The sequence below is a fragment of the Escherichia sp. WS1265 genome (genome assembly GCF_046487585.1).
GTDB lineage: Bacteria > Pseudomonadota > Gammaproteobacteria > Enterobacterales > Enterobacteriaceae > Escherichia > Escherichia coli.
In genome coordinates this window covers 115,344-230,686 of record NZ_JBJQJE010000005.1, presented here as the reverse complement: position 1 = coordinate 230,686, position 115,343 = coordinate 115,344, and the positions used below count along the sequence as shown (strand labels likewise).

The following is a 115,343-nucleotide window of genomic DNA, read 5'->3' as shown; positions in this document are numbered from 1 at the left end:
TTAAAGCTGGCTCATTAATTGCCGTGCTTATTTTGCGACAGACCAACAACTATAACAGCGATGATTTCCAGTTTGTGTGGAATATTTACGCCAATAATGATGTGGTGGTGCCTACTGGCGGCTGCGATGTTTCTGCTCGTGATGTCACCGTTACTCTGCCGGACTACCCTGGTTCAGTGCCAATTCCTCTTACCGTTTATTGTGCGAAAAGCCAAAACCTGGGGTATTACCTCTCCGGCACAACCGCAGATGCGGGCAACTCGATTTTCACCAATACCGCGTCGTTTTCACCAGCGCAGGGCGTCGGCGTACAGTTGACGCGCAACGGTACGATTATTCCAGCGAATAACACGGTATCGTTAGGAGCAGTAGGGACTTCGGCGGTAAGTCTGGGATTAACGGCAAATTACGCACGTACCGGAGGGCAGGTGACTGCAGGGAATGTGCAATCGATTATTGGCGTGACTTTTGTTTATCAATAAAGAAATCACAGGGCATTGCTAATGCAGGTACGCAATATTACCTGAAGCTAAAAACCTGCACGTTAGCCCTTTGTAGGCCAGATAAGACGCGTCAGCGTCGCATCTGGCATAAACAAAGCGCACTTTGCCGACAATCCGAACAGAGCCCGCCATTGGCAGGCTCTGGTGTTCTTTTACGCTACCATGCTGATAATCAACACAATAATCAGCCCAACCACGGAGTTGACCAGCTCCAGCAGTCCCCAGGTTTTCAACGTGTCTTTTACCGACAGGTCAAAGTAACCTTTGAACAGCCAGAATGAGGCATCATTAATGTGGGTGAGGGTGTTGGAACCCGCAGCCGTCGCCAGCACCAGCAGCGCCGGATTCACGCCAACCAGCTGACCGGTTGCTGGATCAAGGATTGCAGCACTGATAATCCCGGCGGCGGTCATCGCCGAAACGACACCCTGACCCGTCGCCAGACGAATTAGCACAGTGATCAGCCATGCCATAATGTAGGGCGAGATATTGCCGTGGGACATCAACATGCCGATGGTGTCGCCAATGCCGGTGTCGATGATAGTTTGCTTCAACACGCCACCCGCACCGATGATCAGAATCACCATTGCAATGCTTTTCACCGCACTTTCAAAAGCGTTCATCACCCACTGCATGTCATGACCACGTGCGGTGCCAAAGAGTACGAATGCAACCACCATCGCAATAAACATTGCAATCGGCGAGGAACCGATAAAGTTAACCACTTCCCAGGCAGGGGTATCTTTTACCAGCCAGATATTGGCGATGGTGGTGGAGATCATAATGATCGCCGGGATCAGCGGCACCAGAATCGAAACGCCGAAAGAGGGCAGATTGTTCATATCTACCGGTTGATCTGCTTTCAGGAATGATGGCGTTGGGCGCTCAAGATTGCCGAGGAACTTCGGCAGGATCAGACCTGCGCAGATTACACTTGGGATCGTCACCAGTACGCCATAGATATAAACCATCCCCATATCTGCGCCATAAGCATTCACCAGCGCCACAGGACCCGGCTGCGGTGGGAACAGTGAATGTGCGGTAGTGGCAGCTGCTACTGCCGGGATCGCCAGTTTCAGGAACGGAATTTTAGCTTCGGCGGCAATGACAATAACCAGCGGCGCTAACATGATAAAGGCCACTTCATAGAACATCGCCAGACCAAAAATCAGGCCGATGATAATCACCGACAGCTGTACATAGCGCAGACCGAGACGCGCCAGCAGCGTATGTGCTATCTGGTGAGCCGCGCCGGAGTCGACCATCAATTTACCGATGACCGCACCGAACACCACGATGATAGCCAGTTCCCCCAGCGTGTTGCCGAAGCCCGCTTTCATGGTGTGCAGCAGCGACATCAAATCCATGCCCGCCAGCATCCCGACGGACAGCGCCGCCACCAACAAAGCCACCATTGAATTGATTTTGAACTTCAAATTCAGTACCAGCATCAGACCAATGCCGAATACCACCCAGAGAATGTTAAGCACATGCATAACGTTTTACCTTACCTGGTTGAACCGTTGTTATTTTGGGCGACATGTTATGTAAATTGGTCAACCATTGTTGCGATGAATGTCACATCCTCTGATCAATAACCATCGATTACCCTTTGCTGCAATTTGCAGCAACAACCAGGAGAGTGAAATTCTTGTGATGTGGTTAACCAATTTTAGAATTCGGGTTGACATGTATTACCAAAAGGTAGAACTTATACGCCATCTCATCCGATGCAACGCCACGGCTGCGGTCTGGTTGTTCATCCGGATACCTAAACAACTCCAGGGTTCCGCGTCTCTTTGCTGTGGAACCCACTATGTGAAAGAGGAAAAATCATGGAACAGACCTGGCGCTGGTACGGCCCAAACGATCCGGTTTCTTTAGCTGATGTCCGTCAGGCGGGCGCAACTGGCGTGGTTACCGCGCTGCACCATATCCCGAACGGCGAAGTATGGTCCGTTGAAGAGATCCTCAAACGCAAGGCGATCGTTGAAGACGCAGGCCTGGTATGGTCTGTCGTAGAAAGCGTGCCAATTCACGAAGATATCAAAACCCACACTGGCAACTATGAGCAGTGGATCGCTAACTATCAGCAGACTCTGCGCAACCTGGCGCAGTGCGGCATTCGCACCGTGTGCTACAACTTCATGCCGGTGCTCGACTGGACCCGTACTGACCTCGAATACGTGCTGCCAGACGGCTCCAAAGCTCTGCGCTTTGACCAGATCGAATTCGCTGCATTCGAAATGCATATCCTGAAACGTCCAGGCGCGGAAGCGGATTACACCGAAGAAGAAATTGCTCAGGCAGCTGTTCGCTTCGCCACTATGAGCGACGAAGACAAAGCGCGTCTGACCCGTAACATCATTGCTGGTCTTCCGGGCGCGGAAGAAGGGTACACCCTCGACCAGTTCCGTAAGCACCTGGAGCTATATAAAGATATCGACAAAGCCAAACTGCGCGAAAACTTTGCCGTCTTCCTGAAAGCGATTATTCCGGTTGCCGAAGAAGTTGGCGTCCGTATGGCTGTTCACCCGGACGATCCGCCGCGCCCGATCCTCGGTCTGCCGCGCATTGTTTCCACCATTGAAGATATGCAGTGGATGGTTGATACCGTAAACAGCATGGCGAACGGTTTCACCATGTGCACCGGTTCCTACGGCGTGCGTGCTGACAACGATCTGGTTGATATGATCAAGCAGTTCGGTCCGCGTATTTACTTCACCCATCTGCGCTCCACCATGCGTGAAGATAACCCGAAAACCTTCCACGAAGCGGCGCACCTGAACGGTGACGTTGATATGTACGAAGTGGTGAAAGCGATTGTTGAAGAGGAACACCGTCGTAAAGCGGAAGGCAAAGAAGACCTGATCCCGATGCGTCCGGACCACGGTCATCAGATGCTGGACGACCTGAAGAAGAAAACTAACCCAGGTTACTCCGCAATTGGTCGTCTGAAAGGCCTGGCCGAAGTTCGCGGTGTCGAACTGGCGATCCAGCGCGCTTTCTTTAGCCGTTAATATCCACCGGCATGGCTGCGCGCCGTGCCGGTTCCTTCTTCCTTGCCGTCACTCTCTGAAGACGGATTCTGGAGTTTACGATGACTACTATTGTTGACAGCAATCTGCCGGTTGCCCGCCCGTCATGGGTGCATTCTCGTCTGGAATCACGCATTGTGCATCTCGGTTGCGGGGCGTTTCACCGCGCGCACCAGGCGCTGTATACCCATCATCTGCTGGAAAGCACCGACAGCGACTGGGGTATCTGCGAAGTTAACCTGATGCCAGGTAACGACCGTGTGCTGATTGAAAACCTGAAAAAACAGCAACTGCTGTACACCGTGGCGGAAAAAGGCGCGGAAAGCACCGAACTGAAAATTATCGGTTCGATGAAAGAAGCGCTGCATCCGGAAATCGACGGCTGCGAAGGTATTCTCAACGCGATGGCGCGTCCGCAGACGGCGATTGTCTCTCTGACGGTCACGGAAAAAGGCTACTGCGCTGATGCGGCAAGCGGTCAGTTGGATCTCAATAACCCGCTGATCAAGCACGATCTGGAAAACCCGACTGCGCCGAAGTCTGCGATTGGTTACATCGTCGAAGCCCTGCGTCTGCGTCGTGAAAAAGGGCTGAAAGCGTTTACGGTGATGTCCTGCGATAACGTGCGTGAAAACGGTCATGTGGCGAAGGTCGCGGTACTGGGGCTGGCTCAGGCGCGTGACCCGCAGCTGGCGGCATGGATTGAAGAGAACGTCACCTTCCCGTGCACCATGGTTGACCGCATCGTTCCGGCGGCGACGCCAGAAACCTTACAGGAAATTGCTGACCAGCTGGGTGTTTATGACCCGTGCGCCATTGCCTGCGAACCGTTCCGTCAGTGGGTGATTGAAGATAACTTCGTTAATGGTCGTCCGGACTGGGATAAAGTGGGCGCACAGTTCGTTGCAGACGTTGTGCCGTTCGAAATGATGAAGCTGCGTATGCTGAACGGCAGCCACTCTTTCCTGGCATACCTCGGTTACCTCGGCGGCTATGAAACTATTGCCGACACCATGACTAACCCGGATTATCGCAAAGCGGCCTTTGCCCTGATGATGCAGGAACAAGCGCCAACGCTGTCGATGCCGGAAGGTACGGACCTGAACGCCTATGCGACGCTGCTGATCGAGCGTTTCAGCAACCCGTCTCTGCGTCACCGTACCTGGCAGATTGCGATGGACGGCAGCCAGAAGTTACCGCAGCGTCTGCTGGATCCGGTGCGTCTGCACCTGCAAAACGGCGGCAGCTGGCGTCACCTGGCGCTGGGCGTGGCTGGCTGGATGCGTTACACCCAGGGCGTGGATGAGCAGGGTAATGCCATTGACGTGGTCGACCCGATGCTGGCCGAGTTCCAGAAGATTAACGCGCAGTATCAGGGCGCAGACCGCGTGAAAGCGCTGCTGGGCCTGAGCGGTATTTTTGCCGATGATCTGCCGCAGAATGCCGACTTTGTTGGCGCGGTGACGGCGGCATATCAGCAGCTGTGCGAACGCGGTGCGCGCGAGTGTGTGGCTGCGCTGTAACTAACTGATTACCCTACAGACTTACTGGTCAATCAAACTGATATTTGGTTGACCAGTTTTCGTTTTTTTGCCCACCTGTACGTGCCAACTTCCAGTGCTAATGGTATAGTTTGAGATTAACGGGTGCCGTAAAATTGCCCGTTGTAGGCCGGATAAGGCGTTCACGCCGCATCCGGCAAAAATTTGATTAACCGCACCTAACGGACACAACACCATGAAATCTGCCACCTCTGCGCAAAGACCTTACCAGGAAGTCGGGGCGATGATCCGCGATCTGATCATAAAGACGCCGTACAATCCTGGCGAACGGTTGCCGCCGGAGCGTGAAATTGCAGAAATGCTTGATGTCACGCGGACGGTGGTACGTGAAGCGCTGATCATGCTGGAGATCAAAGGGCTGGTGGAAGTGCGCCGGGGTGCCGGTATCTATGTTCTTGATAGCTCAGGCAGCCACAACACAGACAGTCCGGATGCCAACGTTTGCAATGATGCGGGTCCTTTTGAGCTGTTGCAGGCGCGACAGCTTCTTGAGAGCAACATCGCCGAGTTTGCCGCCCTGCAGGCTACCCGCGAAGATATCGTCAAAATGCGTCAGGCATTGCAACTGGAAGAGCGTGAACTGGCTTCCAGTGCGCCGGGCAGCAGCGAAAGCGGTGACATGCAGTTCCATCTCGCTATTGCCGAAGCAACGCATAACAGCATGCTGGTGGAGCTGTTCCGTCAGTCCTGGCAGTGGCGGGAAAACAATCCAATGTGGATCCAGTTGCACAGCCATCTGGATGACAGCCTGTATCGCAAAGAGTGGTTGGGCGATCACAAACAGATCCTCGCCGCGTTAATCAAAAAAGATGCCCGAGCGGCGAAGCTGGCAATGTGGCAGCATCTGGAAAACGTTAAGCAACGTCTGCTGGAATTCTCGAACGTTGACGATATTTATTTTGATGGCTATCTGTTTGATTCATGGCCGCTGGATAAAGTCGACGCCTGACTTATTATAATAAGCGCAAGGGTAAACGTTCCTTGCGCTTTCTTAAATTAAGAAGTCGCAATGAGTATTACTTTGTAAATTGCAGGGGATTGTTTAGCTATCTGTATAACCTGAATGTTAGTACTCATTCTTCCTGGTAGTTATTTACCAATATAATTCCATTCACCATTTTTTAATTCAAACAGTTCTGGAAGAGATGACGGTTGCAGAGTCATACGTTTGAGTGGTGCATTTTCATCACCCGGGATAGGCTTCTATACCAATTATTGGGTCATTACCCAACTCAATATTAGCATTAAGTAATGCGGCAAGGGCGAATCCGGAAGAATTTGCTACCCCTGTTACCGTCATTATCTGATCAATATAGATATCAATCCTTGGCTGCTCATTGGTCCATCTTTTTGCCTGAGAAGCTGGAAGGGTTGAAATATATCCTATCGTGGTTCCGGCATAACTAGGAACATTGCAACCAGGGCCTAATGTTATTTCATGAACTGTATAGTCCTCAACAGGATCGAAAGGGCCTTTCATAAATAAATTTAGCCGTAATCCTTTTGCTAACTCTGTGGCAGCATGCGCCTTTTTACATATACCACCATATATTTCGTCTAAAGCTGAGGTGATTTTCAAGTTTCGATAGAGCATACGTCCTGTTGTTGTAATACCATTGAATTCTCTGCATGTTTCTGTCACATAATTAAATGGCCAGGACTCTTTACTAATATCAAGTTTTCTAATTTCGACAACGCTTTTTCCATCGTAATTATGGTTATTGCCACGAGCAAGAGGCGGAAGATAGATATTTTCCGTATCCATGCGTGCACGTTCATGTTTACGTGTTAACTCACTGTCGACTTTTGGATGATGAAGGAAGTGATTATATGTAATAATTTAACTCTGAAGGGCATTGCTTAATGGCATAGACATAATAGTTACCTTTATGAGTATTTCACTGATGCTTAGAAAAATAGATAAATTTTTCTGTGGTAAAAAGAGAAGTAAACAAATGACATGCATGTTTCTGTTGTAGTGATATCAACTCTACACAGTGATATTAAATGGTGGGAAACACTCTAAAGTATCAAAAAACGCTCATTTAAAATTATTTGCATGCAATTTAAAAGCATATCTTATTACTAATTGGAATTTGATGTTGCTATATTGATGTCTATATTAATAATGCCTGTGAATGGTATTTTTGATGTATTTGATATGTTATCAATTTATATTATTTACAAACTAATTGTTTTAAATAATACATAGCTGATTATGCGGAAATAAATAATTTCCCACCGGAATTAAGTAGCGGTGGTGACAAGTATTTTCATCTACGTAACTATTCGGAATATTCAGAATATACTAGCGGTTTTTTTTTGAGTTTGATGATTTTTATCAAATCATGACTTTTTTCCTGAAAAGTCAGTAGATATTCATAGGCAAGTAAGGTTTTATACTTTGCTGACAGGATTCAGGCCTGTCTCAGACTGACATGGATGTAATGAACAAAAGGGAATGGCTATGGAAAATGAGCATCAATACAGTGGTGCCCGGTGTTCAGGGCAAGCCGCATATGTTGCTAAACGTCAGGAGTGCGCAAAATGATGCGCCAATCACTTCAGGCTGTTTTACCTGAAATTTCAGGCAATAAAACGTCACCGCTGCGTAAATCAGTATGCAGCGATCTCCTCACTCTTTTTAATTCTCCTCATTCGGCATTACCGTCATTACTTGTTTCAGGCATGCCCGAGTGGCAAGTGCATAACCCGAGCGACAAACATCTCCAGAGCTGGTATTGCCGTCAGCTGCGTTCTGCACTGTTATTTCATGAGCCACGGATTGCGGCGTTGCAGGTTAATTTGAAAGAAGCGTACTGCCACACTCTGGCGATCAGCCTTGAGATAATGCTGTATCACGACGATGAATCGCTAACGTTTGATCTGGTCTGGGATAATGGCGGTTGGCGCAGTGCGACGCTGGAGAATGTCAGCTAAGCACAATCTCCAGCTCGCGCAGTTCACGCCAGAAGCGTTCGGCAACTGGATTCATGCGGGTATTCATCCGGTATGCATAGGCCTGAATCGGGATCACCAGTTCGTCCCGATTCAGTACAACGAGCTGCCCGCTGCGAATTTCTTGTTGGATGGCGTATTCCGGTAGCCAGGCAATCCCACAGCCGTCGAGGGCAACCTGCTTTAAAAGCTCGCTCATCGAAGAGACAAAAAAGGTGCTGAAACTTAACTCACTGTGGCGCGTCAGGGTGCGATTAATCAATCGCCCCATGTAGGAGTTGCGGCTGTAATTCAGTAACGGAAAGTGTGGCTGCGCGAGGTTAAAAAGTGCTTCTCCGTGTTCGTCACTGGCGCAAACGGGGAACAATTGAGATTCAAATAAGCGAATGTGGTCAAACGGCGCTTCCAGCAAATCTTCGTCGTGAAAGGAAAAAATACAGTCACTTTGCCCTTCACGCAGTTTATCGACCGCTTCATCGACATCAATAGCTTCAATTGCCCAGGTAAAGAGCGGCGGCATCTGGCTGATAATGGACGGTAACAGCCCGAGGGAAAGAGAGTGTGCAGCGGCTATTTTAATTTTGCGTTGCGCGTAATCGCTGCCACCACGGAGTTCTGCAAGGTTGCTCTCTAACTGTTGCAACAGATGGCGGATCTGCGAATGGAATATTTTACCTTGTTCCGAGAGTTGCAGCGGCGTCACCTGGCGGTTAAACAATTCAACGCCAATCGCCTGTTCCAGCGCACGGATGCGGCGGCTGAATGCCGGTTGCGAGACGTTGCGACTGACTGCTGCCTGGGAAAAATTGCGGCATTTTTCCAGGGTCAGAAAATCATAAAGCCATTTAGTTTCAATATTATGCAAAACCGCACCACAGTCATCCATTACGTTTTACTCTGTCAGCCGCCCTTGCGGGCATTCTACGTCCATTCGGGCGGCTGACAACCGTTTATGCCGTTTCAAACGTTCCTTTCACGCAGGCTTTGCCGTCTTTGACCATCAGCTTGCCGCGAGCGTATACCTGCTCAATGCGTAATTCTGGCGTCATGACCAGTAAGTCTGCGTCATTGCCTGGCAGAATTTCGCCTTTCCCGCTCAGGTTAAGGAAACCGGCTACGCTACTGGTGAGCGGGCGCAGGGCATCGCTGATACTGAAATCATAATCTTTGACCAGCACCTGCACGGTTTCCAGCAACGTTTCAAAACCGGCAACACCGATATGGGTTAAATTCCCTTCGTCATCGAAGAACGGCTGGCTACCGTTGCCGTCGGAGCTGAGGGTGACGCGTGCCAGCGGAATACCCGCCTGAACGGCGCGGGCAATACCTTCGGCAGGGGCGACTGGTTCGTCAATGCTGCTGGTGATATCGATGGTGCCGCCTTTGCGCGCGAACTCCAGCGCCTGCTCAAACAACGGAACGTTGCGGTTAACGTGGGTCGGCAGCAACTTGCTAATCGGCACATCGCAGTTTTCCAGCAGGTCATAGACAGGCTGTAACGCCTTTTTGCTGTCGCCCATGTGGAACACGGTGACGCCAGGTTTACCGCCGAGCAAACCGCCAACGCGGGATTCCGCCGCCATATTAGCCAGGTGATAAACGTCCGGTGCGGCAGAACGGTGATCAGAGATGGCGCATTTCACGCCAATCACGCGATCGATAATCGCCACGTCTTTTTCCACGGAACCCGTAATAGTGCGGGAAGGGACATGATAAGCGCCGGTCAGCATCCAGGCGCTGATGCCTTCTTCATTGAGCGCACGGGTCTTGGCGAGCAGGGATTCCGGGTGGCGAGAGATAGAGTCGGTGCCCAGCAGACCAACCACTGACGTGACGCCTGCTTCCGTCAGACGACTTAACGCCACTTCCGGCGTGCGCGTCGTGGGACCTGCTTCGCCGCCACCGCCAATCAAATGGACGTGTTGATCAATAAAACCTGGGCAGAGGATCTGCCCGCTGAGATCGACAACCGTGCAGTCCGGTACAATGTCAGAAGGGATATTACTGGCAACGGCGATAATTTTGCCGTTAGCGACGAGGACATCGCAAATTCCCCGATCTTCCGGCGCATACAAATGCGCTCCCTGCAGCAGGGTAAAACCGGCTGCGGTATAATCAATCATGGTAACTCCTTGTTAAACAATAAGCTGCATAACCCAGATCGACAGCAATGCGTTAATCACGCAGACCGTAATGATATGCGGGTAATATTTGGCATTCACTTCGGCTGTCCCCAGGCAGCGACCGACATTTTGCACCGGGTTGCCCATTAAATACATCGCGGGCAGTAAAACGGTGACATCGTGACCGGTTAATGCGCCAGCGGTTGCCAGACTGGCGGCAACACCGACTGCGCCACCCATACTCATTAATGCGGCTAAAAGGACGGTTGCCGCTTCACCGGGTAATCCCCACAGCGCCATTACGGGTTCACAGATATGCCCCACCCAGTCGAGCAGGCCGGTAATTTTCAGCGCCTGAATGATGACAAACGCCATCACCACGTTTGGCAGCAGGTTGGTCGTGGCGATAGTAAAGCCACGGCGCGCACCATCGATAAACATATCCATGATGTTTTTGCGGACCTGAGTTGTCATGCTTGCGCTCCTTGCGTTGGGTTGCGACGTTCTTCGAAGTTAAGCCAGACGCGCAAAATGTTGGCTCCGACAAATTTAAACACCAGGATGACTGCTAAAGGTACGATTACGGACGTGCCCAGAAAGGCAAACACCGCGACGCCGGAAGAGAAGTAGTTGGTGATAATGGCGCTACCGCTGGTTTGATATGCGGCGAAAATCACTTTATCGCGTTCGGTAATTTCACCTTCCTGCGCCAGCTCTTTGGTCATACCTGCGGCGGCATCGGTGTTTTGCAGGTTAGCGATCAGCGCCAGCGAGCAGATCCCTGGAATGCCCAACAACGGTTTTAGCACTGGCGTCATTAACTGCTGCGCGGCGCGTAATCCGCCAAGACCATCGGTAATTGAAATAATCCCCAGAGAGAGAATGACTGACGGTGCCAGCTCCAGCGCAAAGAGAAAGCCATCTTTAGCCCCCGTGCCACCCGCGCCGCGAAACGAGGTGGTGGCTCCGTTCGCACCAGGCAGTTGCCCAAACGATCCGTTCAGAACGGAAAAATCAAAAACGCGCCACCAACTGTCTGTCCCGGAAAAAACACCGGAAAAAAAGATTATGGTGAGAAAAAAAGCCAGATACCCTTTAATGCCCACTTTTTCTGTCGCCAGCTCCCCGGCTACAGCATCCCCTTGTTGTGTCATAACAATCCCCATTGTTTTTTTGTGTTTGTGTGTTGCTTGAGCCAGGAAAATTCCTGGAGCTGAAAAACCTTATCAGCGATGTGGGTATGGGGAAAATGCAAGTATGTTTCTGACTATGCGTTTTTTGCATAGCGGTAAAATTACGCTGTGTGGAAAAGGTTCTACGCAGGATTGAGTTGCAGAAAATTCATAAACCCAGTGACAATGACATAGTAAATAAAAAACAGATAATCCAGGGACGAAAACGCGATGGCAAAGTACAACGAAAAAGAGCTGGCGGATACGAGCAAGTTTTTAAGTTTTGTCCTCCGACACAAACCGGAGGCGATTGGTATCGTACTGGACCGTGAAGGATGGGCGGATATCGATAAGCTCATACTTTGTGCCCAAAAAGCGGGCAAGCGGTTAACCCGTGCATTGCTGGATACCGTGGTTGCCACGAGCGATAAAAAGCGTTTTAGTTATTCCAGTGATGGTAGGTGCATCCGCGCGGTTCAGGGGCATTCGACTTCGCAGGTCGCTATTTCCTTTGCCGAAAAAACACCGCCACAGTTTCTCTACCACGGTACGGCAAGCCGTTTCCTTGACGAGATAAAAAAACAGGGGCTGATTGCAGGTGAGCGTCACTACGTACATCTCTCTGCTGATGAAGCAACGGCACGCAAAGTGGGAGCAAGACACGGATCGCCGGTTATTTTAACCGTCAAAGCACAGGAAATGGCGAAACGAGGCCTCCCTTTCTGGCAAGCGGAAAACGGGGTCTGGCTGACATCAACGGTTGCGGTCGAATTTCTTGAGTGGTAAGGGAAACACTCCTCATGAAGTGACCACTTGCAGCTTAAATAATTGTACTGTGCTGATAAGCGCAGCAATAAACAACGCCGCCGCGCCGCAGAGAGTGGCGCCGGCAAGCGCCGATGTTCCATTGCCGAGCATACTGGTCAGCGCCGGGCCGAGGATTTGTCCAATGCCGTAAATGAGCGTCACAAAGCCTAAAAGATTGAGATTTCCCGGTACGCTCAGTTGGCGGGCGATAGTCATCACCAGAGATGTCGTGCCCATAAAGGTACCGCCAAAACCAAGACTGCTGATGATAAGCAAGAGAGGCGAGTCGCTGGCGAGAGTAAGCAGCACACAGATAGCCTGCACCAGCAAATTCGCCGTCAGGCAGGGCAAAGCCCACCAACGTTTTGCTGCCCATAGCCAGCCAAAGCAACCAGGCACAATTGATAAGCCGACTAACGTCCAGAGATGGGCGGTTAACAATGGTGAGCCTGCATCTTTCGCCATGAGCGGCAGGTAAGTCGCGACGATGATATAACCAAATCCCGCCAGGCCGTACAGAATAGCCAGTAACCACCAGCTCATTATCTGTTGCTCCGTTTTTGCCAATGGCATTGGTGTGATGGCGTGTTTTTTCGAGGGCATTAAAAGCGTAAGTGCAATCAGCATCATGCCAGAAAGCGCCCCGGCGCCTTGCCATAACGTTTGCGAGGAGAGGTCAAAATGCAGGCCTGCCAGAACATATTCATTGCCCAGTGCGATGCCAATGCCAACGCCAGAAAACAAAGCTGCCAGCACAAAAGGATGGCGCGTGTGCTGCATAATCAGCGTCGAACCAAAAATCAGCATACCGGCGCTGGCGACACCCGCCAGGACGCGAATCAATAACACCAGAATAAATGGCAGCAACCATGCCATTGCGAGGATCAACAACCCGCTCGCCAGGGCAGAAGCCAACAGAAATGGGCGCAGGCGCGATGGCTGGTGAAATGCGCCAAACGAAAATAGCAGACTGCCAGCCAGATACCCCGCATAGTTGCCGCTGGCAATCCACGAGAGCTGGCTAAATGAAAACGATCCTTCCGCCATCATGACGGGCAACATAGGCGTATAAAGGAAGCGGCCTAAACCCATACCTAAGGTCAGAACCAGCATCCCGAAAAGCGCGGTGCTGAAAGAAAAGCGTTCTACGGGATGCGAGGGCGAAGGCATGTTTAACCTTGTTTGTCATTTTTGTTGTTAACAAGTTAATAACAAAAAGGTGAAACATGCCAGCCTGTTAATGCGATGATTGAGGGGTAAAGCGATAAAAACGATTTGGTTCGCTAACGATATAAATATTACCTGAGGCATCCATCGCAACCCCTTCGGCCTGTTTGATGTTATGCGACAAACCTCGACTGCCTTTGGTTAGTGACATTTCACCTATAACCTCGCCAGCCAGCGTTACTTCCTGGAGTGCGCGAGATTCATGAGACAGCACCAGAAGCGTATTTTTTTGTTGGTTAAATTCTGCGCCGGACACATCATCTAAAGTAAATTGCCGTTGTAGTGCCTTGTCTTTGCTGATGTGCAATTCATTGCTACTTAACAGCCCGTTAACTTTGTAGACCTCAATCGGGTTTTTCTCTTTAAAAAACCAGAAAGTGTGATCCTGGCGAGAATAGGCCAATCCTTCAAAACCGCAATTGGTTGGGGATTCCTGCAGCGGGATTTTTATTTTTTTGAGGATTTTTACTTCCGAGTTTGGGGTCAGTGAAATCACATAAATGGCATAATCGCGCTCATCGCTAATGACAAACTGATTATCGCCAATGTATTCGATCGTCTCGAGATCCTTAACAAAATCCAGAGGAATTGTGCGGATCAAATCGCCATTGGTGGTCATTTCAACAATGGCGGCAGGTTTGTTGATAGTGCTAAAAAGAGTATTGCTTTGTGCCGACCAGGTCAGCGAAGAGATATTATTCGTTATGCCTGCAATTTCTTTGCCGTCAATGGTGGCGTGGTAATTCTGAAATGATGCTGCATGATTGCTTTTACGGGCGCAAGATTGCACGAAGAAAGTACACACTGCCACAATGACAAAAAGAATCACAATAACGAAGATGCGTTTACTTAACGAAATACTTTTTGTCACGGTAATCCCTTTAAGGCAAATCAATAAGATATCGAGAAGTATACGTAGCGATCTTAATGAATCCTTAACGCGGAGAAATCCCGTAATGTGCAATGCAGCGCCAGCCACCATCCTGCTGACAATAAACTGATTCCGTATGCCCAGGGATCACCCATTGAATTTCCTCGCCAGGCGGACAGGTCAGCCAAATGCATAACCCGCAGCCGCCGCGTAAATCACGGGGAATATCGCTGACGCGAAAAGTCATGCCCGCTGCCTGCAACGCCTTGCGGGTTTGTATGACGCCGACCGTGGAGTGAAATAAAAACAGATACTCTTTCATGCGCGTTTTCTCTGCCGCTGACCGATCACCGCCGCGCCAATTGCACCAGCGAATTGCGCATCAGGGTGAGTTTGTACCGGCATTCCCAGATGGCTTTCCAGCATGTGGGTAAACCTTTGACAGTGGCTAACGCCACCAGTAAACAGAATCGGCGCTTCACAGGAGAGACGAGCAATGAAATTGGCGCTCCGCCGCGCCATCGCGTTAATCACTCCGGCGAGAATCGCTTCTGGCGCTACGCCCGCAGAGCGCAGGCTGATCACTTCTGATTCAGCAAACACTGTGCACATACTCGTGATGGCGTGCGGTATGACATTTTCGGTAATGCTGTCGAGTTGCTCGACGCTGGTGCCAAGCGTGCGCGAGATCACCTCCAGGAAACGCCCGGTGCCCGCCGCGCATTTGTCATTCATCAGGAAATCGCACAGGTTACCGTCATCATCAAGCTGAATCACTTTGCTGTCCTGACCACCGATGTCGATTACCGCGCGCGTTGCTGGCTCAAGAAACCGTGCGCCCAGCCCGTGACAGGAGATTTCCGTCACTTGTTTATCGGCAAAATCCACCAGTTGCCGTCCGTAGCCGGTGAGCGTCAGAAACGGCGTTGTCTCTAACCCTTCGCGCAGAGTTTCCCAGGCTTCAGTAATTGCTGTTGCCGGGCGAAAGGGTGTTGGAACGAGGAAACGGCGCGTAATCACGCCGTCAGCCAGTAAGATCCCTTTGGTGGCGGTTGAGCCGGAATCAATGCCAATCGAATATGTCACTGCCACTCCTTACAGCATCTCAATAAAGGCCGCGACACGGGTGCTGAGCTGCCCGACATCCGAGGTGGAGTAGTCTGTTTCAATAGCGATATAAGGAATGTTGTGCTGCTGGCGCACATGACGTTTAATCGCCAGCGATTCCACCGCGTAGGTATGGCACGCCTGCAAAATCACATCAACTACGCCATCGACCTGATATTCTTCAACCATCTGGCTGAGCATTTGCAGGCGCTGATCGTTCGGCGAAACACAGGAGCAGCCAATCGCCAGATATTTATCCGCCAGCGCGTCGTACACATCACCCGTTTCCGCCACGCATTGCTCGGTGGCTTTCGCCCCGGTGCAGTTTTCATAACCGACAACCCAGCCGCCATTCTCTTCAATCGCGCGCACCACTTTCTCTGCTGCGCCGCCAATTGGGCAGCCGGTGATTAAAATACGTGGGTGCGGGTCCAGTCGCTGGCCTTCTTCCCACTGCTGACGAACGCGGGCGGTCATTGCATCCAGTTCATTGATCAACGCCTCTTTATCGAACCGGAAGGTTGCGCCGTAGACTACTTTCAGAATGTCGCTGCCGCTAAGCGCTGGAGGATTTAACTGCCCCAAATGATAAAAGTTTGCCAGTGCGCGACGTTCGCGGTTTTTCAGCGCAATGGCATCGCGCAGAGCATCTTCGCTAATCTCGTGCCCAAAACGTTCTTCTACCGTTTTTTGCAAGCGCAGTATCTCGGCTTTCCATAATGCACGCGAGGCATCGTCCTTAACGCTGTTTGGCAGTTGCATCACATGAACGGGCTTAAACTCCGCCATGTATTCATACATTTTCTTTTTGCCGTCGCAGGTGGTTTCACCGACCACCAGATCAGAAAAGTAGAAGTAGGGGCATTTATCGGTTTTGCCGAAGCCGTAGCTGCTTTTAATCAGCGGGCAGAGGTTGCGCGGCAGATCTTTCTCGGCTTCTTCAATGGTTTCATCAGAGGTGGAACATAGCGAAACCACAACCGCACCGGCTGCCATCGGGAGCTCTTGCGGCATAAAGGTGCAGTAGGTGCCAACCAGCGGAATGCCGCGCTCCTTGAGATCCATGACGGTGAGAAAGCCTTTCTGGCGAGCTTCAGAGAACTGATCGAAAATGGCGGGTAGATCGGTGACAAGTGACATGATTTTCCTTCCCCGTACCACGGGAGATAATGAAAAGAGGCCACATTATTACCATTCTTTTAGTGTGGTTTATTTGATCTCTCTCGCGGTTAGCCACTTAGTTTTTCATGGATTTCTATAAATTGCCGAGGGGGAACAAGGCCGGGAGCTGCGACAGCAAATACAAAATAAGTCCAATACAACCGCCAACCAGCGTACCGTTGACACGGATAAACTGGAGATCTTTGCCGATATTTAACTCGATTTGCCGCGACATGTCCCGTGCGTCCCAGCTTTTTACCGTGTCGCTGATATGGCGAGTCAGGAATGCGGAAAACTCAGGCGCAATGCGGTGTGCGGCTTGTTCCAGATGACCATTTAACGACGCCCGCAAGGCATCATCGGCAATTAACGTTTCGCCAAACCATTGACCAGCCCGCGCGATACGTTCTTTCACACGAGAATCTTCACTGTTGATATCCGCTTTCAGCCATTCCCGTAAATCCCCCCACAATTCACTGAGATAGCGGTTAAAAGCTTCATCTTCTTTCAGATAGCTTTTTACGGCATCGGCTCGCGCCGCCATTTCCGGATCGTTTTTCAGTTTCTCGATCAGGGCGAAGGTAGCGCGATCAAACGCATGGCGGATCTGATGCGCACGATCGCGGCTGATATCATCAAGCAAAGAATTCACCGCGTCAGAAACCAACTCCGCGCTATGTTCGCCCAGCCATTCAGTGGGCAAAATTTTGGCTTTCAGTGGATGCTCGCTCTCCAGCCAGCGAACAATTTGCTGGGCAATAAACTTGCGCGATTTATCGCGCTGGAGAAGGGCGATCAACTGTGCGATCAGCGTATCCAGCAGCACCTGATGACGATCGTTTTTAGTCATACTCTCCAGCATCAACGCACTGGTGCCAGAAAGATCGACTTTATCAATCGCCCGGTGGACCGCGCGCTTAAGCAGGCGCTGAATACGCGCATCATCGGTTAGTTCAAGAAAACCGCTCATGATCTGCAACAGATGCTGACCAACGCGGCGGGCGTTTTCTGGCTGACTAAACCAGTTGCCAATCAACAACGCCGGTTCGTGACGTCGAATCAATGCCACCAGCGATTGGGTATCGAGAAATTTTTCCTGCACGAACTGGCCGAGATTTTCGCCAATCCGGTCTTTATTACGCGGAATAATCGCCGTATGACGAGAAATGATCGGAATCGGCACGCGGCGAAACAGCGCCACCACCGCAAACCAGTCCGCCAGCGCGCCGACCATCGCCGCTTCAGCAATCGCCTTCACGCCGCTCACCCAAAAATTGGGCGGCAAAAACAGCGTAATGACAAAGGTAGCAGCGGCGATAAGCAGTAAAGAGAGCGCCAACATTTTGGCGCGTCTGAGTTCAATGAGTTTATTCATAATGTTAAGAATAGAGCCTGACGGCAGGATCGCGCAAAAATCACCGCTCCTCCGCCAGCTCGGCAGCCTGATGTTGGCGCACGCGATTAAGCAATCCGGCCAGGGTGAAAACGACGATAACGCCTGCCACAACGGCTAACAGATGAAACGGCAAGCGACCGCTGTTAAACCACAGCCAGCGGCCGATTTCGACCGAGACAGACATCACCATCAGGATCACCATATTCAGCGATGCGGAGACGGTCCCTTTCGGTAAGTTATTGGAAAACAGCGTAAAGCGGAATAAGGTCGGGAAAATCAAACCAATCCCGAAAGCATACAGACTGGTGCCCAGCACCGACCACAGCCAGACGTGCGGTGACAGCAGATTGCCGATAATCAACAGCGCGAGGCCAACCAGTTGAAGGGGTACGGCACGCCAGATAAAGCGCGGTTCGGTCGGATCTTTAACGAAACGCGCCACGATGGCATTCGCGACAATCACCGCGCCGAACACCGGAACCTGTGTCCAGGCGAACTGCGAAGTTGTTAAGCCGCCCGCGTCGTTCAGGATCACCGGCGAGACAGCCACCCAACTCATCATGGGGATATAGCTTAAAGAGATGGTTGCTGCGCCAAAGAGGAACAGCCGATTGCAAAAGACATTACGAAAATCGCGCAAGACGCTTTTGGCGCTAAATGGAACCGCGCCGCGCTTCACCGTCTCTGGCATCGCCAGCAGTAAGCCAACAAATGAGATAAAACCCATAACCGCAATGATGGCAAAAAGGACTTTCCAGTGCACAAAGTGCATCAGAGCTGCGCCGGAAAGCGGGCCAATAATCGGCGCAATCAGTACGATGGAGGTGATAATCGCCATCAACTTGATCCCTTTTGTCTGTCCGAACGCCTCCTGCACCGTGACATAACCAACGGTGGCAATAAAACAGATACTGGTGCCCTGAATTGCACGCGCGATAAGAAACTGTGTCATAGACGTTGTGAACATTGTCGCAGCGCAGGCAAGGGTAAATATTAGCGCCCCGGTAATCAGCACCGGCCTGCGGCCAACCCTGTCGGAAAGCGGCCCCAGCAGCCACTGCAATGCCATGCCTCCAGCGAGATAGAGACTGACGGCAGCCGGGGCCAGACTGACATCGGCATTAAAATCACGGACCACATTAATGATCCCTGGCTGGATCAGGTCCGTCGACAGATACGCAGCAAAGTCATACAAAATCAACGCCATCGGGAAAAACAGCGTGGCGGCATGGCGGGCAAAAAAACGTGGCATAACAAACAACTCCTTGTCCGGAGAACCCAATGGGGAAAACGAAATTCAATACCGTCGGTAATGACGAAAGGCAGGCGAGAAGGACAAATGTACTGAATTTCATGTAATCAACCACACTGCCTGCGAATACACAGACAGAGAAATACCTTCTGACTCCAGGTCAGAATGTATAACGATTACAAATAGTCATCAGCACATTACACCTCTTTAATTGATGGCTTGCATAGAAAATATACACCTTAAGTGTAATTAAAATTTGGTAATGCTGCCAACTTACTGATTTAGTGTATGATGGTGATTTTAAGGTGCTTGCGTGGCTTCCATTTCCATCAGATGTCCTTCCTGCTCCGCTACTGAAGGCGTGGTGCGTAACGGCAAAAGCACTGCCGGACATCAGCGCTATCTCTGCTCTCATTGCCGTAAAACATGGCAACTGCAGTTCACTTACACCGCCTCTCAGCCCGGTACGCACCAGAAAATCATTGATATGGCCATGAATGGCGTCGGATGTCGCGCCAGTGCACGCATTATGGGCGTTGGCCTCAACACGGTTTTACGTCACTTAAAAAACTCAGGCCGCAGTCGGTAACCTCGCGCATACAACCGGGCAGTGATGTGATTATCTGCGCTGAAATGGACGAACATTGGGGCTACGTCGGTGCTAAATCACGTCAGCGCTGGCTGTTTTACGCGTATGACAGGATACGGAGGACGGTTGTGGCCACGTCTTCGGTGAACGCACTCTGGCCACACTGGAGCGTCTTCTGAGCCTGCTGTCGGCCTTTGAGGTCGTAGTATAGATGACGGATGGCTGGCCGCTGTATGAATCACGCCTGAAGGGAAAGCTGCACGTTATCAGCAAGCGTTACACTCAGCGCATTGAGCGACATAATCTGAATCTGAGACAACATCTGGCAAGGCTGGGACGGAAGTCACTGTCGTTCTCAAAATCGGTGGAGCTGCATGACAAGGTCATCGGGTATTATCTGAACATAAAACACTATCAGTAAGTTGGAGTCATTACCCGACAGCGAGGTGTTTAGTGTGCCATGTCAGGCGAGAAATTCTATTGGATGAATCAAGTCCAACTTACTCATTGTCAATTTCATGGTTGATTATTCGAAACGTGATGCTATTTCCAACATCAACGCTATAATTGCAGAATAATTGTAGATACATTTTTGTATATACAATTAGGGATGGCAATTATGCCAATGGAGTTTGAATGGGATGAAAACAAGGCCAAAAGTAATCGGGTGAAACATGGCATCCGCTTTGAAGATGCGGTGTTATTGTTTGATGATCCACAACATTTGTCACAGCAAGAACGCATAGAAAACGGTGAGTATCGCTGGCAGACAATCGGCCTGGTTTACGGCATCGTGGTTATTCTGGTTGCGCATACCATCCGTTTCGAAAGCGGAAATGAAATTATTCGAATCATCAGTGCACGAAAAGCAGATCGTAAAGAGAGGAATCGCTATGAGCATGGTTAAACATAAACGAGGGACCTCCTCTACACTCGATGTGCAGCATGAGGCCGAACTGAAGGCGCTGACGAATAAATCCGACGAAGATATTGATTACAGTGATATCCCACCTTCCAGCGATGAGCAATGGTCTAACGCCGAACGCGGTAAGTTTTATCGGCCATTGAAAACTCAGGCTTCGGTGCGTATTGATGCTGATGTGATGGAATGGTTGAAGCGACCAGGTAAAGGCTATCAAACTCGCCTGAACGCAATTTTACGTGAAGCGATGCTGCGCGATCAGAACAAAAAATAATTCAGGCCGCCACATGGCGGCCATCATCCAAAATTACTTCCTCAACCCCGCAAACGCTGCCCGAATCTCTTCCTCCGGCAACTGAATCCCGATAAACACCATTGTGCTATGTGGTTTTTCATCGCCCCACGGGCGGTCCCAGTCGGCGCTGTAGAGGCGCTGGACGCCCTGGAACAGCAGGCGGTTAGGTTCGCCGTCAATCCACAGCATCCCTTTGTAACGCAGCAGTTTATCTGCCGATTCCAGAAGCAGGTTTTCCATCACCCGGGAAACTTCGCTGATATCTACCGGGTAATCCAGTTCCACCACAATCGACGAAATATCGTTTTGTTTATCCGCGATAAAGTGGAAACGCGGTTTGGTGCTGACGACGTTCTCTTCCAGCATAAAACCGTTGGTGTTGAACAGCAGGCCCAGGTCGATGTCGCCGTGGGTGACGGTGTAGACCGGTGCACGGGCGTTGATGCGCGCCAGGCGTTCACGCAGTTTTTCTGCTTCGCCTGCGACGTCGGTTTTGGTCAGCAGAATACGGTCGGCGTAGCCAACCTGGGACTGGGCGATGGTGAACTGGTTCATCTGCTCGTCGGCATGTACCGCATCCACCAGCGCAATCACACCGTCCAGCAGGTAACGCTGGCATAAAATCTCATGGGAGAAAAAGGTCTGAATAATCGGGCCGGGATCGGCCATGCCGGTGCATTCAATGACCAGACGGTCAAACTGAATATTGCCCTTGTCGAGATTATCCAGCAGGTCGAGTAGTGCGTCTTCCAGCTCGTTGGAGCGCGAACAGCAGATGCAGCCGTTGGTCAGCGTTTTGATCTGCGTGGCGCGGTCGCCAATTAGTTGATCATCAACGGAGACTTCGCCGAATTCGTTTTCAATCACGGCAATCTTGTAGCCGTGTTGTTCGTTAAGAATATGGCGCAGCAGGGTGGTTTTTCCCGCGCCTAAAAAACCGGTGAGTAGGGTAACTGCAATCGGGTTCATGCTCTCTCCATTAACAACAGCGCATACCGCCTTTACCATCGCCGCCGTAGCGCGCGTTCTGGCGTTCGCGGAAGAATTCTTCATAGCTCATGTACGGCTTGTCGGGATGGTTGGTCTTCATATGCTCGACGTAGTTGTCGTAGTCTGGAATGCCAATCAACATCTTTGCCGCCTGGCCGAGATATTTTTTTGCCTGTCCTAAGTTACCAAACATAGTTCACTCTGATAAGAACAAAGCCCCGCCGAAGCGGGGCTAAACACGGTTAGTGGTGCGAAGAGATCTTCACGCCGCCTTCCGGGATTGGAACGTACGGTGTTTCTTTGTCAGTACGTTTGTCGCTGTTACGCACCGCAAGCCAGGTTTTGAAACCGTAGAAGATGATGCTGTACACCACAATCAGGAACAGAATACTCAGGCCCGCGTTGGTGTAGTTGTTCACAACGATGTGGTTCATGTTGGCAATCTGCTGCGCCGTCAGGTCAGTACCGTTAGCAATCTTCTCTTTGTACTGGCTTGCCATGTAGAAGAAGCCTTCCATCTGCGGGTTGGTGCTGAACAGTTTCAGACCCAGCGCCCAGGTGGTGCAGATAAGCAGCCATACAGCCGGAACAACAGTTACCCAGATGTATTGGGTGCGCTTCATCTTAATCAGCACAACGGTGCCCAGTACCAGCGCTACGGCTGCCAGCATCTGGTTGGAGATACCGAACAGCGGCCACAGGCTCTTAACGCCGCCCAGCGGATCGACCACGCCCTGATACAGCAGGTAGCCCCACAGACCCACACAGCCCGCAGTACCGATGATACCGGCAACCAGAGAGTCGGTTTTTTTCAGGAACGGGATGAAGTTACCCAGCAGGTCTTGCAGCATAAAGCGGCCAGAACGGGTACCCGCATCCAGCGCGGTCAGGATGAACAGGGCTTCGAACAGAATACCGAAGTGATACCAGAAGCCCATGTCAGCCATCGGCAGCACTTTGTGGAACACATGAGCGATACCTACCGCCAGCGTCGGCGCACCACCTGCACGGTTCAGGACAGAAGGCTCACCAATGTCTTTCGCGGTTTGCAGGATCTGCTCTGGCGAAATCACGAAGCCCCAGGAGCTGACGGTCGCCGCCGCGTGTGCGGTAACGTCTTTCAGCTGCGCCATGATGAGCGGCGCGTTCTCGCCACCCATTTCATGCAGGTTAGGCATGGTGATGCCAAGGCCCGCAGGCGGGGTATTCATCGCGAAGTAAAGACCCGGTTCGATGATGGACGCAGCAACCAGCGCCATAATCGCCACGAAGGACTCCATCAGCATTGCGCCGTAGCCAATGAAACGCGCGTCGGTTTCGTTAGCCAGCAGTTTCGGCGTCGTACCGGAAGAGATCAGCGCGTGGAAGCCAGATACCGCACCACAGGCGATGGTGATGAACAGGAACGGGAACAGAGCGCCTTTCCACAGCGGGCCAGTACCGTCAATGTACTGGGTCATCGCAGGCATTTTCAGTTCCGGGTTCAGCACCACGATACCCAGCGCCAGGCCGACGATAACGCCGATTTTCAGGAAGGTTGCCAGATAGTCGCGCGGTGCGAGGATCAGCCACACCGGCAGCAGTGCGGAAACAAACGCATAGCCAATCAGCGCGAAGGTAATGGTGGTGTCTTTAAAGGTCAGTGCCGGACCCCAGTACGGATCGTGAGCAATCACGCCACCGAAGTAGATAGAGGCAACCAGCAGCACGATACCAATGACAGAGACTTCACCCACACGCCCCGGACGGATAAAGCGCATGTAGATACCCATAAACAGCGCAATCGGTACGGTTGAGCAAACGGTGAAGACACCCCACGGACTTTCGGCCAGGGCTTTAACCACAATCAGCGCCAGGACGGCGAGGATGATGATCATGATTAAGAAACAGCCAAACAGCGCGATAGTCCCCGGTACTGGTCCCATCTCTTCTTTGATCATCTCACCAAGAGATGCGCCATTACGGCGAGAGGAGATAAACAGCACCATAAAGTCCTGAACCGCACCGGCCAGCACGACCCCCGCCAGCAGCCACAGCGTGCCAGGCAGGTAGCCCATCTGCGCGGCGAGAACCGGACCCACCAGCGGACCAGCACCGGCGATAGCGGCGAAGTGGTGACCAAACAACACGTAACGGTTGGTCGGAACGTAGTTCAGACCGTCGTTGTTAATAACCGCAGGCGTCGCGCGCGTGGGGTCGAGTTTCATCACCTTCTGGGCGATGTACAGACTGTAGTAGCGATACGCCACCAGATACACCGATACAGAGGCGACCACGATCCACAGGGCGCTGACGTGCTCCCCCCGACGTAATGCAACTACCGCGAGGCAGAATGCACCGATGATTCCGAGAATCACCCAGGGTATGTGCTTGAATATCTTTTTAGTATCCATAGTAAAACCTGGCATGTATTGATTAATAGTTGGCCGAAGCCGTTCTAGGTTTGCGTTGCGTTTGAGGAGGTAAATTGACCGCTATCCTGTAGTGATGTTGCCAGAGTTACGCGCGCGTAAAGTAAGGTAAATAACTGAGTGGTTATTTTAGGGATGTAAGCGGTCAGTTTTGCGGTTGAGCGGCAAAGGCGTCGTTTAAGTGACGATAAATATGTGATTCATATCACATATTTATATTGTGAATAATTTATGTAAATAATGGCTTTTTAAATTCAGAGTGTGAATAAAATTACTCGGCGTAATCTCCGCGGGATATTCATAAAGTTTTTCCTTTCCAGGCCGAAAATCTTGCATCGGTCCACAGGAAAGAGAAACTATGTTAAAACGTATCAAAATTGTGACCAGCTTACTGCTGGTTTTGGCCGTTTTTGGCCTTTTACAACTGACATCAGGCGGTCTGTTCTTTAATGCCTTAAAGAATGACAAAGAAAATTTCACTGTTTTACAAACCATTCGCCAGCAGCAATCCACGCTGAATGGCAGCTGGGTCGCGTTGTTGCAGACGCGTAACACCCTCAACCGCGCGGGTATCCGCTACATGATGGATCAGAATAATATTGGTAGCGGTTCAACCGTTGCTGAGCTGATGCAGAGTGCCAGTATTTCGCTGAAACAGGCGGAAAAAAACTGGGCGGATTACGAAGCGTTGCCGCGTGACCCGCGTCAGAGCACCGCCGCAGCGGCAGAGATCAAACGTAATTACGATATTTATCACAATGCGCTGGCGGAGCTGATCCAACTATTAGGTGCAGGCAAAATCAACGAGTTCTTTGATCAGCCGACCCAGGGATATCAGGACGGTTTCGAGAAGCAGTATGTAGCTTACATGGAGCAAGACGATCGGCTCTATGATATCGCCGTCAGCGATAACAATGCCTCCTACAGCCAGGCGATGTGGATTCTGGTGGGCGTGATGATCGTCGTACTGGCGGTCATCTTCGCCGTCTGGTTCGGTATTAAAGCCTCGCTGGTAGCGCCAATGAATCGCCTGATTGACAGCATTCGTCATATTGCAGGCGGCGATCTGGTGAAACCGATTGAGGTGGATGGCTCTAATGAGATGGGGCAACTGGCAGAGAGTTTGCGCCATATGCAGGGAGAGCTGATGCGTACCGTCGGTGATGTGCGCAACGGGGCCAATGCCATCTATAGCGGTGCCAGCGAAATCGCCACCGGCAATAACGATCTCTCTTCGCGCACCGAGCAACAGGCCGCTTCGCTGGAAGAGACGGCAGCCAGCATGGAGCAACTGACCGCAACGGTGAAACAGAACGCCGAGAATGCGCGTCAGGCCAGCCATCTGGCGTTAAGTGCTTCTGAAACGGCGCAACGCGGCGGCAAAGTGGTGGATAACGTAGTACAGACCATGCGCGATATCTCCACCAGTTCGCAGAAAATCGCCGATATTATCAGCGTAATTGACGGCATTGCCTTCCAGACCAATATTCTGGCTTTGAACGCGGCGGTTGAAGCAGCGCGCGCGGGTGAGCAAGGGCGCGGTTTTGCGGTGGTCGCGGGTGAAGTGCGTAATCTGGCTCAGCGCAGCGCTCAGGCGGCTCGTGAAATTAAAAGCCTGATTGAAGACTCGGTGGGGAAAGTAGATGTTGGCTCTACGCTGGTCGAAAGCGCAGGGGAAACAATGGCGGAGATTGTCAGTGCCGTGACCCGCGTGACGGACATTATGGGCGAAATTGCTTCTGCTTCTGATGAGCAGAGCCGTGGTATCGATCAGGTTGGCTTAGCGGTTGCTGAGATGGACCGGGTAACTCAACAGAACGCTGCGCTGGTGGAAGAATCTGCCGCTGCCGCCGCCGCGCTGGAAGAGCAGGCCAGTCGCCTGACCGAAGCTGTGGCAGTGTTCCGGATTCAGCAACAGCAGCAACAGCAGCGTGAAACATCGGCTGTGGTAAAAAACGTGACGCCAGCTACGCCGCGTAAAATGGCAGTGGCAGATAGCGGGGAGAACTGGGAAACGTTTTAATCGCCATAAAAATGCCCGATAAGCAAAATGTTATCGGGCATAGGGAGTTTAATCTTTACGCGGGTCGTTGATCGGCTGACGAACCAGGAAGATGTACGCCAGTGCTCCCGCTGCGGTGACGCAACCGCAGATGATTAGTGCCAGACGGAATGAGTGGGTGGTATCAACAATAAAACCAGTAATGATCGGCGCAAAAGAGGCGCAGATGAAGCTGGCAAAGTTCTGGATACTGCCCACCGACGCCGTCATGCGAGAAGCAACTGCGACGTGGATCAAGCCCCAGCAGGATGTTCCGGCAAAGTGAATACAGAACAGTGCCATGCCAATCAGCAGAACCGCCGTCATGGATGTTGTCGCTTGCGGTACGACCAGCGTAAAGGCGGCAGAACAGAACATCCCGGCAATAATGCAGATCTTACGGCTTTTAATCGGAGCCATTCCCCCTTTGACCAGCCAGTCAGTAACGTAACCGTTGACCAGCATCCCGGCAGCCCCAAACAGGAAAGGGATAGCCGCCATCAACCCTGTGCTTTTTAAATCCAGGTTATAGGCTGTTTGCAGGTAACCAGGAAGCCAGGCCAGATACAGCCACGCAGTGTAGTTGATGCCACTGAATCCGAGCATCATTCCCCACATTGTGCGGTTACGGAACAGGCTGCGCCATTCGGCAAAACTGAGCGGATCTCGGCGGGCATTGACGCTACCTGCATTGAGATAAGCTTGTTCAACGGCAGTCAGTTCTACGTGCTCGCGGTTGCGATAGAGCATATACCAGCCAATGGCGAGAAAAATCCCCAGCACACCAATGGTAATAAACATCCCACGCCAGCCCATCACCAGCATCATCGCCGCCAGAATCGGTGGGCTTACGGCAACGCCAATGGTAGAAGCTGCGTTGAAGAAGCCCATCGGGCGTCCGCGCTCTTTGATGTTGAACCAGTCGTTAATGACTTTTACGCCACATGGGTTCATCGGCGCTTCACCAATCCCCATACCGATACGCACCAACACGAACTGCGTAAAGCTGTGCACCATGCCAGACATGGCCTGGAACAGTGACCAGAAGAACATCCCCAGTCCCAGCATCAGGCGTGGGCCTTTACGATCCAATAGTGGGCCGCAAGGAAGTTGCGCAATCCCGTAAGCGAGTGAAAACACGGAGAGCAAAGCGCCGATTTCGGTGGCACTTAATCCCAATTCTTCACGAATCGTTAAATTTGCTACCGACAGCGAACTGCGGTCGAGATAATTGATTACCGCCGCAAAAAATAATAACAACATGGCGGTGGTTTGAATGCGTTTAATTCGGGTACTGCGTTGAACTAATCCATCTGGTGGCACGGGAATATCTGCCGACGAAGATGGAGTAAATGAAGAACGCGGATCGAGGGTGATATTTTCTTTTTCCACGCCGGACTCCTGTATTTATAATTTTAATTGTTTACGTAATTGTGCATTACGCAAGGTTGACATTAACGGCAGGTTAAAGTTTTAGGACTTTACTACCGCTCACAAAAACATTTTTAGTCGACTGATTGTGAGCATAGGTAAGCGGGAATTTCCCGGTATTTATCTTTTAATAAAACCGTGCACCCGCTAATAGTTTGCTGTTTTTAATCCGTACTTAATGAGCATAACGCGTGTTCTCATTAATGGATCGAATCATTGATTGTTTAGCTGAATTCAAATGGTTACGGAGCGCAAGGGTGGCATCAAGGTCACTGCGGCAAATCAGAGCGCTGAGAATGGTCATATGCTCATCGACGGCAATGATATTGCGCTGTTTAAGATCGCTTTCGTCCCATTGATAGTGAAAATGAAAGATGACTGAGATGATCTCAAGAGATTGATCAAAAAAGATATTGTCGGCAGCTGAAAGCAGTAAGGAGTGAAAATCTCTGTCAAGTTGCGAGAACATGCGAAAGCTATTGCCGATGTTGTCACGCAGTAGCCGATGACGTTCGAGCATGGTTTTCGCCTGCAGCCAGCGGGGATCATGATCAGGCAGGTTGAGAAAGTGCTGAAGTGAATGTGTTTCGAGCATTTCGCGTAGTTCAAACAGCTGCTCGGCGTAGGATTGATCGAATTGCTTCATGCTCCACTGGCCGCGCTTTTCGCTTTGAATAAGATTATAACGGCCGAATTTTAAAAGATATTCTCTTACTACAACCGGGCTGACACCCGCGGCCCGAGCCAGTTGCAGTTCAGAAAAAGTTTCCCCAGGGCGTAACTGGCGCTGGTTTATCATCGTGAAAAAAGCCTGCTCAAACACTTTGTTTTGTTCACTCATTGAAGCGGTAGTACAGGCGAAACCGTCATCATGGTCAGGTTTACGCGCAATCACATAGTCGTTTCCAACCTGCGTTAAGACGCCGCATTCGCGTAAGTGGCTGAGAATATGACGCACTGTAGTGCGGCTGATGTTGTACATTTCCGCCAGCGCACTTTGCGATGGAAGTGGGGAAGGGATATGACCCCGCGCCATATCATCAATGACCTGGTTAATCACATTGTGGCGTAAATTTTGTGAACGACTCATATTTTCCTCCTTGTGAGTCCATTAAAACCCGATTTAAAACATTTTTATGCGTGTGTTTTCACAAAACAGATTTTCCGTTCCGCTGCCATTTTTCATTTTCATTGATATCTAAGGCAACAAAAAATGGAGAGCCGAATCATGTCTACGATGAATGTTTTAATTTGCCAGCAGCCGAAAGAATTAGTCTGGAAACAACGCGAGATACCTATTCCGGGTGACAATGAAGCATTAATAAAAATTAAGTCTGTCGGGATTTGCGGTACCGATATTCATGCCTGGGGTGGAAATCAACCATTTTTTAGTTATCCACGTGTTTTAGGCCATGAAATATGTGGGGAGATTGTTGGGCTGGGTAAAAATATTGCTGATCTTAAAAATGGTCAGCAAGTTGCTGTGATCCCTTATGTTGCCTGTCAGCAATGCCCGGCGTGTAAAAGCGGGCGTACCAATTGCTGTGAAAAAATTTCAGTCATTGGCGTGCATCAGGATGGCGGTTTTAGTGAGTATTTGAGCGTGCCGGTGGCGAACATTTTGCCCGCAGACGGTATTGACCCGCAGGCGGCCGCATTGATTGAACCTTTCGCTATTAGCGCTCATGCGGTGCGTCGCGCAGCCATTGCTCCCGGCGAGCAGGTGCTGGTGGTCGGGGCGGGGCCAATCGGTCTGGGCGCGGCGGCAATCGCTAAAGCTGATGGCGCACAGGTGGTGGTGGCGGATACCAGTCCAGCGCGCCGTGAACATGTGGCAACGCGTCTGGAGTTGCCCGTGCTGGACCCGTCAGCCGAAGATTTTGACGCGCAGCTGCGGGCGCAGTTTGGTGGTTCGCTGGCGCAGAAAGTGATCGACGCGACAGGTAATCAACATGCGATGAATAACACCGTGAATTTGATTCGTCACGGCGGCACGGTGGTATTTGTCGGCCTGTTTAAAGGTGAGTTGCAGTTCTCCGATCCGGAATTCCATAAAAAAGAAACGACGATGATGGGTAGCCGCAACGCCACGCCGGAAGATTTTGCTAAAGTCGGTCGACTGATGGCGGAAGGAAAAATCACTGCTGACATGATGTTAACCCATCGCTATCCGTTCGCCACGCTGGCAGAAACCTACGAGCGCGATGTGATTAACAATCGTGAGTTGATTAAGGGTGTAATTACTTTCTGATAAGGCGAGATTATTAAAGTTGCCATGCAGCGTCCGGGGAAGTGTTGGGCGCTGTTTTTTTTTCTGTTTCTCAATGATGTTTTGTAGGCCGGAGAAGATGTGTAGGTCGCACCTTATGCGACCTACACATCAGTCAGAAATTACCCTTCACGTTCCACAACTTTAATTTCCACCATGCCGATCCCGAGCTTACGCGGCGAGTGTCCGAGGATATTCCCTTCGTTGGTTGAGACAGGTTCCGGCGGCACAATTACCAGTGTGTCGGCATCGGTTGGGTTATCGAAATGCAGTGTGGTGGTGGTCACTTCATTGCCCAGCACAAGAGTTTGTTCTTCATTGCCTACGCGTACCGGAATAGGACGGCTGGCGTTATTGCCGTATGCTTTGGCGGTAATCACCAGGTCAAATTTCTTCGGCAGCGGATGCTTGTACTCGATTTTTACTTCATCGCCCAGCTGCGCGTTGGACCAGCGGCCCCACGACTCTGGACGGGAAATCCCACTAAACTGTTTCACCTCTTCTGGCGCACCGGCGACGTTGAAGATGAAACTGTCGGCTTTGTAGCGAATATCGTTATCAACAATTTTCAGCGTATCGACATTGCCTTTATAACGCGCCATGTCGATGACCGTATCTTTAAATGCCGTTTTGCCCTGCCATGTTGTTTTGTCAACATGCTGAACAATTTGCTGACCGCCAAGCTGCCCTTGCGAGACACACCAGTCGGTGGAGAGTGCCAGTTCCGGAGCCCAGAGTTGTGCCATCTTATAGCAACGGTCAACCCAGACGAAATTGTCGCGTGGAGCGAAATCGGCCAGCTGGAAACGCAGCGGTGCTGAGTATTCGCTTTCCGGCAGCGGTTCCACGCGTTTGTCTGAAACCCGCAACAGCAGCGGCAAACGGAAATGGCTACCCGAGAAGGCAATCATGTTTTTCTGCTGGTCGATGGTGAACTCTTTCATCTCTTTAGGGAATTTCCACAGGCGGATGATATCCGGCTTCCACGCCAATGTTTTCTCTTTGATATTGAGGAAGATTTCCGACATTGACTGCCCGGATAAACTGCTACGACCAAGTCCGAGATAGTTATCGCCACCGAGAATGTCCAGCACCGTCGCGCCGTTATCCATCGTGTTACGCTTCACTGCCAGCGTCTCTTGCTGCGGCTTGTCGCCACGAATGACAAAAAACAGGTTATTGCGATCCTGCTTATTGAGGTATTTCCACGCCGTGTTGTTCATCGCTAAATGGTCAGAAGAGACGACGATGACGGTATCTTTAAACCACGGTGACGCTTTGATTTTGTTGATAAACGCCGCGATATTCTCCTGGCTGCAACTTACCGCGCTGAATGACTGGTTCGGCTTACCGTCAAAATCATATTTTTTGCGGTTACAGGTACGCGAGATAAAACCATCCGGGTGATGGGTATCGACTGTCAGGGTAAACAGTGAGAATCGCTGACCAGAACGGGAAAGCTCTTCAAACTTTTTCCACGCTTCATCGAGAACGGTATCGTCGTAGAATCCCCAGTCGTTGCGATAGTGCGGGTCGGCCACCACGCTTTTCAGCTCTTCTGAGCCGTATAAATGGTCGAAACCGTGCGACTTCAGGAACACATCTTTACCGGCAAAACGCAGATTCGTGCCCTGCACGAAATAGTTCTGATAACCCGAGTTTTTCAGGATATCGCCCAGACAGATGTTCTGCGGGAAGAAGCTGGAAACAGAAGCGGAGGCGTTGCCTTCAAAGGGGGCAAACAGCGGTATGCCGCACTGAGAAGCCACCATGCCCGCAATCGTGTAATCCGTTCCTGGCAGCTGCTGCGTGTGGCTGAAATCCAGGCCTTCATTTTTCAACGCGCCCAGTTCAGGCGTGAGATCCGGGAAAGCTTCGTTATCAAAATAGGTTCGCTCGAGACTTTCGCCGTAGATATAAACCAGGTTGAGTTTCGGGTCAGGGATAGTTTTCGACGGCTCTTTATAATAAGCCGCAAAGTCCGGGTCGCCGTCGCGTGACTGGGATTTCACCAGTTCCGTTATCTGACGAAATGCCGGGCTGGCGTCCACCGAACCCAGCGCCAGTAAGAGCGCCAGCAGGCTGTAACCAAAATGGTGCGGATGATGACGACGACGGCGCAGGATCCAGCCCAGCGCACCGAACACCGCCGTCAGCCCCAGCACAATGCCGATACCCGGCAGGATGTATTTGCTGACGCCAGCACCGGTCAGGCTATTGGTTAAGGTATAGAGAACCGCGTCGTTAATACCATCGCCAGTAAAATAGTCGCTGGCAAACAGGGTGATATTTAAAACGACAAATAGCCCCAGCACCGTTAATGTGGCTGCAAACCACCAGGTGTTACGTCCCGCTTTCCATGCGTAAATCAGCACAGAGGCGAGAAAAAGGGCGAAAGAGAGTAGTTCTGACAACGGGCGATCCTCACTAAACCGGGCCGTTTAGCCAACGTTTAAGCTTTTTGAGAAGCACAATGTAATGGCGTCGCCATATTGCTGCAATTCTAGTGTCAAAAAAATGCGATGTTGTTAGGAATTAGTTTATAAACAGACTTTTTTGATCGCGGTCGCTTCCCGTGTAACAGGGGGAAAACCGTCCAGGAGCAGGGAAAAGGGCAGGAGAGAGCCGCGTCAGCCGGGTAACAGCTAAAACGCGGCGTTTCGCTGTTCAGGAAATGAAGTTCAGCCCCTGCTTTAACACCAGATCGCAGGCTTTGGTTTTCACCTTTTCTGCCAGCGGAGTCGTTCCGATGTTATCCAGATTGAGTTGCTGACCATCTTTGGTTTTCAGCAAACCCTGAATGCCATCCAGATAGTTGGTGTCTTCTTTTTGTTCTTCACTGTTCAGGCCCAGCTTTTCCAGCACCTGGTTCTTGATGTTTTCGGCATCGGTTACCGACGCCAGCTTTTGCTTCGCGCAGTATTGCAGAATGCCTGCGGCATTGTTCATGTTATCTGCGCTTAAGGCCTGGTTCCCGCTGCTAAGCAAGTTAGTTAATGACGCGAGCGACCAACCGCCTTCCTGTGTCGTGCTGTTTTGGTTGCCAAGTTCGCTGGCGGCGCTGGAGAGCGCATCTTTCCAGGACGCAGCATGCACCCCGGTGGAAATTAATGCGCTGGCGGCAATGGCACAGCACAGAAGATGTTTAACAGTTTTCATCATCATTACTCAAGGTGGAATTGTGTCGCAGTATACCGCCAGAAACGGGGATTAATACTCTTTACCTGTTACCCGGCTACGGTAGCTATCCCAGTTGAAGATCACCCACAAACTGTTACCCAGGCGCATACGGTCCATCACGCGTTCGCCCAGCAACTTGGTCATCTCTTCCATATTACTGTTGGTCAGCATCCCGGTTGGGCGTTTGGAAGAAGAGCGGCGATCGACGATCTGGTTGATGATCACTTTTTCGTATTTCGATTCGGTCTGCACGCCGATCTCATCGATCACCAGCAGATCAACGTTGCTCAGATCGTTAAGCAGTTGTTCTTCGCTGGTACTGCTATTCCTGAAGGTATCTTTCATCGCCGACATAATATCGGCCACGGTGATGATCAATACGGATTTACCGCGTAGCAGCAGCTCGTTGCAGATTGCCGCCGCCAGATGGTTTTTGCCGGTTCCTGGCTTACCAGAAAAGATGAAGCTGGCGATGTTGCCGTCAAACTCTTCGACATACTGGCGCGCTTTGCTTAACGCATTCATCTGCCCTTCACACTCAACGCGATAGTTCTCAAAGGAGCAGTTCTGATGCAGTGGACGAATACCGGAGCGGTTAAAGGTGCGCTGCATTTTCATCGCCCGATTTTCACGTTCGAGAGCGGCGGAGCGGATCGCCCCTTGTTCTTTCTGCCAGGCCAGTAGCTCTTCACCCGTTTTGAATGCAGGTTTGATATGGGCAGGCATCATTTTTTGCAGGCGTTGCATCAGGTCGCCAACGTTTTTCATCGTTACCCTCTGAATCCTGGTGGAATTTGGCTGTCAGGTTCGCTGACCGTATTCACATCTCGTTTCGGCAGTCCGCCGTTGCTGGCACGACCGATTTGCAGGCTGCGCGCCAGTTTTTGTTGCCACTGCACATGGTGAAAGACTTTACCTTCCGCCTGCCAGTAGGCAATGAATGAGGCCAGTTCTTCGGTGGTCACCGGCTCTCTTAGTGCCACGCCCCATAGCGCCGCCAGGCGGATAAAGTCGGCATCGGGTTGCCAGTCCGGATACATGGCGAATTTCCCCATGGGTACAGCAACGGGAGCGGCTTGCGGTTCCTGATAGAGTTGATCGTCCAGAGCGACATCGCTTCCCGGACGCGCCAGCTTTTCTTCCAGCGCCAGCAGTTCAGCCAGGCGTGCAGGCGTGACGGCATAAAACGCCGGGGCATTGTTAGCAAATACGGCAACCACACCGCCTTCAGCTTTTGCCAGAACGGTTTGGTGATCGTGTACCAGGGCGTCAATACCAACGACGTCCGGGGTCAAAACTCTGGAAGACATACTGTTTCTCAAATATGGAACGATGAACGAGAAGGGAGATAACTTTTATAGTAACACACGGAGGAGAGGAGGCTGTCTCTCATCCGTGTGCTTAAGCGAGGCAATTTTATACGCGAGGGCGCTTGCGGTACAACCATAATCCAGGAATGGAAAGACCGATGGATAACGCACCAACAATCGATGAAGCTGTAAGAAAGTTGGTTAACAGGGTAATCATCAACGGTTCGCTATAACCTAACTGGCTGATTTTTACCGCCGAAATCATTGCGGTATAAGCCGATATGCCCGGGAACATAGGGATAACGGCCGCCACGGTAAACACTTTCGGATGCGCCAGATACCAGCGCGACCATTGAATACCAATGGTGCCGACCAGCATAGAAGCCATAAAAGTTGACCACTCAATATTCAGCCCGCTGGTCATTAAGATCATTCGTGAACCATGGCCAATCGCGCCAAGCAGCGCACACCAGCGTAACGCCCGCACGGGAACGTTGAACACCATCGCAAAGCCGACCGCTGGAATGGCGGCGAGGATCATATCCTGCGCCAATGCAAACAGAAACTCGATCACACCCATCCGCGTAGCCCCCAAATCGTCAGTGCCATCACCACGCCGACGCAGGTAGCCAGCGTCAGCAGACTGGCGATCGCCCAGCGTGCCAGTCCGGTATTGATGTGGCCTTTAAACATATCGGCGACGGCATTAATCAACGGAAAGCCCGGCACCAGCAGCAGAACGCTGGCGGCCATCGCAATGGTGGGTGTATCGCTGAAAGTGGGGAGTTGCAAAAGCAATCCGGAAATGGTGGTGGCGGCGAAAGCGGTAAGGCAAAAGTTGATCTGTGGATGAAGATGACGTTGTGCCAGCAGCTGGCGGATATACATCGCGGTCGTACTGGCAAAGAAGGTGATGACGGCACCATCCCAGCCACCGTTATTGAGTTTACAGAAACAGGCGCAAGAAAGGCCAACCATTAAGGCTACCAGCCATCTTGGGTAACGTAATGGCTGAATTTGGCTAAATCGTTTCTCTACGCCTTTGTAATCCAGCAGATGATGCTCCGCAAGAATCACAATGTGCTGGACTTCAGTCACCACATGCATATTAATGCCGCGATCGTGATTTTTTCGTGTCGATGTCAGGCATTGCCCATCTTTAATAGTTGTCAGCACTATGGCGTTCGAAGAGATAGAACTTTCGACGCTGTCCATTCCCAACGCCCGACCCAGTCGTGAGGAAAGCTCATCAACCAACGCGCTTTCCGCACCATGTTGCAAAAGAAATAATCCACACTGGATACAAAGCCGCGTTACGGCTCGCTGTTGCTCAGTTTGCATAACTCGCCCTTTGTCATAGACGTGCTGCGTATTGTTCAGATAATGAGAATCCATTTGTATCATGAAGCACGGTTGTTTTGCGGTAGGTTAAGATCAAAATTGCGCTGATTAATCCTGGTTATCGGGACAAGCTCGGTGATAAAAAGCGAATTATCTCTCGCCGCAAACAAACTATCACATGAATATTATCACTATAATGAATTTATTGTTTTAGCCTTTACGGGTCAGGATAATAGATAGCTGGGCGCGTTTTTTAGTGTTAACAAGTTAAAATCATCAGATTTTATTGAATAAATATTGATTGTGTGATTCCCGCATTCTGCGGGAAGGGATATCATTTAATTATAAATTAAATGAATGTGATTTCTGTTTTTCATTAAGTATTCCTAACAACTTAATGTAGATATTTTAAATGTCTCCAGGCTATTTCACCAGGTTATCATTTGATGCTAACCTTCTGACACATGCAGTGGAGTTGTTGTGCAGCAGGAGTATGCTGATATGAAAGTGAATGCTAAGGATAATTTATTCGCTTAATCTATTAATTTGCTGGAAACATTTAAGGAATGAATATCCTGAATAAACCATCATAATTTTTAGACAGTGGATGTGGAGGAAATATGTTGCCAGGATGCTGCAAAAATGGAATTGTTATCAGTAAAATACCTGTTATGCAAGCAGGGTTAAAAGAGGTCATGAGGACTCACTTCCCTGAATATGAAATAATATCCAGCGCCTCTGCGGAGGACCTTACCTTATTACAATTACGTCGTTCCGGATTAGTCATTGCTGATTTAGCCGGTGAAAGTGAAGATCCACGTTCTGTTTGTGAACATTATTATTCTTTAATCTCACAATATCGGGAAATTCACTGGGTTTTCATGGTGTCACGCTCCTGGTATTCCCAGGCAGTAGAACTGCTCATGTGCCCTACGGCGACGTTATTGTCTGATGTTGAACCCATTGAGAATCTGGTCAAGACCGTACGTTCCGGCAATACGCACGCAGAGCGTATCAGCGCCATGCTGACTTCTCCGGCAATGACTGAAACTCATGATTTTAGCTATCGCTCCGTCATTCTCACTCTTTCAGAGCGCAAGGTACTGCGGCTATTAGGTAAAGGATGGGGCATCAACCAGATAGCTTCATTGCTTAAGAAAAGTAATAAAACTATCAGCGCCCAAAAAAACAGTGCGATGCGTCGACTGGCAATTCACAGCAACGCTGAAATGTATGCATGGATAAATAGCGCGCAGGGTGCAAGAGAACTTAACTTGCCTTCTGTTTATGGAGATGCCGCAGAATGGAACACAGCCGAATTAAGAAGAGAAATGTCGCACTCATAGAAAAATGCGTCATGAGTAGTATCGGTATTGAGAGTTTATTCAGAAAGTTTGCGGGTAACCCTTATAAGCTCCATACCTATACCAGTCAGGAGTCATTTCAGGATGCCATGTCGCGGATCTCGTTTGCGGCGGTCATTTTTTCTTTTTCTGCCATGAGAAGTGAGCGCAGAGAGGGATTATCTTGCCTGACTGAACTGGCGATTAAGTTTCCGCGTACCCGGCGTTTAGTTATTGCGGATGATGATATTGAAGCTCGGCTGATTGGTTCATTGTCGCCATCACCGCTGGACGGTGTATTAAGTAAAGCGTCAACGCTGGAGATTTTTCATCAGGAACTCTTTTTGTCATTAAATGGTGTACGTCAGGCGACCGACCGACTGAACAATCAGTGGTACATTAACCAAAGCCGGACGCTAAGCCCCACGGAGAGAGAAATATTGCGCTTTATGTCGCGTGGCTACTCAATGACACAAATTGCCGAGCAGCTTAAACGCAATATCAAAACGATCCGTGCACATAAATTTAATGTGATGTCGAAACTGGGCGTCAGTTCTGATGCAGGGTTGTTGGAGGCCGCAGATATTCTGTTATGTATGCGGCATTGCGAAGCAAGTAATGTGTTGCATCCCTATTAATCCGCATGATGCCGGGTTTACTTCCCCGGCAGTGCTTTCATTTCAGCGTACAATCGCCACATTGCTGCACATCCGGTAAGCGATAACGCTGGCAGCAAGTGCGGCGCACCAGCAGGCCATCGCGCAGTACCACGGTACGCCAGAGTGGATTATCTTCACCGTTCGTGAGCGTTTTCTCAAAAAAGAGGGCATGGCGCAGCGATTCAACCGTCGCCTCGCCGAGCAGCTGCTTCATCTCAGTGAGATACCAGTTGATCAAATAACCGGTATTACTCCAGATAAGTTTGCCGTTGATCTCTCCGGTCGCTTCTAGTGCCTGCACAACCGGAACCAGCGCCTGGCTGATTAACGTTTCCATTCGCTGCTGCGGCGAATGTGGTGTTGCGTTTTTATCTTCACACACATCGACCCAGAAACAGGCGACGCGTCCGGTTTCGTGAAACTCAGCATGGAAATGTTCCGGCGACACATCTAATGCCTTTTCCTGCGTCAGTAGCGCCAGCATTAATGGTGGCACCATCAGGCCGATATACCATTGTGCCCATAGTGAGATCAGCGGTTTGTTCTCGCGGATCATCGTTGGTTGGTTGCGATAGATATGATCGGAATAGACCGCGAGTAGAGAACTTAGCGCATTCGGTGATGACCATTGCGCCAGCGTCATGGCGTTAAGCGGAGCGGGTTCATCCAAGCGGATAAACTCGAGCAAATGTTCACGATGTTTGGCGATCGTCGCACGTACGGCTTGTGCAAGCCCAGCATCCTGCGGCTGGAGATGCGTTCGCCAGATGATATCTTCATAGAGCGGTGCGGAACGATAGGCCATAATCGGGATAGTAATCTAAATGATAATGATTGCTAATCCTAGCGATAGGTTTACCCGATAGCAAGGGATTTCTCTGGCTTGCAAATGATAAAAATTATCATATGATATTGGTTATCATTATCAATGAAAGAGATGAAACCATGTTGCAACGTACGCTGGGCAGTGGCTGGGGAGTGTTGCTGCCGGGATTGCTGATTGCAGGGCTGATGTATGCGGATTTATCGCCGGATCAGTGGCGGATTGTCATTCTGATGGGATTGATATTGACGCCGGTGATGCTGTATCACAAACAGTTACGGCATTACATTTTGCTACCATCGTGCCTGGCGCTTAGTGCTGGCATCATGCTGATGCTAATGAATTTGAATCAGGGATGAAAAATCAAGGAAGAAACAAGAAAGGAAGTAAAGATAATTGGTGCGAGGGGGGGGACTTGAACCCCCACGTCCGTAAGGACACTAACACCTGAAGCTAGCGCGTCTACCAATTCCGCCACCTTCGCACAGTCATCTTACTTTTTTGATATCGCCTCGTTTGGTGCGAGGGGGGGGACTTGAACCCCCACGTCCGTAAGAACACTAACACCTGAAGCTAGCGCGTCTACCAATTCCGCCACCTTCGCCCAGTGCGAGCAATATCAACGTGGTTTTTGGTGCGAGGGGGGGGACTTGAACCCCCACGTCCGTAAGGACACTAACACCTGAAGCTAGCGCGTCTACCAATTCCGCCACCTTCGCATACCATCAATTCTTAAAAAGAATTGCTACCACGGAGGCGCATTCTAGTGGTTTTCAGCTTTTCGTCAATAGTTAATTATCGCCGGAGGTGTAATTGCTGGAAAAATGTCCATCAGGAAACTAACGTGCAGGTTTGGTAGTTTTGTAGGTCGGATAAGGCGTTCACGCCGCATCCGACACGGTATTTGGGTGCAGATGCCAGATGCGACGCGGGCGCGTCTTATCTGGCCTACGAAGGGCTAACGTGCAGGTTTTGTAGGTCGGATAAGGCGTTCACGCCGCATCCGACACGGTATTCGGCGAGATAATTAACCTTTCTTCGCCTGGCGGGTCATAATGGCGCGATACACCTTGAAACGCCCGGTTTGCGCAATCACTTCATGGAAGCCAAATGTCTCATCCAGCACGTCCGGGTAAGGCAGGAAGGCGTTCGCTACAATTCGCAGCTCGCCGCCGCTATTAAGATGACGCACCGCGCCGCGAATCAGCGTTTGCGCCGCATCCAGGCTGGTTTGCATCCCATCGTGGAACGGCGGGTTGGAGATGATCATATCAAAACGACCTTTCACCTCGGAAAAGACGTTGCTGGCAAAGACTTCACCTTCAACACCGTTGGCCGCAAGTGTTGCGCGGCTGGCTTCTACCGCTGGCGCAGAGACATCGCACAAGGTGAGACGAATTTTCGGCGAATGGCGCGCAAAGGCAACTGAAAGCACACCCGCGCCACAGCCGACATCCAGCACTTTACCTTTCGTGTGCGGGGTTAACGTCGAGAGCAGCAACTGGCTACCGACATCCAGACCGTCGCGGCTAAACACGCCAGGCAGCGTTTTGACCGTCAGGCCATCGACGCTGTATTCGCCCCAGAATTTATCGGCATCAAATACCGGCTGTTTTTCCAGACGACCAAAATAGAGGCCACAGCGACGAGCGCTGTCGACTTTATTCAACGGCGCATAATCTGCCAGCATCTGCTCGGCGCTGCGCACGCCGCTGCGGTTCTCGCCAACGACAAAAATATCTGTCCCCACTGGCAGCAGAGAAAGTAAATTCATCAACTGGAACTGGGCTTCCGGTTTGTTCTTCGGCCAGTAGTAAATCAGCGTATCGCAATCTGCGACGTCATCCACCGTGGCGACCAGACTGAAACGGGCGTTATCCCCCATCTGGCGGCTTAATACCTGCCAGTGGTGGAATTGCTGGGTATGAGCACGGCTGGCCGCGGTATCTAAACGCGCGGGCAGGTCATCCTGTAAGTCTCCGGCAAACAGAATACGGCTTTGTTCGAAATCATCACTGTGACGCAGCAAGACTTCACTTGCCGGGGTAAATGCAGACATGGAATGCTCCTCAATTGATACTGGCGGCGATTATAGCCATATGTTGGCGCGGTATCGACGAATTTGCTATATTTGCGCCCCTGACAACAGGAGCGATTCGCTATGACATCCCGACGAGACTGGCAGTTACAGCAACTGGGCATTACCCAGTGGTCGCTGCGTCGCCCTGGCGCGTTGCAGGGGGAGATTGCCATTGCGATCCCGGCACACGTCCGTCTGGTGATGGTGGCAAACGATCTTCCCGCCCTGACCGATCCTTTAGTGAGCGATGTTCTGCGCGCATTAACCGTCAGCCCCGATCAAGTGCTGCAACTGACGCCAGAAAAAATCGCGATGCTGCCGCAAGGCAGTCGCTGCAACAGCTGGCGGTTGGGTACTGACGAACCGCTATCACTGGAAGGCGCTCAGGTGGCATCACCGGCGCTCACCGAATTACGGGCAAACCCAACGGCACGCGCCGCGTTATGGCAACAAATTTGCACATATGAACACGATTTCTTCCCTCGAAACGACTGATTTACCGGCGGCTTACCACATTGAACAACGCGCCCACGCCTTTCCGTGGAGTGAAAAAACCTTTGCCAGCAACCAGGGCGAGCGTTATCTCAACTTTCAGTTAACGCAAAACGGCAAAATGGCGGCGTTTGCGATTACGCAAGTGGTGCTGGATGAAGCTACATTGTTCAATATTGCGGTCGATCCTGACTATCAGCGTCAGGGATTGGGAAGGGTGCTGCTGGAACATCTGATCGACGAACTGGAAAAACGCGGCGTGGCGACACTATGGCTGGAAGTCCGTGCCTCAAATGCTGCCGCCATTGCCCTGTACGAAAGTTTAGGCTTTAACGAGGCGACGATTCGCCGCAATTACTACCCCACCACGGACGGTCGCGAAGACGCCATCATCATGGCGTTGCCAATCAGTATGTAAGACAAGGTGGAATAATGAAGTGGGACTGGATTTTCTTTGATGCCGATGAAACGCTGTTTACCTTTGACTCATTCACCGGCCTGCAGCGGATGTTTCTTGATTACAGCGTCACCTTTACCGCTGAAGATTTTCAGGACTATCAGGCCGTTAACAAGCCACTGTGGGTGGATTATCAAAACGGCGCGATCACTTCATTACAGCTTCAGCACGGGCGTTTCGAGAGCTGGGCCGAACGGCTGAACGTCGAGCCGGGTAAACTCAACGAAGCCTTTATTAATGCGATGGCGGAAATCTGCACGCCGCTGCCGGGCGCGGTTTCTCTGCTTAACGCCATTCGTGGCAACGCCAAAATCGGCATCATCACCAACGGCTTTAGTGCCTTGCAACAGGTGCGTCTGGAACGCACGGGCCTGCGTGATTACTTCGATTTGCTGGTGATTTCCGAAGAAGTTGGCGTTGCCAAACCGAATAAGAAAATTTTCGATTATGCGCTGGAACAGGCGGGCAATCCTGACCGTTCACGCGTGCTGATGGTTGGCGACACTGCCGAGTCCGATATTCTCGGTGGCATCAACGCCGGGCTTGCGACCTGCTGGCTGAATGCGCACAATCGCGAGCAACCAGAAGGCATCGCGCCCACCTGGACCGTTTCTTCGTTGCACGAACTGGAGCAGCTCCTGTGTAAACACTGATTGCCTCCCCCCCGTTGATGGGTAAAATAGCCGCAATTTTTCGTTTTCAACAAGCGCGGCGCGATGCCGCTTACTCAAGAAGAAAGAATTATGACGTTGTCTCCTTATTTGCAAGAGGTGGCGAAGCGCCGCACTTTTGCCATTATTTCTCACCCGGACGCCGGTAAGACTACCATCACCGAGAAGGTGCTGCTGTTCGGACAGGCCATTCAGACCGCCGGTACAGTAAAAGGCCGTGGCTCTAACCAGCACGCTAAGTCGGACTGGATGGAGATGGAAAAGCAGCGTGGGATCTCCATTACTACGTCTGTGATGCAGTTTCCGTATCACGATTGCCTGGTTAACCTGCTCGACACCCCGGGGCACGAAGACTTCTCGGAAGATACCTATCGTACCCTGACGGCGGTGGACTGCTGTCTGATGGTTATCGACGCCGCAAAAGGTGTTGAAGATCGTACCCGCAAGCTGATGGAAGTTACCCGTCTGCGCGACACGCCGATCCTCACCTTTATGAACAAACTTGACCGTGATATCCGCGACCCGATGGAACTGCTCGATGAAGTTGAGAACGAGCTGAAAATCGGCTGCGCACCGATCACCTGGCCGATCGGCTGCGGCAAGCTGTTTAAAGGCGTTTACCACCTTTATAAAGACGAAACCTATCTCTATCAGAGCGGTAAAGGCCACACCATTCAGGAAGTCCGCATTGTTAAAGGGCTGAATAACCCGGATCTCGATGCAGCGGTCGGTGAAGATCTGGCACAGCAGCTGCGTGACGAACTGGAACTGGTGAAAGGCGCGTCTAATGAGTTCGACAAAGAGCTGTTCCTTGCGGGCGAAATCACTCCGGTATTCTTCGGTACTGCGCTGGGTAACTTCGGTGTCGATCATATGCTGGATGGCCTGGTGGAGTGGGCTCCTGCGCCGATGCCGCGTCAGACTGATACCCGTACCGTAGAGGCGAGCGAAGACAAATTTACCGGCTTCGTATTTAAAATTCAGGCCAACATGGACCCGAAACACCGCGACCGCGTGGCGTTTATGCGCGTGGTATCCGGTAAATATGAAAAAGGCATGAAGCTGCGCCAGGTGCGCACTGCGAAAGATGTGGTGATCTCCGACGCGCTGACCTTTATGGCAGGTGACCGTTCGCACGTTGAAGAAGCATATCCGGGCGATATCCTCGGCCTGCACAACCACGGCACCATTCAGATTGGCGACACCTTTACCCAGGGTGAGATGATGAAGTTCACCGGTATTCCGAACTTCGCGCCAGAACTGTTCCGTCGCATCCGCCTGAAAGATCCGCTGAAGCAAAAACAGCTGCTCAAAGGGCTGGTACAGCTTTCCGAAGAGGGCGCGGTGCAGGTGTTCCGTCCAATCTCCAACAACGATCTGATCGTTGGTGCGGTTGGTGTGCTGCAGTTTGATGTGGTGGTATCGCGCCTGAAGAGCGAATACAACGTTGAAGCAGTATATGAATCAGTCAACGTTGCCACCGCCCGCTGGGTAGAATGTGCAGACGCGAAGAAATTCGAAGAGTTCAAGCGTAAGAACGAAAGCCAACTGGCGCTTGATGGCGGCGATAACCTCGCTTACATCGCTACCAGCATGGTCAACCTGCGCCTGGCGCAGGAACGTTATCCGGACGTTCAGTTCCACCAGACCCGCGAGCATTAATTCTTGCCTCCAGGGCGCGGTAGCCGCTGCGCCCTGTCAATTTCCCTTCCTTATTAGCCGCTTACGGAATGTTCTTAAAACATTCACTTTTGCTTATGTTTTCGCTGATATCCCGAGCGGTTTCAAAATTGTGATCTATATTTAACAAAGTAATGACATTTCTGACGGCGTTAAATACCGTTCAATGCGTAGATATCAGTATCTAAAGCCGTAGATTGTCATTCTACCGATATTAATAACTGATTCAGAGGCTGTAATGGTCGTTATTCATCACCCATCGCTTTTGTGATGGCGACCATTGACTTCTGTAGAGGGTGAAGTCTCTCCCTATTCAGCAATGCAACCTCGTGTTGCCAGGCTCAAATTACGAGCAAACTTACAGGAATAAATCGATGACTATGACAAGACTGAAGATTTCGAAAACTCTGCTGGCTGTAATGTTGACCTCTGCCGTCGCGACAGGCTCTGCCTACGCGGAAAACAACGCGCAGACTACCAATGAAAGCGCAGGGCAAAAAGTCGATAGCTCTATGAATAAAGTCGGTAATTTCATGGATGACAGCGCCATCACCGCGAAAGTGAAGGCGGCCCTGGTGGATCATGACAACATCAAGAGCACCGATATCTCTGTCAAAACCGATCAAAAAGTCGTGACCCTGAGCGGTTTCGTTGAAAGCCAGGCTCAGGCCGAAGAGGCAGTGAAAGTGGCGAAAGGCGTTGAAGGGGTGACCTCTGTCAGCGACAAACTGCACGTTCGCGACGCTAAAGAAGGCTCGGTGAAGGGCTACGCGGGTGACACCGCCACCACCAGTGAAATCAAAGCCAAACTGCTGGCGGACGATATCGTCCCTTCCCGTCATGTGAAAGTTGAAACCACCGATGGCGTGGTTCAGCTCTCCGGTACCGTAGATTCTCAGGCACAAAGTGACCGTGCTGAAAGTATCGCCAAAGCGGTAGATGGTGTGAAAAGCGTTAAAAATGATCTGAAAACTAAGTAATTCGTCGTAATTCGTCCTCCCGAACTTTGTCGGGAGGCGCGATGTGCACCACACTAAAAATATCGCATTGAGTGATTTTCACGCTCATATCAAGCGGTGACATTAACTATGGTAAAGGAGACGCTTATGTTTCGTTGGGGCATCATATTTCTGGTTATCGCGTTAATCGCCGCCGCACTTGGGTTTGGTGGTCTGGCCGGTACCGCTGCAGGCGCAGCTAAAATTGTCTTTGTCGTCGGGATTATTCTGTTCCTGGTGAGTTTGTTCATGGGCCGAAAACGACCCTAGATTTCAGACCATTAAGAAAATTTTATCCAAAGCCAGTCCAGCGGACTGGCTTTTGCGGTTTTAGCGAATAATAAATTGCGTTACTTTGTCATTCTTTCACAACAAAAACAGGAAGGCAGAGGTGGGGCAGCGAATACCTGTAACGCTTGGTAATATTGCGCCGTTGTCGCTAAGGCCGTTCCAGCCTGGACGAATAGCTCTGGTGTGCGAAGGCGGCGGACAGCGTGGAATTTTCACGGCTGGCGTGCTGGATGAGTTTATGCGCGCGCAGTTTAATCCTTTCGATCTTTATCTCGGCACATCTGCCGGGGCGCAGAACCTCTCGGCGTTTATCTGCAATCAGCCCGGTTACGCGCGCAAAGTCATCATGCGCTATACCACAAAACGCGAATTTTTCGATCCATTGCGCTTTGTCCGTGGAGGAAATCTTATCGATCTCGACTGGCTGGTGGAGGCCACCGCAAGCCAGATGCCGTTGCAAATGGATACCGCCGCGCGGTTGTTTGACAGCGGCAAATCGTTTTATATGTGCGCCTGTCGTCAGGATGACTACGCGCCTAATTACTTTTTACCAACCAAACAAAACTGGCTGGATGTGATTCGCGCCTCCAGTGCGATACCTGGCTTTTATCGTAGCGGAGTGTCGCTGGAAGGCATTAACTACCTGGATGGCGGGATCAGTGATGCGATTCCGGTTAAAGAGGCGGCAAGGCAGGGCGCTAAAACGTTGGTCGTCATCCGCACTGTGCCGTCACAAATGTACTACACGCCGCAGTGGTTCAAACGCATGGAACGCTGGCTGGGTGACAGTAGCCTGCAGCCGCTGGTCAATCTGGTGCAGCATCATGAAACCAGCTATCGTGACATTCAGCAATTTATTGAGAAACCACCGGGCAAGCTGCGGATATTCGAAATTTATCCACCGAAACCATTACATAGTATCGCGCTTGGCAGTCGGATTCCGGCGCTGCGTGAAGACTATAAACTTGGGCGTTTATGCGGTCGTTATTTCCTCGCCACGGTTGGCAAGCTATTAACTGAAAAAGCGCCGCTTACCCGCCATCTGGTGCCAGTGGTGACGCCGGAATCGATCGTTATTCCGCCTGCGCCAGTCGCCAACGATACGCTGGTTGCCGAAGTGAGCGATGCTCCGCAGGCGAACGACCCGACATTTAACAATGAGGATCTGGCTTGATTTGCCGTTTTATCGATACCCACTGCCATTTTGATTTCCCGCCGTTTAGTGGCGATGAAGAGGCCAGCCTGCAACGCGCGGCACAAGCGGGCGTAGGCAAGATCATTGTTCCGGCGACAGAGGCGGAAAATTTTGCCCGCGTGCAGGCGTTAGCGGAAAAATATCAACCGCTGTATGCCGCATTGGGGTTGCATCCGGGGATGTTGGAAAAACATAGCGATGTGTCTCTTGATCAGCTACAGCAGGCGCTGGAAAGGCGTCCGGCGAAGGTGGTGGCGGTGGGGGAGATCGGTCTGGATCTCTTCGGCGACGATCCGCAATTTGAGAGGCAGCAGTGGTTACTCGACGAACAGCTGAAACTGGCGAAACGCTACGATCTGCCGGTGATCCTTCATTCCCGGCGTACACACGACAAACTGGCGATGCATCTTAAACGTCACGATTTACCGTGCACTGGCGTGGTTCACGGTTTTTCCGGCAGCCTGCAACAGGCCGAGCGGTTTGTACAGCTGGGCTACAAAATAGGCGTAGGCGGTACTATCACCTATCCACGCGCCAGTAAAACCCGCGATGTCATCGCAAAATTACCGCTGGCATCGTTGTTGCTGGAAACCGACGCGCCGGATATGCCGCTCAACGGCTTTCAGGGGCAGCCTAACCGACCGGAACAGGCTGTGCGGGTGTTTGACGTGCTTTGCGAGTTGCGCCCGGAACCAGAAGATGAGATTGCCGAAGTATTGCTTAATAATACGTATGCGTTGTTTAGCGTTAGTGGGTAGTTTACCCTTCGTAGGCAGCATCCGGCAGTCGGCGCATAATGCCTGATGCGACGCTTGTCGCGTCTTATCATGCCTACAGGTTTGTGCCGAACCGTAGGCCGGATAAGGCGTTCACGCCGCATCCGGCAGTTGGCGCACAATGCCTGATGCGACGCTTGTCGCGTCTTATCATGCCTACAGGTTTGTGCCGAACCGTAGGCCGGATAAGGCGTTCACGCCGCATCCGGCAGTCGGCGCATAATGCCTGATGCGACGCTTGTCGCGTCTTATCATGCCTACAGGTTTGTGCCGAACCGTAGGCCGGATAAGGCGTTCACGCCGCATCCGGCAGTTGGCGCACAATGCCTGATGCGACGCTTGACGCGTCTTATCATGCCTACAAGTCTGTGCCGAACCGTAGGCCGGATAAGGCGTTCACGCCGCATCCGGCAGTCGGCGCATAATGCCTGATGCGACGCTTGTCGCGTCTTATCATGCCTACAAGTCTGTGCCGAACCGTAGGCCGTATCCGGCATGTCACAAATAGAGCGCCGGAAATATCAACCGGCTCACCCCGCGCACCTTTAACGCATCAGCCAACGGCTCAACGTCTTCCGGCGTGGCGCTCGCCCAGCTTTGCGCCTCGCCATACACGCCGTGGGCATGAAACGCGTTCAGGCGTACCGGAACATCGCCAAGTCCCTTGATAAACACCGCCAGTTCTTCGATGTGTTGCAAATAATCCACCTGGCCAGGGATTACCAGCAAACGCAGTTCCGCCAGCTTACCGCGCTCTGCCAGCAAACAGATGCTGCGCTTAATCTGCTGATTATCGCGTCCGGTTAATTGTTGATGACATTCGCTCCCCCACGCTTTGAGATCGAGCATTGCGCCGTCACACACCGGGAGTAATTTTTCCCAGCCGGTTTCGCTCAACATACCGTTACTGTCCACGAGGCAGGTGAGGTGGCGCAGTTGCGGATCGTTTTTGATGGCTGTAAACAGCGCCACCACAAACGGCAGCTGGGTCGTGGCTTCGCCGCCGCTTACCGTTATCCCTTCGATAAACAGCACCGCTTTGCGGATATGGCTAAGCACCTCATCCACGCTCATGGATTGCGCCATTGGCGTGGCATGTTGCGGACACATCTTCAGGCAGGTATCACACTGCTCGCAGACCACAGCGTTCCACAGCACTTTGCCGTCAACAATCTGCAACGCCTGATGCGGACACTGTGGCACGCACTCTCCGCAATCATTGCAGCGTCCCATCGTCCACGGATTGTGACAGTTTTTGCAGCGCAGATTGCAGCCCTGCAAAAACAGAGCCAGACGACTGCCTGGCCCGTCAACGCAGGAGAAGGGGATAATCTTACTGACTAAAGCGCATCTGCTGTTCATGGCTTATCACGCGCGGCTGGCGTTCCAGAATACGAGTGTTGCGTGCGGCTTCTTCGCCCAGCCAGGTGGTGTTGGTGCGTGAACCTTCGGCGCGATATTTTTCTAAATCCGACAAACGCACCATATAACCGGTAACGCGAACCAGATCGTTACCGCTGACATTGGCGGTAAATTCACGCATTCCGGCTTTAAAGGCACCGAGGCAAAGCTGTACCAGTGCCTGCGGGTTACGTTTGATGGTTTCGTCGAGGGTCAGAATGTCGCTGATGCCGGAATAATAATAAGCATGATGCGGGGCGACAGTTTGCAGATGGGTGATCGGATCTGGCTCATCGCCATACGGCAAACGCGCGCCCGGCGTGGTGCCGATATCGGAACTGATCCCCGACTGTGCGTGTAACATGGCGCGTTTTTGCCAGCCATATTTCACGGGGGTATTGGCGACAAACTCCGCCAGTTGCGCGCTGATGCGATAACCCACTTCATTTGCGGCGGCTTCTTTACCGTAGCGCGCGGCAATCCCTTCTTTCTCACACAGCAAGTTAACCGCTTCCGCCAGCCCATACATGCCAAACATTGGCACAAAACGTTCAGGGTTAATCAGCCCTTCTTTCACCAGGAAGCTATTCTCAAAGAAGTGTGATTGTTGATAGAGGAATTCACACCGCGCATCGATGATGGCGATCTGCTGCTGGCAGTAGTGCGGTAGAGTGCGCGTAAAGAAGTCATCCAGCGATTCGCTGCGCTCGGCAATGGCTTTCAGGTTAAGGCGTACCAGCGTGCTGCCACCACCCGCCAGCGGCAGTGAGTTGTAACAGCTCACAATCCCGTAGCCCCCTTTTGTGAAAATTTTATCATGCACCGGACCGTTGGCGATGTGCGGTTTGCTACATTCACAGATGTTCTTCGCCACTTCCAGCAGCAGGTCATCAGGGGTGATTTCTGGATCGTAGATAAAGGTCAGGTTCGGTGAAACCTGCTTCAACTCTGCATCTGCACGTAATATCGCACGGGTGATGGGCGAATCAGACGGGCCGATATTGGCGTGCATAAAGGCGTCTGGCAGGGTTCTGTCGAGGTAACGCCAGAAACGTTTTATTCGAATATCGATCTCGTCTTGTGTTAGAATTCTAACATACGGTTGCAACAACGCATCCAGTTGCCCCAGGTAGACCGGCATCGATGTGACCGACGGTACGTGGTGGTAAAGAATGGTCAGCAGAGAGAGTGCGTCATCAAGATCTTTCGCGCCTTCCAGCTCCAGCCATTCGGAACCGTTCGCCAGAAAACGGGCGTAATCGGGTAAGACATAGCGCGGTTTGTACGGCGCATGACCTTCAAACATATCGCAGATTACACCCTCATCCAGCGCGCGGCGGGCCTCGGCAGGCAGCTGCGGATAAGGCAGATTGTTTTCTGCTTCCAGTGCCAGAAAATGGCGCTTCTGCTCCGGGCTAAGCACTGGGCTGGTGACAATTTGCTGGCAACGTTGTTGCAGTGCATTTTCATGAGAAGTGGGCATCTTCTTTTCCTTTTATGCCGAAGGTGATGCGCCATTGTAAGAAGTTTCGTGATGTTCACTTTGATCCTGATGCGTTTGCCACCACTGACGCATTCATTTGAAAGTGAATTATTTGAACCAGATCGCATTACAGTGATGCAAACTTGTAAGTAGATTTCCTTAATTGTGATGTATATCGAAGTGTGTTGCGGAGTAGATGTTAGAATACTAACAAACTCGCAAGGTGAATTTTATTGGCGACAAGCCAGGAGAATGAAATGACTGATCTGAAAGCAAGCAGCCTGCGTGCACTGAAATTAATGGACCTGACCACCCTGAATGACGACGACACCGACGAGAAAGTAATTGCTCTGTGTCATCAGGCCAAAACCCCGGTCGGCAATACCGCCGCTATCTGTATCTATCCTCGCTTTATCCCGATTGCTCGCAAAACGCTGAAAGAGCAGGGCACCCCGGAAATCCGAATCGCTACGGTAACCAACTTCCCACACGGTAACGATGACATCGAAATCGCGCTGGCAGAAACCCGTGCGGCAATCGCCTACGGTGCAGATGAAGTTGACGTTGTGTTCCCGTACCGCGCGCTGATGGCGGGTAACGAGCAGGTTGGTTTTGACCTGGTGAAAGGCTGTAAAGAGGCTTGCGCGGCAGCGAATGTACTGCTGAAAGTGATCATCGAAACCGGCGAACTGAAAGACGAAGCGCTGATCCGTAAAGCGTCTGAAATCTCCATCAAAGCGGGTGCGGACTTCATCAAAACCTCTACCGGTAAAGTGGCTGTGAACGCGACGCCGGAAAGCGCGCGCATCATGATGGAAGTGATCCGTGATATGGGCGTAGAAAAAACCGTTGGTTTCAAACCGGCGGGCGGCGTGCGTACTGCGGAAGATGCGCAGAAATATCTCGCCATCGCAGATGAACTGTTCGGTGCTGACTGGGCTGATGCGCGTCACTACCGCTTTGGTGCTTCCAGCCTGCTGGCAAGCCTGCTGAAAGCGCTGGGCCACGGCGACGGTAAGAGCGCCAGCAGCTACTAAGTAAGATGCTTTACGCCTGATGCGCTGCGCTTATCAGGCCTACGAGACGTATCTACCCGTAGGCCGGATAAGGCGTAGACGCATCCGGCAAAAGCCGCCTCATACTCTTTTCCTCGGGAGGTTACCTTGTTTCTCGCACAAGAAATTATTCGTAAAAAACGTGATGGTCATGCGCTAAGCGATGAAGAAATTCGTTTCTTTATCAACGGTATTCGCGACAACACTATCTCCGAAGGGCAGATTGCCGCCCTCGCGATGACCATTTTCTTCCACGATATGACAATGCCTGAGCGTGTCTCGCTGACCATGGCGATGCGAGATTCAGGAACCGTTCTCGACTGGAAAAGCCTGCATCTGAATGGCCCGATTGTTGATAAACACTCCACCGGCGGCGTCGGCGATGTGACTTCGCTGATGTTGGGGCCGATGGTCGCAGCCTGCGGCGGCTATATTCCGATGATCTCTGGTCGCGGCCTCGGTCATACTGGCGGTACGCTCGACAAACTGGAATCCATCCCTGGCTTCGACATTTTCCCGGATGACAACCGTTTCCGCGAAATTATTAAAGACGTCGGCGTGGCGATTATCGGCCAGACCAGCTCACTGGCTCCGGCAGATAAACGTTTCTACGCGACCCGCGATATTACTGCAACCGTGGACTCCATCCCGCTGATCACTGCCTCGATCCTGGCGAAGAAACTGGCGGAAGGTCTGGATGCGCTGGTGATGGACGTGAAAGTGGGTAGCGGCGCGTTTATGCCGACCTACGAACTCTCTGAAGCCCTTGCCGAAGCGATTGTTGGCGTGGCTAACGGCGCTGGCGTGCGCACCACCGCGCTGCTCACCGACATGAATCAGGTACTGGCCTCCAGTGCAGGTAACGCGGTTGAAGTTCGTGAAGCGGTGCAGTTCCTGACGGGTGAATATCGTAACCCGCGTCTGTTTGATGTCACGATGGCGCTGTGCGTGGAGATGCTGATCTCCGGCAAACTGGCGAAAGATGACGCCGAAGCGCGCGCGAAATTGCAGGCGGTGCTGGACAACGGTAAAGCGGCAGAAGTCTTTGGTCGTATGGTAGCGGCACAAAAAGGCCCGACCGACTTCGTTGAGAACTACGCGAAGTATCTGCCGACAGCGATGCTGACGAAAGCAGTCTATGCTGATACCGAAGGTTTTGTCAGTGAAATGGATACCCGCGCGCTGGGGATGGCAGTGGTTGCAATGGGCGGCGGTCGTCGTCAGGCATCTGACACCATTGATTACAGCGTCGGCTTTACTGATATGGCGCGTTTGGGCGACCTGGTAGACGGTCAGCGTCCGCTGGCGATTATCCACGCGAAAGACGAAAACAGCTGGCAGGAAGCGGCGAAAGCGGTGAAAGCGGCAATTAAACTTGCCGATAAAGCACCGGAAAGCACACCAACTGTCTATCGCCGTATCAGCGAATAACGGTATACTGATCTGATCATTTAAATTTGAAGCACTGAGTACGGAGAACATATGAAACGTGCATTTATTATGGTGCTGGACTCATTCGGCATCGGCGCTACAGAAGATGCAGAACGCTTTGGTGACGTCGGGGCTGACACCCTGGGTCATATCGCAGAAGCCTGTGCCAAAGGCGAAGCTGATAACGGTCGTAAAGGCCCGCTCAATCTGCCAAATCTGACCCGTCTGGGGCTGGCGAAAGCACACGAAGGTTCTACCGGTTTCATTCCGGTGGGAATGGACGGCAACGCTGAAGTTATCGGCGCGTACGCATGGGCGCACGAAATGTCATCCGGTAAAGATACCCCGTCTGGTCACTGGGAAATCGCCGGTGTCCCGGTTCTGTTTGAGTGGGGATATTTCTCCGATCACGAAAACAGCTTCCCGCAAGAGCTGCTGGATAAACTGGTTGAACGCGCTAATCTGCCGGGTTACCTCGGTAACTGCCACTCTTCCGGTACGGTCATTCTGGATCAGCTGGGCGAAGAGCACATGAAAACCGGCAAGCCGATTTTCTATACCTCCGCTGACTCTGTGTTCCAGATTGCCTGCCACGAAGAAACCTTTGGCCTGGATAAACTCTACGAACTGTGCGAAATCGCCCGTGAAGAGCTGACCAACGGCGGCTACAACATCGGTCGTGTTATCGCTCGTCCGTTTATCGGTGACAAAGCCGGTAACTTCCAGCGTACCGGTAACCGTCACGACCTGGCTGTTGAGCCGCCAGCACCGACCGTGCTGCAGAAACTGGTTGATGAAAAACACGGTCAGGTGGTTTCTGTCGGTAAAATTGCAGACATCTACGCCAACTGCGGTATCACCAAGAAAGTGAAAGCAACTGGCCTGGACGCGCTGTTTGACGCCACCATCAAAGAGATGAAAGAAGCGGGTGATAACACCATCGTCTTCACCAACTTCGTTGACTTCGACTCTTCCTGGGGCCACCGTCGCGACGTCGCCGGTTATGCTGCGGGTCTGGAGCTGTTCGACCGCCGTCTGCCGGAGCTGATGTCTTTGCTGCGCGATGACGACATCCTGATCCTCACTGCTGACCACGGTTGTGATCCGACCTGGACCGGTACTGACCACACGCGTGAACACATTCCGGTACTGGTTTACGGCCCGAAAGTAAAACCGGGTTCACTGGGTCACCGTGAAACCTTCGCGGATATCGGCCAGACTCTGGCAAAATATTTTGGTACTTCTGATATGGAATATGGCAAAGCCATGTTCTGATGGATTTGGGCGGAGCGTTGACTCCGCCTTTGTTATGTCACAAAAAGGATAAAACAATGGCTACCCCACACATTAATGCAGAAATGGGCGATTTCGCTGACGTAGTTTTGATGCCAGGCGACCCGCTGCGTGCGAAGTATATTGCTGAAACTTTCCTTGAAGATGCCCGTGAAGTGAACAACGTTCGCGGTATGCTGGGCTTCACCGGTACTTACAAAGGCCGCAAAATTTCCGTAATGGGTCACGGTATGGGTATCCCGTCCTGCTCCATCTACACCAAAGAACTGATCACCGATTTCGGCGTGAAGAAAATTATCCGCGTGGGTTCCTGTGGCGCAGTTCTGCCGCACGTAAAACTACGCGACGTCGTTATCGGTATGGGTGCCTGCACCGATTCCAAAGTTAACCGCATCCGTTTTAAAGACCATGACTTTGCCGCTATCGCTGACTTTGACATGGTGCGTAACGCGGTAGACGCGGCTAAAGCACTGGGCGTTGATGCTCGCGTGGGTAACCTGTTCTCCGCTGACCTGTTCTACTCTCCGGACGGCGAAATGTTCGACGTGATGGAAAAATACGGCATCCTCGGCGTGGAAATGGAAGCGGCTGGTATCTACGGCGTCGCTGCAGAATTTGGCGCGAAAGCCCTGACCATCTGTACCGTGTCTGACCACATCCGCACTCACGAGCAGACCACTGCCGCTGAGCGTCAGACCACCTTCAACGACATGATCAAAATCGCACTGGAATCCGTTCTGCTGGGCGATAAAGAGTAATTGTGTTTCGCTGAAAGGCGATTGTCGTGTGAAGCCGGAGTGGGAGACTGCTCCGGCTTTTTAGTATCTATTCATCAATAGCAACTGATTTATAGATTTACTATTATTTTTCATATGGATAGAAAATAAAATCCATTCAAGTATCTATTCACGAATCTATTCATTTATGTTCAGCCGTCATCCAGGAAGGGCATATCAGCAACTCTGATGGACAACCATAAATTTCTGCCATTTTGCTTTTGATGTTTGAGCTAAGCCGTTCCGTCTTTTCGATCTGTTTTAGAGAATTAATCGAGATACCTAACATTTTACTTACTTCAGCAAGCGATAATTTATGCCTGATACGCACGGCGGCTAGCCAGGATATACCCTGGCTGAACATTAAATTGATAATCTCCCGTTCCTGGTTCTCCAGATCGATCATATTTCCTTCCTTGGATATTTTAATCAGCGAGTTACCGCACCGCCCCCGCTATCCACGTCGACAACTCCCGTAGCTCTTTTTCCTGTTCCGGGAAGTCAACCAACAGCGCTTCGCACTCTTGTTGCAGCATATCTGCGCGGTACAGGCAGCCTTGCAGTCGTCCGGCGAGGGCTTCCAGCGGCGCGGGGTTGAGGCTATCGGTAAACACCTGGGCGCGGGTGATATGGCCTTTTTCAACGTCGAAATGCAGTTCCACGCCGCCCCAGGTAAAGCGTTCATCCAGCAGATGCGAGAATGCCGGAGCCTGACCGAAGTTCCATTCCCAGCTACTCTGGCGGGCAAAGGTTTCGGCGAAGTTCGGCAAGTCTGGCGTTTTGTCCGGGGAGATGATTTCCGCTTCTACACGCTCGCCATAATGAGCGAAAAAGGCCTCGGTTATGGCCTCGCAAACCTGCTCATGGGTGATCCCCGGCAACAGCTCGGTGAGGTTGGTCACGCGGGAACGTACCGACGTAATGCCTTTCGCCGCCAGTTTCTTTTTATCCGGATTGAGATAGTTTGCCAGGCGGCTAAGGTCGGCATTGAGCAGCAAGGTGCCGTGGTGGAAGCCACGATCTTTGGTTTCGCGATAGGCCGATCCTGAGACTTTGCGGTCGCCTTCGGCGGTTTTCACCACCAGATCGTTACGCCCGGACGCTTCGGCGCTGACGCCAAGCGCGTTCAGCGCATTGAGCACAATCGACGTGGAGATGGTTTTATCGTACTCCGGCTTGCCAGCCATAAAGGTAAAGCAGGTATTGCCGAGATCGTGGAACACCGCGCCGCCACCGCTACTGCGCCGTGCCAGGCGGACGTTATCTTCTTCCATCCGCCGGGTATTACACTCTTTCCACGGGTTCTGCGCGCGACCAATCACTACCGTGTCGGCATTGCGCCAGAGAAACAGAACGCGCTGCGTGGCGGGCATCTGGCGAAAAATACACTCCTCCACCGCCAGGTTAAACCACGGGTCGTAAGAGTCAGAGATGAGCAGGCGTAATGTGGACATAACGATTTCCTTTCTTGTAGTAATGGGTCACTCTTTTTTCTCGCTTTCTTCCTCTTCCGGCACCGGTTTGCTGGCGGTTAACAGGAAGGGCGATTGCTGCCAGCGGGTGCGTTTACCCTGTAGCAGCGTGCGGGTCAGCACTACGCCGATTGCCAGTGAGAGCAGCAACATCAGGCGTAAAATGTTAGTGGTGTTATCCACCTGTTGGGCTTCGGTGGCGAGCGTATGGGTGTCGAGTGTCAGGCGCAGATAGCCGAGCGGTCCGTTTTTACCCGCAATTGGCTCGACAATCTGCTGGTTAAAATAGCCGCCTGCTTTTTTACCGTCGAGCGCCAGCCGGTCGCGCACTTCGACGCTTTCGCCTGAACGGGCGATAAGATCGCCTTGTTCGTCATACACACCCGCGTCGAGGATGCGGCTTTCATCCGTTAACTGATCGAGGATCGCCTGAATGCGTTTTTCATCTGGTGAGTCGGTACGCATCAGCGGTGCAACGTTCAGCGTTACCTGACGCGCCAGGGTGCGGGCCAGTTCTTCCAGCTGTGGATTACGTTGTCGCTGGTGGTTTTGACTAAACCATGACGCTCCCTGCATCAGCGCCACTAACAAGGCAAGACAGAACAGGACAATCACTGCCCGATGCAGCCGGAATTTCAGTTTTGTGCGAGCCATCTTCCACCCTTTGAAAATTTGAGACTTAATGTTGCCAGAAGCAATGGATACAAGGTAGCCTCATGCGTTATTTTCCCTGCTTCGAACGATTTTACAGGAGCCTTAATGCCTAACATTACCTGGTGCGACCTGCCTGAAGATGTCTCTTTATGGCCGGGTCTGCCTCTTTCATTAAGTGGTGATGAAGTGATGCCACTGGATTACCACGCAGGTCGTAGCGGCTGGCTGCTGTATGGTCGTGGGCTGGATAAACAACGCCTGACCCAATACCAGAGCAAACTGGGCGCGGCGATGGTGATTGTTGCCGCCTGGTGCGTGGAAGATTATCAGGTGATTCGTCTGGCAGGTTCACTCACCGCGCGCGCTACGCGCCTGGCCCATGAAGCGCAACTGGATGTCGCGCCGCTGGGGAAAATCCCGCACCTGCGCACGCCGGGTTTGCTGGTGATGGACATGGATTCCACCGCCATCCAGATTGAATGTATTGATGAAATTGCCAAACTGGCCGGAACGGGCGAGATGGTGGCGGAGGTAACCGAACGGGCGATGCGCGGCGAACTCGATTTTACCGCCAGCCTGCGCAGCCGCGTGGCGACGCTGAAAGGCGCTGATGCCAATATTCTGCAACAGGTGCGTGAAAATCTGCCGCTGATGCCAGGCTTAACGCAGCTGGTGCTCAAGCTGGAAACGCTGGGCTGGAAAGTGGCGATTGCCTCCGGCGGCTTTACTTTCTTTGCTGAATACCTGCGCGACAAGCTGCGCCTGACCGCCGTGGTAGCCAATGAACTGGAGATCATGGACGGTAAATTTACCGGCAATGTGATCGGCGACATCGTTGACGCGCAGTACAAAGCGAAAACTCTGACCCGCCTCGCGCAGGAGTATGAAATCCCGCTGGCGCAGACCGTGGCGATTGGCGATGGAGCCAATGACCTGCCGATGATCAAAGCGGCAGGGCTGGGGATTGCCTACCATGCCAAGCCAAAAGTGAATGAAAAGACGGAAGTCACCATCCGTCACGCTGACCTGATGGGGGTATTCTGCATCCTCTCTGGCAGCCTGAATCAGAAGTAATTGCCTGCCCGTCATCCTGCGGGCGGCACAGCATTAACGAGGTACACCGTGGCAAAAGCTCCAAAACGCGCCTTTGTTTGTAATGAATGCGGGGCCGATTATCCGCGCTGGCAGGGGCAGTGCAGTGCCTGTCATGCCTGGAACACCATCACCGAGGTGCGTCTTGCTGCGTCGCCAACGGTGGCGCGTAACGAGCGTCTCAGTGGCTATGCCGGTAGCGCCGGGGTGGCAAAAGTCCAGAAACTCTCCGACATCAGCCTTGAAGAGCTGCCGCGTTTTTCCACCGGATTTAAAGAGTTCGACCGCGTATTAGGCGGCGGCGTGGTACCGGGAAGTGCCATTCTGATTGGCGGTAACCCAGGCGCGGGGAAATCCACGCTGTTGCTGCAAACGCTGTGCAAACTGGCCCAGCAGATGAAAACGCTGTATGTCACCGGCGAAGAGTCGCTGCAACAGGTGGCAATGCGCGCTCATCGCCTTGGCCTGCCGACTGACAATCTCAATATGTTGTCGGAAACCAGCATCGAGCAGATCTGCCTGATTGCTGAAGAAGAGCAACCGAAGCTGATGGTAATTGACTCCATCCAGGTGATGCATATGGCGGATGTACAGTCATCGCCTGGTAGCGTGGCGCAGGTGCGTGAAACGGCGGCTTATTTGACACGCTTCGCCAAAACGCGCGGTGTGGCGATTGTCATGGTTGGACACGTAACCAAAGATGGCTCGCTGGCGGGCCCTAAAGTGCTGGAACACTGTATCGACTGTTCGGTGCTTTTGGATGGCGATGCCGACTCCCGTTTTCGCACCTTGCGCAGCCATAAAAACCGCTTCGGCGCGGTGAATGAGCTGGGCGTCTTCGCGATGACCGAACAGGGGCTGCGTGAAGTCAGCAACCCTTCGGCAATTTTCTTAAGTCGCGGAGATGAAGTGACCTCCGGCAGCTCCGTGATGGTGGTGTGGGAAGGAACGCGTCCGTTGCTGGTGGAGATTCAGGCGCTGGTCGATCACTCGATGATGGCGAATCCGCGCCGCGTGGCGGTAGGTCTGGAGCAAAACCGTCTGGCAATCCTGCTGGCTGTCTTGCACCGTCACGGTGGTCTGCAAATGGCCGATCAGGATGTATTTGTGAACGTGGTCGGTGGTGTGAAGGTAACCGAAACCAGTGCCGACTTAGCGTTACTGCTGGCGATGGTTTCCAGCCTGCGTGACAGACCGCTACCGCAGGATCTGGTGGTGTTTGGTGAAGTCGGGCTGGCAGGGGAGATCCGCCCGGTGCCCAGCGGTCAGGAGCGAATCTCTGAAGCGGCGAAACACGGTTTTCGCCGGGCGATTGTTCCGGCGGCTAACGTGCCGAAAAAAGCGCCGGAAGGGATGCAGATTTTTGGCGTTAAAAAACTCTCCGACGCGCTTAGCGTGTTCGACGACTTATAATGAGAGATACGGAGGGAGATATGTCGTCATTTGATTACCTGAAAACTGCCATCAAGCAACAGGGCTGCACGTTACAGCAGGTAGCTGATGCCAGCGGTATGACCAAAGGGTATTTAAGCCAGTTACTGAATGCCAAAATTAAAAGCCCCAGCGCGCAAAAGCTGGAGGCGTTGCACCGTTTTTTGGGGCTTGAATTTCCCCGGCAGAAGAAAACCATTGGTGTCGTATTCGGTAAGTTCTACCCGCTGCATACCGGACATATCTACCTTATCCAGCGCGCCTGTAGCCAGGTTGACGAGCTGCATATCATTATGGGTTTTGACGATACCCGCGACCGCGCGTTGTTTGAAGACAGCGCCATGTCGCAGCAGCCCACGGTGCCGGATCGTCTGCGCTGGTTATTGCAAACTTTTAAATATCAGAAAAATATTCGCATTCATGCTTTCAACGAAGAGGGCATGGAGCCGTATCCGCATGGCTGGGATGTGTGGAGCAACGGCATCAAAAAGTTTATGGCTGAAAAGGGGATCCAGCCGGACCTGATCTACACCTCGGAAGAAGCCGATGCGCCACAGTATATGGAACATCTGGGGATCGAGACGGTACTGGTCGATCCGAAACGTACCTTTATGAGTATCAGCGGTGCGCAGATCCGCGAAAACCCGTTCCGCTACTGGGAATATATTCCTACGGAAGTGAAGCCGTTCTTTGTGCGTACCGTGGCGATCCTTGGCGGCGAGTCGAGCGGTAAATCCACCCTGGTAAACAAACTTGCCAATATCTTCAATACCACCAGTGCGTGGGAATATGGTCGCGATTATGTCTTTTCACACCTCGGCGGTGATGAGATCGCATTGCAGTATTCCGACTACGATAAAATCGCGCTGGGCCACGCACAATACATTGATTTTGCAGTGAAATACGCCAATAAAGTGGCGTTTATTGACACTGATTTTGTCACTACCCAGGCGTTCTGCAAAAAGTACGAAGGGCGTGAGCATCCGTTCGTGCAGGCGTTGATTGATGAATACCGTTTCGATCTGGTGATCCTGCTGGAGAACAACACGCCGTGGGTGGCGGATGGTTTACGCAGCCTCGGCAGTTCGGTGGATCGCAAAGAGTTCCAGAACTTGCTGGTGGAGATGCTGGAAGAGAACAATATCGAATTCGTGCGGGTTGAAGAGGACGATTATGACAGCCGTTTCCTGCGCTGCGTGGAGCTGGTGCGGGAGATGATGGGGGAGCAGAGATAACCGCGATGAAACGGCTCAAAGGCGAGGTATAAAATAAGTTTTTTGATGAGTTGAAAACCTTTCTGGAAGAGGCTGTCGAGATTAAACAAGGTTTGAAAAAACCTGCACGGGTGACCCGCTACGAAATTGCGGATACTAAGGCTGTTGTAGGCCGGAAAAGGCGTTCACGCCGTATCCGGCATTCGGTGCTCAATGCCTGATGCGACGCTTACCGCGTCTTATCAGGCCTGGAGATTCACAACGTATTGAAATTTCTTGGTTTGTAGGCCGGATAAGGCGTTCACGCCGCATCCGGCATTTTACGCATTACTTCGCAATACGCTTGTACTTGATACGCTTCGGCTCCAGTGCGTCTGCGCCCAGCGTGCGTTTCTTGTACTCTTCGTACTCAGTAAAGTTACCTTCGAAGAACTCAACTTTACCTTCATCCTGGTAGTCCAGGATGTGCGTGGCGATACGGTCGAGGAACCAACGGTCGTGCGAGATAACCATCGCACAGCCCGGGAACTCCAGCAGGGCGTTTTCCAGCGCGCGCAGGGTTTCGATATCCAGGTCGTTGGTTGGTTCGTCGAGCAGCAGCATGTTGCCGCCAACCTGCAGCAGCTTCGCCAGATGCAGACGACCGCGCTCACCACCGGAAAGTTCACCAACGCGTTTACCCTGATCAACCCCTTTAAAGTTAAAGCGGCCAACGTAGGCGCGGCTTGGCATCTCGGTGTTGCCGATCTTCATAATATCCAGCCCGCCGGAAACTTCTTCCCAAACGGTTTTGCTGTTATCCATTGAGTCACGGAACTGATCAACCGATGCCAGTTTCACCGTTTCACCTAAAGTGATGGTGCCGCTGTCCGGCTGTTCCTGACCAGAGATCATACGGAACAGGGTCGATTTACCCGCGCCGTTCGGACCGATGATCCCGACGATTGCCCCTTTCGGGATCGAGAAGCTCAGGTCATCAATCAGCAGGCGATCACCGTAGGATTTACGCAGATTGCTGACTTCCAGCACTTTATCGCCCAGACGCGGTCCAGGTGGAATAAACAGTTCGTTGGTTTCGTTACGTTTCTGATATTCGGTGCTGTTCAGCTCTTCAAAGCGTGCCAGACGTGCTTTACCTTTCGACTGGCGGCCTTTAGTTCCCTGACGTACCCACTCCAGCTCTTTCTCGATCGACTTACGACGCGCCGCTTCTTGTGAAGCTTCCTGCGCCAGGCGCTGATCTTTCTGCTCCAGCCAGGAGGAGTAGTTGCCTTCCCACGGAATACCTTCACCGCGGTCAAGTTCGAGGATCCAGCCTGCAACGTTATCGAGGAAGTAACGGTCGTGGGTAATCGCCACCACGGTGCCCTCGAAGTCGTGCAGGAAGCGTTCCAGCCAGGCCACGGATTCGGCATCCAGGTGGTTGGTCGGTTCGTCGAGCAGCAGCATGTCTGGTTTTTCCAGCAGCAGGCGGCACAACGCTACGCGACGACGCTCACCACCGGAGAGGTTAGCGATTTTCGCGTCCCAGTCCGGCAGACGTAGCGCATCCGCCGCACGCTCCAGCTGTACGTTCAGGTTATGACCGTCGTGAGCCTGAATGATCTCTTCCAGACGGCCTTGTTCAGCGGCCAGCTTGTCAAAATCGGCATCCGGATCGGCGTACAGCGCATACACTTCATCCAGGCGTTTCAGGGCGTTAACCACTTCAGAAACCGCTTCTTCAATGGACTCACGCACGGTGTGTTCCGGGGTCAGCTGCGGTTCCTGCGGCAGGTAACCAATCTTGATGTCTGGCTGCGGACGCGCTTCACCTTCGATGTCTTTATCAATGCCCGCCATAATGCGCAGCAGGGTAGACTTACCCGCGCCGTTCAGACCCAGGACACCAATTTTTGCCCCAGGGAAGAAACTCAGAGAGATGTTTTTCAAAATATGACGTTTCGGCGGAACAACTTTGCCGACACGATGCATGGTATAAACGAATTGAGCCACGTTGGACTTCGCCTCTATGTTTATCGTGATGATGAGTTTTCAAAGGCGAAGTGTAGCCTTTTTCCCCGCCTAATCCCAGTTGGTCGATCACCTTCGCAGTAAAAGTAAAAAAGTGTCCGTAACGTGGCGTAAACGGCAATGACTGGTTAGCATAAATCTATTACGCGGCATGACGCTGCATTGATGTATTTACACTTAGAGGATGCGCTTGTGGAAAAAGCCAAACAAGTTACCTGGCGGCTGTTGGCTGCCGGTGTCTGTCTGCTGACGGTCAGCAGCGTGGCGCGAGCCGACTCACTGGATGAGCAGCGTAGCCGTTACGCGCAAATCAAGCAGGCCTGGGATAATCGACAAATGGATGTGGTCGAACAAATGATGCCTGGACTGAAGGATTATCCGCTTTATCCCTACCTGGAATACCGCCAGATCACCGATGATCTGATGAATCAACCGGCGGTGACGGTCACTAACTTTGTTCGCGCTAACCCCACGCTTCCTCCCGCTCGCACGCTGCAATCTCGTTTCGTCAATGAACTGGCGCGGCGTGAAGACTGGCGTGGCTTGTTAGCCTTTAGCCCGGAAAAGCCCGGAACTACCGAAGCGCAATGTAATTACTACTATGCGAAATGGAACACCGGGCAAAGTGAAGAAGCCTGGCAAGGGGCGAAAGAGCTGTGGCTAACCGGCAAGAGCCAGCCTAACGCCTGTGACAAGTTATTTAGCGTCTGGCGTGCGTCAGGTAAACAAGATCCGCTGGCTTATTTAGAGCGTATCCGTCTGGCGATGAAAGCGGGTAACACTGGCCTGGTAACAGTGCTGGCAGGGCAGATGCCTGCCGATTACCAGACTATCGCCTCGGCAATCATTTCACTGGCGAACAACCCTAATACGGTACTGACCTTCGCGCGTACAACCGGAGCGACCGATTTTACCCGTCAAATGGCGGCGGTGGCGTTTGCCAGTGTGGCGCGGCAGGATGCTGAAAATGCACGGCTGATGATCCCGTCGCTTGCCCAGGCGCAGCAGCTTAATGAAGATCATATTCAGGAGCTGCGCGATATCGTCGCCTGGCGTTTGATGGGCAACGATGTCACCGACGAGCAGGCGAAATGGCGCGATGACGCCATTATGCGCTCGCAATCCACGTCGTTGATTGAACGCCGTGTGCGAATGGCACTTGGCACCGGCGATCGTCGCGGCCTGAATACCTGGCTGGCGCGTCTGCCGATGGAAGCAAAAGAGAAAGATGAATGGCGTTACTGGCAGGCGGATTTATTGCTGGAACGCGGACGTGAAGCTGAAGCGAAAGAGATTTTGCATCAACTCATGCAACAGCGTGGTTTCTACCCGATGGTTGCAGCACAACGCATCGGAGAAGAGTATGAGCTGAAGATTGATAAAGCGCCGCAGAATGTTGACAGCGCCCTGACTCAGGGGCCGGAGATGGCGCGCGTGCGCGAGTTGATGTACTGGAATCTCGATAACACCGCGCGTAGCGAGTGGGCCAATCTGGTGAAGAGCAAGTCAAAAACAGAGCAGGCTCAACTGGCTCGGTATGCTTTCAATAACCAATGGTGGGATCTTAGCGTTCAGGCAACGATCGCCGGGAAGCTTTGGGATCATCTGGAAGAGCGATTCCCGCTGGCTTACAACGATCTTTTCAAACGTTACACCAGTGGGAAAGAGATCCCGCAAAGCTATGCGATGGCGATTGCCCGTCAGGAGAGCGCCTGGAATCCGAAAGTGAAATCACCGGTAGGGGCCAGCGGCCTGATGCAGATTATGCCTGGTACAGCGACCCATACGGTGAAGATGTTCTCTATTCCTGGTTATAGCAGCCCTGGGCAATTGCTGGATCCGGAAACGAATATCAACATTGGCACCAGTTACCTGCAATATGTTTATCAGCAGTTTGGCAATAACCGTATTTTCTCCTCAGCAGCTTATAACGCCGGACCTGGACGGGTGCGAACCTGGCTTGGCAACAGCGCCGGGCGTATCGACGCTGTGGCATTTGTCGAGAGTATTCCGTTCTCCGAGACGCGCGGTTATGTGAAGAACGTGCTGGCTTATGACGCTTACTACCGCTATTTCATGGGGGATAAACCGACGTTGATGAGCGCCACGGAATGGGGACGTCGTTACTGATCCGCACGTTTATGATATGCTATCGTACTCTTTAGCGAGTACAACCGGGGGAGGCATTTTGCTTCCCCCGCTAACAATGGCGACATATTATGGCCCAACAATCACCCTATTCAGCAGCGATGGCAGAACAGCGTCACCAGGAGTGGTTACGTTTTGTCGACCTGCTTAAGAATGCCTACCAAAACGATCTCCATTTACCGTTGTTAAACCTGATGCTGACGCCAGATGAGCGCGAAGCGTTGGGGACTCGCGTGCGTATTGTCGAAGAGCTGTTGCGCGGCGAAATGAGCCAGCGTGAGTTAAAAAATGAACTTGGCGCGGGCATCGCGACGATTACGCGTGGATCTAACAGCCTGAAAGCCGCGCCCGTTGAGCTGCGCCAGTGGCTGGAAGAGGTGTTGCTGAAAAGCGATTGATTTTGTAGGCCTGATAAGACGCGGCAGCGTCGCATCAGGCATCGTGCACCGAATGCCGGATGCGGCGTGAACGCCTTATCCGTCCTACAATGCCTGATACACGGCATTATGAAACGGACTCAGCGCCAGGATCACCGCCTGGTGATAGACGCTGGCGCGGGTGAGTTTCCCGGCGGTAAACACGCCGATCGCCCCTTCCTTACGACCAATCTCATCAATACCGGTATAACGCGACATCACGGGGCCGAGCGCCTCGCCTTCACGCACTTTTTCCAGAATCACCGCAGGCAACGGCAAAGTAGCCGAACGCGCCTCGCCGCGCTGGCTGACGTTTTCAATCACCACCCAACTGAAAGTGCTGTCACCATCGATGCCAGCTTCAATCGCCACCCAAAAATCAGCCTCTGGAAGTAAACGGCGGGCATTTGCTACCCGATTTCGTGCGCCAGCGCGCGTTTCCTCACTGCCAAAGGGTTGTTCCGGTACACCGCTCTCGACGGCAACGGATGCAATATGGCAGGATCCTTCGCCGAAGATCTCGTGAAATGCCTGCAGAATGGCCTGAATTTTAGCGGGATTGGTGGTCGCACAGACAACTTGGTGCATAATCAGCATTACTCAGAAAATTAACGTTACAGCAGTATACGGAAAAAAAGCATGTTACAGGTATACCTAGTCCGCCACGGTGAAACGCAGTGGAACGCCGAGCGACGTATTCAGGGCCAGTCTGACAGCCCGCTGACCGCCAAAGGTGAGCAACAGGCGATGCAGGTGGCAACCCGTGCCAAAGAGCTTGGCATTACGCATATCATCAGTAGCGATTTAGGACGCACCCGGCGTACGGCGGAAATCATCGCCCAGGCCTGCGGCTGTGACATCATCTTTGATTCTCGCCTGCGTGAATTAAACATGGGTGTGCTGGAAAAAAGACATATCGATTCTCTGACCGAAGAAGAAGAGAACTGGCGTCGGCAGCTGGTCAATGGCACCGTTGACGGGCGTATTCCTGAAGGCGAGTCAATGCAGGAGCTCAGCGATCGCGTCAATGCGGCACTGGAATCTTGCCGGGACTTACCGCAGGGAAGCCGACCGCTGCTGGTGAGTCATGGTATTGCACTGGGATGCCTGGTGAGTACGATTCTCGGATTACCAGCATGGGCAGAGCGCCGCTTACGTCTGCGTAACTGTTCTATTTCGCGCGTGGATTATCAGGAAAGCCTGTGGCTGGCGTCTGGCTGGGTTGTTGAAACCGCAGGGGACATCTCGCATCTGGACGCCCCTGCATTAGATGAGTTGCAGCGTTAACGACGGATCGGAATCAGCAGTTCACAGCGCAGATTAATTGGGCGATCTCCTGCTTTGGCATCTTCTGCCGGGTAGTATCGCTCAATATCCTGACCTTTACGGCGCGTCAGGTTAAGCATTGGCATGCATGTTCCATATACCGTCAGGATAAACTCCTGCACGCCGGTTCCCAGACCTTCATAGGTAAACATCACATATTCGCCGCCCTGCAGCATCACCGGATGCCCCGTCAGTACATAGCCATCTGCCTGATCCTGGGCTAACGCGGTGGTATAGAATACTTCTTGTTCGTCGTCTTTATCCTGACTCGGACGCGTTTCATTCAGGCCGTAGAGCACCGGCGGAATGGTCGGCGCGTTGCCGAGAAAATCGTGCCAGAACTGATAACGCATTTCATGGCGGAAATCAGAGATTTGCTCCAGCGAACAGGAGTAGCTCTGGGTAACACCAATCAGCGGCGTATCTTCCAGGGTGACAAATTTGTGCTCTGGCATAGTGAATTCACCCAGACGTAGCGGCGGGCGAATACCAAAGGCGCTCCATTCAGGAGAACGGCGGTAAAGTGCAGGAGTCTGGGCAAACTGCTTCTTGAATGCGCGGGTAAATGTCTGTTGAGAGTCGAAGCGGTATTGCAGCGCGATGTCCAGAATCGGACGCGCAGTCAGGCGTAGTGCGACCGCCGATTTCGACAAACGACGAGCACGAATATACGCGCCAATAGCATGGCCAGTGACATCTTTAAACATTCTCTGTAAGTGCCACTTGGAATAACCTGCTTTCGCCGCTACATTGTCGAGCGACAGGGGCTGATCCAGATGACCTTCCAGCCAGATTAAAAGGTCGCGAATAATGCCGGCCTGATCCATAAAATATCCTCATCCTTTCAACAACGAGCACCTGACATCAGGTAATTGGATAATAGCATTTTTTGCTGTTTTAGCATTCAGTGTTTTTTTCTTAGTAGAGTATGTTTTAGGGCTTGACGGAAATAAAAGTATTGAGATTTTGTTCTTAATCAATATGTTATTTACCGTGACGAACTAATTGCTCTTGTAATAGATAAAAATGGTAACAATATGAAATACAAGCATTTGATCCTGTCTTTAAGCCTGATAATGCTGGGGCCATTGGCTCATGCAGAGGAGATTGGTTCGGTCGACACCGTATTTAAAATGATCGGCCCGGATCACAAAATTGTTGTGGAAGCCTTTGACGATCCCGATGTGGAAAATGTCACCTGTTATGTGAGCCGGGCGAAAACCGGTGGTATTAAAGGGGGATTGGGCCTGGCAGAAGATACCTCCGATGCGGCCATTTCTTGTCAGCAAGTCGGGCCGATTGAACTGTCGGATCGTATTAAAAACGGCAAAGCTCAGGGCGAGGTAGTATTCAAAAAACGCACGTCCCTAGTCTTTAAGTCGTTACAGGTCGTGCGCTTTTATGACGCCAAACGCAACGCGCTCGCTTATCTGGCTTACTCCGACAAAGTTGTAGAAGGTTCGCCGAAAAACGCGATTAGCGCGGTTCCTGTCATGCCGTGGCGGCAATAACAGAGGCGATTTATGCAACGGGAAACGGTCTGGTTAGTGGAAGATGAGCAAGGGATAGCCGACACGCTGGTCTACATGTTGCAGCAGGAAGGTTTTGCCGTCGAGGTCTTTGAGCGAGGCTTGCCGGTGCTGGATAAAGCTCGCCAGCAGGTTCCCGACGTCATGATTCTCGATGTTGGTTTGCCTGATATCCGCGGCTTTGAATTGTGCCGCCAGTTACTGGCGCTCCATCCGGCGTTACCTGTACTGTTCCTGACGGCCCGAAGTGAAGAGGTCGATCGCCTGCTTGGGCTGGAAATTGGCGCTGACGACTATGTGGCTAAACCGTTTTCACCCCGCGAAGTGTGCGCCAGGGTGCGCACCTTACTGCGTCGGGTGAAGAAGTTCTCGACGCCGTCTCCCGTCATCCGTATTGGTCATTTTGAATTGAATGAACCCGCGGCGCAGATCAGCTGGTTTGACACGCCATTAACGCTGACGCGGTATGAGTTTTTATTGCTGAAGACGTTACTCAAGTCGCCAGGCCGCGTCTGGTCCCGCCAGCAACTGATGGATAGCGTGTGGGAAGATGCGCAGGACACCTACGATCGCACCGTCGATACCCACATTAAAACGTTGCGTGCCAAGCTGCGCACCATCAACCCCGATCTTTCACCGATTAATACTCATCGCGGCATGGGATATAGCCTGAGGGGCCTGTAATGCGTATCGGCATGCGGTTGCTGCTGGGCTATTTTTTACTGGTGGCGGTGGCGGCCTGGTTCGTACTGGCTATTTTTGTCAAAGAAGTTAAACCGGGCGTGCGAAGAGCAACGGAGGGGACGTTGATCGACACCGCAACGTTGCTGGCGGAGCTGGCGCGTCCCGATTTGCTCTCTGGGGACACAACGCATGGGCAACTGGCGCAGGCGTTTAATCAGCTACAACATCGCCCGTTTCGCGCCAATATCGGTGGCATTAACAAAGTGCGCAATGAATATCATGTCTATATGACCGATGCGCAGGGCAAAGTATTGTTCGATTCGGCAAATAAAGCCGTTGGACAGGATTATTCGCGCTGGAATGACGTCTGGCTAACGTTGCGTGGTCAGTATGGTGCGCGCAGCACGTTGCAAAATCCTGCCGATCCCGAAAGTTCGGTGATGTATGTTGCCGCACCGATTATGGACGGCTCGCGGCTTATTGGCGTTTTGAGCGTAGGCAAACCGAACGCAGCGATGGCTCCGGTCATTAAGCGCAGCGAGCGGCGAATTTTATGGGCCAGCGCCATTTTGTTGGGGATTGCACTGATGATTGGCGCAGGCATGGTTTGGTGGATCAACCGCTCCATTGCCCGGCTCACTCGCTATGCTGATTCCGTCACTGACAATAAGCCTGTTCCTCTTCCTGAACTCGGCAGTAGCGAGCTGCGTAAGCTTGCGCAGGCGCTGGAAAGTATGCGCGTGAAGCTGGAAGGGAAAAACTATATTGAGCAGTATGTTTATGCGTTAACCCATGAGCTAAAAAGCCCACTGGCGGCGATTCGTGGCGCGGCGGAAATTTTACGCGAAGGTCCGCCGCCTGAAGTAGTGGCTCGTTTTACTGACAACATTCTGACGCAAAATGCGCGTATGCAGGCATTGGTAGAAACGTTACTACGCCAGGCAAGGCTGGAGAATCGTCAGGAAGTCGTTCTGACTGCTGTTGATGTGGCGGCATTATTTCGCCGCGTCAGCGAAGCGCGCACTGTGCAGTTGGCAGAAAAAAACATCACTCTACATGTTATGCCCACTGAGGTTAATGTTGCTGCTGAACCGGCGTTACTGGAGCAGGCGCTGGGGAATTTACTGGATAACGCCATCGATTTTACCCCCGAGAGCGGTTGCATCACGCTAAGCGCCGAAGTGGAGCAGGAACACGTCACGCTTAAGGTGCTGGATACCGGTAGTGGTATTCCTGACTACGCGCTGTCACGTATTTTTGAACGGTTTTACTCTTTGCCGCGTGCAAATGGGCAAAAAAGCAGCGGTCTGGGGTTGGCGTTCGTCAGTGAGGTCGCCCGTTTGTTTAACGGCGAAGTCACGCTGCGCAACGTGCAGGAAGGTGGCGTGCTGGCCTCGCTTCGACTTCACCGTCACTTCACATAGCTTCAAATTCTTCCCACATAGCCTTCGTATCCTGCTGCCATTGCAAAGGAGAAGACTATGTTGAAATCCCCCCTGTTCTGGAAAATGACCACCTTGTTTGGTGCAGTATTGCTGTTGTTGATTCCGATAATGCTGATTCGGCAGGTGATTGTCGAACGTGCCGATTACCGTAGCGATGTGGAAGATGCGATTCGCCAAAGTACCAGCGGGCCGCAAAAACTCGTTGGGCCGCTCATCGCTATTCCTGTGACCGAGCATTATACGGTGCAGGAAGACGATAAAACCGTGGAGCGGAAACGAAGTTTTATCCATTTTTGGTTACCTGAGTCATTGATGGTTGATGGCAATCAGAACGTGGAAGAACGCAAGATAGGGATTTATACCGGTCAGGTCTGGCACAGTGATTTAACGCTAAAAGCCGATTTCGATGTTTCGCGTCTTAGCGAACTCGACGCGCCAAATATCACCTTAGGCAAGCCATTTATTGTGATTAGCGTCGGGGATGCGCGTGGTATTGGTGTGGTGAAAGCGCCTGAAGTTAACGGAACGGCACTGACCATTGAACCCGGTACCGGGTTAGAGCAAGGCGGGCAGGGCGTGCATATCCCTTTACCCGAAGGGGACTGGCGGAAGCAGAACCTGCAGCTGAATATGGCCCTGAATTTAAGCGGTACCGGCGATCTTTCTGTGGTGCCTGCCGGGCGTAATAGCGAAATGACCTTAACCAGCAACTGGCCGCATCCCAGTTTTTTAGGTGATTTTCTACCAGCCAAACGGGAAGTTAGCGAGTCAGGTTTTCAGGCGCAATGGCAAAGCAGCTGGTTTGCTAATAATCTCGGTGAGCGTTTTGCTTCAGGCAATGATACCGGCTGGGAAAACTTCCCCGCGTTTAGCGTCGCAGTGACGACGCCAGCCGATCAATACCAATTAACGGACCGGGCGACTAAGTACGCCATTCTGCTGATTGCACTGACTTTTATGGCGTTCTTTGTTTTTGAAACGCTCACCGCGCAACGTTTACACCCAATGCAATATTTGCTGGTGGGGCTTTCATTGGTGATGTTTTATTTGCTCTTGCTGGCGCTTTCTGAACATACCGGTTTTACCGTGGCATGGATAATCGCCAGTCTGATTGGGGCGTTAATGAACGGTATTTATTTGCAGGCGGTATTGAAAGGTTGGCGCAACAGCATGTTGTTTACCCTCGCGCTGTTGTTGCTGGATGGTGTGATGTGGGGACTGCTCAACTCTGCCGATAGCGCGCTGTTGTTGGGAACCAGTGTGCTGGTGGTGGCGCTGGCCGGCATGATGTTTGTGACTCGTAATATCGACTGGTATGCGTTTTCACTGCCGAAAATGAAAGCCAGTAAAGAAGTTACAATGGACGATCAATTACGTATCTGGAAATAAGGTTGAAAAATAAAAACGGCGCTAAAAAGCGCCGTTTTTTTTGACGGTGGTAAAGCCGATTAATCTTCCAGATCACCACAGAAGCGATAACCTTCACCGTGGATGGTGGCGATGATTTCCGGCGTATCCGGTGTAGATTCGAAATGTTTACGAATACGGCGGATCGTCACGTCTACAGTACGGTCGTGTGGTTTCAGCTCACGGCCGGTCATTTTCTTCAGCAGTTCAGCACGAGACTGAATTTTGCCTGGGTTTTCACAGAAGTGAAGCATGGCGCGGAACTCGCTGCGCGGCAGCTTGTACTGCTCGCCATCAGGGCCGATCAACGAACGGCTGTTGATGTCCAGTTCCCAACCATTGAACTTGTAGCTTTCAACGCTACGACGTTCTTCGCTGACAGTACCCAGATTCATGGTACGGGACAGCAGGTTGCGTGCACGAATCGTCAGTTCACGCGGGTTGAACGGTTTGGTGATGTAGTCATCTGCACCGATTTCGAGGCCGAGAATTTTATCGACTTCGTTGTCACGGCCAGTCAGGAACATCAACGCAACATTCGCCTGCTCGCGCAGTTCACGCGCTAACAGAAGACCGTTCTTACCCGGCAGATTGATATCCATGATCACCAGGTTGATGTCATATTCAGAGAGGATCTGATGCATTTCCGCGCCATCTGTCGCTTCGAAAACATCATAGCCTTCCGCTTCGAAAATACTTTTCAACGTGTTGCGTGTTACCAACTCGTCTTCAACGATAAGAATGTGCGGGGTCTGCATGTTTGCTACCTAAATTGCCAACTAAATCGAAACAGGAAGTACAAAAGTCCCTGACCTGCCTGATGCATGCTGCAAATTAACATGATCGGCGTAACATGACTAAAGTACGTAATTGCGTTCTTGATGCACTTTCCATCAACGTCAACAACATCATTAGCTTGGTCGTGGGTACTTTCCCTCAGGACCCGACAGTGTCAAAAACGGCTGTCATCCTAACCATTTTAACAGCAACATAACAGGCTAAGAGGGGCCGGACACCCAATAAAACTACGCTTCGTTGACATATATCAAGTTCAATTGTAGCACGTTAACAGTTTGATGAAATCATCGTATCTAAATGCTAGCTTTCGTCACATTATTTTAATAATCCAACTAGTTGCATCATACAACTAATAAACGTGGTGAATCCAATTGTCGAGATTTATTTTTTATAAAATTATCCTAAGTAAACAGAAGGATATGTAGCATTTTTTAACAATTCAACCGTTAGTACAGTCAGGAAATAGTTTAGCCTTTTTTAAGCTAAGTAAAGGGCTTTTTCTGCGACTTACGTTAAGAATTTGTAAATTCGCACCGCATAATAAGTTGACAGTGATCACCCTGTTCGCGGTTATTTGGTCAAGAAGAGTGGCAATATGCGTATAACGATTATTCTGGTCGCACCCGCCAGAGCAGAAAATATTGGGGCAGCGGCGCGGGCAATGAAAACGATGGGTTTTAGCGAACTGCGGATTGTCGATAGTCAAGCGCACCTGGAGCCAGCCACCCGCTGGGTCGCACATGGATCTGGTGATATTATTGATAATATTAAAGTTTTCCCGACGCTGGCTGAATCGTTACACGATGTCGATTTCACTGTCGCCACCACTGCGCGCAGTCGGGCGAAATATCATTACTACGCTACGCCAGTAGAACTGGTGCCGCTGTTAGAGGAAAAATCTTCATGGATGAGCCATGCCGCGCTGGTGTTTGGTCGCGAAGATTCCGGGCTGACTAACGAAGAGTTAGCGTTGGCTGACGTTCTTACTGGTGTGCCGATGGTGGCGGATTATCCTTCGCTCAATCTTGGGCAGGCGGTGATGGTCTATTGCTATCAATTAGCAACATTAATACAACAACCGGCGAAAAGTGACACAACGGCAGACCAACATCAACTGCAAGCTTTACGCGAACGAGCCATGGCATTGCTGACGACTCTGGCAGTGGCAGATGACATAAAACTGGTCGACTGGTTACAACAACGCCTGGGGCTTTTAGAGCAACGAGACACGGCAATGTTGCACCGTTTGCTGCATGATATTGAAAAAAATATCACCAAATAAAAAACGCCTCAGTAAGTATTTTTCAGCTTTTCATTCTGACTGCAACGGGCAATATGTCTCTGTGTGGATTAAAAAAAGAGTGTCTGATAGCAGCTTCTGAACTGGTTACCTGCCGTGAGTAAATTAAAATTTTATTGACTTAGGTCACTAAATACTTTAACCAATATAGGCATAGCGCACAGACAGATAAAAATTACAGAGTACACAACATCCATGAAACGCATTAGCACCACCATTACCACCACCATCACCATTACCACAGGTAACGGTGCGGGCTGACGCGTACAGGAAACACAGAAAAAAGCCCGCACCTGACAGTGCGGGCTTTTTTTTCGACCAAAGGTAACGAGGTAACAACCATGCGAGTGTTGAAGTTCGGCGGTACATCAGTGGCAAATGCAGAACGTTTTCTGCGTGTTGCCGATATTCTGGAAAGCAATGCCAGGCAGGGGCAGGTGGCCACCGTCCTCTCTGCCCCCGCCAAAATCACCAACCACCTGGTGGCGATGATTGAAAAAACCATTAGCGGCCAGGATGCTTTACCCAATATCAGCGATGCCGAACGTATTTTTGCCGAACTTTTGACGGGACTCGCCGCCGCCCAGCCGGGGTTCCCGCTGGCGCAATTGAAAACTTTCGTCGATCAGGAATTTGCCCAAATAAAACATGTCCTGCATGGCATTAGTTTGTTGGGGCAGTGCCCGGATAGCATCAACGCTGCGCTGATTTGCCGTGGCGAGAAAATGTCGATCGCCATTATGGCCGGCGTGTTAGAAGCGCGTGGTCACAACGTTACCGTTATCGATCCGGTCGAAAAACTGCTGGCAGTGGGGCATTACCTCGAATCTACCGTCGATATTGCTGAGTCCACCCGCCGTATTGCGGCAAGCCGCATTCCGGCTGATCACATGGTGCTGATGGCAGGTTTCACCGCCGGTAATGAAAAAGGCGAACTGGTGGTGCTTGGACGTAACGGTTCCGACTACTCTGCGGCGGTGCTGGCTGCCTGTTTACGCGCCGATTGTTGCGAGATTTGGACGGACGTTGACGGGGTCTATACCTGCGACCCGCGTCAGGTGCCCGATGCGAGGTTGTTGAAGTCGATGTCCTACCAGGAAGCGATGGAGCTTTCCTACTTCGGCGCTAAAGTTCTTCACCCCCGCACCATTACCCCCATCGCCCAGTTCCAGATCCCTTGCCTGATTAAAAATACCGGAAATCCTCAAGCACCAGGTACGCTCATTGGTGCCAGCCGTGATGAAGACGAATTACCGGTCAAGGGCATTTCCAATCTGAATAACATGGCAATGTTCAGCGTTTCCGGCCCGGGGATGAAAGGGATGGTTGGCATGGCGGCGCGCGTGTTTGCAGCGATGTCACGCGCCCGTATTTCTGTGGTGCTGATCACGCAATCATCTTCCGAATACAGTATCAGTTTCTGCGTTCCACAAAGCGACTGTGTGCGAGCTGAACGGGCAATGCAGGAAGAGTTCTACCTGGAACTGAAAGAAGGCTTACTGGAGCCGCTGGCGGTGACGGAACGGCTGGCCATTATCTCGGTGGTAGGTGATGGTATGCGTACCTTGCGTGGGATCTCGGCGAAATTCTTTGCCGCGCTGGCCCGCGCCAATATCAACATTGTCGCTATTGCTCAGGGATCTTCTGAACGCTCAATCTCTGTCGTGGTAAATAACGATGATGCGACCACTGGCGTGCGCGTTACTCATCAGATGCTGTTCAATACCGATCAGGTTATCGAAGTGTTTGTGATTGGCGTCGGTGGCGTTGGCGGTGCGCTGCTGGAGCAACTGAAGCGTCAACAAAGCTGGCTGAAGAATAAACATATCGACTTACGTGTCTGCGGTGTTGCCAACTCGAAGGCACTGCTCACCAATGTGCATGGCCTAAATCTGGAAAACTGGCAGGAAGAACTGGCGCAAGCCAAAGAGCCGTTTAATCTCGGGCGCTTAATTCGCCTCGTGAAAGAATATCATCTGCTGAACCCGGTCATTGTTGACTGCACCTCCAGCCAGGCAGTGGCGGATCAATATGCCGACTTCCTGCGCGAAGGTTTCCACGTTGTCACGCCGAACAAAAAGGCCAACACCTCGTCGATGGATTACTACCATCTGTTGCGTCATGCGGCGGAAAAATCGCGGCGGAAATTCCTCTATGACACCAACGTTGGGGCTGGATTACCGGTTATTGAAAACCTGCAAAATCTGCTCAATGCTGGTGATGAATTGATGAAGTTCTCCGGCATTCTTTCAGGATCGCTTTCTTATATCTTCGGCAAGTTAGACGAAGGCATGAGTTTCTCCGAGGCGACCACGCTGGCACGGGAAATGGGTTATACCGAACCGGATCCGCGAGATGATCTTTCTGGTATGGATGTGGCGCGTAAACTATTGATTCTCGCCCGTGAAACGGGACGTGAACTGGAGCTGGCGGATATTGAAATTGAACCTGTGCTGCCCGCAGAGTTTAACGCCGAGGGTGATGTTGCCGCTTTTATGGCGAATCTGTCACAGCTCGACGATCGCTTTGCCGCGCGCGTGGCGAAGGCCCGTGATGAAGGAAAAGTTTTGCGCTATGTTGGCAATATTGATGAAGATGGCGTCTGTCGCGTGAAGATTGCCGAAGTGGATGGTAATGATCCGCTGTTCAAAGTGAAAAATGGCGAAAACGCCCTGGCCTTCTATAGCCACTATTATCAGCCGCTGCCGTTGGTGCTGCGCGGATATGGTGCGGGCAATGACGTTACCGCTGCTGGTGTCTTTGCCGATCTGCTGCGTACCCTCTCATGGAAGTTAGGAGTCTGACATGGTTAAAGTTTATGCCCCGGCTTCCAGTGCCAATATGAGCGTCGGGTTTGATGTGCTCGGGGCGGCGGTGACACCCGTTGATGGTGCATTGCTCGGAGATGTAGTTACGGTTGAGGCGGCAGAGATATTCAGTCTCAACAACCTCGGGCGCTTTGCCGATAAGCTGCCGTCAGAACCACGGGAAAATATCGTTTATCAGTGCTGGGAGCGTTTTTGCCAGGAGCTTGGCAAGCAAATTCCAGTGGCGATGACTCTGGAAAAGAATATGCCGATCGGTTCGGGCTTAGGCTCCAGCGCCTGTTCGGTGGTCGCGGCGCTGATGGCGATGAATGAACACTGCGGCAAGCCGCTTAATGACACTCGTTTGCTGGCTTTGATGGGCGAGCTGGAAGGACGTATCTCCGGCAGCATTCATTACGACAACGTGGCACCGTGTTTTCTAGGTGGTATGCAGTTGATGATCGAAGAAAACGACATCATCAGCCAGCAAGTGCCTGGGTTTGATGAGTGGCTGTGGGTGCTGGCGTATCCGGGGATTAAAGTCTCGACGGCAGAAGCCCGGGCTATTTTACCGGCGCAGTATCGCCGCCAGGATTGCATTGCGCACGGGCGACATCTGGCAGGCTTCATTCACGCCTGCTATTCCCGTCAGCCTGAGCTTGCCGCGAAGCTGATGAAAGATGTTATCGCTGAACCCTACCGTGAACGATTACTGCCAGGCTTCCGGCAGGCGCGGCAGGCGGTCGCGGAAATCGGCGCGGTAGCGAGCGGTATCTCCGGCTCCGGCCCGACCTTGTTCGCTCTGTGTGACAAGCCGGATACCGCCCAGCGCGTTGCCGACTGGTTGGGTAAGAACTACCTGCAAAATCAGGAAGGTTTTGTTCATATTTGCCGGCTGGATACGGCGGGCGCACGAGTACTGGAAAACTAAATGAAACTCTACAATCTGAAAGATCACAACGAGCAGGTCAGCTTTGCGCAAGCCGTAACCCAGGGGTTGGGCAAAAATCAGGGGCTGTTTTTTCCGCATGACCTGCCGGAATTCAGCCTGACTGAAATTGATGAGATGCTGAAGCTGGATTTTGTCACCCGCAGTGCGAAGATCCTCTCGGCGTTTATTGGTGATGAAATCCCGCAGGAAATCCTGGAAGAGCGCGTGCGCGCGGCGTTTGCCTTCCCGGCTCCGGTCGCCAATGTTGAAAGCGATGTCGGTTGTCTGGAATTGTTCCACGGGCCAACGCTGGCATTTAAAGATTTCGGCGGTCGCTTTATGGCACAAATGCTGACCCATATTGCGGGTGATAAGCCAGTGACCATTCTGACCGCGACCTCCGGTGATACCGGAGCGGCAGTGGCTCATGCTTTCTACGGTTTGCCGAATGTGAAAGTGGTTATCCTCTATCCACGAGGCAAAATCAGTCCACTGCAAGAAAAACTGTTCTGTACATTGGGCGGCAATATCGAAACTGTTGCCATCGACGGCGATTTCGATGCCTGTCAGGCGCTGGTGAAGCAGGCGTTTGATGATGAAGAACTGAAAGTGGCGCTGGGGTTAAACTCAGCTAACTCGATTAACATCAGCCGTTTGCTGGCGCAGATTTGCTACTACTTTGAAGCTGTTGCGCAGCTGCCGCAGGAGGCGCGCAACCAGCTGGTTGTTTCGGTACCAAGCGGAAACTTCGGCGATTTGACGGCGGGTCTGCTGGCGAAGTCACTCGGTCTGCCGGTGAAACGTTTTATTGCTGCGACCAACGTGAACGATACCGTGCCACGTTTCCTGCACGACGGTCAGTGGTCCCCCAAAGCGACTCAGGCGACGTTATCCAACGCGATGGACGTGAGTCAGCCGAACAACTGGCCGCGTGTGGAAGAGTTGTTCCGCCGCAAAATCTGGCAACTGAAAGAGCTGGGTTATGCAGCCGTGGATGATGAAACCACGCAACAGACAATGCGTGAGTTAAAAGAACTGGGCTACACCTCGGAGCCGCACGCTGCCGTAGCGTATCGTGCGCTGCGTGACCAGTTGAATCCAGGCGAATATGGCTTGTTCCTCGGCACCGCGCATCCGGCGAAATTTAAAGAGAGCGTGGAAGCGATTCTCGGTGAAACGTTGGATCTGCCAAAAGAGCTGGCAGAACGTGCTGATTTACCCTTGCTTTCACATAATCTGCCCGCCGATTTTGCTGCGTTGCGTAAATTGATGATGAATCATCAGTAACATCTATTCATTATCTCAATCAGGCCGGGTTTGCTTTTATGCAGCCCGGCTTTTTTGTGAAGAAAATATGGAGAGAAACGACAGGGAAAAAGGAGAAATTCTCAATAAATGCGGTAACTTAGAGATTAGGATTGCGGAGAATAACAACCGCCGTTCTCATCGCGTAATCTCCGGATATCGACCCATAACGGGCAATGATAAAAGGAGTAACCTGTGAAAAAGATGCAATCTATCGTACTCGCACTTTCCCTGGTTCTGGTCGCTCCCATGGCAGCGCAGGCTGCGGAAATTACGTTAGTCCCGTCAGTAAAATTACAGATAGGCGATCGTGATAATCGCGGTTATTACTGGGATGGCGGTCACTGGCGCGACTACGGCTGGTGGAAACAACATTATGAATGGCGAGGCAATCGCTGGCACCCACACGGACCGCCGCCACCGCCGCGTCACCATAAGAAAGCTCATCATGATCATCACGGCGGTCATGGTCCAGGCAAACATCACCGCTAAATGACAAATGCCGGGTAACAATCCGGCATTCAGCGCCTGATGCGACGCTGGCGCGTCTTATCAGGCCTACGTGAATTCTGCAATATATTGAATCTGCATGCTTTTGTAGGCCGGATAAGGCGTTCACGCCGCATCCGGCATTGACTGCAAACTTAATGCTGCTCGTAGCGTTTAAACACCAGTTCGCCATTGCTGGAGGAAGCTTCATCAAAGAAGTAACCTTCGCTATTAAAACCAGTCAGTTGCTCTGGTTTGGTCAGCCGATTTTCAATAATAAAACGACTCATCAGACCGCGTGCTTTCTTAGCGTAGAAGCTGATTATCTTAAATTTGCCGTTCTTCTCATCGAGGAACACCGGCTTGATAATCTCGGCATTCAATTTCTTCGGCTTCACCGATTTAAAATACTCATCTGACGCCAGATTAATCACCACATTATCGCCTTGTGCTGCGAGCGCCTCGTTCAGCTTGTTGGTGATGATATCTCCCCAGAATTGATACAGATCTTTCCCTCGGGCATTCTCAAGACGGATCCCCATTTCCAGACGATAAGGCTGCATTAAATCGAGCGGGCGCAGTACGCCATACAAGCCGGAAAGCATTCGCAAATGCTGTTGGGCAAAATCGAAATCGTCTTCGCTGAAGGTTTCGGCCTGCAAGCCGGTGTAGACATCACCTTTAAACGCCAGAATCGCCTGGCGGGCATTCTCCGGCGTGAAATCTGGCTGCCAGTCATGAAAGCGAGCGGCGTTGATACCCGCCAGTTTGTCGCTGATGCGCATCAGCGTGCTAATCTGCGGAGGCGTCAGTTTCCGCGCTTCATGGATCAACTGCTGGGAATTGTCTAACAGCTCCGGCAGCGTATAGCGCGTGGTGGTCAACGGGCTTTGGTAATCAAGCGTTTTCGCAGGTGAAATAAGAATCAGCATATCCAGTCCTTGCAGGAAATTTATGCCGACTTTAGCAAAAAAAGAGAATGAGTTGATCGATAGTTGTGATTACTCCTGCGAAACATCATCCCACGCGTCCGGAGAAAGCTGGCGGCCGATATCCGGATAACGCAACGGATCAAACACCGGGCGCACGCCGAGTTTACGCTGGCGTAGATAATCACTGGCAATGGTATGAACCACAGGCGAGAGCAGTAAAATGGCGGTCAAATTGGTAATAGCCATGCAGGCCATTATGATATCTGCCAGTTGCCACATCAGCGGAAGACTTAGCAAGGTGCCGCCGATGACCGTTGCGAAGGTGCAGATCCGCAAACACCAGATCGCTTTAGGGTTGTTCAGGCGTAAAAAGAAGAGATTGTTTTCGGCGTAAATGTAGTTGGCAACGATGGAGCTGAAGGCAAACAGAATAACCACGAGGGTAACAAACTCAGCACCCCAGGAACCCATTAGCACCCGCATCGCCTTCTGGATAAGCTGAATACCTTCCAGCGGCATGTAGGTTGTGCCGTTACCCGCCAGTAATATCAGCATGGCGCTTGCCGTACAGATGACCAGGGTGTCGATAAAAATGCCAATCATCTGGACAATCCCTTGCGCTGCCGGATGCGGAGGCCAGGACGCCGCTGCCGCTGCCGCGTTTGGCGTCGACCCCATTCCCGCCTCATTGGAAAACATACTGCGCTGAAAACCGTTAGTAATCGCCTGGCTTAAGGTATATCCCGCCGCGCCGCCTGCCGCTTCCTGCCAGCCAAAAGCACTCTCAAAAATAGACCAAATGACGTGGGGAAGTTGCCCGATATTCATTACGCAAATCACCAGGCTGGTCAGTACCCAGATTATCGCCATCAACGGGACAAACCCCTGCATGAGCCGGGCGACGCCATGAAGACCGCGAGTGATCGCCAGCAGAGCAAAGACAGCGAGAATAATACCTGTCACCAGCGGGGGAAAATCAAAAGAAAAACTCAGGGCTCGCGCAACGGCGTTCGCCTGAATTCCGCTGAAAATTATGCCGTAGGCGATGAGCAAAAAGACGGCGAACAGAACGCCCATCCAGCGCATCCCCAGCCCGCGCGCCATATACCATGCCGGTCCGCCACGAAACTGCCCATTGGCATCACGTTCTTTATAAAGCTGTGCGAGGGAACATTCGGCAAACGAGGTCGCCATGCCGATAAACGCGGCAACCCACATCCAGAAGACGGCTCCAGGTCCACCGGCGGTAATTGCCAGCGCAACGCCGGCCAGGTTGCCGCTACCCACGCGCGCCGCAAGACTGGTACACAATGACTGAAATGAGGTTAAACCGCCTGGCTGTGGATGAATGCTATTTTTAAGACTTTTGCCAAACTGGCGGATGTAGCGAAACTGCACAAATCCGGTGCGAAAAGTGAACCAACAACCTGCGCCGAAGAGCAGGTAAATCATTACCGATCCCCAAAGGACGCTGTTAATAAAGGAGAAAAAATCTGGCATGCATATCCCTCTTATTGCCGGTCGCGATGACTTTCCTGTGTAAACGTTACCAATTGTTTAAGAAGTATATACGCTACGAGGTACTTGATAACTTCTGCGTAGCATACATGAGGTTTTGTATAAAAATGGCGGGCGATATCAACGCAGTGTCAGAAATCCGAAACAGTCTCGCCTGGCGATAACCGTCTTGTCGGCGGTTGCGCTGACGTTGCGTCGTGATATCATCAGGGCAGACCGGTTACATCCCCCTAACAAGCTGTTTAAAGAGAAATACTATCATGACGGACAAATTGACCTCCCTTCGTCAGTACACCACCGTAGTGGCCGACACTGGGGACATCGCGGCAATGAAGCTGTATCAACCGCAGGATGCCACAACCAACCCTTCTCTCATTCTTAACGCAGCGCAGATTCCGGAATACCGTAAGTTGATTGATGATGCTGTCGCCTGGGCGAAACAGCAGAGCAACGATCGCGCGCAGCAGATCGTGGACGCGACCGACAAACTGGCAGTAAATATTGGTCTGGAAATCCTGAAACTGGTTCCGGGCCGTATCTCAACTGAAGTTGATGCGCGTCTTTCCTATGACACCGAAGCGTCAATTGCGAAAGCAAAACGCCTGATCAAACTCTACAACGATGCTGGTATTAGCAACGATCGTATTCTGATCAAACTGGCTTCTACCTGGCAGGGTATCCGTGCTGCAGAACAGCTGGAAAAAGAAGGCATCAACTGTAACCTGACCCTGCTGTTCTCCTTCGCTCAGGCTCGTGCTTGTGCGGAAGCGGGCGTGTTCCTGATCTCGCCGTTTGTTGGCCGTATTCTTGACTGGTACAAAGCGAATACCGATAAGAAAGAGTACGCTCCGGCAGAAGATCCGGGCGTGGTTTCTGTATCTGAAATCTACCAGTACTACAAAGAGCACGGTTATGAAACCGTGGTTATGGGCGCAAGCTTCCGTAACATCGGCGAAATTCTGGAACTGGCAGGCTGCGACCGTCTTACCATCGCACCTACACTGCTGAAAGAGCTGGCTGAGAGCGAAGGGGCTATCGAACGTAAACTGTCTTACACCGGCGAAGTGAAAGCGCGTCCGGCGCGTATCACTGAGTCCGAGTTCCTGTGGCAGCACAACCAGGATCCAATGGCAGTAGATAAACTGGCGGAAGGTATCCGTAAGTTTGCTATTGACCAGGAAAAACTGGAAAAAATGATCGGCGATCTGCTGTAATCATTCTTAGCGTGACCGGGAAGTCGGTCACGCTACCTCTTCTGAAGCCTGTCTGTCACTCCCTTCGCAGTGTATCATTCTGTTTAACGAGACTGTTTAAACGGAAAAATCTTGATGAATACTTTACGTATTGGCTTAGTTTCCATCTCTGATCGCGCATCCAGCGGCGTTTATCAGGATAAAGGCATCCCTGCGCTGGAAGAATGGCTGACATCGGCGCTAACCACGCCGTTTGAACTGGAAACCCGCTTAATCCCCGATGAGCAGGCGATCATCGAGCAAACGTTGTGTGAGCTAGTGGATGAAATGAGTTGCCATCTGGTGCTCACCACGGGCGGAACTGGCCCGGCGCGTCGTGACGTAACGCCCGATGCGACGCTGGCAGTAGCGGACCGCGAGATGCCTGGCTTTGGTGAACAGATGCGCCAGATAAGCCTGCATTTTGTACCAACTGCGATCCTTTCGCGTCAGGTTGGTGTGATTCGCAAACAGGCGCTGATCCTTAACTTACCCGGTCAGCCGAAGTCTATTAAAGAGACGCTGGAAGGTGTGAAGGACGCTGCGGGTAACGTTGTGGTACACGGTATTTTTGCCAGCGTACCGTACTGCATTCAGTTGCTGGAAGGGCCATACGTTGAAACGGCACCAGAAGTGGTTGCTGCATTCAGACCGAAGAGTGCAAGACGCGACGTTAGCGAATAAAAAAATCCCCCCGAGCGGGGGGATCTCAAAACAATTAGTGGGATTCACCAATCGGCAGAACGGTGCGACCAAACTGCTCGTTCAGTACTTCACCCATCGCCAGATAGATTGCACTGGCACCACAGATCAGACCAATCCAGCCGGCAAAGTGGATGATTGCGGCGTTACCGGCAATGTTACCGATCGCCAGCAGGGCAAACAGCACAGTCAGGCTAAAGAAAACGAATTGCAGAACGCGTGCGCCTTTCAGCGTGCCGAAGAACATAAACAGCGTAAATACGCCCCACAGACCCAGGTAGACACCAAGGAACTGTGCATTTGGCGCATCGGTCAGACCCAGTTTCGGCATCAGCAGAATCGCAACCAACGTCAGCCAGAAAGAACCGTAAGAGGTGAATGCGGTTAAACCGAAAGTGTTGCCTTTTTTGTACTCCAGCAGACCGGCAAAAATTTGCGCGATGCCGCCGTAGAAAATGCCCATGGCAAGAATAATACCGTCCAGAGCGAAATAACCCACGTTGTGCAGGTTAAGCAGAATGGTGGTCATGCCGAAGCCCATCAGGCCCAGCGGTGCCGGATTAGCCAACTTAGTGTTGCCCATAATTCCTCAAAAATCATCATCGAATGAATGGTGAAATAATTTCCCTGAATAACAGTAGTGTTTTCAGGGCGCGGCATAATAATCAGCCAGTGGGGCAGTGTCTACGATCTTTTGAGGGGAAAATGAAAATTTTCCCCGGTTTACGGTGTCAGACCTGAGTGGCGCTAACCATCCGGCGCAGGCAGGCGATTTGCAGTACGGCTGGAATTGTCACGCGATAGGCACTGCCGCTGACCGCTTTAACCCCATTTAATGCTGCGCCCACAGGGCCTCCCAGACCCGCGCCGCGCAGCAAACCATGCCCAAGCACGCTCATTGCTGCGTGGGTGCGTAAAATGCGGGTCAATTGGCTGGAAAGCAAATGCGACACGCCTTTTGCCAATAATTTGTCTTTCATCAGCAGCGGCAGCAGCTCTTCCAGCTCATTCACCCTGGCATCGACCGCGTGCAGAAACTCCTGCTTATGTTCCTCGTCCATATTCTTCCAGGTGTTACGCAGAAATTGTTCCAGTAACTGTTGCTCAATCTCAAACGTAGACATCTCTTTGTCGGCTTTCAGCTTCAATCGTTTTGAAACATCGAGCAAAATGGCCCGATACAATTTACCGTGTCCGCGCAGTTTGTTGGCGATACTATCGCCACCAAAATGCTGTAATTCTCCAGCAATCAGCTGCCAGTTGCGGCGATGTTGCTCGGGATGCCCTTCCATCGATTTAAACAGTTCGTTGCGCATCAGTACGCTGGAGAGGCGAGTTTTGCCTTTTTCATTATGGGTGAGCAATCGGGCGAAATTTGCCAACTGTTCCTCACTACAATGCTGAAGAAAATCCAGATCTGAATCATTCAGGTAATTAACATTCATTTTTTGTGGTTTCTATATTCTGGCGTTAGTCGTCGCCGATAATTTTCAGCGTGGCCATATCCGATGAGTTCACCGTATGACCGGAAAAGGTGATTTTTGAGACGCAGCGTTTATTGTCGTTATCACTGTTAATGTTGATCCAGTCAGTGGTTTGCCCTTCTTTTATTTCTGAAGGAATATTCAGACTCTGACTGGCGCTACGGGCGGCTTTGAAATAAACCGATGCACCGCTTAACTGTAAATCGCCATGGTCGGCAGAGAGTTGTATGCGTTTCACAATGCGACAAACAGGAAGTTTCAGCGCCAGATCGTTGGTTTCGTTACGCGGCATTGCAATGACGCCGAGGAGTTTATGGTCGTTTGCCTGCGCCGTGCAGCACAGCATCAGGCTAATCGCCAGGCTGGCGGAAATCGTAAAAACGGATTTCATAAGGATTCTCTTAGTGGGAAGAGGTAGAGGGATGAATACCCACTAGTTTACTGCTGATAAAGAGAAGGTTCAGGTACGTAATCTTTTCTTTTTATTACAATTTTTTGATGAATGCCTTGGCTGCGATTCATTCTTTATCTGAATAAAATTGCTGTCAATTTTACGTCTTGTCCTGCCATATCGCGAAATTTCTGCGCAAAAGCACAAAAAATTTTTGCATCTCCCCCTTGATGACGTGGGTTACGACCCCATTTAGTAGTCAACCGCAGTGAGTGAGTCTGCAAAAAAATGAAATTGGGCAGTTGAAACCAGACGTTTCGCCCCTATTACAGACTCACAACCACATGATGACCGAATATATAGTGGAGACGTTTAGATGGGTAAAATAATTGGTATCGACCTGGGTACTACCAACTCTTGTGTAGCGATTATGGATGGCACCACTCCTCGTGTACTGGAGAACGCCGAAGGCGATCGCACCACGCCTTCTATCATTGCCTATACCCAGGATGGTGAAACTCTGGTTGGTCAGCCGGCTAAACGTCAGGCAGTGACGAACCCGCAAAACACCCTGTTTGCGATTAAACGCCTGATTGGCCGCCGCTTCCAGGACGAAGAAGTACAGCGTGATGTTTCCATCATGCCGTTCAAAATTATTGCTGCTGATAACGGCGACGCATGGGTCGAAGTTAAAGGCCAGAAAATGGCACCGCCGCAGATTTCTGCTGAAGTGCTGAAAAAAATGAAGAAAACCGCTGAAGATTACCTGGGTGAACCGGTAACTGAAGCTGTTATCACCGTACCGGCATACTTTAACGATGCTCAGCGTCAGGCAACCAAAGACGCAGGCCGTATCGCTGGTCTGGAAGTAAAACGTATCATCAACGAACCGACCGCAGCTGCGCTGGCTTACGGTCTGGACAAAGGTACTGGCAACCGTACTATCGCGGTTTATGACCTGGGTGGTGGTACTTTCGATATTTCTATTATCGAAATCGACGAAGTTGACGGCGAAAAAACCTTCGAAGTTCTGGCAACCAACGGTGATACCCACCTGGGTGGTGAAGACTTCGACAGCCGTCTGATCAACTACCTGGTTGAAGAATTCAAGAAAGATCAGGGCATTGACCTGCGCAACGATCCGCTGGCAATGCAGCGCCTGAAAGAAGCGGCAGAAAAAGCGAAAATCGAGTTGTCTTCCGCTCAGCAGACCGACGTTAACCTGCCGTACATCACTGCAGACGCGACCGGTCCGAAACACATGAACATCAAAGTGACTCGTGCGAAACTGGAAAGCCTGGTTGAAGATCTGGTAAACCGTTCCATTGAGCCGCTGAAAGTTGCACTGCAGGACGCTGGCCTGTCCGTATCTGATATCGACGACGTTATCCTCGTTGGTGGTCAGACTCGTATGCCAATGGTTCAGAAGAAAGTTGCTGAGTTCTTTGGTAAAGAGCCGCGTAAAGACGTTAACCCGGACGAAGCTGTAGCAATCGGTGCTGCTGTTCAGGGTGGTGTTCTGACTGGTGACGTAAAAGACGTACTGCTGCTGGACGTTACCCCGCTGTCACTGGGTATCGAAACCATGGGCGGTGTGATGACGACGCTGATCGCGAAAAACACCACTATCCCGACCAAGCACAGCCAGGTGTTCTCTACCGCTGAAGACAACCAGTCTGCGGTAACCATCCATGTGCTGCAGGGTGAACGTAAACGTGCGGCTGATAACAAATCTCTGGGTCAGTTCAACCTGGATGGTATCAACCCGGCACCGCGCGGCATGCCGCAGATCGAAGTTACCTTCGATATCGATGCTGACGGTATCCTGCACGTTTCCGCGAAAGATAAAAACAGCGGTAAAGAGCAGAAGATCACCATCAAGGCTTCTTCTGGTCTGAACGAAGATGAAATCCAGAAAATGGTACGCGACGCAGAAGCTAACGCCGAAGCTGACCGTAAGTTTGAAGAGCTGGTACAGACTCGCAACCAGGGTGACCATCTGCTGCACAGCACCCGTAAGCAGGTTGAAGAAGCAGGCGACAAACTGCCGGCTGACGACAAAACTGCTATCGAGTCTGCGCTGACTGCACTGGAAACTGCTCTGAAAGGTGAAGACAAAGCCGCTATCGAAGCGAAAATGCAGGAACTGGCACAGGTTTCCCAGAAACTGATGGAAATCGCCCAGCAGCAACATGCCCAGCAGCAGACTGCCGGTGCTGATGCTTCTGCAAACAACGCGAAAGATGACGATGTTGTCGACGCTGAATTTGAAGAAGTCAAAGACAAAAAATAATCGCCCTATAAACGGGTAATTATACTGACACGGGCGAAGGGGAATTTCCTCTCCGCCCGTGCATTCATCTAGGGGCAATTTAAAAAAGATGGCTAAGCAAGATTATTACGAGATTTTAGGCGTTTCCAAAACAGCGGAAGAGCGTGAAATCAAAAAGGCCTACAAACGCCTGGCCATGAAATACCACCCGGACCGTAACCAGGGTGACAAAGAGGCCGAGGCGAAATTTAAAGAGATCAAGGAAGCTTATGAAGTTCTGACCGACTCGCAAAAACGTGCGGCATACGATCAGTATGGTCATGCTGCGTTTGAGCAAGGTGGCATGGGCGGCGGCGGTTTCGGCGGCGGCGCAGACTTCAGCGATATTTTTGGTGACGTTTTCGGCGATATTTTTGGCGGCGGACGTGGTCGTCAACGTGCGGCGCGCGGTGCTGATTTACGCTATAACATGGAGCTCACCCTCGAAGAAGCTGTACGTGGCGTGACCAAAGAGATCCGCATTCCGACTCTGGAAGAGTGTGACGTTTGCCACGGTAGCGGTGCAAAACCTGGTACACAGCCGCAGACCTGTCCGACCTGTCATGGTTCTGGTCAGGTACAGATGCGCCAGGGTTTCTTTGCCGTGCAGCAGACCTGTCCACACTGTCAGGGCCGGGGTACGCTGATCAAAGATCCGTGCAACAAATGTCATGGTCATGGTCGTGTTGAGCGCAGCAAAACGCTGTCCGTTAAAATCCCGGCAGGGGTGGACACTGGAGACCGCATCCGTCTTGCGGGCGAAGGTGAAGCGGGCGAGCATGGCGCACCGGCAGGCGATCTGTACGTTCAGGTTCAGGTTAAACAGCACCCGATTTTCGAGCGTGAAGGCAACAACCTCTATTGCGAAGTCCCGATCAACTTCGCTATGGCGGCGCTGGGTGGCGAAATCGAAGTACCGACCCTTGATGGTCGCGTCAAACTGAAAGTGCCTGGCGAAACCCAGACCGGTAAGCTGTTCCGTATGCGCGGTAAAGGCGTCAAGTCTGTCCGCGGTGGCGCACAGGGTGATTTGCTGTGCCGCGTTGTCGTCGAAACACCGGTAGGCCTGAACGAGAAGCAGAAACAGCTGCTGCAAGAGCTGCAAGAAAGCTTCGGTGGCCCAACCGGCGAGCACAACAGCCCGCGCTCAAAGAGCTTCTTTGATGGTGTGAAGAAGTTTTTTGACGACCTGACCCGCTAACCTCCCCAAAAGCCTGCCCGTGGGCAGGCCTGGGTAAAAATAGGGTGCGTTGAAGATATGCGAGCACCTGTAAAGTGGCGGGGATCACTCCCCGCCGTTGCTCTTACTCGGATTCGTAAGCCGTGAAAACAGCAACCTCCGTCTGGCCAGTTCGGATGTGAACCTCACAGAGGTCTTTTCTCGTTACCAGCGCCGCCACTACGGCGGTGATACAGATGACGATCAGGGCGACAATCATCGCCTTATGCTGCTTCATTGCTCTCTTCTCCTTGACCTTACGGTCAGTAAGAGGCACTCTACATGTGTTCAGCATATAGGGGGCCTCGGGTTGATGGTAAAATATCACTCGGGGCTTTTCTCTATCTGCCGTTCAGCTAATGCCTGAGACAGACAGCCTCAAGCACCCGCCGCTATTATATCGCTCTCTTTAACCCATTCTGTTTTATCGATTCTAATCCTGAAGACGCCTCGCATTTTTATGGCGTAATTTTTTAATGATTTAATTATTTAACTTTAATTTATCTCTTCATCGCAATTATTGACGACAAACTGGATTATTTTTGAAATATTGGCCTAACAAACATCGCCGACTGACAACAAATTAATTATTACTTTTCCTAATTAATCCCTCAGAAATCCTGACCTTAAGCTATGATTATCAGGGCTTAGGGTCACACGTCAGCGCTTACAGCCGTCAAAAACTCATCTCATCGCTGATGGCACAAATCCTTCAATGGTTCGTAAAAAACGAATTATTCCTACACTATAATCTGATTTTAACGATGATTCGTGCGGGGTAAGATAGTAAAAACGATCTATTCACCTGAAAGAGAAATAAAAAGTGAAACATCTGCATCGATTCTTTAGCAGTGATGCCTCGGGAGGCATTATTCTTATCATTGCCGCTATCCTGGCGATGATTATGGCCAACAGCGGCGCAACCAGTGGATGGTATCACGACTTTCTGGAGACGCCGGTTCAGCTCCGGGTTGGTTCACTCGAAATCAACAAAAACATGCTGTTATGGATAAATGACGCGCTGATGGCGGTATTTTTCCTGTTAGTCGGTCTGGAAGTTAAACGTGAACTGATGCAAGGATCGCTAGCCAGCTTACGCCAGGCTGCATTTCCAGTTATCGCCGCTATTGGTGGGATGATTGTGCCTGCATTACTCTATCTGGCCTTTAACCATGCCGATCCGATTACCCGCGAAGGGTGGGCGATCCCGGCGGCTACTGACATTGCTTTTGCACTTGGTGTGCTGGCGCTATTGGGAAGTCGTGTTCCGTTAGCGCTGAAGATCTTTTTGATGGCTCTGGCTATTATCGACGATCTTGGGGCCATCATTATCATCGCATTGTTCTACACTAATGACTTATCGATGGCCTCTCTTGGCGTCGCGGCTGTAGCAATTGCGGTACTCGCGGTATTGAATCTGTGTGGTGTACGCCGCACGGGCGTCTATATTCTGGTTGGCGTGGTGTTGTGGACTGCGGTGTTGAAATCGGGGGTTCACGCAACCCTGGCGGGGGTAATTGTCGGCTTCTTTATTCCTTTGAAAGAGAAGCATGGGCGTTCTCCAGCGAAGCGACTGGAGCATGTGTTGCACCCGTGGGTGGCGTATCTGATTTTACCGCTGTTTGCATTTGCTAATGCTGGCGTTTCACTGCAAGGCGTCACGCTGGATGGCTTGACCTCCATTCTACCATTGGGGATCATCGCTGGCTTGCTGATTGGCAAACCGCTGGGGATTAGTCTGTTCTGCTGGTTGGCGCTGCGTTTGAAACTGGCGCATCTGCCTGAGGGAACGACTTATCAGCAAATTATGGCGGTGGGGATCCTGTGCGGTATCGGTTTTACTATGTCTATCTTTATTGCCAGCCTGGCCTTTGGTAGCGTAGATCCAGAACTGATTAACTGGGCGAAACTCGGTATCCTGGTCGGTTCTATCTCTTCGGCGGTAATTGGATACAGCTGGTTACGCGTTCGTTTGCGTCCATCAGTTTGACAGGACGGTTTACCGGGGAGCCATAAACGGCTCCCTTTTCATTGTTATCAGGGAGAGAAATGAGCATGTCTCATATCAATTACAACCACTTGTATTACTTCTGGCATGTCTATAAAGAAGGTTCCGTGGTTGGCGCAGCGGAGGCGCTTTATTTAACACCACAAACCATTACCGGACAGATTCGGGCGCTGGAAGAGCGCCTGCAAGGCAAATTATTTAAACGCAAGGGACGTGGTCTCGAACCCAGCGAGCTGGGAGAGCTGGTCTATCGCTATGCCGATAAAATGTTCACCTTAAGCCAGGAAATGCTGGATATTGTGAACTATCGCAAAGAATCCAATTTATTGTTTGACGTTGGCGTGGCTGATGCACTTTCTAAACGCCTGGTCAGTAGCGTACTTAACGCCGCAGTGGTAGAAGGCGAGCCGATTCATCTTCGCTGCTTCGAATCCACCCACGAAATGCTGCTGGAGCAATTAAGTCAGCATAAACTGGATATGATCATTTCCGACTGTCCGATAGATTCTACGCAGCAGGAAGGTCTGTTCTCCGTGAGAATTGGCGAATGTGGCGTGAGTTTCTGGTGTACAAATCCACCACCGGAAAAACCGTTCCCGGCTTGTCTGGAAGAACGGCGGCTTTTGATTCCTGGGCGACGTTCAATGTTAGGGCGCAAATTGCTTAACTGGTTTAACTCCCAGGGATTAAACGTAGAAATCCTCGGCGAGTTTGATGATGCCGCGTTGATGAAAGCTTTTGGTGCGATGCACAATGCAATCTTCGTTGCCCCAACGCTTTATGCATATGACTTTTATGCCGATAAAACTGTCGTAGAAATTGGTCGCGTCGAAAATGTGATGGAAGAGTACCATGCTATTTTTGCTGAGCGGATGATTCAGCACCCGGCGGTACAGCGAATCTGCAATACGGATTATTCTGCGCTTTTTAGCCCAGCGGCACGTTAATCGGCAGCTCCCCCAAAGTTAAGGTGGGGGAGATAGATTAGTTGTACATTACCACGATTTTGACTCGGCTCATTATTTGCCCGCTTGAGACATTATTTCCATATGTACGCGGGCGAATAAATAGAGGAATCTGATTACTTCCTTCATGGGGATGCTGAAAAGAGTAGTAATTGCTTTTACCATACTGCATTTCATTCGTACCATCATTGGAGAGTTGAAAGCCTATTTGACCCGCACCGTCCTCACTGTTTTCTAAATCATTTTTTAATATGCTGGTTCCTGAATCCTGTATTGTCACTGGCTCAAAGTAATATTCAACATCACTAGGTTCAAAAACTAATTCACCTTGCTCACCCTGGATACAGTCAAATCTTATATGATGAAACTGATAATTTTCATTATTGATACGAGACAGTACAAATCGTCCAGTGTCGATGGATTGATCTTCAAAACCACAGGTCATTAAATTTACCTGTAAAATAGTATTTAAATTAAAATTAAAGCGGACGCTATTACAATTAGTATTATTCCCTGTACATGAACTCACTTCAATTTCGAACAACAAAGGAAAAGGAGTTCCTGGAAAAATGTCTGCGGTGTTAGAACTATCTGATACAGATGCGATAGAATATGGAATGGTGAAATTTATCGCAGATAGCATTTCTTCTAAATTATAAGATGCCTTCCCTGGAAGCTCTATTTTTTTACCGTCAGATTCAAATGGGAAATTAATAATATAATGACGACTTCCGACTTTAAACCTTAAAGCGTTCTGTGTTAAGAAATGAACTTTAATGGCGTTGGTCGTCTCTTGCAAGTCTGCACACTCAATGATATTCCCGGTGTTTTCAATTTTCTCGGCAGTTAGATTTCCTTTCATACTCAGTGGCTTGAGTATATATGTTCCACGTTGTTCACCGACATTGGTCACTGCACAGGGAGCACTTTGCACAATAAAAGAATATAGACTCAAGGTGATTAATAAAAGCCACTTCATAGTAAACTCCTTTTACTGGCATATATATGTTTTGTTTTCATCGATAACGTGTTGAAAAGTAATAGTACAGAATAAGTTCTGTTCATCATTGAGAGCAACTTTTATGCCAGTGGGGATTTCATCTACGCGAATAAAAAGGCGACTACCCTGGCCAACGACTCCAATATTGTTTTCCTGGAGATCCAGTACGTCATAGCCAAAGGTTAATGGCGAACCATCGGGACGCAGTGCCTGTATATACCAGGGCTTACGTTGGTTAGTTGTAAACTGCACATAAGAAACTGCTCCACGGTAAGGCGCAATAATTTGACGATTGCCCTGCAATTCTGTTTCACTTTCACTGTTTGCTATATCAAGTACCAGATGGTTTTCACGATGAGGTATAATCAGGTCGTAAACAACCTGGCCTTTGCTGTTTGTTCGGTTGTATTTTTGTCCATTAATATGTGCACCTTCTAACCCAGGTGCATCCAGAATTGCAAATGTATCGGATAGTTGATTAGTGATATTAATACCACCGGGCCAGACAACTAATCCACTACTAATACTTCCACCACTTTGCCAGGTGTTTTTAGAATGACTATAGCTGCCATCTATTATGGCGATGGGAGTTCTCCAGCTTAAATTCGTACCAAGCGAGGTATCATTATTTTGTTGTTGCTGATTAACATATATACCATAATTTAACTGATCATGTTCACCGGCTATGCCAGTAATTCCAGTATTGTTGGAGGAATAGCCATCTTTGGAAAATGAGGTCGAATTCGATAAGTTAATTTGGTGACGTGTTTTGGCAATATCATCCCCCCAGTAGAAAGGAATGGAGATAAACAGATTAAAACGCTCCTCTTCTTTATCGTTTTCATCATAGGATTGGCTGGCAGAGAAAGTATAACTAATGCGTTGCCAGCTATTTGAATAACTGAATTGGTAATCTTTAGCATTTCCACTTCGCCCCCAGTAATTCCGCCAAAGCGCACTTAATGATACATTTCCCAGATTATTGGATAAAGGTTGCATGATATTGGCAGAAAGGCTATTTTTTCTGCCAATATCATAAAAATCGTTATAGTCACTCTGATGATTTATTTTATCATTTTCGTAAAGATGGTCGCTGAATGTCCTGTAATCCTGCGAAGCATAACGCCAGGCGGCCACGCTAAAGTGAGTAGCCGTTTGCAATAGATATTTATTATAGGCGACCTGATAGCTCGTACCTTCGTGTCTGGTATCATTATTTAACTTACTACTCGATCGGGTAGCATCAAAAGAGATTGCTCCCAGCGGTGTATTCCAACCATTTCCCAGAGTTATAGCATTATAGTTATCGGATAAAATCATACCGCCATAAAGTGTCAAAAGATTGTTGAGGCCATATATATAATTTGCCTCGAGAAAGTCCTCCTGATTCTTGACACCATATATCTGACTGCGTCCGGCGATAAAATCGAAATTTGAAACACCAGGTTGCAGCATATTGGGCACGGAAGAGTAGGGCACCAAAAAGGAACGAACACTACCATCTGCTTCCTTAATGCTGACATCGAGATCAGAGCCGCTGCCCGAAAGTTGCAAATCTGCGATAGTAAATGGTCCTGGGGGAACCTCTTTTTGGTAAATGGTATAGCCATTTTGCGAAACCGTTATCAAGGCGTTACTTTGCGCAACACCTTGTACTAAAGGTGTAAAGCTTTGCATAGAATCAGGTAGCATTTGCATATCGCGAAATAAGCGTATTCCGCTAAATCGCAGAGAGTCGAATATGAGTGAGGATGTGTGATTTTCTCCTATCTGAACTGTGCTTAATATTTGCGACCAGCCACGTTCCAGGTAAAGAGTATTACTTTGCCATTTGCCTTTCATATCATCAGGTTTGCTATAACTGGCATCAGAGTGTAACTGCCAACTAAATAAATTTAATCCGCTGTTAAACCGGCCATAACTGGCTGTATTACTGTTATTATTGCTGTCATAAGAGCGATACTGACTTAAATTATAGGAGGTATAAAAAGCATCAATGCCGCGATCCCAACTTTCTGGGGGAACGTAGCCTCTTTCAAGTTCATTGATATACGCCTGTGGTACTGTTAAATTTAGTCGGTGTTCACTGATATCCCACTGATATTGTCCACCATGAACCGCTTCATCCAGTAAAATACAATTATCTTCTGTATTCAGGTTATCGGTCTTTACCCCCAGTGTGGTTAGCAGCACCTTAGGCAGACATGGTTTGGCTGGTGACTCTGGGATCGTGATATCTTTTTTCCCACGCCACTGGTGATTTACATAAAAATCAAGTTCGTAGTTTCCTGGAAGCGGTTGTTTATTATCGAAACGATATTCGGAAACTTTTTCTCCTCTCATGCCGCCAATCATGAAGTGCGTATCAAAAGTTTCTTCAGCATAACCCGGAAAAGAATACAAAAAAATAATAGCAGCGACCCATCGTGTCGTCCTTAACATGACTTTTTCCTGTTATCTCGCGGCGATTTTACTATGGATGTTATTCCCGTAATCATCAACTACCGTTAGTTCATATTCTGATGCGTGGTTATTTTTTAATGTAATGTCGTTATTCGAAAATGGAGGCAGTAAGATACTTTCATTATTAACTTTCACGTTTTGTGCTTTGATAGTTGTAACCGTTATCCAGTTGGCTGTTTCGTTGTTTATTGAGATGGCGTTATTTTTCTTTTTGATATTTAATTGAGAAAGGCTTTTTTTATCTACCGGAGCGATTCCGCTTGGACGCCAAAGTAACTTTATACGGTTTTGCAATGCAAGTTTAATTTTGTTTTTTCCTGCATTTTGTGGGTTGTTTGGAGGGATATCCAGAACATTTAGATAAAATAAACTTTCTTTATTGTGAGGCAAATTGTTTGGCATTTTTCTTATTTTAAGTTGTTGGCCAGAACCACCTGCTACACGACTTACTGGCGGTGTGAGAATAAATGGGACCTGAATTTTTTCTGGCGCGATAGTGGTGTTCCCATCATCGATCCATGCCTGAATCAAAGAGGCATTTTTACTTTGATTCATTAACTGTACGAGAACTTCTCTGTTTTTTTCCGGATAAATAATGCGCGTACCATAGATGACCACACCGGCATGAACAGGTAAAATAAAAAATGACATCAGTAATGCTGTTATTATTCTCACGTAATCACTCCGTAAATAATACCGGTAGCAGAGCTACCGGCAAAAAACGTTAATCTGCACTGATTTTAATCGTTACGGTTGACTCTACGGAGCCTTTTGTAACAGGATTGCCACTTGTGCGGGCATATTGTGCACTTAAATTAAGAAAATATTGACCAGAGCCATTATCTTTCAGCGGTGTTTTTAACCCCGGTCTCATTCTGGTCAAAGTTCCATCATCGAGGAAAATGGCAAAGCCAATGTTCTCAGCAGTTCCTTTATTCAGCGTAAAGTTATTAGCATCAAACTCTGATGCTAGCACTTCGATACTTGGGGCTGTATTGCCGTCACACTGAATTTCTAAGTCATGAGAGGTTGAACCGGTTTTTAAAGTATAGATTTCATTATTGATAAGTTGATTCATTGCACTGGTTACAACATCTTCGACAACGATATCTGTTGTCGAATCACCATTAACAAAGTAACACGTTGTATCAACAACTTCTCCTCTAATGGTTAGCGTTCCTTGATCGACATCCTTGGCGAAGGTTGTTGCGCTAAACATCAACGTTGTCGCAACGAAGGGAATAATATACTTTTTCATAAATCATCCTTAATTAACTGGTATGGAAGGTCACTCGTTTTCAAACCCGATTATGTGATCAGGTTGTTATTATTTAGATTAATGTTTAAATTTTTTAATTTCTTGATGTGAAGTTGATGAAACTTTGAAAATTTAATATTCTTAATTGTTCCCTTCTTTATAAGAAGAGCAAGGTGCCATCATTAGAGTGACAGAGTAGGATGTTTCAGAGCATGCTTCAGATTGTTTTTTATTTCTCTGCAGTGTATTAATAATCATCACAGACAATTTCATTCTGAAATTACTTCTTTCTTTGAGTATTTTAATCTTGGTGAACTATGTTTTTCATAAGGAGCATACACTCGTTGATGCTCTGAAGGTATTTTCTCATTTCTGGGGATGTTTTGTCGTAATCGTGCATAAACTTATTAAGTTCTTTATACACATCATTATTTAGCTTTACATTGTCGCGAACTAAAGTTTGTATCAATGGTATCAAAATTTCGAAACGGGACGGTTTGTCATCAATACTTGCCAGGGTTTTGAATACTCCTGTATATCTGTAACCTAAGTGCTTATTGACAAGTTGAGTGGTCCATCGACCAGGCATAATATCTTCACAGCGCAAATTTTTTATCCTGGTATTAGTGAACGATGTTCCAAATATGTTGCTTTTTTTAATGAAGAGGTTATTTATTTCTCCATTTGAAAAGATGGTGTTTGATAAGTCGCTTTCAAAACATGATATATTGGATGATACACAACCAAAATAATACCCATATGAAAGATTGCTCTTTTCTATTGTTATATTTGATAGCAATAGTTTATTTATATTAATATTATGGGTAATCAAATACTGGATCTTTTGCTCGTTAAGTTCATACATCTCCAGTGATTTATTATAGGGTAATAAAAGTATAAATTCCTTTACATTATCTCCGCAGTAAGAAAAGACAACTTCGAATTTATTGGTCATCGTGTTTTCAGTTGAGCAGTAAGCTGATTTTTCTATTAATCGACTGGATATGCTTTTAAATAAAGCTGATTTTTCACATAGTTGTAAATATGCAATATTGCTAGTTTTAAAATTCTGCCACATTATTCCCTGGTTATCATCTATCGATGAGGAGGGAATTTTATTACATTGATCATTGTATAGCTCAGGAAAAATATTTTTTTTGATTAGCTTTTTGATTTCCTGGTTAAGGTGACTTTTTTTCTTGTCTGTTTCACTGTATTTTGCATTTTGTGACGTCTCCTGATGATAAAAAAATGACTGGAGATGTTTGCAGGCCTCATAAAATATCTCAGGAATATATAGCTGTGGGTATATTTCCTGGCTGAAGTTTACCTTTAAAAACTTAATGAATTTTTCATGGCATTCTTGATATATCTTAATCTCTTCAGAAAGACATTCGCTTGTTCTGTCATCAAAAACATCCAATCTAAGTAATGTGATATCTTTGTGTTTAAAAAAAGAAAATTGAACTGTATGTTCTATGAGTTTACATCTATAAAAATGCGCATCTCTTAGATGAGTATATTGAAAAAAATGATGAAGGACTGGAGATGGTTTAGGCAAATCCTGGCTTCTGAAAAAGTCATCAAACAAAATTAAGAACTCGGTTTTATACTCGCAAAATACTTTTATTAACTCATTTTGTCTTGTTTTATTTATTATTACATCATCTACTATATTTGATTTATAAAGACAACGTGGCGAGGTTGAGATACCATCTGTCATTATCAGTCCTTGAAGTTGATGAATTTTTTTTAATTTAATTTATGAGTGAATGTGAGGACTATCAAAAATCGCTCATTAATTTTAAGAAGTACAATATAAATAGGTAGTTAACCTGTGTTGATTGCTGTTAATAATTTACAAGGTCTAATAAGGAGATATTTATGAATCGTTAAAGTGTATAGGAATTTAATTCAAAAATAGAGTGGTCTTAAGTTTAATACCTCAATGTGTATCACAATCTCCACATTCTGTGTAGGGGGAGTCTGAAGATTGAGTAGATATTCTTATTCAGAATGTATCAGCAGATGATTCTACGATTTTTAAGCCACGAAGAGTTCAGAGAGTGTAACGGCATGTCTGCAAGAACCAGCATCTTTTGACTATCTGGCAACCGGCAGTGTGTTTTCTCACGCATCACAAAAGCAGCAGGCATAAAAAAACCCGCTTGCGCGGGCTTTTTCACAAAGCTTCAGCAAATTGGCGATTAAGCCAGTTTGTTGATCTGTGCAGTCAGGTTAGCCTTATGACGTGCAGCTTTGTTTTTGTGGATCAGACCTTTAGCAGCCTGACGGTCCACGATCGGTTGCATTTCGTTAAATGCTTTCTGTGCAGCAGCTTTGTCGCCAGCTTCGATAGCTGCGTATACTTTCTTGATGAAAGTACGCATCATAGAGCGACGGCTTGCGTTGTGCTTACGAGCCTTTTCAGACTGAATGGCGCGCTTCTTAGCTGATTTGATATTAGCCAAGGTCCAACTCCCAAATGTGTTCTATATGGACAATTCAAAGGCCGAGGAATATGCCCTTTTAGCCTTCTTTTGTCAATGGATTTGTGCAAATAAGCGCCGTTAATGTGCCGGCACTCGTTACGTAGTGATGGCGCAGGATTCTACCAGCTTGCGGGGTGTGAATACAGCTTTTCCGCGATAAAAATTGCAGCAGGTGGTCAGTTTCTTCCCGTGATTTGCGCCATGGCAATGAAAAGCCACTTCTTTCTGATTTCGGTACTCAATCGCCGGTTAACCTTGACCGCTGTACAAGGTATACTCGGACGATTTTCACTGTTTTGAGCCAGACATGAAGCTGATACGCGGCATACATAATCTCAGCCAGGCCCCGCAAGAAGGGTGTGTGCTGACTATTGGTAATTTCGACGGCGTGCATCGCGGTCATCGCGCGCTGTTACAGGGCTTGCAGGAAGAAGGGCGCAAGCGCAACTTACCGGTGATGGTGATGCTTTTTGAACCTCAACCACTGGAACTGTTTGCTACCGATAAAGCCCCGGCACGACTGACCCGGCTGCGGGAAAAACTACGTTACCTTGCAGAGTGTGGCGTTGATTACGTGCTGTGTGTATGTTTCGACAGGCGTTTCGCGGCGTTAACCGCGCAAAATTTCATCAGCGATCTTCTGGTGAAGCATTTGCGCGTAAAATTTCTTGCCGTAGGTGATGATTTCCGCTTTGGCGCTGGTCGTGAAGGCGATTTCTTGTTATTACAGAAAGCTGGCATGGAATACGGCTTCGATATCACCAGTACGCAAACTTTTTGCGAAGGTGGCGTGCGTATCAGCAGCACCGCCGTGCGTCAGGCGCTGGCGGATGACAATCTGGCTCTGGCAGAAAGTTTACTGGGGCACCCGTTTGCCATCTCCGGGCGTGTAGTCCACGGTGATGAATTAGGGCGCACTATAGGTTTCCCGACGGCGAATGTACCGCTGCGCCGTCAGGTTTCCCCGGTGAAAGGGGTTTATGCGGTAGAAGTGCTGGGCCTCGGTGAAAAGCCGTTACCCGGCGTGGCAAACATCGGAACACGCCCAACGGTTGCCGGTATTCGCCAGCAGCTGGAAGTGCATTTGTTAGATGTTGCAATGGACCTTTACGGTCGCCATATACAAGTAGTGCTGCGTAAAAAAATACGCAATGAGCAGCGATTTGCGTCGCTGGACGAACTGAAAGCGCAGATTGCGCGTGATGAATTAACCGCCCGCGAATTTTTTGGGCTAACAAAACCGGCTTAAGCCTGTTATGTAATCAAACCGAAACACGGAACCGAGAATCTGATGAGTGACTATAAATCAACCCTGAATTTGCCGGAAACAGGGTTCCCGATGCGTGGCGATCTCGCCAAGCGCGAACCGGGAATGCTGGCGCGTTGGACTGATGATGATCTGTACGGCATCATCCGTGCGGCTAAAAAAGGCAAAAAAACCTTCATTCTGCATGATGGCCCTCCTTATGCGAATGGCAGCATTCATATTGGTCACTCGGTTAACAAGATTCTGAAAGACATTATCGTGAAGTCCAAAGGGCTTTCCGGTTATGACTCGCCGTATGTGCCTGGCTGGGACTGCCACGGTCTGCCGATCGAGCTGAAAGTAGAGCAAGAATACGGTAAGCCGGGTGAGAAATTCACCGCCGCCGAGTTCCGCGCCAAGTGCCGTGAATACGCGGCGACCCAGGTTGACGGTCAACGCAAAGACTTTATCCGTCTGGGCGTGCTGGGCGACTGGTCGCACCCGTACCTGACCATGGACTTCAAAACTGAAGCCAATATCATCCGCGCGCTGGGCAAAATCATCGGCAACGGTCACCTGCACAAAGGCGCGAAGCCGGTACACTGGTGCGTTGACTGCCGTTCTGCGCTGGCGGAAGCGGAAGTTGAGTATTACGACAAAACTTCTCCGTCCATCGACGTTGCTTTCCAGGCGGTCGATCAGGATGCGCTGAAAGCAAAATTTGGCGTAAGCAACGTTAACGGCCCAATCTCGCTGGTGATCTGGACCACTACGCCGTGGACTCTGCCTGCGAACCGCGCAATCTCTATTGCACCTGATTTCGACTATGCGCTGGTGCAGATCGACGGTCAGGCCGTGATTCTGGCGAAAGATCTGGTTGAAAGCGTAATGCAGCGTATCGGCGTGACCGATTACACCATTCTCGGCACGGTAAAAGGTGCGGAGCTTGAGCTGCTGCGCTTTACCCATCCGTTTATGGGCTTCGACGTTCCGGCAATCCTCGGCGATCACGTTACCCTGGATGCCGGTACCGGTGCCGTTCACACCGCGCCTGGCCACGGCCCGGACGACTATGTGATCGGTCAGAAATACGGCCTGGAAACCGCTAACCCGGTTGGCCCGGACGGCACTTATCTGCCGGGCACTTACCCGACGCTGGATGGCGTGAACGTCTTCAAAGCGAACGACATCGTTGTTGCGCTGCTGCAGGAAAAAGGCGCGCTGTTGCACGTTGAGAAAATGCAGCACAGCTATCCGTGCTGCTGGCGTCACAAAACGCCGATTATCTTCCGCGCGACGCCGCAGTGGTTCGTCAGCATGGATCAGAAAGGTCTGCGTGCGCAGTCACTGAAAGAGATCAAAGGCGTGCAGTGGATCCCGGACTGGGGCCAGGCGCGTATCGAGTCGATGGTTGCTAACCGTCCTGACTGGTGTATCTCCCGTCAGCGCACCTGGGGCGTACCGATGTCACTGTTCGTGCATAAAGACACGGAAGAGCTGCATCCGCGTACCCTCGAACTGATGGAAGAAGTGGCTAAACGCGTTGAAGTTGACGGCATCCAGGCGTGGTGGGATCTCGATGCGAAAGAGATCCTCGGCGATGAAGCTGATCAGTACGTGAAAGTGCCGGATACTCTCGACGTATGGTTTGACTCCGGATCTACCCACTCTTCTGTTGTTGACGTGCGTCCGGAATTTGCCGGTCACGCAGCGGACATGTATCTGGAAGGTTCAGACCAGCACCGTGGCTGGTTCATGTCCTCTCTGATGATCTCCACCGCGATGAAGGGCAAAGCGCCGTATCGTCAGGTACTGACCCACGGCTTTACCGTGGATGGTCAGGGTCGCAAGATGTCTAAATCCATCGGCAACACCGTTTCGCCGCAGGATGTGATGAACAAACTGGGCGCGGATATTCTGCGTCTGTGGGTGGCATCAACCGACTACACCGGTGAAATGGCCGTTTCTGACGAGATCCTGAAACGCGCTGCCGACAGCTATCGTCGTATCCGTAACACCGCGCGCTTCCTGCTGGCAAACCTGAACGGTTTTGATCCGGCAAAAGATATGGTGAAACCGGAAGAGATGGTGGTACTGGATCGCTGGGCCGTAGGTTGTGCGAAAGCGGCACAGGAAGACATCCTCAAGGCATACGAAGCATACGATTTCCACGAAGTGGTACAGCGTCTGATGCGCTTCTGCTCCGTTGAGATGGGTTCCTTCTACCTCGACATCATCAAAGACCGTCAGTACACCGCCAAAGCGGACAGCGTGGCGCGTCGTAGCTGCCAGACTGCGCTGTATCATATCGCAGAAGCGCTGGTTCGCTGGATGGCGCCAATCCTCTCCTTCACCGCTGATGAAGTGTGGGGCTACCTGCCGGGTGAACGTGAAAAATACGTCTTCACCGGCGAGTGGTACGAAGGCCTGTTTGGTCTGGCAGACAGTGAAGCGATGAACGATGCGTTCTGGGACGAGCTGTTGAAAGTGCGTGGCGAAGTGAACAAAGTCATTGAGCAAGCGCGTGCCGACAAGAAAGTGGGTGGCTCGCTGGAAGCGGCAGTGACCTTGTTCGCAGAACCGGAACTGGCGGCGAAACTGACCGCGCTGGGCGATGAATTACGATTTGTCCTGTTGACCTCCGGCGCTACCGTTGCAGACTATAACGACGCACCTGCTGATGCTCAGCAGAGCGAAGTACTCAAAGGCCTGAAAGTCGCGTTGAGTAAAGCCGAAGGTGAGAAGTGCCCACGCTGCTGGCACTACACCCAGGATGTCGGCAAGGTGGCGGAACACGCAGAAATCTGCGGCCGCTGTGTCAGCAACGTCGCCGGTGACGGTGAAAAACGTAAGTTTGCCTGATGAGTCAATCGATCTGTTCAACAGGGCTACGCTGGCTGTGGCTGGTGGTAGTCGTGCTGATTATCGATCTGGGCAGCAAATACCTGATCCTCCAGAACTTTGCTCTGGGGGATACGGTCCCGCTGTTCCCGTCGCTTAATCTGCATTATGCGCGTAACTATGGCGCGGCGTTTAGTTTCCTTGCCGATAGCGGCGGCTGGCAGCGTTGGTTCTTTGCCGGTATTGCGATTGGTATTAGCGTGATCCTGGCAGTGATGATGTATCGCTCGAAGGCCACGCAGAAGCTAAACAATATCGCTTACGCGCTGATTATTGGCGGCGCGCTGGGCAACCTGTTCGACCGCCTGTGGCACGGCTTCGTTGTCGATATGATCGACTTCTACGTCGGCGACTGGCACTTCGCCACCTTCAACCTTGCTGATACTGCCATCTGTGTCGGTGCGGCACTGATTGTGCTGGAAGGTTTTTTACCTTCTAAAGCGAAAAAACAATAATAAACCCTGCCGGATGCGGCCTACAGATTGCTGCGAAATCGTAGACCGCATCCGGCAAAAATCCTCAAAATATAAGAGCAAACCTGCATGTCTGAATCTGTACAGAGCAATAGCGCCGTCCTGGTGCATTTCACGCTAAAACTCGACGATGGCACCACCGCCGAGTCTACCCGCAACAACGGTAAACCGGCGCTGTTCCGCCTGGGCGATGCTTCTCTTTCTGAAGGGCTGGAGCAACACCTGTTGGGGCTGAAAGTGGGCGATAAAACCACCTTCTCGCTGGAGCCCGATGCGGCGTTTGGCGTGCCGTCACCGGACCTGATTCAGTACTTCTCCCGCCGTGAATTTATGGATGCAGGCGAGCCAGAAATTGGCGCAATCATGCTTTTTACCGCAATGGATGGCAGTGAGATGCCTGGCGTGATCCGCGAAATTAACGGCGACTCTATTACCGTTGATTTCAACCATCCGCTGGCCGGGCAGACCGTTCATTTTGATATTGAAGTGCTGGAAATCGATCCGGCACTGGAGGCGTAACATGCAGATCCTGTTGGCCAACCCGCGTGGTTTTTGTGCCGGGGTAGACCGCGCTATCAGCATTGTTGAAAACGCGCTGGCCATTTACGGCGCACCGATATATGTCCGTCATGAAGTGGTGCATAACCGCTATGTGGTCGATAGCCTGCGCGAGCGTGGGGCTATCTTTATTGAGCAGATTAGCGAAGTACCGGACGGCGCGATCCTGATTTTCTCCGCACACGGTGTTTCTCAGGCGGTACGTAACGAAGCGAAAAGCCGTGATTTGACGGTATTCGACGCCACCTGTCCGCTGGTGACCAAAGTGCATATGGAAGTCGCCCGCGCCAGTCGCCGTGGCGAAGAATCTATTCTCATCGGCCACGCCGGTCACCCGGAAGTGGAAGGGACAATGGGTCAGTACAGCAACCCGGAAGGGGGAATGTATCTGGTCGAATCGCCAGACGATGTGTGGAAACTGACGGTCAAAAACGAAGAGAAGCTCTCCTTTATGACCCAAACCACGCTGTCGGTGGATGACACGTCTGATGTGATCGACGCGCTGCGCAAACGCTTCCCGAAAATTGTCGGTCCGCGCAAAGATGACATCTGCTACGCCACGACTAACCGTCAGGAAGCGGTACGCGCCCTGGCAGAACAGGCGGAAGTTGTGTTGGTGGTCGGTTCGAAAAACTCCTCCAACTCCAACCGTCTGGCGGAGCTGGCCCAGCGTATGGGCAAACGCGCGTTTTTGATTGACGATGCGAAAGATATCCAGGAAGAGTGGGTGAAAGAGGTTAAATGCGTCGGCGTGACTGCGGGCGCATCGGCTCCGGATATTCTGGTGCAGAATGTGGTGGCACGTTTGCAGCAGCTGGGTGGTGGTGAAGCCATTCCGCTGGAAGGCCGTGAAGAAAACATTGTTTTCGAAGTGCCGAAAGAGCTGCGTGTCGATATTCGTGAAGTCGATTAAGTCATTAGCAGCCTAAGTTATGCGAAAATGCCGGTCTTGTTACCGGCATTTTTTATGGAGAAAACATGCGTTTACCTATCTTCCTCGATACTGACCCCGGCATTGACGATGCCGTCGCCATTGCCGCCGCGATTTTTGCCCCCGAACTCGACCTGCAACTGATGACCACCGTCGCGGGTAATGTCTCGGTTGAAAAAACCACCCGCAACGCCCTGCAACTGCTGCATTTCTGGAATGCGGAGATTCCGCTCGCCCAGGGAGCCGCTGTGCCGCTGGTACGCGCACCGCGTGATGCAGCATCTGTGCACGGCGAATCGGGAATGGCTGGCTACACTTTGTTGAGCACAACCGAAAGCCACTCGGGATACCAGCGTTTCTGGCGATTCGTGATGCCCTGATGCGTGCACCAGAACCTGTTACCCTGGTGGCCATCGGCCCGTTAACCAATATTGCGCTGTTACTTTCACAATGCCCGGAATGTAAACCGTATATTCGTCGTCTGGTGATCATGGGCGGTTCTGCTGGTCGCGGCAACTGCACACCAAACGCCGAGTTTAATATCGCTGCCGATCCAGAAGCGGCAGCCTGTGTCTTCCGTAGCGGCATCGAAATCGTCATGTGCGGTCTGGATGTCACCAATCAGGCAATATTAACCCCTGACTATCTCGCTACCTTGCCGGAGTTGAATCGCACCGGAAAAATGCTCCACGCCCTGTTTAGTCACTACCGTAGCGGCAGTATGCAAAGTGGACTGCGAATGCACGATCTCTGCGCCATCGCCTGGCTGGTGCGCCCGGACCTGTTCACTCTCAAGCCGTGTTTTGTGGCAGTGGAAACGCAGGGCGAATTTACCTCTGGCACGACGGTGGTTGATATCGACGGTTGCCTGGGCAAACCAGCCAATGTACAGGTGGCATTGGATCTGAATGTAAAAGGCTTCCAGCAGTGGGTAGCTGAGGTGCTGGCTCTGGTGCCGTAACCTGTCACATGTTATCGGCATGCAGTCATTCATCGACTCATGCCTTTCACTGATATCTCTCCCTGTTTATCATTAATTTCTAATTATCAGCGTTTTTGGCTGGCGGCGTAGCGATGCGCTGGTTACTCTGAAAACGGTCTATGCAAATTAACAAAAGAGAATAGCTATGCATGATGCAAACATCCGCGTTGCCATCGCGGGAGCCGGGGGGCGTATGGGCCGCCAGTTGATTCAGGCGGCGCTGGCATTAGAGGGCGTGCAGCTGGGCGCGGCGCTGGAGCGCGAAGGATCTTCTTTACTGGGCAGCGACGCCGGTGAGCTGGCGGGTGCAGGAAAAACAGGCGTTACTGTGCAAAGCAGCCTTGATGCGATAAAAGATGATTTTGATGTGTTTATCGATTTTACCCGTCCGGAAGGTACGCTGAAGCATCTCGCTTTTTGTCGCCAGCATGGCAAAGGGATGGTGATCGGCACTACGGGGTTTGACGAAGCCGGTAAACAGGCGATTCGTGACGCCGCCGCCGATATTGCGATTGTCTTTGCCGCCAATTTTAGCGTTGGCGTTAACGTCATGCTTAAGCTGCTGGAGAAAGCAGCCAAAGTGATGGGTGACTACACCGATATCGAAATTATTGAAGCACATCATAGACATAAAGTTGATGCGCCGTCAGGCACCGCACTGGCAATGGGAGAGGCGATCGCCCACGCTCTGGATAAAGATCTGAAAGATTGCGCGGTCTACAGTCGTGAAGGCCATACCGGTGAACGTGTGCTTGGCACCATTGGTTTTGCCACCGTGCGTGCAGGTGACATCGTTGGTGAACATACCGCGATGTTTGCCGATATTGGCGAGCGTCTGGAGATCACCCATAAGGCATCCAGCCGCATGACATTTGCTAACGGTGCGGTAAGATCGGCTTTGTGGTTGAGTGGTAAGGAAAGTGGTCTTTTTGATATGCGAGATGTGCTTGATCTCAATAATCTGTAACCACAAAATATTTATAGTGATGCAAAAATAACACATTTAATGCATTGAATATAAAGGGCTTTAATTTTTGGCCCTTTTATTTTTGGTGTTATGCTTTTAAATTTAATGCAAGTGCTGAAAATTACATGTTTTGTCTTCTGTTTTTGTTGTTTTAATGTAAATTTTGACCATCTGGTCCACTTTTTTCTGCTCATTTTTATTTCATGCAATCTTCTTGCTGCGCAAGCGTTTTCCAGAACATGTTATATGATCTTTTTGTCGCTTAATGCCTGTAAAACATGCATGAGCCACAAAATAATATAAAAAATCCCGCCATTAAGTTGACTTTTAGCGCCCATATCTCCAGAATGCCGCCGTTTGCCAGAAATTCGTCGGTAAGCAGATTTGCATTGATTTACGTCATCATTGTGAATTAATATGCAAATAAAGTGAGTGAATATTCTCTGGAGGGTGTTTTGATTAAGTCAGCGCTATTGGTTCTGGAAGACGGAACCCAGTTTCACGGTCGGGCCATAGGGGCAACAGGTTCGGCGGTTGGGGAAGTCGTTTTCAATACTTCAATGACCGGTTATCAAGAAATCCTCACTGATCCTTCCTATTCTCGTCAAATCGTTACTCTTACTTATCCCCATATTGGCAATGTCGGCACTAATGACGCCGATGAAGAATCTTCTCAGGTACATGCACAAGGTCTGGTGATTCGCGACCTGCCGCTGATTGCCAGCAACTTCCGTAATACCGAAGACCTCTCTTCTTATCTGAAGCGCCATAACATCGTGGCGATTGCCGATATCGATACCCGTAAGCTGACGCGTTTACTGCGCGAGAAAGGCGCACAGAATGGCTGCATTATCGCAGGCGATAACCCGGATGCGGCGCTGGCATTAGAAAAAGCCCGCGCGTTCCCAGGTCTGAACGGCATGGATCTGGCAAAAGAAGTGACCACCGCAGAAGCCTATAGCTGGACACAAGGGAGCTGGACGTTGACCGGCGGCCTGCCAGAAGCGAAAAAAGAAGACGAGCTGCCGTTCCACGTCGTGGCTTATGATTTTGGTGCCAAGCGCAACATCCTGCGGATGCTGGTGGATAGAGGCTGTCGCCTGACCATCGTTCCGGCGCAAACTTCTGCGGAAGACGTGCTGAAAATGAATCCAGACGGCATCTTCCTCTCCAACGGTCCTGGCGACCCGGCCCCATGCGATTACGCCATTACCGCCATCCAGAAATTCCTCGAAACCGATATTCCGGTATTCGGCATCTGCCTCGGTCATCAGCTGCTGGCGCTGGCGAGCGGTGCGAAGACTGTCAAAATGAAATTTGGTCACCACGGCGGCAACCATCCGGTTAAAGATGTTGAGAAAAACGTGGTGATGATCACCGCCCAGAACCACGGTTTTGCGGTGGATGAAGCAACATTACCTGCAAACCTGCGTGTCACACATAAATCCCTGTTCGACGGTACGTTACAGGGCATTCATCGTACCGATAAACCGGCGTTCAGCTTCCAGGGACACCCGGAAGCCAGCCCTGGTCCACACGACGCCGCGCCGTTGTTTGACCACTTTATCGAGTTAATTGAGCAGTACCGTAAAACCGCTAAGTAATCAGGAGTAAAAGAGCCATGCCAAAACGTACAGATATAAAAAGTATCCTGATTCTGGGTGCGGGCCCGATTGTTATCGGTCAGGCGTGTGAGTTTGACTACTCTGGCGCGCAAGCGTGTAAAGCCCTGCGTGAAGAGGGTTACCGCGTCATTCTGGTGAACTCCAACCCGGCGACCATCATGACCGACCCGGAAATGGCTGATGCCACCTACATCGAGCCGATTCACTGGGAAGTGGTACGCAAGATTATTGAAAAAGAGCGCCCGGACGCGGTGCTGCCAACCATGGGCGGTCAGACGGCGCTGAACTGCGCGCTGGAGCTGGAACGTCAGGGCGTGTTGGAAGAGTTCGGCGTCACCATGATTGGTGCCACCGCCGACGCGATTGATAAAGCAGAAGACCGCCGCCGTTTCGACGTGGCGATGAAGAAAATCGGCCTCGAAACCGCGCGTTCCGGTATCGCGCACACCATGGAAGAAGCGCTGGCGGTTGCCGCTGACGTGGGCTTCCCGTGCATTATTCGCCCATCCTTTACCATGGGCGGTAGCGGCGGCGGTATCGCTTATAACCGCGAAGAGTTTGAAGAAATTTGCGCCCGCGGTCTGGATCTCTCTCCGACCAAAGAGTTGCTGATTGATGAGTCGCTGATCGGCTGGAAAGAGTACGAGATGGAAGTGGTGCGCGATAAAAACGACAACTGCATCATCGTCTGCTCTATCGAAAACTTCGATGCGATGGGCATCCATACCGGTGACTCCATCACTGTCGCGCCAGCCCAAACGCTGACCGACAAAGAATATCAAATCATGCGTAACGCCTCGATGGCGGTGCTGCGTGAAATCGGCGTTGAAACCGGTGGTTCCAACGTCCAGTTTGCGGTGAATCCGAAAAACGGTCGCTTGATTGTTATCGAAATGAACCCGCGCGTGTCGCGTTCTTCGGCGCTGGCGTCGAAAGCGACCGGCTTCCCGATTGCTAAAGTGGCGGCGAAACTGGCGGTGGGTTACACCCTCGACGAACTGATGAACGACATCACCGGTGGGCGTACTCCGGCCTCCTTCGAGCCGTCCATCGACTACGTGGTCACCAAAATTCCTCGCTTCAACTTCGAGAAATTCGCCGGGGCGAACGACCGTCTGACCACTCAGATGAAATCGGTTGGCGAAGTGATGGCGATTGGTCGCACGCAGCAGGAATCCCTGCAAAAAGCGCTGCGCGGCCTGGAAGTGGGCGCAACTGGCTTCGACCCGAAAGTCAGCCTCGATGATCCGGAAGCGCTGACTAAAATCCGCCGCGAGCTGAAAGACGCTGGCGCAGAGCGTATCTGGTATATCGCTGATGCCTTCCGAGCGGGCCTGTCTGTAGACGGCGTGTTCAACCTGACCAACATTGACCGCTGGTTCCTGGTACAAATTGAAGAACTGGTGCGTCTGGAAGAGAAAGTCGCAGAAGTGGGCATCACTGGCCTGAACGCTGACTTCCTGCGCCAGCTGAAACGCAAAGGCTTTGCCGACGCGCGTCTGGCAAAACTCGCGGGCGTGCGTGAAGCAGAAATCCGTAAGCTGCGTGACCAGTATGACCTGCACCCGGTTTACAAGCGCGTGGATACCTGTGCGGCAGAGTTCGCTACCGACACCGCTTATATGTACTCCACTTATGAAGAAGAGTGCGAATCCAACCCATCTGACCGTGACAAAATCATGGTCCTCGGCGGCGGCCCGAACCGTATCGGTCAGGGTATCGAATTCGACTACTGTTGCGTACACGCCTCACTGGCGCTGCGCGAAGACGGTTACGAAACCATTATGGTTAACTGTAACCCGGAAACCGTCTCCACTGATTACGACACTTCCGACCGCCTCTACTTCGAGCCGGTAACTCTGGAAGACGTGCTGGAAATTGTGCGTATTGAGAAGCCGAAAGGCGTTATCGTCCAGTACGGCGGTCAGACCCCGCTGAAACTGGCGCGCGCGCTGGAAGCTGCTGGCGTACCGGTTATCGGTACCAGCCCGGATGCCATCGACCGTGCGGAAGACCGTGAACGCTTCCAGCATGCGGTTGAGCGTCTGAAACTGAAACAACCGGCGAACGCCACCGTTACCACCATCGAAATGGCGGTTGAGAAAGCGAAAGAGATTGGCTACCCGCTGGTGGTACGTCCGTCTTACGTTCTCGGCGGTCGGGCGATGGAAATCGTCTATGACGAAGCTGACCTGCGTCGCTACTTCCAGACGGCGGTTAGCGTGTCTAACGATGCGCCAGTGTTGCTGGATCATTTCCTTGATGACGCAGTAGAAGTTGACGTGGATGCCATCTGCGACGGTGAAATGGTGCTGATTGGCGGCATCATGGAGCACATCGAGCAGGCGGGCGTGCACTCCGGTGACTCTGCATGTTCGCTACCAGCCTACACTTTAAGTCAGGAAATTCAGGATGTGATGCGCCAGCAGGTGCAGAAACTGGCCTTCGAATTGCAGGTGCGCGGCCTGATGAACGTGCAGTTTGCGGTTAAAAACAACGAAGTCTACCTGATTGAAGTTAACCCGCGTGCGGCGCGTACCGTTCCGTTCGTCTCCAAAGCCACCGGCGTACCGCTGGCGAAAGTGGCGGCGCGCGTGATGGCAGGCAAAACGCTGGCCGAGCAGGGCGTAACCAAAGAAGTTATCCCTCCGTACTACTCGGTGAAAGAAGTGGTGCTGCCGTTCAATAAATTCCCGGGCGTTGACCCGCTGTTAGGGCCAGAAATGCGCTCTACCGGGGAAGTCATGGGCGTGGGCCGCACCTTCGCTGAAGCGTTCGCCAAAGCGCAGCTGGGCAGCAACTCCACCATGAAGAAACACGGTCGTGCGCTGCTTTCCGTGCGCGAAGGCGACAAAGAACGCGTGGTGGACCTGGCGGCAAAACTGCTGAAACAGGGCTTCGAGCTGGATGCGACCCACGGCACGGCGATTGTGCTGGGCGAAGCAGGCATTAATCCGCGTCTGGTGAACAAGGTGCATGAAGGTCGTCCGCACATTCAGGACCGTATCAAGAATGGCGAATATACCTACATCATCAACACCACCTCAGGCCGTCGTGCGATTGAAGACTCCCGCGTGATCCGTCGCAGTGCGCTGCAATATAAAGTGCATTATGACACCACCCTGAACGGTGGTTTCGCTACCGCGATGGCGCTGAATGCCGATGCGACTGAAAAAGTAATTTCGGTGCAGGAAATGCACGCGCAGATCAAATAATAGCGTGTCATGGCGGATATTTTTCATCCGCTAATTTGATCGAATAACTAATACGGTTCTCTGATGAGGACCGTTTTTTTTGCCCATTAAGTAAATCTTTTGGGGAATCGATATTTTTGATGACATAAGCAGGATTTAGCTCACACTTATCGACGGTGAAGTTGCATACTATCGATATATCCACAATTTTAATATGGCCTTGTTTAATTGCTTCAAAACGAGTCATAGCCAGACTTTTAATTTGTGAAACTGGAGTTCGTATGTGTGAAGGATATGTTGAAAAACCACTCTACTTGTTAATCGCCGAATGGATGATGGCTGAAAATCGGTGGGTGATAGCAAGAGAGATCTCTATTCATTTCGATATTGAACACAGCAAGGCGGTTAATACCCTGACTTATATTCTGTCGGAAGTCACAGAAATAAGCTGCGAAGTTAAGATGATCCCTAATAAGCTGGAAGGGCGGGGATGCCAGTGTCAGCGACTGGTTAAAGTGGTCGATATCGATGAGCAAATTTACGCGCGCCTGCGCAATAACAGTCGGGAAAAATTAGTCGGCGTAAGAAAGACGCCGCGTATTCCTGCCGTTCCGCTCACGGAACTTAACCGCGAGCAGAAGTGGCAGATGATGTTGTCAAAGAGTATGCGTCGTTAATTTTATCTCGTTGATACCGTGCGACCTGATCGCCGGATGCGATGCTGGCGCATCTTATCCGGCCTACGATTGCTTTCCAGCCAGGTCGGATAAGGCGTTTACGCCGCATCCGGAAAGATCACCGTTTCGGCATCACATCCGTCGTCCCCTGCAAACGGGGGCGATTTTCCTCCATTTGCCTCAGTGGCTGCGTTTCATGTAACGATGCATGACAGCGCCCGACAAGATCCTGATACTCTTTGGTATTCAACCGTTTCCAGTGTAACTCGTCGTCACTCACGCTGCGTACAGCGCGGGCTGGCGTACCCATCAACAACTGGCGTTTCTCGCCGCGAAAGCCCGCTTTGACAAAGCTCATGGCGGCAACAATGCTCTCTTCGCCAATGACCGCGCCATCCATAATCACGCTGTTCATCCCGACCAATGCATCGCGACCAATCACACAACCATGCAGGATCGCTCCGTGCCCGATATGGCCGTTTTCCCCAACGATGGTGTCAGTGTCGCAGTAGCCATGCATAATGCAGCCATCCTGAATATTGGCTCCCGCTTGCACGATCAACCGCCCGTAGTCACCACGCAGTGAGGCGAGTGGGCCGATGTAGACACCGGCTCCCACAATCACATCGCCAATCAATACTGCACTGGGATGGACAAACGCCGTCGGGTGAACCACCGGAATTAACCCCTCAAAGGCGTAATAGCTCACGGTTGTTAACGTCCTTTCCACACCGGATCGCGCTTCTCGGCAAACGCCAGCGGCCCTTCAATGGCATCTTCCGAATGCAGAACCGACGGATAGTGTTTCAACACGCCGCTGCGAATATAGCGATACGCTTCTTCTACCGGCATTTCGCTGGTGGTGCGGTAGATCTCTTTCAGCGCCGCAATCGCCAGCGGAGCGCTGTTAACCAGCTGCTGCGCCAGTTCGCGGGCGTTATCCATCAGTTCCGCCTGGCTAACCACGCGGTTGACTATCCCCCAACGCAGCGCCTCTTCTGCGCCCATTCGTCTGCCGGTCATCACCATTTCATTGACGATGGCAGGCGGCAGGATCTTCGGCAGACGCAGCACGCCGCCGCTGTCAGGAACGATGCCCAGTTTGGCTTCCGGCAGGGCGAAGCTGGCGTTATCGGCACAGACAATAAAATCTGCCGCCAGTGCCAGTTCAAAGCCGCCGCCAAAGGCGTAGCCGTTCACAGCGGCGATAACTGGTTTGTCGAGATTGAAAATTTCGGTTAATCCCGCAAAACCACCCGGGCCAAAGTCAGCATCCGGTGCTTCGCCTTCTGCTGCCGCTTTTAAATCCCAGCCCGCGGAAAAGAATTTCTCTCCGGCACCGGTAATAATGGCGACACGTAATTGCGGATCGTCACGGAAATTTAGAAATACTTCGCCCATTTCAAAGCTGGTTTTTGCATCAATAGCATTCGCTTTTGGGCGATCAAGGGTAATTTCCAGAATTGATCCATTGCGGGTCAGATGTAATGATTCACTCATTCCTTTTCTCCATTTTTGCTTTTTCAGGGACGACAACATCTCTGCAAAAAATGCATATTGTTTTAGAGCGTGATTATTAGCTGGCAGGGTAGTTCCCTGCCGTTTCATTTATTTAAGATTCTTTCTAATTATTTTCCCCGAGCAATTACGTGGCAGATCTTTTCTGATCTCCAGATAAGAGGGCACTTTAAATTTCGCCATATTTTGTTCGCAGAAGCGGAAAAATTCCTCTTCGCTCAATGTTTCACCTTCATTCAGCACCACAAATGCTTTGATGGCTTCATCGCGTATCGAATCTTTAATACCCACAACCACGATGTCCTGAATTTTTGGATGGGTGGCGATGATATTTTCCAGCTCCACGCAGGAGACATTCTCGCCACCGCGTTTGATCATATTGCAGCGGCGATCGACGAAATAAAAAAAGCCCTCTTCGTCGCGGTATCCGGTATCGCCGGTATGTAGCCAGCCATCGGCTTCCAGTACTTTCGCAGTGGCTTTCGGGTTGAGAAAATACTCTTTGAAGATGGTTTTCCCTGGTACGCCTTTAATACAGATTTCACCGAGCTCACCAGCCGGGAGGGGACGATTGTGATCGTCGCGGATCTCCGCTTCGTAGCAAAAGCCCGCCCGACCAATCGACGGCCAGCGTCGTTTATCGCCAGGGCGATCGCCGATAATGCCCACAATGGTTTCCGTCATCCCATAAGACGTCAGCAAGCGAACGCTGAAGCGTTCACAAAACGCGTCTTTTTCCTGCTCCGACAGGTTGAGATAAAACATCACTTCCCGCAGGCAGTGTTGCCGATCGTTCGCTGAAGGCGGCTGCACCATCAACGTACGAATCATCATCGGAATACATTCGGTAATGGTGGCGCGGTACTTCTGCACCTGTCCCCAGAAGGCGCGGGCGCTGTATTTCTCGACCAGCACAAAGGTGGCCCCGGCAGAAAACGCCGCCATCGCCGCAGTACACTGGCAGTCAATATGAAA

General features: G+C 50.9%; 109 protein-coding genes, 3 tRNA genes, 3 pseudogenes and 1 other annotated feature (2 of these 116 cut by a window edge). Of the genes and pseudogenes, 62 read left to right on the top strand and 53 right to left on the bottom strand.

Going from position 1 to position 115,343, the window contains the following annotated elements:
- Nucleotides 1–482 carry the 3' portion of a type 1 fimbria D-mannose specific adhesin FimH gene (fimH, locus tag ACJHX3_RS07575; RefSeq protein ID WP_000832247.1) on the top strand. Its footprint begins 421 nt before the window's first position, so 482 of the gene's 903 nt are visible here — the last part of the coding sequence; its start codon lies off the left edge, out of view; its stop codon occupies nt 480–482.
- A 173-nt stretch (nt 483–655) separates the two neighbouring features.
- On the opposite strand, the gene gntP is transcribed toward fimH, so the two are convergent.
- On the bottom strand, nt 656–1,999 hold the full coding sequence (gntP, locus tag ACJHX3_RS07570; protein ID WP_000558251.1) for a gluconate permease GntP: 1,344 nt from the start codon (nt 1,997–1,999) through the stop codon (nt 656–658).
- Between the two features lie 339 nt (nt 2,000–2,338).
- Between gntP and uxuA the strand changes: the two genes are divergently transcribed.
- From uxuA to uxuR, 3 genes are all read left to right on the top strand, one after another.
- Nucleotides 2,339–3,523, top strand: a complete 1,185-nt coding sequence (uxuA, locus tag ACJHX3_RS07565) for a mannonate dehydratase (RefSeq protein ID WP_000438591.1) — start codon at nt 2,339–2,341, stop codon at nt 3,521–3,523.
- 80 nt (nt 3,524–3,603) lie between these two features.
- Complete coding sequence (locus tag ACJHX3_RS07560) at nt 3,604–5,064, top strand: fructuronate reductase (protein ID WP_000208224.1); 1,461 nt, start codon at nt 3,604–3,606, stop codon at nt 5,062–5,064.
- A gap of 214 nt (nt 5,065–5,278) precedes the next feature.
- Entirely contained in the window at nt 5,279–6,052 is a 774-nt protein-coding gene (gene uxuR, locus ACJHX3_RS07555; RefSeq protein ID WP_000833686.1) for a Uxu operon transcriptional regulator, read from the top strand.
- A gap of 140 nt (nt 6,053–6,192) precedes the next feature.
- Here the strand turns inward: uxuR and ACJHX3_RS07550 are convergent.
- Nucleotides 6,193–6,943 (bottom strand): annotated as a pseudogene (locus ACJHX3_RS07550) (DUF2686 family protein).
- Nucleotides 6,944–7,311: 368 nt separating this feature from the next.
- Between ACJHX3_RS07550 and ytiD the strand changes: the two are divergent.
- The 3 genes from ytiD to iraD all read left to right on the top strand — a co-directional run bounded on the left by ytiD (nt 7,312) and on the right by iraD (nt 8,043).
- Nucleotides 7,312–7,455: a protein YtiD gene (ytiD, locus tag ACJHX3_RS07545; protein WP_001329085.1), complete on the top strand. Its 144-nt coding sequence runs from the start codon at nt 7,312–7,314 to the stop codon at nt 7,453–7,455.
- A gap of 115 nt (nt 7,456–7,570) precedes the next feature.
- Nucleotides 7,571–7,654, top strand: a complete 84-nt coding sequence (gene idlP, locus ACJHX3_RS07540) for an iraD leader peptide IdlP (RefSeq protein ID WP_120795393.1) — start codon at nt 7,571–7,573, stop codon at nt 7,652–7,654.
- A complete protein-coding gene (gene iraD / locus ACJHX3_RS07535; protein WP_000986215.1) occupies nt 7,651–8,043 on the top strand; it encodes an anti-adapter protein IraD in 393 nt (130 codons plus the stop codon). Before idlP ends, iraD begins: the two co-directional genes overlap by 4 nt.
- Here the strand turns inward: iraD and hypT are convergent.
- The 4 genes from hypT to ACJHX3_RS07515 form a co-directional block, all read right to left on the bottom strand.
- Nucleotides 8,036–8,947, bottom strand: a complete 912-nt coding sequence (gene hypT / locus ACJHX3_RS07530) for a hypochlorite stress DNA-binding transcriptional regulator HypT (RefSeq protein WP_000340758.1) — start codon at nt 8,945–8,947, stop codon at nt 8,036–8,038. The genes iraD and hypT overlap by 8 nt on opposite strands.
- A gap of 64 nt (nt 8,948–9,011) precedes the next feature.
- Entirely contained in the window at nt 9,012–10,184 is a 1,173-nt protein-coding gene (gene iadA, locus ACJHX3_RS07525) for a beta-aspartyl-peptidase (protein ID WP_000568416.1), read from the bottom strand.
- Between the two features lie 12 nt (nt 10,185–10,196).
- A complete protein-coding gene (locus ACJHX3_RS07520; protein WP_000211957.1) occupies nt 10,197–10,658 on the bottom strand; it encodes a YjiG family protein in 462 nt (153 codons plus the stop codon).
- Nucleotides 10,655–11,338 (bottom strand): nucleoside recognition domain-containing protein, encoded by a 684-nt coding sequence (locus tag ACJHX3_RS07515; RefSeq protein ID WP_001317600.1) that lies wholly within the window; start codon nt 11,336–11,338, stop codon nt 10,655–10,657. Before ACJHX3_RS07515 ends, ACJHX3_RS07520 begins: the two co-directional genes overlap by 4 nt.
- A gap of 249 nt (nt 11,339–11,587) precedes the next feature.
- Between ACJHX3_RS07515 and kptA the strand changes: the two genes are divergently transcribed.
- A complete protein-coding gene (kptA, locus tag ACJHX3_RS07510) occupies nt 11,588–12,142 on the top strand; it encodes an RNA 2'-phosphotransferase (RefSeq protein ID WP_001151855.1) in 555 nt (184 codons plus the stop codon).
- Between the two features lie 12 nt (nt 12,143–12,154).
- Here kptA and ACJHX3_RS07505 read toward each other — a convergent pair whose 3' ends face one another.
- The 7 genes from ACJHX3_RS07505 to mdtM all read right to left on the bottom strand — a co-directional run bounded on the left by ACJHX3_RS07505 (nt 12,155) and on the right by mdtM (nt 19,177).
- Nucleotides 12,155–13,333, bottom strand: coding sequence for an MFS transporter (locus tag ACJHX3_RS07505; RefSeq protein ID WP_001139966.1), 1,179 nt, complete (start codon nt 13,331–13,333; stop codon nt 12,155–12,157).
- Between the two features lie 67 nt (nt 13,334–13,400).
- Nucleotides 13,401–14,261 (bottom strand): SdiA-regulated domain-containing protein, encoded by an 861-nt coding sequence (locus tag ACJHX3_RS07500; RefSeq protein ID WP_001317601.1) that lies wholly within the window; start codon nt 14,259–14,261, stop codon nt 13,401–13,403.
- A gap of 64 nt (nt 14,262–14,325) precedes the next feature.
- Nucleotides 14,326–14,583, bottom strand: a complete 258-nt coding sequence (locus tag ACJHX3_RS07495) for a DUF3343 domain-containing protein (protein ID WP_000666413.1) — start codon at nt 14,581–14,583, stop codon at nt 14,326–14,328.
- Entirely contained in the window at nt 14,580–15,347 is a 768-nt protein-coding gene (gene yjiL, locus ACJHX3_RS07490; protein WP_001297641.1) for a putative 2-hydroxyacyl-CoA dehydratase activator YjiL, read from the bottom strand. Before yjiL ends, ACJHX3_RS07495 begins: the two co-directional genes overlap by 4 nt.
- Before the next feature lie 9 nt (nt 15,348–15,356).
- The gene (locus tag ACJHX3_RS07485; protein ID WP_001324743.1) at nt 15,357–16,508 is read right to left on the bottom strand and encodes a double-cubane-cluster-containing anaerobic reductase; all 1,152 of its coding nucleotides are present in this window, start codon (nt 16,506–16,508) and stop codon (nt 15,357–15,359) included.
- A gap of 115 nt (nt 16,509–16,623) precedes the next feature.
- Complete coding sequence (locus ACJHX3_RS07480; protein WP_094308607.1) at nt 16,624–17,904, bottom strand: DUF445 domain-containing protein; 1,281 nt, start codon at nt 17,902–17,904, stop codon at nt 16,624–16,626.
- Between the two features lie 40 nt (nt 17,905–17,944).
- Entirely contained in the window at nt 17,945–19,177 is a 1,233-nt protein-coding gene (mdtM, locus tag ACJHX3_RS07475) for a multidrug efflux MFS transporter MdtM (RefSeq protein WP_094321723.1), read from the bottom strand.
- Nucleotides 19,178–19,490: 313 nt separating this feature from the next.
- Here mdtM and ACJHX3_RS07470 point away from each other — a divergent pair.
- The 3 genes and pseudogenes from ACJHX3_RS07470 to ACJHX3_RS07460 all read left to right on the top strand — a co-directional run bounded on the left by ACJHX3_RS07470 (nt 19,491) and on the right by ACJHX3_RS07460 (nt 20,962).
- Nucleotides 19,491–20,187: pseudogene (locus ACJHX3_RS07470) on the top strand (IS1 family transposase).
- A 198-nt stretch (nt 20,188–20,385) separates the two neighbouring features.
- Nucleotides 20,386–20,673, top strand: coding sequence for a BrnT family toxin (locus ACJHX3_RS07465; RefSeq protein ID WP_001297643.1), 288 nt, complete (start codon nt 20,386–20,388; stop codon nt 20,671–20,673).
- Complete coding sequence (locus tag ACJHX3_RS07460) at nt 20,660–20,962, top strand: BrnA antitoxin family protein (RefSeq protein WP_000063160.1); 303 nt, start codon at nt 20,660–20,662, stop codon at nt 20,960–20,962. The genes ACJHX3_RS07465 and ACJHX3_RS07460 overlap by 14 nt, the downstream gene beginning before the upstream one ends.
- Nucleotides 20,963–20,995: 33 nt before the next feature.
- On the opposite strand, the gene yjiA is transcribed toward ACJHX3_RS07460, so the two are convergent.
- From yjiA to btsT, 3 genes are read right to left on the bottom strand one after another with little or no spacing between them, the layout of a single operon-like run.
- On the bottom strand, nt 20,996–21,952 hold the full coding sequence (gene yjiA, locus ACJHX3_RS07455) for a GTPase (RefSeq protein ID WP_001297640.1): 957 nt from the start codon (nt 21,950–21,952) through the stop codon (nt 20,996–20,998).
- A gap of 10 nt (nt 21,953–21,962) precedes the next feature.
- Nucleotides 21,963–22,166, bottom strand: a complete 204-nt coding sequence (locus ACJHX3_RS07450; protein ID WP_000467859.1) for a YbdD/YjiX family protein — start codon at nt 22,164–22,166, stop codon at nt 21,963–21,965.
- A gap of 49 nt (nt 22,167–22,215) precedes the next feature.
- Nucleotides 22,216–24,366: a pyruvate/proton symporter BtsT gene (gene btsT, locus ACJHX3_RS07445; RefSeq protein WP_001340937.1), complete on the bottom strand. Its 2,151-nt coding sequence runs from the start codon at nt 24,364–24,366 to the stop codon at nt 22,216–22,218.
- 376 nt (nt 24,367–24,742) lie between these two features.
- Here btsT and tsr point away from each other — a divergent pair, with 376 nt between their 5' ends.
- On the top strand, nt 24,743–26,407 hold the full coding sequence (gene tsr / locus ACJHX3_RS07440; RefSeq protein WP_000919540.1) for a methyl-accepting chemotaxis protein: 1,665 nt from the start codon (nt 24,743–24,745) through the stop codon (nt 26,405–26,407).
- Nucleotides 26,408–26,455: 48 nt separating this feature from the next.
- Here the strand turns inward: tsr and ACJHX3_RS07435 are convergent, their stop codons facing one another.
- Both ACJHX3_RS07435 and ACJHX3_RS07430 read right to left on the bottom strand, forming a co-directional pair.
- The gene (locus ACJHX3_RS07435; RefSeq protein WP_000410144.1) at nt 26,456–27,817 is read right to left on the bottom strand and encodes an MFS transporter; all 1,362 of its coding nucleotides are present in this window, start codon (nt 27,815–27,817) and stop codon (nt 26,456–26,458) included.
- Between the two features lie 214 nt (nt 27,818–28,031).
- Nucleotides 28,032–28,946 carry a GntR family transcriptional regulator gene (locus ACJHX3_RS07430; RefSeq protein WP_000091572.1) on the bottom strand — a complete coding sequence of 305 codons (915 nt, stop codon included), beginning with the start codon at nt 28,944–28,946 and terminating at the stop codon, nt 28,032–28,034.
- A gap of 138 nt (nt 28,947–29,084) precedes the next feature.
- On the opposite strand from ACJHX3_RS07430, the gene lgoD reads away from it, so the two are divergent.
- The gene (gene lgoD, locus ACJHX3_RS07425) at nt 29,085–30,107 is read left to right on the top strand and encodes an L-galactonate oxidoreductase (RefSeq protein ID WP_000106033.1); all 1,023 of its coding nucleotides are present in this window, start codon (nt 29,085–29,087) and stop codon (nt 30,105–30,107) included.
- A 140-nt stretch (nt 30,108–30,247) separates the two neighbouring features.
- Here the strand turns inward: lgoD and opgB are convergent, their stop codons facing one another.
- The 6 genes from opgB to ACJHX3_RS07395 all read right to left on the bottom strand — a co-directional run bounded on the left by opgB (nt 30,248) and on the right by ACJHX3_RS07395 (nt 35,956).
- A complete protein-coding gene (opgB, locus tag ACJHX3_RS07420; protein ID WP_094321722.1) occupies nt 30,248–32,539 on the bottom strand; it encodes a phosphatidylglycerol--membrane-oligosaccharide glycerophosphotransferase in 2,292 nt (763 codons plus the stop codon).
- Nucleotides 32,540–32,792: 253 nt separating this feature from the next.
- Nucleotides 32,793–33,287, bottom strand: coding sequence for a DUF2501 domain-containing protein YjjA (yjjA, locus tag ACJHX3_RS07415; RefSeq protein WP_001308243.1), 495 nt, complete (start codon nt 33,285–33,287; stop codon nt 32,793–32,795).
- Nucleotides 33,288–33,335: 48 nt separating this feature from the next.
- A complete protein-coding gene (dnaC, locus tag ACJHX3_RS07410) occupies nt 33,336–34,073 on the bottom strand; it encodes a DNA replication protein DnaC (RefSeq protein ID WP_000799913.1) in 738 nt (245 codons plus the stop codon).
- A gap of 2 nt (nt 34,074–34,075) precedes the next feature.
- Nucleotides 34,076–34,615, bottom strand: coding sequence for a primosomal protein DnaT (gene dnaT / locus ACJHX3_RS07405; protein WP_000098818.1), 540 nt, complete (start codon nt 34,613–34,615; stop codon nt 34,076–34,078).
- 106 nt (nt 34,616–34,721) lie between these two features.
- Nucleotides 34,722–35,195, bottom strand: coding sequence for a threonine/serine exporter (locus ACJHX3_RS07400; protein WP_000538176.1), 474 nt, complete (start codon nt 35,193–35,195; stop codon nt 34,722–34,724).
- Entirely contained in the window at nt 35,186–35,956 is a 771-nt protein-coding gene (locus tag ACJHX3_RS07395) for a threonine/serine exporter ThrE family protein (protein WP_001341281.1), read from the bottom strand. The genes ACJHX3_RS07400 and ACJHX3_RS07395 overlap by 10 nt, the downstream gene beginning before the upstream one ends.
- A gap of 620 nt (nt 35,957–36,576) precedes the next feature.
- Here ACJHX3_RS07395 and ACJHX3_RS07390 point away from each other — a divergent pair.
- Both ACJHX3_RS07390 and bglJ read left to right on the top strand, forming a co-directional pair.
- On the top strand, nt 36,577–37,302 hold the full coding sequence (locus ACJHX3_RS07390) for a helix-turn-helix domain-containing protein (RefSeq protein WP_000936635.1): 726 nt from the start codon (nt 36,577–36,579) through the stop codon (nt 37,300–37,302).
- The gene (gene bglJ / locus ACJHX3_RS07385; protein ID WP_001300509.1) at nt 37,260–37,937 is read left to right on the top strand and encodes a DNA-binding transcriptional activator BglJ; all 678 of its coding nucleotides are present in this window, start codon (nt 37,260–37,262) and stop codon (nt 37,935–37,937) included. Before ACJHX3_RS07390 ends, bglJ begins: the two co-directional genes overlap by 43 nt.
- 37 nt (nt 37,938–37,974) lie before the next feature.
- Here the strand turns inward: bglJ and fhuF are convergent, their stop codons facing one another.
- Nucleotides 37,975–38,763 carry a siderophore-iron reductase FhuF gene (gene fhuF / locus ACJHX3_RS07380; RefSeq protein ID WP_000331559.1) on the bottom strand — a complete coding sequence of 263 codons (789 nt, stop codon included), beginning with the start codon at nt 38,761–38,763 and terminating at the stop codon, nt 37,975–37,977.
- A 140-nt stretch (nt 38,764–38,903) separates the two neighbouring features.
- On the opposite strand from fhuF, the gene ACJHX3_RS07375 reads away from it, so the two are divergent.
- Nucleotides 38,904–39,140: a DUF1435 domain-containing protein gene (locus ACJHX3_RS07375; protein ID WP_001360092.1), complete on the top strand. Its 237-nt coding sequence runs from the start codon at nt 38,904–38,906 to the stop codon at nt 39,138–39,140.
- A gap of 38 nt (nt 39,141–39,178) precedes the next feature.
- On the opposite strand, the gene ACJHX3_RS07370 is transcribed toward ACJHX3_RS07375, so the two are convergent.
- From ACJHX3_RS07370 to rsmC, 4 genes are all read right to left on the bottom strand, one after another.
- Nucleotides 39,179–39,265, bottom strand: a tRNA-Leu gene (locus ACJHX3_RS07370).
- Between the two features lie 33 nt (nt 39,266–39,298).
- Nucleotides 39,299–39,385 (bottom strand) — tRNA-Leu (locus tag ACJHX3_RS07365).
- A 28-nt stretch (nt 39,386–39,413) separates the two neighbouring features.
- Nucleotides 39,414–39,500, bottom strand: a tRNA-Leu gene (locus ACJHX3_RS07360).
- A 308-nt stretch (nt 39,501–39,808) separates the two neighbouring features.
- The gene (rsmC, locus tag ACJHX3_RS07355) at nt 39,809–40,840 is read right to left on the bottom strand and encodes a 16S rRNA (guanine(1207)-N(2))-methyltransferase RsmC (RefSeq protein ID WP_001272345.1); all 1,032 of its coding nucleotides are present in this window, start codon (nt 40,838–40,840) and stop codon (nt 39,809–39,811) included.
- A 102-nt stretch (nt 40,841–40,942) separates the two neighbouring features.
- Here rsmC and holD point away from each other — a divergent pair, with 102 nt between their 5' ends.
- The 8 genes from holD to ACJHX3_RS07315 all read left to right on the top strand — a co-directional run bounded on the left by holD (nt 40,943) and on the right by ACJHX3_RS07315 (nt 47,403).
- Nucleotides 40,943–41,356, top strand: coding sequence for a DNA polymerase III subunit psi (gene holD, locus ACJHX3_RS07350; RefSeq protein WP_000204018.1), 414 nt, complete (start codon nt 40,943–40,945; stop codon nt 41,354–41,356).
- The gene (gene rimI / locus ACJHX3_RS07345; protein WP_001092465.1) at nt 41,325–41,771 is read left to right on the top strand and encodes a ribosomal protein S18-alanine N-acetyltransferase; all 447 of its coding nucleotides are present in this window, start codon (nt 41,325–41,327) and stop codon (nt 41,769–41,771) included. The genes holD and rimI overlap by 32 nt, the downstream gene beginning before the upstream one ends.
- Nucleotides 41,772–41,785: 14 nt before the next feature.
- Nucleotides 41,786–42,463, top strand: coding sequence for a pyrimidine 5'-nucleotidase (gene yjjG, locus ACJHX3_RS07340; protein WP_000870712.1), 678 nt, complete (start codon nt 41,786–41,788; stop codon nt 42,461–42,463).
- Nucleotides 42,464–42,553: 90 nt separating this feature from the next.
- Complete coding sequence (gene prfC / locus ACJHX3_RS07335) at nt 42,554–44,143, top strand: peptide chain release factor 3 (RefSeq protein ID WP_000175943.1); 1,590 nt, start codon at nt 42,554–42,556, stop codon at nt 44,141–44,143.
- Nucleotides 44,144–44,535: 392 nt separating this feature from the next.
- On the top strand, nt 44,536–45,141 hold the full coding sequence (osmY, locus tag ACJHX3_RS07330) for a molecular chaperone OsmY (protein WP_001295748.1): 606 nt from the start codon (nt 44,536–44,538) through the stop codon (nt 45,139–45,141).
- Nucleotides 45,142–45,267: 126 nt separating this feature from the next.
- Entirely contained in the window at nt 45,268–45,429 is a 162-nt protein-coding gene (locus tag ACJHX3_RS07325; RefSeq protein WP_000490275.1) for a DUF1328 domain-containing protein, read from the top strand.
- 121 nt (nt 45,430–45,550) lie between these two features.
- On the top strand, nt 45,551–46,624 hold the full coding sequence (locus ACJHX3_RS07320) for a patatin family protein (RefSeq protein WP_001299799.1): 1,074 nt from the start codon (nt 45,551–45,553) through the stop codon (nt 46,622–46,624).
- Nucleotides 46,621–47,403 (top strand): metal-dependent hydrolase, encoded by a 783-nt coding sequence (locus ACJHX3_RS07315; RefSeq protein ID WP_000563058.1) that lies wholly within the window; start codon nt 46,621–46,623, stop codon nt 47,401–47,403. Before ACJHX3_RS07320 ends, ACJHX3_RS07315 begins: the two co-directional genes overlap by 4 nt.
- Nucleotides 47,404–47,919: 516 nt before the next feature.
- Here the strand turns inward: ACJHX3_RS07315 and ACJHX3_RS07310 are convergent.
- Together ACJHX3_RS07310 and ACJHX3_RS07305 are read right to left on the bottom strand one after the other, a co-directional pair.
- Nucleotides 47,920–48,783, bottom strand: a complete 864-nt coding sequence (locus ACJHX3_RS07310; RefSeq protein WP_001088378.1) for a YjjW family glycine radical enzyme activase — start codon at nt 48,781–48,783, stop codon at nt 47,920–47,922.
- Nucleotides 48,755–50,305, bottom strand: a complete 1,551-nt coding sequence (locus ACJHX3_RS07305) for a YjjI family glycine radical enzyme (protein ID WP_001143237.1) — start codon at nt 50,303–50,305, stop codon at nt 48,755–48,757. The genes ACJHX3_RS07310 and ACJHX3_RS07305 overlap by 29 nt, the downstream gene beginning before the upstream one ends.
- Before the next feature lie 257 nt (nt 50,306–50,562).
- Between ACJHX3_RS07305 and deoC the strand changes: the two genes are divergently transcribed.
- From deoC to deoD, 4 genes are all read left to right on the top strand, one after another.
- Entirely contained in the window at nt 50,563–51,342 is a 780-nt protein-coding gene (gene deoC, locus ACJHX3_RS07300) for a deoxyribose-phosphate aldolase (RefSeq protein ID WP_094308578.1), read from the top strand.
- A gap of 126 nt (nt 51,343–51,468) precedes the next feature.
- On the top strand, nt 51,469–52,791 hold the full coding sequence (deoA, locus tag ACJHX3_RS07295; RefSeq protein ID WP_410236133.1) for a thymidine phosphorylase: 1,323 nt from the start codon (nt 51,469–51,471) through the stop codon (nt 52,789–52,791).
- Between the two features lie 51 nt (nt 52,792–52,842).
- Nucleotides 52,843–54,066: a phosphopentomutase gene (gene deoB / locus ACJHX3_RS07290; protein ID WP_032186796.1), complete on the top strand. Its 1,224-nt coding sequence runs from the start codon at nt 52,843–52,845 to the stop codon at nt 54,064–54,066.
- Nucleotides 54,067–54,122: 56 nt separating this feature from the next.
- The gene (deoD, locus tag ACJHX3_RS07285) at nt 54,123–54,842 is read left to right on the top strand and encodes a purine-nucleoside phosphorylase (protein ID WP_000224879.1); all 720 of its coding nucleotides are present in this window, start codon (nt 54,123–54,125) and stop codon (nt 54,840–54,842) included.
- Nucleotides 54,843–55,002: 160 nt separating this feature from the next.
- Here the strand turns inward: deoD and ACJHX3_RS07280 are convergent, their stop codons facing one another.
- Genes ACJHX3_RS07280 through ACJHX3_RS07270 form a run of 3 tightly spaced genes read right to left on the bottom strand, consistent with a single transcriptional unit; the run spans nt 55,003 to nt 56,986 of the window.
- Nucleotides 55,003–55,266 (bottom strand): helix-turn-helix domain-containing protein, encoded by a 264-nt coding sequence (locus ACJHX3_RS07280; protein WP_000566141.1) that lies wholly within the window; start codon nt 55,264–55,266, stop codon nt 55,003–55,005.
- A gap of 31 nt (nt 55,267–55,297) precedes the next feature.
- Entirely contained in the window at nt 55,298–56,314 is a 1,017-nt protein-coding gene (gene lplA, locus ACJHX3_RS07275) for a lipoate--protein ligase LplA (protein ID WP_000105851.1), read from the bottom strand.
- A 27-nt stretch (nt 56,315–56,341) separates the two neighbouring features.
- Nucleotides 56,342–56,986 (bottom strand): YtjB family periplasmic protein, encoded by a 645-nt coding sequence (locus ACJHX3_RS07270; RefSeq protein ID WP_000124615.1) that lies wholly within the window; start codon nt 56,984–56,986, stop codon nt 56,342–56,344.
- Between the two features lie 105 nt (nt 56,987–57,091).
- Here ACJHX3_RS07270 and serB point away from each other — a divergent pair, with 105 nt between their 5' ends.
- Genes serB through nadR form a run of 3 tightly spaced genes read left to right on the top strand, consistent with a single transcriptional unit; the run spans nt 57,092 to nt 60,744 of the window.
- Nucleotides 57,092–58,060 (top strand): phosphoserine phosphatase, encoded by a 969-nt coding sequence (gene serB, locus ACJHX3_RS07265; protein ID WP_001132956.1) that lies wholly within the window; start codon nt 57,092–57,094, stop codon nt 58,058–58,060.
- A gap of 48 nt (nt 58,061–58,108) precedes the next feature.
- Complete coding sequence (radA, locus tag ACJHX3_RS07260) at nt 58,109–59,491, top strand: DNA repair protein RadA (protein ID WP_001029698.1); 1,383 nt, start codon at nt 58,109–58,111, stop codon at nt 59,489–59,491.
- Between the two features lie 20 nt (nt 59,492–59,511).
- Nucleotides 59,512–60,744, top strand: a complete 1,233-nt coding sequence (gene nadR, locus ACJHX3_RS07255) for a multifunctional transcriptional regulator/nicotinamide-nucleotide adenylyltransferase/ribosylnicotinamide kinase NadR (RefSeq protein WP_000093813.1) — start codon at nt 59,512–59,514, stop codon at nt 60,742–60,744.
- 306 nt (nt 60,745–61,050) lie between these two features.
- Here the strand turns inward: nadR and ettA are convergent, their stop codons facing one another.
- Nucleotides 61,051–62,718, bottom strand: a complete 1,668-nt coding sequence (gene ettA / locus ACJHX3_RS07250; protein ID WP_094308579.1) for an energy-dependent translational throttle protein EttA — start codon at nt 62,716–62,718, stop codon at nt 61,051–61,053.
- A 210-nt stretch (nt 62,719–62,928) separates the two neighbouring features.
- Between ettA and sltY the strand changes: the two genes are divergently transcribed.
- Together sltY and trpR are read left to right on the top strand one after the other, a co-directional pair.
- A complete protein-coding gene (gene sltY, locus ACJHX3_RS07245) occupies nt 62,929–64,866 on the top strand; it encodes a murein transglycosylase (RefSeq protein ID WP_000409442.1) in 1,938 nt (645 codons plus the stop codon).
- 89 nt (nt 64,867–64,955) lie between these two features.
- Complete coding sequence (gene trpR, locus ACJHX3_RS07240) at nt 64,956–65,282, top strand: trp operon repressor (protein WP_000068679.1); 327 nt, start codon at nt 64,956–64,958, stop codon at nt 65,280–65,282.
- Nucleotides 65,283–65,366: 84 nt separating this feature from the next.
- Here the strand turns inward: trpR and yjjX are convergent, their stop codons facing one another.
- Nucleotides 65,367–65,888, bottom strand: a complete 522-nt coding sequence (yjjX, locus tag ACJHX3_RS07235; RefSeq protein WP_094308585.1) for an inosine/xanthosine triphosphatase — start codon at nt 65,886–65,888, stop codon at nt 65,367–65,369.
- A 51-nt stretch (nt 65,889–65,939) separates the two neighbouring features.
- On the opposite strand from yjjX, the gene gpmB reads away from it, so the two are divergent.
- A complete protein-coding gene (gene gpmB, locus ACJHX3_RS07230; protein ID WP_000942344.1) occupies nt 65,940–66,587 on the top strand; it encodes a 2,3-diphosphoglycerate-dependent phosphoglycerate mutase GpmB in 648 nt (215 codons plus the stop codon).
- On the opposite strand, the gene robA is transcribed toward gpmB, so the two are convergent.
- The gene (robA, locus tag ACJHX3_RS07225; RefSeq protein WP_000371666.1) at nt 66,584–67,453 is read right to left on the bottom strand and encodes an MDR efflux pump AcrAB transcriptional activator RobA; all 870 of its coding nucleotides are present in this window, start codon (nt 67,451–67,453) and stop codon (nt 66,584–66,586) included. The genes gpmB and robA overlap by 4 nt on opposite strands.
- Nucleotides 67,454–67,663: 210 nt before the next feature.
- Between robA and creA the strand changes: the two genes are divergently transcribed.
- The 4 genes from creA to creD are packed head-to-tail and all read left to right on the top strand — an operon-like array spanning nt 67,664 to nt 71,673.
- Complete coding sequence (creA, locus tag ACJHX3_RS07220) at nt 67,664–68,137, top strand: protein CreA (RefSeq protein ID WP_094308580.1); 474 nt, start codon at nt 67,664–67,666, stop codon at nt 68,135–68,137.
- A 12-nt stretch (nt 68,138–68,149) separates the two neighbouring features.
- Complete coding sequence (gene creB, locus ACJHX3_RS07215) at nt 68,150–68,839, top strand: two-component system response regulator CreB (protein ID WP_094308581.1); 690 nt, start codon at nt 68,150–68,152, stop codon at nt 68,837–68,839.
- Nucleotides 68,839–70,263, top strand: coding sequence for a two-component system sensor histidine kinase CreC (creC, locus tag ACJHX3_RS07210; RefSeq protein WP_053263428.1), 1,425 nt, complete (start codon nt 68,839–68,841; stop codon nt 70,261–70,263). The genes creB and creC overlap by 1 nt, the downstream gene beginning before the upstream one ends.
- A 57-nt stretch (nt 70,264–70,320) precedes the next feature.
- On the top strand, nt 70,321–71,673 hold the full coding sequence (gene creD / locus ACJHX3_RS07205) for a cell envelope integrity protein CreD (protein WP_053263429.1): 1,353 nt from the start codon (nt 70,321–70,323) through the stop codon (nt 71,671–71,673).
- A 59-nt stretch (nt 71,674–71,732) separates the two neighbouring features.
- On the opposite strand, the gene arcA is transcribed toward creD, so the two are convergent.
- Nucleotides 71,733–72,449: a two-component system response regulator ArcA gene (gene arcA, locus ACJHX3_RS07200; RefSeq protein ID WP_001194358.1), complete on the bottom strand. Its 717-nt coding sequence runs from the start codon at nt 72,447–72,449 to the stop codon at nt 71,733–71,735.
- A 95-nt stretch (nt 72,450–72,544) separates the two neighbouring features.
- Here arcA and yjjY point away from each other — a divergent pair, with 95 nt between their 5' ends.
- The 7 genes from yjjY to ACJHX3_RS07165 all read left to right on the top strand — a co-directional run bounded on the left by yjjY (nt 72,545) and on the right by ACJHX3_RS07165 (nt 79,324).
- Nucleotides 72,545–72,685 carry a protein YjjY gene (gene yjjY, locus ACJHX3_RS07195; RefSeq protein WP_001303782.1) on the top strand — a complete coding sequence of 47 codons (141 nt, stop codon included), beginning with the start codon at nt 72,545–72,547 and terminating at the stop codon, nt 72,683–72,685.
- A 399-nt stretch (nt 72,686–73,084) separates the two neighbouring features.
- Nucleotides 73,085–73,771: a tRNA/rRNA methyltransferase gene (locus ACJHX3_RS07190; RefSeq protein WP_001223151.1), complete on the top strand. Its 687-nt coding sequence runs from the start codon at nt 73,085–73,087 to the stop codon at nt 73,769–73,771.
- Nucleotides 73,772–73,984: 213 nt separating this feature from the next.
- Nucleotides 73,985–74,050: a thr operon leader peptide gene (gene thrL / locus ACJHX3_RS07185; RefSeq protein WP_001386572.1), complete on the top strand. Its 66-nt coding sequence runs from the start codon at nt 73,985–73,987 to the stop codon at nt 74,048–74,050.
- Nucleotides 73,986–74,105, top strand: a sequence feature (Thr leader region). Its footprint overlaps the gene before it by 65 nt.
- A gap of 25 nt (nt 74,106–74,130) precedes the next feature.
- A complete protein-coding gene (gene thrA / locus ACJHX3_RS07180; protein WP_001264699.1) occupies nt 74,131–76,593 on the top strand; it encodes a bifunctional aspartate kinase/homoserine dehydrogenase I in 2,463 nt (820 codons plus the stop codon).
- Between the two features lies 1 nt (nt 76,594).
- Nucleotides 76,595–77,527 (top strand): homoserine kinase, encoded by a 933-nt coding sequence (gene thrB, locus ACJHX3_RS07175; RefSeq protein WP_000241648.1) that lies wholly within the window; start codon nt 76,595–76,597, stop codon nt 77,525–77,527.
- Nucleotides 77,528–78,814, top strand: a complete 1,287-nt coding sequence (gene thrC, locus ACJHX3_RS07170; RefSeq protein WP_000781063.1) for a threonine synthase — start codon at nt 77,528–77,530, stop codon at nt 78,812–78,814.
- A 213-nt stretch (nt 78,815–79,027) separates the two neighbouring features.
- Nucleotides 79,028–79,324 carry a DUF2502 domain-containing protein gene (locus ACJHX3_RS07165; RefSeq protein WP_094321721.1) on the top strand — a complete coding sequence of 99 codons (297 nt, stop codon included), beginning with the start codon at nt 79,028–79,030 and terminating at the stop codon, nt 79,322–79,324.
- A gap of 152 nt (nt 79,325–79,476) precedes the next feature.
- Here the strand turns inward: ACJHX3_RS07165 and yaaA are convergent, their stop codons facing one another.
- Together yaaA and ACJHX3_RS07155 are read right to left on the bottom strand one after the other, a co-directional pair.
- A complete protein-coding gene (gene yaaA / locus ACJHX3_RS07160; RefSeq protein ID WP_061359636.1) occupies nt 79,477–80,253 on the bottom strand; it encodes a peroxide stress protein YaaA in 777 nt (258 codons plus the stop codon).
- Nucleotides 80,254–80,322: 69 nt separating this feature from the next.
- A complete protein-coding gene (locus ACJHX3_RS07155; protein ID WP_001112563.1) occupies nt 80,323–81,753 on the bottom strand; it encodes an alanine/glycine:cation symporter family protein in 1,431 nt (476 codons plus the stop codon).
- Nucleotides 81,754–82,031: 278 nt separating this feature from the next.
- Between ACJHX3_RS07155 and tal the strand changes: the two genes are divergently transcribed.
- Nucleotides 82,032–82,985 (top strand): transaldolase, encoded by a 954-nt coding sequence (gene tal / locus ACJHX3_RS07150; RefSeq protein WP_000130189.1) that lies wholly within the window; start codon nt 82,032–82,034, stop codon nt 82,983–82,985.
- Between the two features lie 114 nt (nt 82,986–83,099).
- Entirely contained in the window at nt 83,100–83,687 is a 588-nt protein-coding gene (gene mog, locus ACJHX3_RS07145; protein WP_001094682.1) for a molybdopterin adenylyltransferase, read from the top strand.
- A gap of 34 nt (nt 83,688–83,721) precedes the next feature.
- On the opposite strand, the gene satP is transcribed toward mog, so the two are convergent.
- The 3 genes from satP to ACJHX3_RS07130 all read right to left on the bottom strand — a co-directional run bounded on the left by satP (nt 83,722) and on the right by ACJHX3_RS07130 (nt 85,580).
- Nucleotides 83,722–84,288: an acetate uptake transporter gene (gene satP, locus ACJHX3_RS07140; protein ID WP_000528538.1), complete on the bottom strand. Its 567-nt coding sequence runs from the start codon at nt 84,286–84,288 to the stop codon at nt 83,722–83,724.
- 148 nt (nt 84,289–84,436) lie between these two features.
- Entirely contained in the window at nt 84,437–85,150 is a 714-nt protein-coding gene (gene msyB / locus ACJHX3_RS07135; protein WP_001102383.1) for an acidic protein MsyB, read from the bottom strand.
- Nucleotides 85,151–85,175: 25 nt separating this feature from the next.
- Nucleotides 85,176–85,580 carry a DUF2541 family protein gene (locus ACJHX3_RS07130; RefSeq protein WP_000843568.1) on the bottom strand — a complete coding sequence of 135 codons (405 nt, stop codon included), beginning with the start codon at nt 85,578–85,580 and terminating at the stop codon, nt 85,176–85,178.
- Nucleotides 85,581–85,956: 376 nt separating this feature from the next.
- On the opposite strand from ACJHX3_RS07130, the gene dnaK reads away from it, so the two are divergent.
- On the top strand, nt 85,957–87,873 hold the full coding sequence (dnaK, locus tag ACJHX3_RS07125) for a molecular chaperone DnaK (RefSeq protein ID WP_000516135.1): 1,917 nt from the start codon (nt 85,957–85,959) through the stop codon (nt 87,871–87,873).
- Nucleotides 87,874–87,961: 88 nt separating this feature from the next.
- A complete protein-coding gene (dnaJ, locus tag ACJHX3_RS07120; protein ID WP_001118464.1) occupies nt 87,962–89,092 on the top strand; it encodes a molecular chaperone DnaJ in 1,131 nt (376 codons plus the stop codon).
- 103 nt (nt 89,093–89,195) lie between these two features.
- On the opposite strand, the gene mokC is transcribed toward dnaJ, so the two are convergent.
- Nucleotides 89,196–89,348 (bottom strand): type I toxin-antitoxin system toxin MokC, encoded by a 153-nt coding sequence (gene mokC, locus ACJHX3_RS07115; protein WP_000809168.1) that lies wholly within the window; start codon nt 89,346–89,348, stop codon nt 89,196–89,198.
- 585 nt (nt 89,349–89,933) lie between these two features.
- On the opposite strand from mokC, the gene nhaA reads away from it, so the two are divergent.
- Both nhaA and nhaR read left to right on the top strand, forming a co-directional pair.
- Complete coding sequence (gene nhaA / locus ACJHX3_RS07110) at nt 89,934–91,100, top strand: Na+/H+ antiporter NhaA (protein ID WP_000681352.1); 1,167 nt, start codon at nt 89,934–89,936, stop codon at nt 91,098–91,100.
- A 65-nt stretch (nt 91,101–91,165) separates the two neighbouring features.
- Nucleotides 91,166–92,065: a transcriptional activator NhaR gene (gene nhaR / locus ACJHX3_RS07105; RefSeq protein ID WP_001300855.1), complete on the top strand. Its 900-nt coding sequence runs from the start codon at nt 91,166–91,168 to the stop codon at nt 92,063–92,065.
- Between the two features lie 37 nt (nt 92,066–92,102).
- On the opposite strand, the gene ACJHX3_RS07100 is transcribed toward nhaR, so the two are convergent.
- From ACJHX3_RS07100 to rpsT, 6 genes are all read right to left on the bottom strand, one after another.
- Complete coding sequence (locus tag ACJHX3_RS07100) at nt 92,103–93,062, bottom strand: hypothetical protein (protein ID WP_000871677.1); 960 nt, start codon at nt 93,060–93,062, stop codon at nt 92,103–92,105.
- A 12-nt stretch (nt 93,063–93,074) separates the two neighbouring features.
- Nucleotides 93,075–95,525 carry a fimbrial biogenesis outer membrane usher protein gene (locus ACJHX3_RS07095; RefSeq protein WP_000946598.1) on the bottom strand — a complete coding sequence of 817 codons (2,451 nt, stop codon included), beginning with the start codon at nt 95,523–95,525 and terminating at the stop codon, nt 93,075–93,077.
- Nucleotides 95,526–95,537: 12 nt separating this feature from the next.
- The gene (locus ACJHX3_RS07090; protein ID WP_001306194.1) at nt 95,538–96,221 is read right to left on the bottom strand and encodes a fimbria/pilus periplasmic chaperone; all 684 of its coding nucleotides are present in this window, start codon (nt 96,219–96,221) and stop codon (nt 95,538–95,540) included.
- A 49-nt stretch (nt 96,222–96,270) separates the two neighbouring features.
- Nucleotides 96,271–96,804: a fimbrial protein gene (locus ACJHX3_RS07085; RefSeq protein ID WP_000759929.1), complete on the bottom strand. Its 534-nt coding sequence runs from the start codon at nt 96,802–96,804 to the stop codon at nt 96,271–96,273.
- A gap of 301 nt (nt 96,805–97,105) precedes the next feature.
- The gene (gene espX1 / locus ACJHX3_RS07080; RefSeq protein ID WP_094308583.1) at nt 97,106–98,527 is read right to left on the bottom strand and encodes a type III secretion system effector EspX1; all 1,422 of its coding nucleotides are present in this window, start codon (nt 98,525–98,527) and stop codon (nt 97,106–97,108) included.
- Nucleotides 98,528–99,011: 484 nt separating this feature from the next.
- Complete coding sequence (rpsT, locus tag ACJHX3_RS07075; RefSeq protein ID WP_001274021.1) at nt 99,012–99,275, bottom strand: 30S ribosomal protein S20; 264 nt, start codon at nt 99,273–99,275, stop codon at nt 99,012–99,014.
- 102 nt (nt 99,276–99,377) lie between these two features.
- On the opposite strand from rpsT, the gene ACJHX3_RS07070 reads away from it, so the two are divergent.
- The 11 genes and pseudogenes from ACJHX3_RS07070 to caiF all read left to right on the top strand — a co-directional run bounded on the left by ACJHX3_RS07070 (nt 99,378) and on the right by caiF (nt 112,850).
- A complete protein-coding gene (locus ACJHX3_RS07070) occupies nt 99,378–99,596 on the top strand; it encodes a DUF2575 family protein (protein WP_001300728.1) in 219 nt (72 codons plus the stop codon).
- A 7-nt stretch (nt 99,597–99,603) separates the two neighbouring features.
- Nucleotides 99,604–100,545, top strand: coding sequence for a bifunctional riboflavin kinase/FAD synthetase (ribF, locus tag ACJHX3_RS07065; RefSeq protein WP_094321720.1), 942 nt, complete (start codon nt 99,604–99,606; stop codon nt 100,543–100,545).
- A 42-nt stretch (nt 100,546–100,587) separates the two neighbouring features.
- The gene (gene ileS / locus ACJHX3_RS07060) at nt 100,588–103,404 is read left to right on the top strand and encodes an isoleucine--tRNA ligase (RefSeq protein ID WP_001600978.1); all 2,817 of its coding nucleotides are present in this window, start codon (nt 100,588–100,590) and stop codon (nt 103,402–103,404) included.
- On the top strand, nt 103,404–103,898 hold the full coding sequence (gene lspA, locus ACJHX3_RS07055) for a signal peptidase II (protein ID WP_000083369.1): 495 nt from the start codon (nt 103,404–103,406) through the stop codon (nt 103,896–103,898). Before ileS ends, lspA begins: the two co-directional genes overlap by 1 nt.
- A gap of 87 nt (nt 103,899–103,985) precedes the next feature.
- Nucleotides 103,986–104,435 (top strand): FKBP-type peptidyl-prolyl cis-trans isomerase, encoded by a 450-nt coding sequence (fkpB, locus tag ACJHX3_RS07050; protein ID WP_000004655.1) that lies wholly within the window; start codon nt 103,986–103,988, stop codon nt 104,433–104,435.
- 1 nt (nt 104,436) lies between these two features.
- Nucleotides 104,437–105,387, top strand: coding sequence for a 4-hydroxy-3-methylbut-2-enyl diphosphate reductase (gene ispH, locus ACJHX3_RS07045; RefSeq protein ID WP_001166395.1), 951 nt, complete (start codon nt 104,437–104,439; stop codon nt 105,385–105,387).
- Nucleotides 105,388–105,452: 65 nt separating this feature from the next.
- A pseudogene (gene rihC / locus ACJHX3_RS07040) lies at nt 105,453–106,366 on the top strand (ribonucleoside hydrolase RihC).
- Nucleotides 106,367–106,532: 166 nt separating this feature from the next.
- A complete protein-coding gene (dapB, locus tag ACJHX3_RS07035; protein ID WP_094308584.1) occupies nt 106,533–107,354 on the top strand; it encodes a 4-hydroxy-tetrahydrodipicolinate reductase in 822 nt (273 codons plus the stop codon).
- A gap of 455 nt (nt 107,355–107,809) precedes the next feature.
- Nucleotides 107,810–108,958 (top strand): glutamine-hydrolyzing carbamoyl-phosphate synthase small subunit, encoded by a 1,149-nt coding sequence (gene carA, locus ACJHX3_RS07030; protein ID WP_000597260.1) that lies wholly within the window; start codon nt 107,810–107,812, stop codon nt 108,956–108,958.
- A gap of 17 nt (nt 108,959–108,975) precedes the next feature.
- Nucleotides 108,976–112,194: a carbamoyl-phosphate synthase large subunit gene (gene carB, locus ACJHX3_RS07025; RefSeq protein WP_001126362.1), complete on the top strand. Its 3,219-nt coding sequence runs from the start codon at nt 108,976–108,978 to the stop codon at nt 112,192–112,194.
- A 260-nt stretch (nt 112,195–112,454) separates the two neighbouring features.
- Nucleotides 112,455–112,850: a carnitine metabolism transcriptional regulator CaiF gene (gene caiF, locus ACJHX3_RS07020; protein WP_000333125.1), complete on the top strand. Its 396-nt coding sequence runs from the start codon at nt 112,455–112,457 to the stop codon at nt 112,848–112,850.
- 118 nt (nt 112,851–112,968) lie between these two features.
- On the opposite strand, the gene caiE is transcribed toward caiF, so the two are convergent.
- The 3 genes from caiE to caiC all read right to left on the bottom strand — a co-directional run.
- Nucleotides 112,969–113,559, bottom strand: coding sequence for a carnitine operon protein CaiE (caiE, locus tag ACJHX3_RS07015; RefSeq protein ID WP_000122881.1), 591 nt, complete (start codon nt 113,557–113,559; stop codon nt 112,969–112,971).
- 5 nt (nt 113,560–113,564) lie between these two features.
- Entirely contained in the window at nt 113,565–114,350 is a 786-nt protein-coding gene (gene caiD / locus ACJHX3_RS07010) for a crotonobetainyl-CoA hydratase (protein ID WP_001295419.1), read from the bottom strand.
- 108 nt (nt 114,351–114,458) lie between these two features.
- Nucleotides 114,459–115,343 carry the 3' portion of a crotonobetaine/carnitine-CoA ligase gene (caiC, locus tag ACJHX3_RS07005; RefSeq protein ID WP_064225944.1) on the bottom strand. Its footprint extends 669 nt past the window's final position, so only the last 885 of its 1,554 coding nucleotides appear in the window; the start codon falls outside the window, past its right edge — the gene reads right to left on this strand; it ends in the stop codon at nt 114,459–114,461.

Bases quoted from the DNA above. Each gene is read 5' to 3' on its own strand.
- ACJHX3_RS07450 (WP_000467859.1), bottom strand. From the start codon at position 22,166: ATGTTTGGTAACTTAGGACAGGCAAAAAAATATCTCGGCCAGGCGGCA.
- arcA (WP_001194358.1), bottom strand. From the start codon at position 72,449: ATGCAGACCCCGCACATTCTTATCGTTGAAGACGAGTTGGTAACACGC.
- idlP (WP_120795393.1), top strand. From the start codon at position 7,571: ATGGAAAATGAGCATCAATACAGTGGTGCCCGGTGTTCAGGGCAAGCC.
- ACJHX3_RS07325 (WP_000490275.1), top strand. From the start codon at position 45,268: ATGTTTCGTTGGGGCATCATATTTCTGGTTATCGCGTTAATCGCCGCC.
- yjiA (WP_001297640.1), bottom strand. From the start codon at position 21,952: ATGAACCCGATTGCAGTTACCCTACTCACCGGTTTTTTAGGCGCGGGA.
- yjjX (WP_094308585.1), bottom strand. From the start codon at position 65,888: ATGCACCAAGTTGTCTGTGCGACCACCAATCCCGCTAAAATTCAGGCC.
- ispH (WP_001166395.1), top strand. From the start codon at position 104,437: ATGCAGATCCTGTTGGCCAACCCGCGTGGTTTTTGTGCCGGGGTAGAC.
- ACJHX3_RS07480 (WP_094308607.1), bottom strand. From the start codon at position 17,904: ATGAATAAACTCATTGAACTCAGACGCGCCAAAATGTTGGCGCTCTCT.
- iraD (WP_000986215.1), top strand. From the start codon at position 7,651: ATGATGCGCCAATCACTTCAGGCTGTTTTACCTGAAATTTCAGGCAAT.
- trpR (WP_000068679.1), top strand. From the start codon at position 64,956: ATGGCCCAACAATCACCCTATTCAGCAGCGATGGCAGAACAGCGTCAC.
- mdtM (WP_094321723.1), bottom strand. From the start codon at position 19,177: ATGCCACGTTTTTTTGCCCGCCATGCCGCCACGCTGTTTTTCCCGATG.
- osmY (WP_001295748.1), top strand. From the start codon at position 44,536: ATGACTATGACAAGACTGAAGATTTCGAAAACTCTGCTGGCTGTAATG.
- ACJHX3_RS07070 (WP_001300728.1), top strand. From the start codon at position 99,378: ATGTGCCGGCACTCGTTACGTAGTGATGGCGCAGGATTCTACCAGCTT.
- lplA (WP_000105851.1), bottom strand. From the start codon at position 56,314: ATGTCCACATTACGCCTGCTCATCTCTGACTCTTACGACCCGTGGTTT.
- deoC (WP_094308578.1), top strand. From the start codon at position 50,563: ATGACTGATCTGAAAGCAAGCAGCCTGCGTGCACTGAAATTAATGGAC.
- mokC (WP_000809168.1), bottom strand. From the start codon at position 89,348: ATGAAGCAGCATAAGGCGATGATTGTCGCCCTGATCGTCATCTGTATC.
- ACJHX3_RS07495 (WP_000666413.1), bottom strand. From the start codon at position 14,583: ATGAAAGAGTATCTGTTTTTATTTCACTCCACGGTCGGCGTCATACAA.
- ACJHX3_RS07390 (WP_000936635.1), top strand. From the start codon at position 36,577: ATGTTGCCAGGATGCTGCAAAAATGGAATTGTTATCAGTAAAATACCT.
- carB (WP_001126362.1), top strand. From the start codon at position 108,976: ATGCCAAAACGTACAGATATAAAAAGTATCCTGATTCTGGGTGCGGGC.
- ACJHX3_RS07460 (WP_000063160.1), top strand. From the start codon at position 20,660: ATGAGCATGGTTAAACATAAACGAGGGACCTCCTCTACACTCGATGTG.
- ACJHX3_RS07280 (WP_000566141.1), bottom strand. From the start codon at position 55,266: ATGATCGATCTGGAGAACCAGGAACGGGAGATTATCAATTTAATGTTC.
- thrB (WP_000241648.1), top strand. From the start codon at position 76,595: ATGGTTAAAGTTTATGCCCCGGCTTCCAGTGCCAATATGAGCGTCGGG.
- ACJHX3_RS07095 (WP_000946598.1), bottom strand. From the start codon at position 95,525: ATGTTAAGGACGACACGATGGGTCGCTGCTATTATTTTTTTGTATTCT.
- uxuA (WP_000438591.1), top strand. From the start codon at position 2,339: ATGGAACAGACCTGGCGCTGGTACGGCCCAAACGATCCGGTTTCTTTA.
- ACJHX3_RS07430 (WP_000091572.1), bottom strand. From the start codon at position 28,946: ATGAGTCGTTCACAAAATTTACGCCACAATGTGATTAACCAGGTCATT.
- dnaT (WP_000098818.1), bottom strand. From the start codon at position 34,615: ATGTCTTCCAGAGTTTTGACCCCGGACGTCGTTGGTATTGACGCCCTG.
- creC (WP_053263428.1), top strand. From the start codon at position 68,839: ATGCGTATCGGCATGCGGTTGCTGCTGGGCTATTTTTTACTGGTGGCG.
- ileS (WP_001600978.1), top strand. From the start codon at position 100,588: ATGAGTGACTATAAATCAACCCTGAATTTGCCGGAAACAGGGTTCCCG.
- ACJHX3_RS07560 (WP_000208224.1), top strand. From the start codon at position 3,604: ATGACTACTATTGTTGACAGCAATCTGCCGGTTGCCCGCCCGTCATGG.
- ACJHX3_RS07395 (WP_001341281.1), bottom strand. From the start codon at position 35,956: ATGCAAACTGAGCAACAGCGAGCCGTAACGCGGCTTTGTATCCAGTGT.
- dnaC (WP_000799913.1), bottom strand. From the start codon at position 34,073: ATGAAAAACGTTGGCGACCTGATGCAACGCCTGCAAAAAATGATGCCT.
- rimI (WP_001092465.1), top strand. From the start codon at position 41,325: ATGAACACGATTTCTTCCCTCGAAACGACTGATTTACCGGCGGCTTAC.
- prfC (WP_000175943.1), top strand. From the start codon at position 42,554: ATGACGTTGTCTCCTTATTTGCAAGAGGTGGCGAAGCGCCGCACTTTT.
- tsr (WP_000919540.1), top strand. From the start codon at position 24,743: ATGTTAAAACGTATCAAAATTGTGACCAGCTTACTGCTGGTTTTGGCC.
- ACJHX3_RS07130 (WP_000843568.1), bottom strand. From the start codon at position 85,580: ATGAAATCCGTTTTTACGATTTCCGCCAGCCTGGCGATTAGCCTGATG.
- lspA (WP_000083369.1), top strand. From the start codon at position 103,404: ATGAGTCAATCGATCTGTTCAACAGGGCTACGCTGGCTGTGGCTGGTG.
- espX1 (WP_094308583.1), bottom strand. From the start codon at position 98,527: ATGACAGATGGTATCTCAACCTCGCCACGTTGTCTTTATAAATCAAAT.
- ACJHX3_RS07085 (WP_000759929.1), bottom strand. From the start codon at position 96,804: ATGAAAAAGTATATTATTCCCTTCGTTGCGACAACGTTGATGTTTAGC.
- holD (WP_000204018.1), top strand. From the start codon at position 40,943: ATGACATCCCGACGAGACTGGCAGTTACAGCAACTGGGCATTACCCAG.
- ACJHX3_RS07520 (WP_000211957.1), bottom strand. From the start codon at position 10,658: ATGACAACTCAGGTCCGCAAAAACATCATGGATATGTTTATCGATGGT.
- rsmC (WP_001272345.1), bottom strand. From the start codon at position 40,840: ATGTCTGCATTTACCCCGGCAAGTGAAGTCTTGCTGCGTCACAGTGAT.
- dnaJ (WP_001118464.1), top strand. From the start codon at position 87,962: ATGGCTAAGCAAGATTATTACGAGATTTTAGGCGTTTCCAAAACAGCG.
- thrC (WP_000781063.1), top strand. From the start codon at position 77,528: ATGAAACTCTACAATCTGAAAGATCACAACGAGCAGGTCAGCTTTGCG.
- ACJHX3_RS07485 (WP_001324743.1), bottom strand. From the start codon at position 16,508: ATGTCACTTGTCACCGATCTACCCGCCATTTTCGATCAGTTCTCTGAA.
- ACJHX3_RS07310 (WP_001088378.1), bottom strand. From the start codon at position 48,783: ATGAACAGCAGATGCGCTTTAGTCAGTAAGATTATCCCCTTCTCCTGC.
- creB (WP_094308581.1), top strand. From the start codon at position 68,150: ATGCAACGGGAAACGGTCTGGTTAGTGGAAGATGAGCAAGGGATAGCC.
- ACJHX3_RS07100 (WP_000871677.1), bottom strand. From the start codon at position 93,062: ATGAAGTGGCTTTTATTAATCACCTTGAGTCTATATTCTTTTATTGTG.
- nhaR (WP_001300855.1), top strand. From the start codon at position 91,166: ATGTCTCATATCAATTACAACCACTTGTATTACTTCTGGCATGTCTAT.
- fhuF (WP_000331559.1), bottom strand. From the start codon at position 38,763: ATGGCCTATCGTTCCGCACCGCTCTATGAAGATATCATCTGGCGAACG.
- creD (WP_053263429.1), top strand. From the start codon at position 70,321: ATGTTGAAATCCCCCCTGTTCTGGAAAATGACCACCTTGTTTGGTGCA.
- nadR (WP_000093813.1), top strand. From the start codon at position 59,512: ATGTCGTCATTTGATTACCTGAAAACTGCCATCAAGCAACAGGGCTGC.
- ACJHX3_RS07305 (WP_001143237.1), bottom strand. From the start codon at position 50,305: ATGCCCACTTCTCATGAAAATGCACTGCAACAACGTTGCCAGCAAATT.
- ACJHX3_RS07515 (WP_001317600.1), bottom strand. From the start codon at position 11,338: ATGACACAACAAGGGGATGCTGTAGCCGGGGAGCTGGCGACAGAAAAA.
- yjjY (WP_001303782.1), top strand. From the start codon at position 72,545: ATGACTAAAGTACGTAATTGCGTTCTTGATGCACTTTCCATCAACGTC.
- robA (WP_000371666.1), bottom strand. From the start codon at position 67,453: ATGGATCAGGCCGGCATTATTCGCGACCTTTTAATCTGGCTGGAAGGT.
- gntP (WP_000558251.1), bottom strand. From the start codon at position 1,999: ATGCATGTGCTTAACATTCTCTGGGTGGTATTCGGCATTGGTCTGATG.
- deoD (WP_000224879.1), top strand. From the start codon at position 54,123: ATGGCTACCCCACACATTAATGCAGAAATGGGCGATTTCGCTGACGTA.
- fkpB (WP_000004655.1), top strand. From the start codon at position 103,986: ATGTCTGAATCTGTACAGAGCAATAGCGCCGTCCTGGTGCATTTCACG.
- gpmB (WP_000942344.1), top strand. From the start codon at position 65,940: ATGTTACAGGTATACCTAGTCCGCCACGGTGAAACGCAGTGGAACGCC.
- ACJHX3_RS07270 (WP_000124615.1), bottom strand. From the start codon at position 56,986: ATGGCTCGCACAAAACTGAAATTCCGGCTGCATCGGGCAGTGATTGTC.
- hypT (WP_000340758.1), bottom strand. From the start codon at position 8,947: ATGGATGACTGTGGTGCGGTTTTGCATAATATTGAAACTAAATGGCTT.
- ACJHX3_RS07465 (WP_001297643.1), top strand. From the start codon at position 20,386: ATGCCAATGGAGTTTGAATGGGATGAAAACAAGGCCAAAAGTAATCGG.
- yjjG (WP_000870712.1), top strand. From the start codon at position 41,786: ATGAAGTGGGACTGGATTTTCTTTGATGCCGATGAAACGCTGTTTACC.
- deoB (WP_032186796.1), top strand. From the start codon at position 52,843: ATGAAACGTGCATTTATTATGGTGCTGGACTCATTCGGCATCGGCGCT.
- caiD (WP_001295419.1), bottom strand. From the start codon at position 114,350: ATGAGTGAATCATTACATCTGACCCGCAATGGATCAATTCTGGAAATT.
- caiF (WP_000333125.1), top strand. From the start codon at position 112,455: ATGTGTGAAGGATATGTTGAAAAACCACTCTACTTGTTAATCGCCGAA.
- satP (WP_000528538.1), bottom strand. From the start codon at position 84,288: ATGGGCAACACTAAGTTGGCTAATCCGGCACCGCTGGGCCTGATGGGC.
- mog (WP_001094682.1), top strand. From the start codon at position 83,100: ATGAATACTTTACGTATTGGCTTAGTTTCCATCTCTGATCGCGCATCC.
- kptA (WP_001151855.1), top strand. From the start codon at position 11,588: ATGGCAAAGTACAACGAAAAAGAGCTGGCGGATACGAGCAAGTTTTTA.
- ACJHX3_RS07190 (WP_001223151.1), top strand. From the start codon at position 73,085: ATGCGTATAACGATTATTCTGGTCGCACCCGCCAGAGCAGAAAATATT.
- tal (WP_000130189.1), top strand. From the start codon at position 82,032: ATGACGGACAAATTGACCTCCCTTCGTCAGTACACCACCGTAGTGGCC.
- yaaA (WP_061359636.1), bottom strand. From the start codon at position 80,253: ATGCTGATTCTTATTTCACCTGCGAAAACGCTTGATTACCAAAGCCCG.
- bglJ (WP_001300509.1), top strand. From the start codon at position 37,260: ATGGAACACAGCCGAATTAAGAAGAGAAATGTCGCACTCATAGAAAAA.
- ACJHX3_RS07505 (WP_001139966.1), bottom strand. From the start codon at position 13,333: ATGCCTTCGCCCTCGCATCCCGTAGAACGCTTTTCTTTCAGCACCGCG.
- yjjA (WP_001308243.1), bottom strand. From the start codon at position 33,287: ATGATGAAAACTGTTAAACATCTTCTGTGCTGTGCCATTGCCGCCAGC.
- ACJHX3_RS07155 (WP_001112563.1), bottom strand. From the start codon at position 81,753: ATGCCAGATTTTTTCTCCTTTATTAACAGCGTCCTTTGGGGATCGGTA.
- ACJHX3_RS07400 (WP_000538176.1), bottom strand. From the start codon at position 35,195: ATGGGTGTGATCGAGTTTCTGTTTGCATTGGCGCAGGATATGATCCTC.
- serB (WP_001132956.1), top strand. From the start codon at position 57,092: ATGCCTAACATTACCTGGTGCGACCTGCCTGAAGATGTCTCTTTATGG.
- iadA (WP_000568416.1), bottom strand. From the start codon at position 10,184: ATGATTGATTATACCGCAGCCGGTTTTACCCTGCTGCAGGGAGCGCAT.
- lgoD (WP_000106033.1), top strand. From the start codon at position 29,085: ATGTCTACGATGAATGTTTTAATTTGCCAGCAGCCGAAAGAATTAGTC.
- msyB (WP_001102383.1), bottom strand. From the start codon at position 85,150: ATGAATGTTAATTACCTGAATGATTCAGATCTGGATTTTCTTCAGCAT.
- dnaK (WP_000516135.1), top strand. From the start codon at position 85,957: ATGGGTAAAATAATTGGTATCGACCTGGGTACTACCAACTCTTGTGTA.
- uxuR (WP_000833686.1), top strand. From the start codon at position 5,279: ATGAAATCTGCCACCTCTGCGCAAAGACCTTACCAGGAAGTCGGGGCG.
- dapB (WP_094308584.1), top strand. From the start codon at position 106,533: ATGCATGATGCAAACATCCGCGTTGCCATCGCGGGAGCCGGGGGGCGT.
- thrA (WP_001264699.1), top strand. From the start codon at position 74,131: ATGCGAGTGTTGAAGTTCGGCGGTACATCAGTGGCAAATGCAGAACGT.
- ACJHX3_RS07375 (WP_001360092.1), top strand. From the start codon at position 38,904: ATGTTGCAACGTACGCTGGGCAGTGGCTGGGGAGTGTTGCTGCCGGGA.
- btsT (WP_001340937.1), bottom strand. From the start codon at position 24,366: ATGGATACTAAAAAGATATTCAAGCACATACCCTGGGTGATTCTCGGA.
- ribF (WP_094321720.1), top strand. From the start codon at position 99,604: ATGAAGCTGATACGCGGCATACATAATCTCAGCCAGGCCCCGCAAGAA.
- creA (WP_094308580.1), top strand. From the start codon at position 67,664: ATGAAATACAAGCATTTGATCCTGTCTTTAAGCCTGATAATGCTGGGG.